The organism is uncultured Polaribacter sp., from assembly GCF_947495205.1.
Taxonomy (GTDB): Bacteria; Bacteroidota; Bacteroidia; order Flavobacteriales; family Flavobacteriaceae; genus Polaribacter.
In genome coordinates this window covers 57672-173014 of record NZ_CANLXV010000001.1, presented here as the reverse complement: position 1 = coordinate 173014, position 115343 = coordinate 57672, and the positions used below count along the sequence as shown (strand labels likewise).

General features: G+C 29.6%; 101 protein-coding genes, 1 tRNA gene and 1 pseudogene (2 of these 103 cut by a window edge). 64 read left to right on the top strand and 39 right to left on the bottom strand.

From position 1 onward, the window contains the following. Together Q0762_RS00760 and Q0762_RS00755 are read right to left on the bottom strand one after the other, a co-directional pair. A protein-coding gene (locus Q0762_RS00760; protein WP_298762620.1) for an LD-carboxypeptidase crosses the window boundary here: on the bottom strand, positions 1 to 476 show its start. The gene continues 514 nt to the left of window position 1, outside the view; only the first 476 of its 990 coding nucleotides appear in the window; its start codon is at positions 474 to 476; its stop codon lies off the left edge, out of view. Positions 477 to 478: 2 nt separating this feature from the next. Further along, positions 479 to 1144 carry a hypothetical protein gene (locus Q0762_RS00755; RefSeq protein WP_298762617.1) on the bottom strand — a complete coding sequence of 222 codons (666 nt, stop codon included), beginning with the start codon at positions 1142 to 1144 and terminating at the stop codon, positions 479 to 481. A 54-nt stretch (positions 1145 to 1198) separates the two neighbouring features. On the opposite strand from Q0762_RS00755, the gene metG reads away from it, so the two are divergent. The 5 genes from metG (at position 1199) to Q0762_RS00730 (ending at position 8592) form a co-directional block, all read left to right on the top strand. Beyond that, positions 1199 to 3283 carry a methionine--tRNA ligase gene (metG, locus tag Q0762_RS00750; RefSeq protein WP_298763162.1) on the top strand — a complete coding sequence of 695 codons (2085 nt, stop codon included), beginning with the start codon at positions 1199 to 1201 and terminating at the stop codon, positions 3281 to 3283. 413 nt (positions 3284 to 3696) lie between these two features. Further along, a complete protein-coding gene (locus Q0762_RS00745) occupies positions 3697 to 6111 on the top strand; it encodes a T9SS type A sorting domain-containing protein (protein WP_298762616.1) in 2415 nt (804 codons plus the stop codon). A gap of 98 nt (positions 6112 to 6209) precedes the next feature. After that, positions 6210 to 7112, top strand: coding sequence for a histone deacetylase (locus Q0762_RS00740; RefSeq protein ID WP_298762615.1), 903 nt, complete (start codon positions 6210 to 6212; stop codon positions 7110 to 7112). 323 nt (positions 7113 to 7435) lie between these two features. After that, a complete protein-coding gene (locus tag Q0762_RS00735; protein ID WP_298762613.1) occupies positions 7436 to 7894 on the top strand; it encodes a lipocalin family protein in 459 nt (152 codons plus the stop codon). Between the two features lie 5 nt (positions 7895 to 7899). Beyond that, a complete protein-coding gene (locus tag Q0762_RS00730; RefSeq protein WP_298762612.1) occupies positions 7900 to 8592 on the top strand; it encodes an OmpA family protein in 693 nt (230 codons plus the stop codon). Between the two features lie 48 nt (positions 8593 to 8640). Here Q0762_RS00730 and Q0762_RS00725 read toward each other — a convergent pair whose 3' ends face one another. Continuing rightward, a complete protein-coding gene (locus Q0762_RS00725; protein ID WP_298762609.1) occupies positions 8641 to 10857 on the bottom strand; it encodes a molybdopterin cofactor-binding domain-containing protein in 2217 nt (738 codons plus the stop codon). A 1-nt stretch (position 10858) separates the two neighbouring features. Beyond that, entirely contained in the window at positions 10859 to 11317 is a 459-nt protein-coding gene (locus Q0762_RS00720) for a (2Fe-2S)-binding protein (protein ID WP_298762607.1), read from the bottom strand. A 148-nt stretch (positions 11318 to 11465) separates the two neighbouring features. Between Q0762_RS00720 and Q0762_RS00715 the strand changes: the two genes are divergently transcribed. Then, positions 11466 to 12839: a DUF1800 domain-containing protein gene (locus tag Q0762_RS00715; RefSeq protein WP_298762605.1), complete on the top strand. Its 1374-nt coding sequence runs from the start codon at positions 11466 to 11468 to the stop codon at positions 12837 to 12839. Between the two features lie 20 nt (positions 12840 to 12859). After that, on the top strand, positions 12860 to 14050 hold the full coding sequence (locus Q0762_RS00710) for a DUF1501 domain-containing protein (protein ID WP_298762603.1): 1191 nt from the start codon (positions 12860 to 12862) through the stop codon (positions 14048 to 14050). A 96-nt stretch (positions 14051 to 14146) separates the two neighbouring features. Here Q0762_RS00710 and Q0762_RS00705 read toward each other — a convergent pair whose 3' ends face one another. Then, positions 14147 to 15082 carry a bifunctional riboflavin kinase/FAD synthetase gene (locus Q0762_RS00705; RefSeq protein WP_298762602.1) on the bottom strand — a complete coding sequence of 312 codons (936 nt, stop codon included), beginning with the start codon at positions 15080 to 15082 and terminating at the stop codon, positions 14147 to 14149. Positions 15083 to 15271: 189 nt separating this feature from the next. Here Q0762_RS00705 and Q0762_RS00700 point away from each other — a divergent pair, with 189 nt between their 5' ends. Together Q0762_RS00700 and Q0762_RS00695 are read left to right on the top strand one after the other, a co-directional pair. After that, positions 15272 to 17992, top strand: a complete 2721-nt coding sequence (locus Q0762_RS00700) for a TonB-dependent receptor (protein ID WP_298762599.1) — start codon at positions 15272 to 15274, stop codon at positions 17990 to 17992. Positions 17993 to 18007: 15 nt separating this feature from the next. After that, positions 18008 to 19534 carry a G-D-S-L family lipolytic protein gene (locus tag Q0762_RS00695; RefSeq protein ID WP_298762598.1) on the top strand — a complete coding sequence of 509 codons (1527 nt, stop codon included), beginning with the start codon at positions 18008 to 18010 and terminating at the stop codon, positions 19532 to 19534. A gap of 144 nt (positions 19535 to 19678) precedes the next feature. On the opposite strand, the gene Q0762_RS00690 is transcribed toward Q0762_RS00695, so the two are convergent. From Q0762_RS00690 to Q0762_RS00675, 4 genes are all read right to left on the bottom strand, one after another. Beyond that, entirely contained in the window at positions 19679 to 20893 is a 1215-nt protein-coding gene (locus Q0762_RS00690) for a cysteine desulfurase (RefSeq protein WP_298762596.1), read from the bottom strand. 73 nt (positions 20894 to 20966) lie between these two features. Continuing rightward, positions 20967 to 21236, bottom strand: a complete 270-nt coding sequence (locus Q0762_RS00685) for a hypothetical protein (protein WP_298762594.1) — start codon at positions 21234 to 21236, stop codon at positions 20967 to 20969. A 2-nt stretch (positions 21237 to 21238) separates the two neighbouring features. Then, complete coding sequence (locus Q0762_RS00680; protein ID WP_298762593.1) at positions 21239 to 21823, bottom strand: hypothetical protein; 585 nt, start codon at positions 21821 to 21823, stop codon at positions 21239 to 21241. Beyond that, complete coding sequence (locus tag Q0762_RS00675) at positions 21823 to 22599, bottom strand: hypothetical protein (RefSeq protein ID WP_298762592.1); 777 nt, start codon at positions 22597 to 22599, stop codon at positions 21823 to 21825. The genes Q0762_RS00680 and Q0762_RS00675 overlap by 1 nt, the downstream gene beginning before the upstream one ends. A gap of 148 nt (positions 22600 to 22747) precedes the next feature. On the opposite strand from Q0762_RS00675, the gene Q0762_RS00670 reads away from it, so the two are divergent. Then, complete coding sequence (locus Q0762_RS00670) at positions 22748 to 24064, top strand: serine hydrolase (RefSeq protein WP_298762589.1); 1317 nt, start codon at positions 22748 to 22750, stop codon at positions 24062 to 24064. A 12-nt stretch (positions 24065 to 24076) separates the two neighbouring features. On the opposite strand, the gene Q0762_RS00665 is transcribed toward Q0762_RS00670, so the two are convergent. From Q0762_RS00665 to Q0762_RS00655, 3 genes are all read right to left on the bottom strand, one after another. Next, entirely contained in the window at positions 24077 to 24937 is an 861-nt protein-coding gene (locus Q0762_RS00665; protein WP_298762586.1) for a FlgO family outer membrane protein, read from the bottom strand. Next, entirely contained in the window at positions 24934 to 26169 is a 1236-nt protein-coding gene (locus Q0762_RS00660) for a hypothetical protein (protein ID WP_298762585.1), read from the bottom strand. Before Q0762_RS00660 ends, Q0762_RS00665 begins: the two co-directional genes overlap by 4 nt. 143 nt (positions 26170 to 26312) lie before the next feature. Next, positions 26313 to 26552: a hypothetical protein gene (locus tag Q0762_RS00655; protein ID WP_298762582.1), complete on the bottom strand. Its 240-nt coding sequence runs from the start codon at positions 26550 to 26552 to the stop codon at positions 26313 to 26315. A 17-nt stretch (positions 26553 to 26569) separates the two neighbouring features. On the opposite strand from Q0762_RS00655, the gene Q0762_RS00650 reads away from it, so the two are divergent. The 7 genes from Q0762_RS00650 to Q0762_RS00620 all read left to right on the top strand — a co-directional run bounded on the left by Q0762_RS00650 (position 26570) and on the right by Q0762_RS00620 (position 33617). Further along, entirely contained in the window at positions 26570 to 26725 is a 156-nt protein-coding gene (locus Q0762_RS00650; RefSeq protein WP_298762580.1) for a hypothetical protein, read from the top strand. Between the two features lie 157 nt (positions 26726 to 26882). Continuing rightward, positions 26883 to 28712, top strand: a complete 1830-nt coding sequence (locus tag Q0762_RS00645; protein ID WP_298762577.1) for a tetratricopeptide repeat protein — start codon at positions 26883 to 26885, stop codon at positions 28710 to 28712. Then, complete coding sequence (locus Q0762_RS00640; RefSeq protein ID WP_298762574.1) at positions 28709 to 29512, top strand: response regulator; 804 nt, start codon at positions 28709 to 28711, stop codon at positions 29510 to 29512. Before Q0762_RS00645 ends, Q0762_RS00640 begins: the two co-directional genes overlap by 4 nt. Positions 29513 to 29649: 137 nt before the next feature. Next, a complete protein-coding gene (locus tag Q0762_RS00635) occupies positions 29650 to 30027 on the top strand; it encodes a hypothetical protein (protein ID WP_298762572.1) in 378 nt (125 codons plus the stop codon). A 95-nt stretch (positions 30028 to 30122) separates the two neighbouring features. Beyond that, positions 30123 to 30518: a hypothetical protein gene (locus Q0762_RS00630; RefSeq protein WP_298762569.1), complete on the top strand. Its 396-nt coding sequence runs from the start codon at positions 30123 to 30125 to the stop codon at positions 30516 to 30518. A gap of 8 nt (positions 30519 to 30526) precedes the next feature. Continuing rightward, the gene (locus Q0762_RS00625; protein WP_298762568.1) at positions 30527 to 30724 is read left to right on the top strand and encodes a hypothetical protein; all 198 of its coding nucleotides are present in this window, start codon (positions 30527 to 30529) and stop codon (positions 30722 to 30724) included. 163 nt (positions 30725 to 30887) lie between these two features. Continuing rightward, positions 30888 to 33617, top strand: a complete 2730-nt coding sequence (locus Q0762_RS00620) for a T9SS type A sorting domain-containing protein (RefSeq protein ID WP_298762565.1) — start codon at positions 30888 to 30890, stop codon at positions 33615 to 33617. Between the two features lie 100 nt (positions 33618 to 33717). Here Q0762_RS00620 and sufD read toward each other — a convergent pair whose 3' ends face one another. The 5 genes from sufD to Q0762_RS00595 all read right to left on the bottom strand — a co-directional run bounded on the left by sufD (position 33718) and on the right by Q0762_RS00595 (position 39084). After that, entirely contained in the window at positions 33718 to 35031 is a 1314-nt protein-coding gene (gene sufD / locus Q0762_RS00615) for a Fe-S cluster assembly protein SufD (protein ID WP_298762562.1), read from the bottom strand. 142 nt (positions 35032 to 35173) lie between these two features. Next, positions 35174 to 35923, bottom strand: a complete 750-nt coding sequence (gene sufC / locus Q0762_RS00610; protein ID WP_298762560.1) for a Fe-S cluster assembly ATPase SufC — start codon at positions 35921 to 35923, stop codon at positions 35174 to 35176. Between the two features lie 171 nt (positions 35924 to 36094). Next, complete coding sequence (gene sufB / locus Q0762_RS00605; protein ID WP_298762558.1) at positions 36095 to 37543, bottom strand: Fe-S cluster assembly protein SufB; 1449 nt, start codon at positions 37541 to 37543, stop codon at positions 36095 to 36097. A gap of 48 nt (positions 37544 to 37591) precedes the next feature. Further along, a complete protein-coding gene (locus Q0762_RS00600) occupies positions 37592 to 37921 on the bottom strand; it encodes an iron-sulfur cluster assembly accessory protein (protein ID WP_298762556.1) in 330 nt (109 codons plus the stop codon). Between the two features lie 107 nt (positions 37922 to 38028). Then, entirely contained in the window at positions 38029 to 39084 is a 1056-nt protein-coding gene (locus Q0762_RS00595) for a cytochrome c peroxidase (RefSeq protein WP_298762554.1), read from the bottom strand. A 335-nt stretch (positions 39085 to 39419) separates the two neighbouring features. Here Q0762_RS00595 and Q0762_RS00590 point away from each other — a divergent pair, with 335 nt between their 5' ends. From Q0762_RS00590 to serS, 7 genes are all read left to right on the top strand, one after another. Beyond that, entirely contained in the window at positions 39420 to 43505 is a 4086-nt protein-coding gene (locus Q0762_RS00590) for a hybrid sensor histidine kinase/response regulator transcription factor (RefSeq protein WP_298762551.1), read from the top strand. Positions 43506 to 43821: 316 nt separating this feature from the next. Continuing rightward, a complete protein-coding gene (locus Q0762_RS00585; RefSeq protein ID WP_298762549.1) occupies positions 43822 to 46848 on the top strand; it encodes a TonB-dependent receptor in 3027 nt (1008 codons plus the stop codon). A gap of 15 nt (positions 46849 to 46863) precedes the next feature. Then, positions 46864 to 48375, top strand: a complete 1512-nt coding sequence (locus Q0762_RS00580; RefSeq protein WP_298762547.1) for a RagB/SusD family nutrient uptake outer membrane protein — start codon at positions 46864 to 46866, stop codon at positions 48373 to 48375. Between the two features lie 201 nt (positions 48376 to 48576). Further along, positions 48577 to 49761, top strand: a complete 1185-nt coding sequence (locus Q0762_RS00575) for a glycoside hydrolase family 88 protein (RefSeq protein WP_298762542.1) — start codon at positions 48577 to 48579, stop codon at positions 49759 to 49761. A 4-nt stretch (positions 49762 to 49765) separates the two neighbouring features. After that, entirely contained in the window at positions 49766 to 52186 is a 2421-nt protein-coding gene (locus Q0762_RS00570) for a glycoside hydrolase family 2 TIM barrel-domain containing protein (protein ID WP_298762537.1), read from the top strand. A 156-nt stretch (positions 52187 to 52342) separates the two neighbouring features. Continuing rightward, complete coding sequence (locus Q0762_RS00565; RefSeq protein ID WP_298762535.1) at positions 52343 to 52483, top strand: hypothetical protein; 141 nt, start codon at positions 52343 to 52345, stop codon at positions 52481 to 52483. A 719-nt stretch (positions 52484 to 53202) separates the two neighbouring features. Further along, positions 53203 to 54477 carry a serine--tRNA ligase gene (gene serS, locus Q0762_RS00560; RefSeq protein ID WP_298762533.1) on the top strand — a complete coding sequence of 425 codons (1275 nt, stop codon included), beginning with the start codon at positions 53203 to 53205 and terminating at the stop codon, positions 54475 to 54477. Between the two features lie 144 nt (positions 54478 to 54621). Here serS and Q0762_RS00555 read toward each other — a convergent pair whose 3' ends face one another. Next, on the bottom strand, positions 54622 to 54765 hold the full coding sequence (locus Q0762_RS00555) for a hypothetical protein (RefSeq protein ID WP_298762532.1): 144 nt from the start codon (positions 54763 to 54765) through the stop codon (positions 54622 to 54624). Between the two features lie 124 nt (positions 54766 to 54889). Between Q0762_RS00555 and Q0762_RS00550 the strand changes: the two genes are divergently transcribed. Both Q0762_RS00550 and Q0762_RS00545 read left to right on the top strand, forming a co-directional pair. After that, complete coding sequence (locus tag Q0762_RS00550) at positions 54890 to 56704, top strand: tetratricopeptide repeat protein (protein ID WP_298762530.1); 1815 nt, start codon at positions 54890 to 54892, stop codon at positions 56702 to 56704. Between the two features lie 80 nt (positions 56705 to 56784). After that, the gene (locus Q0762_RS00545) at positions 56785 to 57114 is read left to right on the top strand and encodes a DUF4286 family protein (protein ID WP_298762527.1); all 330 of its coding nucleotides are present in this window, start codon (positions 56785 to 56787) and stop codon (positions 57112 to 57114) included. A gap of 11 nt (positions 57115 to 57125) precedes the next feature. Here the strand turns inward: Q0762_RS00545 and Q0762_RS00540 are convergent, their stop codons facing one another. Together Q0762_RS00540 and uxaC are read right to left on the bottom strand one after the other, a co-directional pair. Continuing rightward, the gene (locus Q0762_RS00540) at positions 57126 to 58091 is read right to left on the bottom strand and encodes a Gfo/Idh/MocA family oxidoreductase (protein ID WP_298762526.1); all 966 of its coding nucleotides are present in this window, start codon (positions 58089 to 58091) and stop codon (positions 57126 to 57128) included. Between the two features lie 39 nt (positions 58092 to 58130). Further along, positions 58131 to 59534, bottom strand: a complete 1404-nt coding sequence (uxaC, locus tag Q0762_RS00535; RefSeq protein WP_298762524.1) for a glucuronate isomerase — start codon at positions 59532 to 59534, stop codon at positions 58131 to 58133. A 204-nt stretch (positions 59535 to 59738) separates the two neighbouring features. Here uxaC and Q0762_RS00530 point away from each other — a divergent pair, with 204 nt between their 5' ends. The 6 genes from Q0762_RS00530 to Q0762_RS00505 all read left to right on the top strand — a co-directional run bounded on the left by Q0762_RS00530 (position 59739) and on the right by Q0762_RS00505 (position 68036). After that, a complete protein-coding gene (locus Q0762_RS00530) occupies positions 59739 to 62048 on the top strand; it encodes a chondroitinase-B domain-containing protein (RefSeq protein ID WP_298762521.1) in 2310 nt (769 codons plus the stop codon). A gap of 61 nt (positions 62049 to 62109) precedes the next feature. Further along, on the top strand, positions 62110 to 64380 hold the full coding sequence (locus Q0762_RS00525) for an alginate lyase family protein (RefSeq protein WP_298762518.1): 2271 nt from the start codon (positions 62110 to 62112) through the stop codon (positions 64378 to 64380). Between the two features lie 8 nt (positions 64381 to 64388). Beyond that, positions 64389 to 64766: a cupin domain-containing protein gene (locus Q0762_RS00520; protein ID WP_298762516.1), complete on the top strand. Its 378-nt coding sequence runs from the start codon at positions 64389 to 64391 to the stop codon at positions 64764 to 64766. Between the two features lie 312 nt (positions 64767 to 65078). Continuing rightward, on the top strand, positions 65079 to 65783 hold the full coding sequence (locus Q0762_RS00515) for a FadR/GntR family transcriptional regulator (protein ID WP_298762514.1): 705 nt from the start codon (positions 65079 to 65081) through the stop codon (positions 65781 to 65783). A 147-nt stretch (positions 65784 to 65930) separates the two neighbouring features. After that, complete coding sequence (locus Q0762_RS00510; RefSeq protein WP_298762511.1) at positions 65931 to 67235, top strand: MFS transporter; 1305 nt, start codon at positions 65931 to 65933, stop codon at positions 67233 to 67235. Positions 67236 to 67271: 36 nt separating this feature from the next. Beyond that, positions 67272 to 68036 carry an SDR family NAD(P)-dependent oxidoreductase gene (locus Q0762_RS00505; RefSeq protein ID WP_298762508.1) on the top strand — a complete coding sequence of 255 codons (765 nt, stop codon included), beginning with the start codon at positions 67272 to 67274 and terminating at the stop codon, positions 68034 to 68036. 46 nt (positions 68037 to 68082) lie between these two features. On the opposite strand, the gene Q0762_RS00500 is transcribed toward Q0762_RS00505, so the two are convergent. Continuing rightward, positions 68083 to 69114 (bottom strand): LacI family DNA-binding transcriptional regulator, encoded by a 1032-nt coding sequence (locus tag Q0762_RS00500; RefSeq protein ID WP_298762505.1) that lies wholly within the window; start codon positions 69112 to 69114, stop codon positions 68083 to 68085. A gap of 150 nt (positions 69115 to 69264) precedes the next feature. Here Q0762_RS00500 and Q0762_RS00495 point away from each other — a divergent pair, with 150 nt between their 5' ends. The 5 genes from Q0762_RS00495 to Q0762_RS00475 all read left to right on the top strand — a co-directional run bounded on the left by Q0762_RS00495 (position 69265) and on the right by Q0762_RS00475 (position 74312). Next, on the top strand, positions 69265 to 70311 hold the full coding sequence (locus Q0762_RS00495) for a sugar kinase (RefSeq protein WP_298762503.1): 1047 nt from the start codon (positions 69265 to 69267) through the stop codon (positions 70309 to 70311). Between the two features lie 79 nt (positions 70312 to 70390). After that, complete coding sequence (locus Q0762_RS00490) at positions 70391 to 71059, top strand: bifunctional 4-hydroxy-2-oxoglutarate aldolase/2-dehydro-3-deoxy-phosphogluconate aldolase (protein ID WP_298762500.1); 669 nt, start codon at positions 70391 to 70393, stop codon at positions 71057 to 71059. A gap of 184 nt (positions 71060 to 71243) precedes the next feature. After that, positions 71244 to 72125 carry an aldose 1-epimerase gene (locus Q0762_RS00485; protein ID WP_298762498.1) on the top strand — a complete coding sequence of 294 codons (882 nt, stop codon included), beginning with the start codon at positions 71244 to 71246 and terminating at the stop codon, positions 72123 to 72125. Position 72126: 1 nt separating this feature from the next. After that, on the top strand, positions 72127 to 73272 hold the full coding sequence (gene galK, locus Q0762_RS00480) for a galactokinase (protein WP_298762495.1): 1146 nt from the start codon (positions 72127 to 72129) through the stop codon (positions 73270 to 73272). Positions 73273 to 73289: 17 nt separating this feature from the next. Next, entirely contained in the window at positions 73290 to 74312 is a 1023-nt protein-coding gene (locus Q0762_RS00475; protein ID WP_298762493.1) for a UDP-glucose--hexose-1-phosphate uridylyltransferase, read from the top strand. A 214-nt stretch (positions 74313 to 74526) separates the two neighbouring features. Here Q0762_RS00475 and Q0762_RS00470 read toward each other — a convergent pair whose 3' ends face one another. From Q0762_RS00470 to Q0762_RS00455, 4 genes are all read right to left on the bottom strand, one after another. Further along, positions 74527 to 75681 (bottom strand): aminotransferase class I/II-fold pyridoxal phosphate-dependent enzyme, encoded by a 1155-nt coding sequence (locus Q0762_RS00470; RefSeq protein ID WP_298763160.1) that lies wholly within the window; start codon positions 75679 to 75681, stop codon positions 74527 to 74529. Positions 75682 to 75786: 105 nt separating this feature from the next. Next, the gene (locus Q0762_RS00465) at positions 75787 to 76395 is read right to left on the bottom strand and encodes a sugar transferase (protein WP_298762490.1); all 609 of its coding nucleotides are present in this window, start codon (positions 76393 to 76395) and stop codon (positions 75787 to 75789) included. 32 nt (positions 76396 to 76427) lie between these two features. Continuing rightward, on the bottom strand, positions 76428 to 77513 hold the full coding sequence (locus Q0762_RS00460) for a NeuD/PglB/VioB family sugar acetyltransferase (protein ID WP_298762488.1): 1086 nt from the start codon (positions 77511 to 77513) through the stop codon (positions 76428 to 76430). Beyond that, positions 77506 to 78405 (bottom strand): transketolase C-terminal domain-containing protein, encoded by a 900-nt coding sequence (locus Q0762_RS00455; protein ID WP_298762485.1) that lies wholly within the window; start codon positions 78403 to 78405, stop codon positions 77506 to 77508. Before Q0762_RS00455 ends, Q0762_RS00460 begins: the two co-directional genes overlap by 8 nt. Here Q0762_RS00455 and Q0762_RS13990 point away from each other — a divergent pair. The 3 genes and pseudogenes from Q0762_RS13990 to Q0762_RS00445 form a co-directional block, all read left to right on the top strand. After that, a pseudogene (locus Q0762_RS13990) lies at positions 78391 to 78477 on the top strand (hypothetical protein); the annotation flags it as partial. The gene Q0762_RS00455 and the pseudogene Q0762_RS13990 sit on opposite strands and share 15 nt — an antisense overlap. A gap of 45 nt (positions 78478 to 78522) precedes the next feature. Continuing rightward, positions 78523 to 78693, top strand: a complete 171-nt coding sequence (locus Q0762_RS00450; protein ID WP_298762482.1) for a hypothetical protein — start codon at positions 78523 to 78525, stop codon at positions 78691 to 78693. 144 nt (positions 78694 to 78837) lie between these two features. Further along, a complete protein-coding gene (locus tag Q0762_RS00445; protein WP_298762481.1) occupies positions 78838 to 79584 on the top strand; it encodes a hypothetical protein in 747 nt (248 codons plus the stop codon). A 103-nt stretch (positions 79585 to 79687) separates the two neighbouring features. Here Q0762_RS00445 and Q0762_RS00440 read toward each other — a convergent pair. Then, positions 79688 to 79769, bottom strand: a tRNA-Leu gene (locus Q0762_RS00440). A 149-nt stretch (positions 79770 to 79918) separates the two neighbouring features. Here Q0762_RS00440 and Q0762_RS00435 point away from each other — a divergent pair. The 3 genes from Q0762_RS00435 to pth all read left to right on the top strand — a co-directional run bounded on the left by Q0762_RS00435 (position 79919) and on the right by pth (position 82317). Then, positions 79919 to 80860 (top strand): ribose-phosphate pyrophosphokinase, encoded by a 942-nt coding sequence (locus Q0762_RS00435; protein WP_298762479.1) that lies wholly within the window; start codon positions 79919 to 79921, stop codon positions 80858 to 80860. 17 nt (positions 80861 to 80877) lie between these two features. Beyond that, positions 80878 to 81480, top strand: coding sequence for a 50S ribosomal protein L25/general stress protein Ctc (locus tag Q0762_RS00430; RefSeq protein ID WP_298762476.1), 603 nt, complete (start codon positions 80878 to 80880; stop codon positions 81478 to 81480). Positions 81481 to 81750: 270 nt separating this feature from the next. Next, positions 81751 to 82317, top strand: coding sequence for an aminoacyl-tRNA hydrolase (gene pth, locus Q0762_RS00425; RefSeq protein ID WP_298763159.1), 567 nt, complete (start codon positions 81751 to 81753; stop codon positions 82315 to 82317). 55 nt (positions 82318 to 82372) lie between these two features. Here the strand turns inward: pth and Q0762_RS00420 are convergent, their stop codons facing one another. From Q0762_RS00420 to Q0762_RS00385, 8 genes are all read right to left on the bottom strand, one after another. Then, a complete protein-coding gene (locus Q0762_RS00420) occupies positions 82373 to 82945 on the bottom strand; it encodes a hypothetical protein (protein ID WP_298762473.1) in 573 nt (190 codons plus the stop codon). Between the two features lie 55 nt (positions 82946 to 83000). Continuing rightward, entirely contained in the window at positions 83001 to 83450 is a 450-nt protein-coding gene (locus tag Q0762_RS00415; protein WP_298762471.1) for a 6-carboxytetrahydropterin synthase, read from the bottom strand. Between the two features lie 106 nt (positions 83451 to 83556). After that, positions 83557 to 85050 carry a GH3 auxin-responsive promoter family protein gene (locus tag Q0762_RS00410; RefSeq protein ID WP_298762470.1) on the bottom strand — a complete coding sequence of 498 codons (1494 nt, stop codon included), beginning with the start codon at positions 85048 to 85050 and terminating at the stop codon, positions 83557 to 83559. Positions 85051 to 85053: 3 nt separating this feature from the next. Then, the gene (locus Q0762_RS00405) at positions 85054 to 85917 is read right to left on the bottom strand and encodes a M23 family metallopeptidase (protein ID WP_298762467.1); all 864 of its coding nucleotides are present in this window, start codon (positions 85915 to 85917) and stop codon (positions 85054 to 85056) included. A 45-nt stretch (positions 85918 to 85962) separates the two neighbouring features. After that, positions 85963 to 86547: a nicotinate (nicotinamide) nucleotide adenylyltransferase gene (nadD, locus tag Q0762_RS00400; RefSeq protein ID WP_298762466.1), complete on the bottom strand. Its 585-nt coding sequence runs from the start codon at positions 86545 to 86547 to the stop codon at positions 85963 to 85965. 80 nt (positions 86548 to 86627) lie between these two features. Next, a complete protein-coding gene (gmk, locus tag Q0762_RS00395; RefSeq protein ID WP_298762464.1) occupies positions 86628 to 87212 on the bottom strand; it encodes a guanylate kinase in 585 nt (194 codons plus the stop codon). Positions 87213 to 87286: 74 nt separating this feature from the next. Next, complete coding sequence (locus Q0762_RS00390) at positions 87287 to 88141, bottom strand: DUF1732 domain-containing protein (RefSeq protein ID WP_298763158.1); 855 nt, start codon at positions 88139 to 88141, stop codon at positions 87287 to 87289. 47 nt (positions 88142 to 88188) lie between these two features. Further along, positions 88189 to 89085 (bottom strand): DMT family transporter, encoded by an 897-nt coding sequence (locus tag Q0762_RS00385; RefSeq protein ID WP_298762462.1) that lies wholly within the window; start codon positions 89083 to 89085, stop codon positions 88189 to 88191. A gap of 331 nt (positions 89086 to 89416) precedes the next feature. Between Q0762_RS00385 and Q0762_RS00380 the strand changes: the two genes are divergently transcribed. Together Q0762_RS00380 and Q0762_RS00375 are read left to right on the top strand one after the other, a co-directional pair. Continuing rightward, positions 89417 to 91018 (top strand): hypothetical protein, encoded by a 1602-nt coding sequence (locus tag Q0762_RS00380; protein WP_298762460.1) that lies wholly within the window; start codon positions 89417 to 89419, stop codon positions 91016 to 91018. A 21-nt stretch (positions 91019 to 91039) separates the two neighbouring features. Continuing rightward, a complete protein-coding gene (locus tag Q0762_RS00375) occupies positions 91040 to 91582 on the top strand; it encodes a hypothetical protein (RefSeq protein ID WP_298762458.1) in 543 nt (180 codons plus the stop codon). A gap of 174 nt (positions 91583 to 91756) precedes the next feature. Here the strand turns inward: Q0762_RS00375 and Q0762_RS00370 are convergent, their stop codons facing one another. Further along, complete coding sequence (locus Q0762_RS00370) at positions 91757 to 92686, bottom strand: DUF6427 family protein (protein ID WP_298762457.1); 930 nt, start codon at positions 92684 to 92686, stop codon at positions 91757 to 91759. Between the two features lie 41 nt (positions 92687 to 92727). Between Q0762_RS00370 and Q0762_RS00365 the strand changes: the two genes are divergently transcribed. The 3 genes from Q0762_RS00365 (at position 92728) to Q0762_RS00355 (ending at position 94101) form a co-directional block, all read left to right on the top strand. Next, positions 92728 to 92949 (top strand): hypothetical protein, encoded by a 222-nt coding sequence (locus Q0762_RS00365; RefSeq protein WP_298762454.1) that lies wholly within the window; start codon positions 92728 to 92730, stop codon positions 92947 to 92949. Positions 92950 to 92958: 9 nt separating this feature from the next. Beyond that, positions 92959 to 93630, top strand: coding sequence for a tRNA (guanosine(46)-N7)-methyltransferase TrmB (trmB, locus tag Q0762_RS00360; RefSeq protein WP_298762452.1), 672 nt, complete (start codon positions 92959 to 92961; stop codon positions 93628 to 93630). Positions 93631 to 93765: 135 nt separating this feature from the next. Beyond that, positions 93766 to 94101 carry an MGMT family protein gene (locus Q0762_RS00355; protein ID WP_298762450.1) on the top strand — a complete coding sequence of 112 codons (336 nt, stop codon included), beginning with the start codon at positions 93766 to 93768 and terminating at the stop codon, positions 94099 to 94101. Positions 94102 to 94103: 2 nt separating this feature from the next. On the opposite strand, the gene Q0762_RS00350 is transcribed toward Q0762_RS00355, so the two are convergent. Then, entirely contained in the window at positions 94104 to 94562 is a 459-nt protein-coding gene (locus Q0762_RS00350) for a hypothetical protein (protein WP_298762448.1), read from the bottom strand. A 323-nt stretch (positions 94563 to 94885) separates the two neighbouring features. Between Q0762_RS00350 and Q0762_RS00345 the strand changes: the two genes are divergently transcribed. The 16 genes from Q0762_RS00345 (at position 94886) to Q0762_RS00270 (ending at position 112563) form a co-directional block, all read left to right on the top strand. Further along, complete coding sequence (locus Q0762_RS00345; protein ID WP_298762447.1) at positions 94886 to 96025, top strand: Mrp/NBP35 family ATP-binding protein; 1140 nt, start codon at positions 94886 to 94888, stop codon at positions 96023 to 96025. A 4-nt stretch (positions 96026 to 96029) separates the two neighbouring features. Beyond that, positions 96030 to 96266 carry a NifU family protein gene (locus Q0762_RS00340; protein WP_298762444.1) on the top strand — a complete coding sequence of 79 codons (237 nt, stop codon included), beginning with the start codon at positions 96030 to 96032 and terminating at the stop codon, positions 96264 to 96266. Between the two features lie 163 nt (positions 96267 to 96429). Further along, a complete protein-coding gene (locus tag Q0762_RS00335; protein WP_298762442.1) occupies positions 96430 to 96762 on the top strand; it encodes a hypothetical protein in 333 nt (110 codons plus the stop codon). Positions 96763 to 96820: 58 nt separating this feature from the next. Beyond that, positions 96821 to 97108 carry a hypothetical protein gene (locus Q0762_RS00330; protein ID WP_298762440.1) on the top strand — a complete coding sequence of 96 codons (288 nt, stop codon included), beginning with the start codon at positions 96821 to 96823 and terminating at the stop codon, positions 97106 to 97108. A gap of 112 nt (positions 97109 to 97220) precedes the next feature. Beyond that, positions 97221 to 97727, top strand: a complete 507-nt coding sequence (locus Q0762_RS00325) for a ferritin (RefSeq protein ID WP_298762439.1) — start codon at positions 97221 to 97223, stop codon at positions 97725 to 97727. A 267-nt stretch (positions 97728 to 97994) separates the two neighbouring features. Further along, positions 97995 to 99188: a homogentisate 1,2-dioxygenase gene (locus tag Q0762_RS00320; RefSeq protein WP_298762436.1), complete on the top strand. Its 1194-nt coding sequence runs from the start codon at positions 97995 to 97997 to the stop codon at positions 99186 to 99188. 214 nt (positions 99189 to 99402) lie between these two features. After that, on the top strand, positions 99403 to 100563 hold the full coding sequence (hppD, locus tag Q0762_RS00315) for a 4-hydroxyphenylpyruvate dioxygenase (protein WP_298762435.1): 1161 nt from the start codon (positions 99403 to 99405) through the stop codon (positions 100561 to 100563). Between the two features lie 515 nt (positions 100564 to 101078). Continuing rightward, positions 101079 to 101996, top strand: a complete 918-nt coding sequence (locus tag Q0762_RS00310; protein ID WP_298762434.1) for a tryptophan 2,3-dioxygenase family protein — start codon at positions 101079 to 101081, stop codon at positions 101994 to 101996. A gap of 112 nt (positions 101997 to 102108) precedes the next feature. Further along, positions 102109 to 102879 carry a DUF3108 domain-containing protein gene (locus Q0762_RS00305; protein ID WP_298762432.1) on the top strand — a complete coding sequence of 257 codons (771 nt, stop codon included), beginning with the start codon at positions 102109 to 102111 and terminating at the stop codon, positions 102877 to 102879. Between the two features lie 103 nt (positions 102880 to 102982). Next, a complete protein-coding gene (locus Q0762_RS00300; protein ID WP_298762430.1) occupies positions 102983 to 104263 on the top strand; it encodes a peptidoglycan DD-metalloendopeptidase family protein in 1281 nt (426 codons plus the stop codon). Positions 104264 to 104267: 4 nt separating this feature from the next. Continuing rightward, positions 104268 to 105833 (top strand): glucose-6-phosphate isomerase, encoded by a 1566-nt coding sequence (gene pgi, locus Q0762_RS00295; protein ID WP_298762428.1) that lies wholly within the window; start codon positions 104268 to 104270, stop codon positions 105831 to 105833. Between the two features lie 196 nt (positions 105834 to 106029). Further along, positions 106030 to 108591 carry a carboxypeptidase-like regulatory domain-containing protein gene (locus tag Q0762_RS00290; RefSeq protein WP_298762426.1) on the top strand — a complete coding sequence of 854 codons (2562 nt, stop codon included), beginning with the start codon at positions 106030 to 106032 and terminating at the stop codon, positions 108589 to 108591. A gap of 11 nt (positions 108592 to 108602) precedes the next feature. Next, positions 108603 to 110252, top strand: a complete 1650-nt coding sequence (locus Q0762_RS00285) for a hypothetical protein (RefSeq protein WP_298762424.1) — start codon at positions 108603 to 108605, stop codon at positions 110250 to 110252. A gap of 94 nt (positions 110253 to 110346) precedes the next feature. Then, on the top strand, positions 110347 to 110769 hold the full coding sequence (locus Q0762_RS00280) for a hypothetical protein (protein ID WP_298762422.1): 423 nt from the start codon (positions 110347 to 110349) through the stop codon (positions 110767 to 110769). A gap of 73 nt (positions 110770 to 110842) precedes the next feature. After that, a complete protein-coding gene (locus tag Q0762_RS00275; RefSeq protein WP_298762420.1) occupies positions 110843 to 111577 on the top strand; it encodes a 1-acyl-sn-glycerol-3-phosphate acyltransferase in 735 nt (244 codons plus the stop codon). Beyond that, positions 111577 to 112563 carry an acyl-ACP desaturase gene (locus Q0762_RS00270; protein ID WP_298762418.1) on the top strand — a complete coding sequence of 329 codons (987 nt, stop codon included), beginning with the start codon at positions 111577 to 111579 and terminating at the stop codon, positions 112561 to 112563. Before Q0762_RS00275 ends, Q0762_RS00270 begins: the two co-directional genes overlap by 1 nt. A gap of 120 nt (positions 112564 to 112683) precedes the next feature. Here Q0762_RS00270 and Q0762_RS00265 read toward each other — a convergent pair whose 3' ends face one another. The 3 genes in view from Q0762_RS00265 to Q0762_RS00255 are tightly spaced (at most 51 nt apart) and all read right to left on the bottom strand, a layout consistent with a single transcriptional unit that may run on beyond the window. Continuing rightward, positions 112684 to 113466 (bottom strand): amidohydrolase, encoded by a 783-nt coding sequence (locus Q0762_RS00265; RefSeq protein ID WP_298762416.1) that lies wholly within the window; start codon positions 113464 to 113466, stop codon positions 112684 to 112686. 51 nt (positions 113467 to 113517) lie between these two features. Continuing rightward, the gene (locus Q0762_RS00260; RefSeq protein ID WP_298762414.1) at positions 113518 to 114564 is read right to left on the bottom strand and encodes a DUF3179 domain-containing protein; all 1047 of its coding nucleotides are present in this window, start codon (positions 114562 to 114564) and stop codon (positions 113518 to 113520) included. Then, positions 114561 to 115343, bottom strand: partial view of a hypothetical protein gene (locus Q0762_RS00255; RefSeq protein WP_298762411.1) — the 3' portion only. Its footprint extends 192 nt past the window's final position; only the last 783 of its 975 coding nucleotides appear in the window; the start codon falls outside the window, past its right edge; its stop codon occupies positions 114561 to 114563. Before Q0762_RS00255 ends, Q0762_RS00260 begins: the two co-directional genes overlap by 4 nt.

Genomic DNA, 115343 nt, shown 5'->3' with positions numbered 1-115343 from the left:
TCTAAGCTAGTGGCCATCATTCCATGTATAGTTTCAAAACCTAAATTATGAATATGATTGTGAAACGCAGTAATATCAGAATACCCAATTACCCATTTAGGACTTTGTTTAAATTTTGTAAAATCTAACATGTCTAAAATTCTAACAGAACCATAACCACCTCTTGCTGCCCAAATTGCTTTAATGTTTGGGTTGTCTAAAGCATCTTGAAAATCTTGACAACGCTCATTATCAGTTCCTGCAAAATGGTTGTTTTGATTGAAAACATTTTTGCCAACAACCACTTTTAAACCCCAACTTTGAGCTAGTTTTTTTGCTTTTTCTATAGTAGCTTTTCTACTTTTTAAAATTCCTGCAGGCGCAACAATTGCAATAGTATCTCCCACTTTTAAATAAGGTGGTTGTGTTAATTTTTCTTGTGCTTTTATTGATGAGAAAATCATCAACAAAAAAATAAATAAGACACTTTTTTTCATAATTAATATTTTTTATACCAACCTAAACCAGAAGTTAATCCTAAACCAATATAAGATCTTTTGCCAATATTACCATACAATTTAAAACCAATAGACCGCCCAAAAGCAGTAGGTTTTCCAATAGGTATTAGGTTACTGAAAATTCTAAACCTTTTTTTCTTAGATTTAAACCAATGAACACCTACTTCAAAAGGAAAGCCTACAAAGTTATCTACAACCTTAATACTTTCACTTATATCTTTATTTACGTTTAAAGAAATTCCTCCAGAAAAATGATAAGACATTCCTTCCTCTATATATCTTTTACCATAAAGCGCTGCAAATTCTGATGTTGTATTGCTTACTACAGGAACAGGAATAATTAGAAACCAATATATTTTATCTACACTAGTAGTTTGTGAAGTTCTAAAAGTAAAAAGGTTATTTTTAAATTGGTAATTTATATTTAAACCAATGGTTGCAGCTGTTTTGCCTGTGTATGAATATCCTAAGAATACATCTCCAAAAACAATAGGATTGGTTTTTATGTGTAAAGTATCTAATTTTTCTTGTGCGTTAGAAGATGAAATTATCATCAACAGAAAAAAAACACATAATTTAAACTTCTCCATTACTTTTTCTGTTTTTACGCTTAGAATATCTTTAGATGTAAATGTATCTATTTTCAATGGTTTTAAAAAATTGCTTTTTGTACTTTTGCACTTCAAAAATTAGTACAAAAAATTAAGAGAAACACTATGAGTGCTCCAAAAAGATATACAATTACAGCAGCTTTACCTTACACAAATGGCCCAATTCATATTGGGCATTTAGCAGGTGTGTACGTTCCTGCAGATATTTATGCGCGTTATTTGCGTTTAACAGGTAATGATGTTGCTTATATTTCTGGTTCTGATGAACATGGAGCAGCCATACCTATGAGAGCAAAAAAGGAAGGTGTTTCTCCACAAGTTATCATAGATAAATACCATACAATTATTAAAAAATCTTTTTCAGATTTTGGAATTTCTTTTGATAATTATTCTAGAACTTCTGCTAAAATTCATCATGAAACTGCATCAGAATTTTTTACAAAAATGTATAATGATGGCGAGTTTGTAGAAGAGGTTTCTGAACAATTGTATGATGCTGAAGCAAACCAGTTTTTAGCAGATAGATTTGTAGTAGGTACTTGCCCAAAATGCGGTTTTGAAGAAAGTTATGGAGACCAATGCGAAAGCTGTGGTACAAGCCATAATGCAACAGATTTAATCAATCCAAAATCTGCAATTACAGGAAATGTACCTACCATTAAAGAAACCAAACATTGGTTTTTACCCTTAGATAAGCATGAAGCTTTTTTACGTGAATGGGTTTTAGAAGGACATAAAAAAGACTGGAAACCAAATGTTTACGGACAAGTAAAATCTTGGGTAGAAGACGGTTTAAGACCAAGAGCAGTAACTAGAGATTTAGATTGGGGAATACCAGTACCTGTAAAAGATGCAGCTGGTAAAGTTTTATATGTTTGGTTTGATGCGCCAATTGGTTACATATCTTCAACCAAAGAATGGGCAGCAAGAGAAGGTAAAAACTGGGAAGATTATTGGAAAAAAGACGATACCAAATTGGTACATTTTATAGGAAAAGACAACATTGTTTTTCACTGTATTATTTTTCCAAGCATGTTAAAAGCACACGGAGATTATATTTTACCAGACAATGTACCTGCAAATGAGTTTTTAAATTTAGAAGGCAATAAATTATCTACTTCTAAAAATTGGGCAGTTTGGTTGCATGAGTATTTAGAAGAGTTCCCAAATCAGCAAGATGTTTTGCGTTACACATTAACTGCAAACGCACCAGAAAGTAAAGACAACGATTTTACTTGGAAAGATTTTCAAACGAAGAACAATAGCGAATTGGTAGCCATTTTTGGTAATTTTATAAACAGAGTTGTAGTATTAACCAATAAATATTATAACGGAATTATACCTGCACCAAATGATTTTTCTGAGATAGATGAAGATGTTTTAGCAGCTGTAAAAGAATTTCCAAATACCATTGGTAAATCTATAGAACGTTATCGTTTTAGAGAAGCAAGTCAAGAGTTAATGAGTTTGGCAAGACTTGGAAACAAGTATTTGGCAGATGAAGAACCTTGGAAAGTAATAAAGTTAGATGAACAACGTACCAAAACCATAATGTATGTTGCCTTGCAAATTGCAGCAGCTTTAGCTGTGGTTTCAGAGCCATTTTTGCCGTTTACTTCAATTAAACTTAAAAACATTTTAAATGTTATTCCTGGTGAAACAAATGAATCTCTCATCTGGAAAGACGTTACAGAAAAAGATGTTTTAATACAAGAAGGGCATCAAATAAACAAAGCAGAATTATTGTTTTCTAAAATTGAAGACAAAACCATTGATGCGCAATTAGAAAAATTGCAGGCTACTAAACTAGCTAATGAACAAGCAAATAAAGTAGTAGAACCCCAAAAAGAAACCATTGATTTTGAAGATTTTACCAAATTAGATATTAGAATAGGAACTATTTTAGAAGCTGAAAAAGTTGTTAAAACTAAAAAACTTTTAAAGCTAAAGGTTGATGTTGGTATAGACACAAGAACAATTGTTTCTGGTATTGCAGAAAGTTTTTCTCCAGAAGAAATTATTGGGCAACAAGTAGCTGTATTAGTAAATTTAGCACCAAGAAAAATTAGAGGTGTAGAAAGCCAAGGTATGATTTTAATGACAGACACTCCAGATGGTAAATTAGCATTTATGGAGCCAGAAAAAGCAGTTAAAAACGGGCAACAAGTGAGTTAAATAACTTAATTTACCTTGTAATTTGTATTTTTTTAAGCTAAATAGTTTCTAAATGAAAGAATAACTATTTAAATAGGAACAAACCAAGATTTCGTTTTCTAACATTCTTTAAGAAATACGCAGACTTATTATTAAAATTATATCTAAATAAAAAATTTCACTATCTAAATTTTAGATATTAGTAATTCTTATTGAAGTGCTAAATTGGCAACTACTTCCGTGACTTTTTTATTATTTTTGTGTCATAAATATTGTATTATAAACTAAACATTTAATAAATCTCTTAATTGAGTAATTTTGTAATATTTGTATTAAAAAGTACTGCATACAATATATTTTAAATAGTATTTAATTTCCTTATAACTTACCACTTAAATACTTTACAAATTACAGATTTAGGAGTAAAAAGCCCCATGAAAAAAAACGTACGTATTACAGTTATTATAAGTTTTCTCTTTTTTACATTTCTCTCTTTTAGCCAAGAAGATTTGCTTGCTTGGAAAACGGCAACAACTCCTAATTTACCTGAATATCCATCTTCTTTTAGCGCTGCAGGTGTAGAAAATTCCACGGTAATCAGAGGCGAAGGGTTAAGGTTGCCAGATGAAGAAAGATTATTTGGTATTTTTGCGGCTTCTGGTTTTACTAGCGCAAGAGAAGATGCTTTTAGAGAAGGAGATTATTTTGAATTTGAAATTGCACCTACTAACGGTAATCAAATAAATTTAAGTGGTTTAAGGGCTAAATTTAGAAGAAACGCTGCAGGTCCTAGAGAGTTTCTTTGGCAATTTAAAATAGATAGCGATTGTTCTTTTACAGATATAGAGTCTTCTTTTAGATTTACAAAAGAAAATGATGTGCGAGATGACCCAAACGGAAATTTACTACCAGAAATAGATTTGTCTGCAATACCAAGATTGCAAAATGTAGCTTTTCCAAATAAAGTTATAATAAGACTTTATGCCTGGGATGTTACACCTACAGACAGTAACGATGCTCCTGAAACTTTTGGTTTTGGAAGAAATCCTAGAAGTGAAGATTCTATAAATGTAAAAGGTTCTGTTTCTCCTTCTACGGGACCTGGAGAAACATTATTACCCAATATATGGAATGGTAGTTCTTGGAGTATTGGAACAGCACCAATTCCTGGTAGCCAGCCAATTAGACCCGTAATTATTGATGGTGATTATGATACTCAGCAAGGTAATATAGTGGCTTGTAGTTTAGTTGTAAATGAAAATGGAAGTTTAACAGTTAGCAACCAAACATTTGTAGAAGTTTTTAATGATGTAGAGGTTAATGGCTCGTTAATTGTAAATACCCAAGCAAATTTTGTTCAAAATAATGTTTCTGGCACTTTTAATGTAGGTGCTACAGGTAACGCTATAGTTCAAAAAGAATCATCAATAAAAAAGGAATGGTTTCATTATACATATTGGAGTAGTCCTGTTAAAAGTAAAACGGTTGGAGAAGCTTTTCCAAATGTAAGCAGTAGTAGGAGATTTCTGTTTAATGCTGCAAATTATTTAGATGAAGATGGTGATGGAATAGATGACAATGCAGATGCTTGGACTATTGCTGTTGCCAATGAGGTTATGCAACCAGCTAAAGGTTATATTGCAACATCTCCAAATACAAACGATTTTCCTAGAAGAGATATCATAAATTTTTCTGGAGAATATAACACAGGTGATATAACTACAGATATTTTTTTTAATGCGAATAATATTACGCCTTCATGGAACCTGGTTGGTAATCCTTATCCTGGTGCATTAGATTTTGATGTGTTGTATGCCCAAAACTCAGATGTAATAGGAGGTGTAGTTTATTTATGGTCACAATCTTTACCTCCCGAAGCAAATAATCCTGGTAATGCTGCTTTAAATTTTAATAGAGATGATTATGCCATTTATAATGTTGGTGTTGGTGGTGTTGTAGGCGCAAGTAACATAAGACCAGATAACTTTATACCATCTGGACAAAGTTTTTTTATAGAAGGTTTAAAAACTGATCAAATTACGTATAATAACAGTATGCGAGTAACGGATATAACAAGCAATGTAAAATTCTTTAAAACTTCTGCCAAACAAATAAAAAGTAAAAAACTTGAAAATAAAATATGGCTTAATCTAGCTTCTGAAAACGGTATATTTAATCAAATTTTAATTGGTTATGTAAAAGGAGCAACTAATGGCTTAGATGGTAGCTTTTATGATGCCTCTGGAATTTCTGAAGGCGATTTTACAGTTTTGTACTCTAAAATTAAGGATAGTGATACTGATTATGCTATTCAAGGTAGAAAATTAGATGACTTAAGATTAGATAATATAAAAGAAGATGTTGTAGATTTAGGTTTTAGGGTAGTTGCTAATGATAAAGAAAAAGTTTTCAATATTGCTATAGCAGATATTGAAGGATTTTTTTTAAAGACAAACAATGTATATTTAAAAGACAAATTATTAAATATTACTCATAATTTATCTGAAAGCAGTTATAAATTTACATCTAATGAAGGTGAATTCAACAATCGTTTTCAATTAACTTTTCAAAATGATGCAGGTACTGTGCTGTCTATAGATGAATCAATTTTAAATACGAATAAGATTACAGTAAGCTATTTAAAAGACAACCAATTAAAATTAAGTACAAACAATAATTTAGAAATTATTGAAGTAAACTTATATAATATTCTAAGCAAAAAGGTCAAACAAATTAAAGATAATAATCAAAATAAAATAATAGATCTTTCTAATCTTAAGCAAGGTTTATATATTATTACCGCAAAACTTTCAGACGGAAGTGTTGTAAACAAGAAAGTAATTAGATAAGCTGTTATATATTACTTTAAAACCATAAGCAATAATATTAGATAAAAGTTCTACTTTTAAAATATGTAATTTATTTTATTATTGATAGCAATTATAAAATGCTAAAAATAGCGTATCATCCCATTTATAAGCATGAGTTGCCAAAAGGTCATCGTTTTCCTATGGAAAAATATGATCTTTTGCCACAACAATTAATACATGAAGGTACCTGTATAGAAAACAATTTTTTTGAGCCAGAAATACCAAATAGTAAGTATTTTTTTTCAGTGCATGATCCTGAGTATTTTTTTGATTTATTAAATATTACGCTTTCACAAAAAGCTGCTCGTAAAATAGGTTTTCCATTATCTGAAGTACTCATTAAAAGAGAAATGATTATTGCAGACGGAAGTATGAAAGCTTCTAAATTTGCATTAAAAAATGGAATTGCAATGAATATTGCAGGTGGTACACATCATGCTTTTTCCAATAGAGGCGAAGCCTTTTGTATGTTGAACGACCAAGCTATTGCTGCGAAATATTTACAAAATAAAGGTTTAGTAAAAAAGGTTTTAATTGTAGATTTAGATGTACACCAGGGTAATGGTACTGCAGAAATTTTTAGAGAAGATAATTCAGTTTTTACCTTTTCTATGCATGGTAAAAGTAATTATCCATTTCAAAAAGAAACTTCAAATTTAGACATCGCTTTAGAAAATAATACAGAAGACGAGGAGTATTTAAGACTTTTAAAAAATATGCTTCCAAAGTTAATACAACAAGAAAAGCCAGATTTTATATACTATTTGTGTGGTGTAGATGTTATAGAAACCGATAAATTAGGCAAATTAGCACTAAGTATAGCAGGCTGTAAAGAAAGAGATCGTTTTGTTTTGCAAACCTGTTTTGATTTACAAATACCTGTAATGTGCTCAATGGGTGGTGGGTACGCTCCAGAAATTAAAACAATTGTAGAGGCACATGCAAATACGTTTAGACTTGCGCAAGAAATTTATTTTTAAGTGATTTTAAGTTTTTAAATGAATTATATAAAATTACACTTGTCTATATAAAATGGTCATAGAACAGTAAAAAGTAGCATCTTATCGAAAATTGTTCATTTGTAGTTTGTATAAAAAGTAACTTTGTATTAGAAATAGAGAACAATTCAACAAAAATATTTGATAAGCCCTAAAATAGACCTCTAAAAGCATACAATTCAAATTAGTTCTTATTACTTAAAGCCATCAAAACAATAATTATTTTGATGGCTTTTTATTTTATTTAAAGATTATATAGATAAGTTTTTACAGAAAACACTTAACTTGCATAGAAACTATAAAAAATGAAAAAAATACTATTATTACTATCTCTTGCCATCTTATTTTCTTGCGGAGCAAACAAAAACGTAAGAGTCAAAGAAAAAACACTTAAAGGAAATTGGGTTTTAAATAAAATAATTTACAGTAAAACAGGTAATTACAATGTTACTATTTTTAACGATACCACAAAAGATTGTTTAGAAGGTAGTACATGGAAATTTGTACCCAACAACAATACAGGTTTATATACCGTAAATAATACAGATTGTACAACAGGTAAAAGAGAGTTTATATTTGTAGTGCAAGAAGTAGACAAGGTATCTGGTTATTTTGATTTTCTTTTGAAACCAAAAAATAACAAAAATAATGTAGGTTACAGAATAGATTTGGCTGAATTATCTGAAAACACAATGCAATGGAAACAACGTATATCTGTAAACGGTGTTTCTTTTATTATAAATATGAACTTTACAAAACAATAATTAAAATGAAAAAAATTACAATTTTACTAATAGCGCTAAGTCTTACTTTTAGCTTTTCTAGTTGTGAGGCAACAAAAAATGCTAATAATAAACAAAAAGGAGGTGCAATTGGTGCTACTGCAGGTGCTTTATTAGGTGCAATTATTGGGAATAATGCTGGTAATGGAAAGAATAGTGAGTTAGGCGCTGTTATTGGAGGTGTTATTGGAGGTGGTGCAGGAGTTTTAATTGGTAAAAAAATGGACGATCAAGCTAAAAAGATTGAAACAGAAATGCCAGGAGCTGTTGTAGAACGCGTAGATAATGGAATTGTTGTAACTTTTGATGAAAATAGTGGTGTGTATTTTGATACAAACAAGTCTGATATTAATGCAAAATCTAAAGAAACATTACATAAATTAACAGAAGTTTTTAAAGAGTTTCCAGATACAAAAATATTAGTGGTTGGGCATACAGATAGTTCTGGTAGAGATGATTATAACATGACTTTATCTGAGAAAAGAGCAAAAGCAGTAACCAATTATTTAATAAATGATGGTATATTAGGAAGTAGATTAGAAACAATGTGGTATGGAGAAACACAACCAAAATTTGATAATGCCACACCACAAGGAAGAGCAAAAAATAGACGTGTTAACATTGCTATTTTACCTAATGGAGATATGATTGAAAATGCAAAAAAAGAAGCAGGACAATAAAATTTTCTTTTAAAATAAATAAAAAAAGGCGCTTTTAGCGCCTTTTTTTTATCCTAAAATTGTTTGTTTTTGTAAATCTTTTATAAACGGCTGGTTGTATAATCTTTTGCCTAAAGCTGCATTAATGGCGTTGGCTACAGCACCTCCTGCTGGCGGTAAACCTGGTTCTCCTAAACCTGTTGGTTTTAAGTTATTTTCTACAAAGTGCACTTCAACTATTGGTGTTTCATTCATTCTTATAAGTCTATAAGTATCAAAATTTTTATATTCTGGCTTACCATCTTTAAGAGAAAAATTGGCATACATCGCATGTCCAATACCATCTAAAACACCACCTTCTATTTGGTTTTTTGCGCCTGTTGGATTTACAACAATACCACAATCTACGGCAACAGTTATCTTTTTAATAACAGGCAAGCCATTTTTAATTTCTATATCTGCTATTTCTGCTACATGAGTATTATGGCTATAATAAGTAGCAAAACCTTGGTATACTCCTACAGGCACATTTCCCCAATTTCCTTTCTCTCTTACCAATTCAATAACATCTTTTGTTCGTTTGCCAGAATACTGTATTCTTTTGTCTTTTTTAGGGTCTAGATTTTCTAATAAATCTAATCTTAACTGAATTGGATCTATCTTTAATTCTGTGGCCAATTCATCAAAAAAAGTTTGTTCTGCAAAGGCTAAAAAATTAGTGTATGGCGCTCTCCAAGCTCCTGTGGTAATATTACTCTTATAATTACCACTTTCTACTTTATAATTTGGAATACAGCCTGCAGGAAAAAAGTGTGCAATAGAACCATACATATTTCCATTTATAGCCGCTTCTTTTAATTGATAACCTGAAATTTCACCATCTTTTAAAGCTGCCGTAATTTTATATTTGGTAGATGGTCTGTAAATTCCTGTGGTCATATCATCTTCTCTTGTAGCTATTAATTTTACAGGTTTTTGTATTTTATTCGCAATTTCTGCAACTTCAAAAACAAAATCTCCATACAAGCGTCTTCCAAAACCACCACCCATTCTAGTCATTTCTAAATGAATCTTATCTTGAGTAAACCCAAACATTTTACCTACAATATTTGCTGCAGCTTCTGGTGTTTGAATTGGCCCAACCAAGTGTACTTTTTCTTTTGTAATATTTGCATAAAAATTCATGGGTTCCATGCAATTATGTGGCAAAAAAGGTGCACTGTACGTTTTTTCTATTACTTTGTCTGCATTGGCAAATGCTTTTTTTACATTGCCATCTTCTCTTCTAACTTTGCCTTTTTTATCATTCAAAATAGCATTTAAAACTATATTATGCTGTTCTGTACTTTCTAAAGCAGTAATGGTTTTCCATTTAGCTTTAATTGCTTTTTTACCTTTTATAGCTGCCCAAGTATTTTTGGCAACAACTACCACTTTATCTGAACTGGATAAACTAAAAGACCAATTTTTTTCTCCAGAATTTTTAAATTTTCGTACTTTTTTTCCAATGGTAACTACTTCTAAAACACCGTTAATTTTTTTTGCTTCTGTAGCATCAAAAGAAACCAGCTCTTGACCAAAAGCAGGTGGTCTTAAAACAGTGGCATAAACCATACCTTCTGCTTTATAATCTAAACCATATAAAGATTGGCCAGTAATTATTTTATGCAAATCTACATTTAAAGCATCTTTACCAATAATGGTAAAATCTTTTAACGCTTTTAGTGTTACTTTTTCTGGCACTTCTAATAAAGCAGCTTCTTTTACTACATCTCCATAACCTAAAGTTTCGCCGTTATTATTTGTTATAATTCCGTTGGCAACTTTTAAAGTGCTTTTATCTACTTGCCATTTATTGGCTGCTGCTTGCATTAGCATTTGTTTAGCTGTGGCGCCTGTTTCTCTTAAAACAGACCAACTACTTCTAATAGATTGACTACCACCTGCTACTTGCCTTTTAAAATTTTTGGTATCTAAATCTGCCTGTGCAACTGTTACATTTTTCCATGCCACATCTAACTCTTCTGCAATAATCATTGGCATAGCAGTTTTTACACCTTGTCCAATTTCTGGGTTTGGAGAAAAGATAGTAACATACCCTTCTTCAGAAATTTTTATGTATGCATTAAAATCATTAAAATTTAAATTATCAATAGTTACAGGCATTTTAGCTTCTGGCTTACATGCTGTAAGAAAATTAAACCCAATTAACATACCGCCACTTGCTAAAACAGATGTTTTTAAAAAGTTTCTCCTACTAAAATTATCTTTTTTGTGTAATTTCATATTATAAGTTTTTAGCGGCTAGTTTTACTGCTTTTTCTATTCTGTTGTAAGATGCACATCTGCATATATTGCCATGCATAGCATTTCTAATTTCTTTTTCTGTGGGGTTTTTATTTTCCGCTAAAAAAGCGGAAGCTGTCATTATTTGTCCTGCTTGGCAGTAGCCACATTGTGGTACGTCTATGGTTTTCCAAGCTTCTTGTACAGGATGTTTACCATCAACAGACAAACCTTCTATAGTAGTAATTTTTGTACCATCTAAAATAGAAACTTGCATTTGGCAACTTCTCATGGCAACTCCATCTATATGCACAGTGCAAGCGCCACATTGTGCAATACCACAACCAAATTTTGTGCCCACTAAATCTAATTCATCTCTTAAAACCCATAATAATGGTGTGTCTTCATCTGCTGTAACTTGGCGTTGTTGTCCGTTTACATTTAGTGTATAATTTGGCATAAGATTTTTGCTTTTAATTAGGTTAGGAAAGTTACAAAAAAAAGACCGCTTTAATTTCATTCATAAAAAAATGCTTATCTTTTATGAGGTTTTTAACAGCTTTAGTTGTGTAAATTAAACCATTTTTATTTCCTATAGTCTAACGAATATGAAACCAGAGCACATACAACATTTATACAATAGAATTGGTTTTGGTATTTTACCAGATAAACTAAACCAACTTACTGCTAAAAGTAAGCAAGAAGTTGTAGCTTTAATTTTCTCTGAAATAAGACAACCTAAACCGCTTAAAGTAGATTTGTCTTTTTTAAAAAAATTAAAACGAGAAGATTTAAAAAACAAGGAAAAAAGACAAGAAATTAGAAAAAAAAGCAGAAGAAAAGTAGGCGAATTTTCTGTAGCTTGGGTTAAACGAATCTTAAACCCTACAGATGTTTTTAGAGAAAAAATGACGCTTTTTTGGGCAAATCATTTTGTTTGTGACAGCAGAAACAATGTGCTTTTTACACAAAACTATAACAATTTACTCCGTAGAAATTCCTTTGGAAATTTTGTAAATTTCACAAAAGAAGTTTCTAAAGATGCTGCAATGTTAGGTTATTTAAACAATAAACAGAACAAGAAAAAAAGCCCGAATGAAAATTTTGCAAGAGAATTAATGGAGTTGTTTACTTTAGGTGAAAATAATTATTCTGAAACCGATATAAAAGAATCTGCAAGAGCTTTTACGGGTTACAATCATAATTTTAGAGGAAAGTTTATTCTAAGAGAAAACCAACACGATAGCTATGATAAAACTTTTTTTGGTAAAACAGGTAATTTTAATGGAGATGATATTATAGACATCATTACAGAACAAAAACAATGTGCCTTTTTTATTTCAGAAAAAATATACCACTATTTTGTAAATGAAGTAAGCAATAAAGAGCATATAACAGCAATGGCTAATGTTTTTTATAAGGACTATAACATAGAAAATTTAATGCGTTTTGTTTTACTGTCAGATTGGTTTTATGATGAAGATAATATAGGCTCAAAAATAAAAGCTCCCATAGATTTTTTAGCAAGCATACATAAAATTGTTCCTTTTGAATTTGAACAACCAAAACAAGTTTTATTGGTACAACGTTTACTTGGGCAAACTTTATTAAAACCGCCCAATGTTGCTGGTTTTAAAACAGGCAGAAATTGGATTGATAGCAACACCTTAGTAAAACGTTTGCGCTTACCATCTATCTTATTAAATCATGCAGCAATTACTTACACAGATTTAGGGGATGAAGAAAGTACGACTCTTAAAAAAGATAAGAAATTAAAAAAAAGAACGTTTATTAAAACACAAACCAATTGGTTGGTTTTTGAAGATAATTTTCAGAATATAAACAATAAAAAATTGATTATTAATATTTTAGGATTAAAAGTTAATCAAAATACACTACAATTGTTAGAAGAAAACTTACATATTCCAAAGAAAGATTTTTGTATTCAGTTGTTGTCTTTACCTGAATTTCAACTCTGTTAAACCAAAAAATATAGCACCATATGAAACGTAGAGATTTTCTAAAACAAACTACTTTTGCTTCGGGTATGTTTTTTGTACCGCAGTTTTTAAAAACTTTTGAGCAAATTCCTAAAGAAATAATTGGTCATAAAAAAGTGGTAATTATTCAATTAAAAGGTGGGAATGATGGTTTAAATACCATTGTACCTTTTAGAAATGATATTTATTACCAAAAACGCCAAAATATTGCATTACAAAAAAACGAATTCGTACAACTTACAGACGCTATTGGTTTGCATAAAAGTTTGCAACCCTTACAAAGTTTATATGACAATGGTTTTTTAAGTATAGTAAATAGTGTTGGTTATCCTAACCCTAATTTATCTCATTTTAGAGCTACAGATATATGGCAAACAGCAAGCGATAGTAACCAATATTTACAGAATGGTTGGGTAGGTCGTTATTTAGATTACACAAAAGCAAAGTCTACAAATGCAATAGAAGTAGATGAAGCTTTGTCTTTAATGCTAAAAGGCAAAACTAAAAATGGTTTGGCAGTAACAGATGCTAAAAGTTTGCACAATTCTTTACGAGAACCTTTTTATAAAAAGGTAATTAACGCAAATAAAGATGCACATTTAAGCGAGCATAATTTAGGGTATTTATACAATACTATGATTGATGCAAAATCTTCTGCAAAATATATTTTTGAAAAAACTAAAGTAAAAACAGCTGCTAACAATTACCCAAAAAGCAGTTTTGGGAAACAATTAAAAACCATATCTCAGTTTATAAATTCAGGTTTAGAAACCCAAATTTTTTATGCGGGCTTAACAGGTTTTGATACGCATGCAAATCAGCAAAATACACAAACCAGATTATTAAAAACCTATGCAGAAAGTATGGCTGTTTTTATAAAAGATTTACAAAAAAATAATACGTTTAAAGATGTACTTGTACTTACATTTTCTGAATTTGGTAGACGTGTAAAACAAAACGATTCTAGAGGTACAGACCATGGTACAGCTAACAACGTATTTATAATGGGACAAAATTTAAAACAACCAGGTTTTTATAATAATTTACCAGATTTATGTAATTTAGATGCCAATGGCAATTTAAAACACGAAATAGATTTTAGAGAAATTTATGCTACCATTTTAGATAAGTGGTTGGAAGTTGATAACAAAGCTATATTAAACAAAAAGTTTTCTAACTTGAATTTTATTTAATTTTTTAAGCTTAAAAACTTTAAGCATAACAGTATTTTTTAAAAGTGGTTCACTTTTAGTGATTGATAAAAGTAGTTTATTAGAACATATTTCTATTTAATAAACTTCATTTTGTAAGAAATCGCGCGCGGTTTTTTCATCCTGTTTTAATTGAGCAATCAAAGCGTCTATAGAATCATATTTATGCTCATTTCTCAAAAAATACAATAATTCAATAGTTAAATTTTCACCATATAAATCATCATTAAAATCAAAAAAATGCACTTCTATGGTTTGGTGTTTTCCGTTTACAGTTGGTCTGCTGCCAATATTCATCATCCCAAAAATAATTTTGTTTTTAATAGTAGATTTAACAACGTAAACACCTGTTTTTGGTATTAATTTATAGGTTTCTTCAACATTTATATTTGCCGTTGGAAAACCAATTTTACCACCTAATTTTTTGCCGTTTACAACAGTGCCATTTAACGTAAAAGAATACCCTAAATAATTATTTGCAGTCTTTAAATTCCCGCTGTGTAATGCACGCCTAATTTTTGTGGAGCTTACAGAAACATCATCTATATCTTGTGCTGGAATTTCTTCTACAGTAAAATCGTACAAATGGCTATATTCTGTCAATTGCTCTATGTTTCCCTCTCTATTTTTACCAAAATGATGGTCGTAACCAATAATTAATTTAGAAATATTTAACTGGTTTACTAAAGTGTCTCTAACAAATTCTAAAGCGGTAGTTCTAGAAAAATCAACACTAAAAGGATGTATAATTAAATAATCTAAACCCGTTTTTTTAAGCAGATTTGCACGCTCTTTTATGGTATTAATTAATTCTATTTTAGCATCTTTTTGTAAAACCATTCTTGGATGTGGAAAAAAAGTAAGTAAAACAGATTTTTTATTTGCTTTTTTAGCTTCAAAGATTAATTTTTCTAATATTTTCTGATGCCCATAATGTACACCATCAAAAGTACCAATAGTTACAAAGGTTTGATCTTTGGTGCAAAAATCTGTAATAGAATTGAATGTTTTCAAAAAGGGAATTTTAAAATACAAAGGTACAATAAGTAATACGTTCTTTTTGAATGAAAAGAAAAGTAATTGCTATTGTTTTAATGTCATTTTTACTGATTTTTTTTGATAAAATCATAAAATAAAGCGTCTTTTTATAAATTATTCAAAAAAAATTGTACTTTGCATACAGATAACAAATTAATTCACATTATGATAAAAAAGATTTTACTACTTGCGCTTGTACTGTTTGGCAGTGTTGCAATGGTTGCCCAAACCACTGTTAAAGGTACAGTTACAGATGCTAAAACCGGAGAAACCTTACCTGGAGCAAACATTAAAATTGCAAATAAGGCTGTTGGTACTACAACAGATTTTGATGGAAATTTTGTTTTAAAGACTGCGGAAGTACCAACTTTTACTTTAGAAATATCTGTAATTGGATATAAAATGGAGAAAGTAGAAATTACAAAAGATAATCAGAAAATAGCAGTAAAACTTACAGAAAATGAAACATCTTTAGATGAAATTGTAGTTTCTGCTTCTAGAACACCAGAGCGTATTATGGAGTCTCCAGTAACCATAGAAAGAATGGATTCTAGAGCAATTAAAAACACCTCTGCACCTTCTTTTTATGATGGTTTAGAAAATTTAAAAGGTGTAGATGTTAATACAAACAGTTTAACTTTTAAATCTGTAAATACAAGAGGTTTTGCAACATTTGCAAACACACGTTTTATGCAATTGGTAGATGGTATGGACAATTCATCTCCAGCCTTAAATTTTGCGATTGGAAATTTATTGGGTATGTCTGAGTTAGACGTAAATACTGTAGAATTATTACCTGGTGCAGCCTCTGCATTATATGGTGCAAATGCATTTAATGGTATTATGTTTATGACTAGTAAAAGCCCTTTTGACGACCAAGGCATTAGTGTTTCTCTTAAAGGTGGTGTAACATCTCAAGAAGCTGCTGGCGTAAATGAGTATTATGATTTTAATATAAGAATGGCCTATGCATTTTCAGAAAAATTAGCTGGAAAAGCTACACTTTCTTATTTAGAAGGTACAGAATGGTTTGCAACAGATGAAAGAAATACCAGAAATGGAGAATATGCTCCAGGAGACAGATCTTTAAATGATTATGATGGTTTAAATGTTTATGGAGATGAAGTTGCTACAGATTTAGGTGGCGCTGTAGGTAGAGTAAGTAGAACGGGTTATAGAGAACAAGATTTAATGAAAGATTACCAAGCAAAAAGTGTAAAATTAAATACAGCCTTGCATTATAGACCTTGGGGAGATGATCGTTTAGAAGTTATTTATAATGCTAAATTTGGTGTTGGTAACACAATTTTTCAAGGAGCAAATAGGTATAATATTAGAGACTTCTTTTTAGGACAACAAAAATTAGAATTTAAAGGAAAAAATTTCTTTGTTAGAGGTTATGTTACTACAGAAGACGCTGGTAATTCTTACGATTCTAGATTTACAGCAATTAATATTAATAGAAGATGGAAATCTGATCAAGATTGGTTTACACAATATGCAGGTACTTATTTAGTAACAGGTTCTCATGCAGCAGCAAGAGCAGCTGCAGATACAGGTCGTTTAATTCCAGGAACTGCTGGTTTTCAAGCTGCTTTTGATGATGTTACTGCAGACCCAAGTTTAGTTACAGGTTCTAGATTTCAAGATCAAACAAAACTATATCATTCAGATATAAATTATAATTTTAAAGATTTAATTGAGTGGGCAGAATTCCAAATTGGAGGTTCTTACAGATTATACTCTTTAAATTCTAACGGAAGTATTTTTACAGATTTTGATGGTCCTATAGACTATGATGAATATGGAGTTTATACGCAAATGCAAAAGAATTTTTTAGAAGATGATCGTTTAAAGTTTACAGCTTCTATTCGTTATGATAAAGCACAAAATTTTGATGGAAACTTTTCACCAAGAGTTTCTTTGGCCTACGCTGCTGGAGAAGGTAAAAACGATAACTTTAGAGCTTCTTTTCAAAGAGGATTTAGAAACCCAACTACACAAGACCAGTATATTGGTTTAGACGCAGGTGCTGCAATTTTAGTAGGTTCTGCACCAGATAATTTAGATAGATTTACAAGTTCTCCTTTAAATGTAAGTACAGCTGGACAAGCAATTTTAGGAAGTACAACTACACAATTGTCAGGTAGATTGGCTTATGAAAATTCTTTTTCTGCAAGTTCTGTGCAAAATGGAGGTTTTGATGCTTCTAATTCTCCTTTAGTAAAACCAGAAGAGGTAACAGCCTTTGAAGTAGGTTATAGAGGTTTGGTAAATACAGGAGAAACGTCTAGACTAACAGTAGATTTTAGTGCATACTACAATATTTATGAAAATTTTATTGCGGTTAAAAATGTATTAGTACCGTTTTATGGTCAAGTAGGAGACAATAGTTTATCTCTTTTAGCTTTAGCAAATGGAGATTTTAAAGCATTTCAAACCTATACAAATACATCTTCAGATATTACATCTTATGGTGCCTCTGTTGGTTTAAGTACAAAAATATTTAATGGTTTTGAATTAGGTGTTAATTACACATATGCTAAATTTGAGTTTGACCAAGCCTCTGACCCAGATTTTGAAGCGGGTTTTAATACCCCAGAACATAAATTTAAATTACAATTTGGACATACCAATTTATTTGAAAACTTCGGATTTAATTTTAACGCTAGATGGCAAAATGCATTTGTATGGGAATCTACTTTCTTAGATGCAACCGTAGATGCAAGAGCTGTTTTTGATGCACAAATTAACTATGCTGTACCTTCTATGAAATCTGTTTTTAAATTAGGAGGCGCAAATTTATCTGGTCAAGAATTTTTTAGTGCACCAGGTGTTGGTGCTATAGGTTCTCAATACTATGTATCTTGGACAATTAATAATTAAAAAATAGAATACTTTATGAAAAATTATAAATATATAGGTTTACTACTTTTATCAATTGGTTTTGCTTCTTGTGATGTAAATAACGAATTAGACCCAATTGAAGCGGCAATAGTGCCAGAAGTGCAATTAAATGTAAATGGTTTAGATTTCTCTAAATTTGTTTCTGTAGGAGCATCTTTTACAGCAGGTTTTACAGATGGAGCGCTTTTTATTAGTGCTCAAGAAAATTCTTTTCCAAATATATTGGCATCTAAATTTAGTATGGCAAATGGTGGCGATTTTAATCAACCTTTAATGTCTGATAATATTGGTGGTTTTGTTCTTGGTGGAAATGCAGTGCAACCACCTAGATTATTTTTTAACGGTTCTGGACCTACAAGATTAGATGCTGTACCAACTACAGCAATAGGTGTAAGAGCCTCTGGTGCTTCTTTTAATAATTATGGAATTCCAGGAGCTAAAAGTTTTCATTTAACCTTTCCTGGTTATGGAGCAGCAAATCCTTATTTTGGAAGAATGGCTTCTAGTGCTGGAGCAACAGTTGTAGGAGATGCATTAGCACAACAACCTACATTTTTTACATTATCTGAAGTTGGTGGTAATGATGTATTAAGTTTTGCAACTTCTGGTGGTTCTGGCGTAGACCAAAAAGACAATCCAGACGCAGCAAGTTATGGTCCTAATGACATTACAAGTCCATTCGTTTTTAACCAAGTTTTTAGAGGTATGGTTACAGCAATGACTGCTGGTGGTGCAAAAGGCGTAATTGCAACTGTACCAGATATTACTTTATTACCTTTTTTTACAACTGTGCCTTATAACCCTGTACCATTAGATGCAGCAACTGCAACTGCTGTAAATGGAGCTTATGCTCAATATAATGGTGGAATTCAACAAGCATTTGCAGCGTTAGTTGCTGGCGGAGCAATACCACAAGCAGTAGCAGACGCAGAAATTGCTAAAAGAACTATTACGTTTGCTGCAGGACAAAATGCAGTAGTAATTGTAGATGAAGATTTAATAGATTTAGGAGCAATTAATCCTGCTTTTTCAGCTTTACCACAATTAAGACAAACTACTGCAGAAGACTTATTAGTATTACCTGGAGCCTCTTTTATAGGAACTTTAGCAGACCCAAATAACCCATTAAGTGTAAATGGTGTTGGTGTAGCTTTAGCAGATCAGTGGGTTTTAACAGCTACAGAATTGGCAAGTGTACAAGCAGCAACTGCATCTTACAATGCAGTAATTGAAGATGTTGCAAGTACAAACAACAATGTAGCTGTTGTAGATTTAAACGCTATCTTAAGAGAAGCTGCTGGAGGAATTAGATTTGACCAATACACACTAACAACTAATTTAGTTACTGGTGGTTTAGTTAGTTTAGATGGTATTCATTTAACGGGTAGAGGTTATGCACTAATGGCAAATAAGATTTTAGAAGCTATGGATGGTAAATTTGGGTCTAACTTTACAAGTGCAACCAATGGTTTAGCAAAAGCAGATGATCATCCAACCAACTATGCTCCAACATTGAGATAAAATAGTAGGTTTTTACAAATAAAAAAAGGTTGCGCATTATTTCGCAACCTTTTTTTATTTCGTACAATTTGTCATTCTGAAAGAATCCCAAAGTCTTTTATTCGCTTTTATCAGAAGTTTAAACGATTATCACATAACTTTTTTCTAAGAAAGCATCATTACAGCCCTTTTTAATCCATTAACTAAAACATCTATTTCTTCTTTGGTGTTGTAAAAAGAAAAAGAGGCTCTTACAGTTCCAGGTATTTTGTAGAAATCCATAATAGGTTGTGCACAATGGTGTCCTGTTCTAACAGCAATACCTAATTTATCTAAAATTGCACCAATATCATAAGGATGAATTTCGCCAACATTAAAAGAAATAACTGCTGTTTTCTCAGAAGTATTTCCAAAGATTTTTAAGCCTTCTATTTTTAACAACTCTTTTGTTCCGTAAGCTAATAATTCTGCTTCATAAGCTGCTATTTCATCTAAACCAACAGCATTCATATAATCTAACGCAGCGCCAAAAGCAATTCCTCCACAAATATTTGGGGTTCCAGCTTCAAACTTGTGTGGTAAACCAGCATAGGTAGTTTTTTCAAAAGAAACGGTTGCAATCATTTCTCCACCACCTTGATAAGGAGGCAATTTTTCTAACCATTCTTGTTTTCCATATAACAAACCAACTCCTGTTGGTCCACACAATTTATGTGCAGAAGCTACATAAAAATCTACATTTAAAGCTTGTACATCTGGTTTTATGTGTGGTGTGGCTTGTGCACCATCAATTAAAACTGCAGCATTAACTGTATGTGCTTTTTCTATAATTTCTTCAATAGGATTTATGGTTCCTAAAGCATTAGAAACATGGTTGCAAAATACTAATTTTGTTTTTTCGTTCACTAAATTATGATATACTTCCATATCTAAAGCACCATTTTCTAACATAGGTATAACCTTTAAAATAGCACCTGTTTTTTCGCATAACATTTGCCAAGGCACAATATTAGAATGATGTTCTAGGGCAGAAACAATTATTTCGTCTCCTTTTTGTATGAGTGATGCAAAACCAGAGGCAACCATATTAATACTATGGGTTGTACCCGAAGTTAAAATAATTTCATAGGCTTCTTTTGCATTAAAATGATGTTGTATTTTTATTCTTGCCTCTTCATACTTATCCGTTGCTTCTTGACTTAACGTATGTACGCCTCTATGAATATTCGAATTATAATTGCTATAATAATCTGCAATAGCATCTATAACAACTTGTGGGGTTTGTGAGGTGGCTGCATTATCAAAATAAACCAAAGGCTTGCCATGAACTTCTCTTTTTAAGATTGGAAAATCGGCTCTAATTTTATCAACATTAATCATAAAAATCAATTTAGATAACAAAGATAAAGGTTGATTTTTTTAAACTGATAAAAAAGAGTATAAGATTTTGTTATTAAACCACTTTAGAAACCAATTGTACTAAAAAGCTAACACCATTTTGAATATTTGCAATTGCCGCCGCTTTTGCAGTATTGGATAAGGTGGCGTTATCAATAGCTCCTAAAACCGTTAAAGCATTAGCATTTGTTATACTACTTTCTTTAATAAAAGCAGCAACTTCTGTAGTTTTTAAACTTGTTAATGCTGCCAATTGAGTTGTAAATTCAGCATCCGTTTGATTTGCCGCTTTTTCTGCCAGGTTATTCCAATTTATAGCACTCATATCTATTTTATTAATTGTTCAACTTTTAATAATTTTCCCATGTCCAAGCCTGTTTTATGAAGTAAACTATCCATTTTACTTTCTATATTTTTAAAATTTACTTTGTTAGCTGTTAATTTCTTAATGCTAGAAAGTGCATTTTCTTGGGCACTTTCTAGCTTAGTGCTAGCATTTATTAAGTTTTGTAAAGATGATGTTGCTTTAGCATAAGCAATAAAATTACTATTTAAACCAGCAATAATTTTTTGTTGTTGATTTAGTAACAGGTCTTGTAAAGAATCTCTTTTTCTATTAATAACAGGTACAATAGCTTTAATTATATTTGGTAACTCTTGTTTATAATCTAAATCTGCAGGAAGCAATTCTTGATATTTTTTAATAATTGTTGGCGTATAAGAATTGGTAATAAAATTGTTAAGTCTTACTCTTCTTTCTGAGAATAATTGATTTACTAATGCAATATTTAGTTGATGCATTGCATCACCTTCATTAATAATATCTTTAGTAAGTGTTGGTGTAGATTTTGGGATACTTGCACATGAAGTAATGCCTAAAAACAGACAGAAAACAATAATTTTTTTAAACATTATGACGGATTTGTAGTTAAAAAGATACCTTTAATTCTATTGATGATTCCTTGTAAAATGCTAAAAATTGCATCCGAAGAAAAACCACCAATTAAGGCAAGCACACTTTTATTAAAAAGATTTATTTTTTGAGGATCAGAGATGTAAAAAGAAATAATTTCAGACATAATTAAACCTGCAATAATTCCTAAAATAATTTGTGTTAAATAAGCAATAGAATTTTCGGGTTTTAAGGTTCCTTTTTTTAAAGAATCGCTTACCTCTTTTAGTAAATAAAACAAAACACCTAAACCAGCTATAGAACTTAAATATAAAATGTTTAGTAATAATGGAAAACCGCTGTTATTCATTATTCCTTGGTCTAAAGAGTTATTATTTACCTGGGTAGACATACCAGTGGCAATGTATGCAATTAAAAAAAATACTGCCAATAACACTAGGTTTCTTAACAAAGGAAGTTTGTGAAAAATAGATTTTTGGTTGTTTTCTTGGTGCAATTTTTTAGTGAATTTAATAGATTTTGGTGTTGCTGGAGCAATATTTTTACACAGTAAATTGTGTGCGTTTATCAAATCATTTACCGTACTATTTTGTAGTAATTGGTTTACTTCTGTGTTTATAATAATACCATTATAAACGGCAAAAGATAACATACTATTTATTTCTTTACTCAATTCTAAAGTTACTTCTTTAGAAATACCAAAGACTGCTTTTGTAGCATCTATTTTTGTAGTACTGGTATTTTCTTTGGCAACATTGGTTTTTGTAACAGACATAGTTTATCAATTAAAATAATGGTAAATGTAAATTTATCAATCTATTAAAGAGGCGTTGTATGTGCGTCATTTTAAATTCAGGTATTTTTACTTAAATTAAAAAAAGAAGATTTATTGCTTATTTTTACGATGTAAAACCCATTTAATTATGAAAATTTTTAGACGAATATTATTGATTATAGCCATAATTTTATCAATTATAGTAGTAACAAATTATCCTAAATTGAATATTTTGGCGGGTTATTCAGCAAAAAATATGGCTTCCTCTGTTTTTTTAGCAGAAAGAACATTAGCATTTACAGATAGCACAGATAATAGTTTTACACCAGTAAATTTAGCATCAGACCAAGTAGATTTAGAAAACAAAACAGCCACATCTTCTGTATTTGGTTTGTTAACTAGAAAAGCTATTATTAGAGATGGCTTAGGCGCTGTTTTAACGTTAACTGAAGAAGATGAAACTGCACCTTATTTAGTTCCAAAAAGATTAAAAGCAGATGATAAAACTCCTTTTCCTTATGGAAATGCAGCACAAAAAGATTCGGTTTTAGAAAATATAAATTATCAAAAACTGAATACAACAGTAAACGATATGTTTGGAAAACAACAAACAAGAGCTGTTTTAATTTTACATAAAGACCAAATTATTGCAGAAAAATATGCAGATGGTTTTACAAAAGATTCCAAAATTTTAGGTTGGTCTATGACTAAAAGTATTACAAGTACTGTTTTTGGTGTATTACAACATCAACAAAAAATAAACGTACAAGACAAAGCACCAATTAATTCTTGGCAAAAAGACGAAAGAAAAGAAATTACCATCAATAATTTATTACAAATGAATTCTGGCTTAGAATGGGATGAGAATTATGATGAAATTTCTGATGCCACAACAATGCTCTTTTTAGAAAGAGATATGACTAAAATGCAAGAAAGCAAATCTTTGGTTGGTAAACCAAATAATAGCTGGAATTATTCTTCTGGAACTTCTAACCTATTATCTGGTATTTTAAGAAAGCAATTTAAAACGCATCAAGAATATCTAGATTTTTGGTACACTAATTTTATAGATAAAATTGGTATGAATTCTATGATTGTTGAAGCAGATTTGGCTGGAAATTATGTGGCTTCTTCGTATGCTTGGGCAACTGCAAGAGATTGGGCAAAATTTGGCTTATTATATTTAAATGAAGGCAACTGGAATGGCGAACAAATTTTTAGTAAAAACTGGGTAGATTATGTAACTACACCAACGCCAACTTCTAACGGAACTTATGGCGCGCAGTTTTGGTTAAACACAAAAAAACAGTTTAAAGATGTACCAGAAAGTATGTATTTTGCAGATGGTTACCAAGGGCAACGTGTTTATATTTTACCAGATCAAGATTTGGTTGTTGTGCGTTTTGGGTTAAAAAACTTTGATGAGAATAGGTTTTTGAGTGGGGTTTTGGCGAGTGTGGAATGAAGAATTTAATAACTAGATTTTATAAGTTAAAGATTTGCATTTTTCAATTCTAAAACTCCCTTTTATATCTTGTAAAAGCGCTCTTATACCGTTTTTGTACATAGAATATTCGTAATTACCCTCAGGTAAATCATAAAAACATGCATCTTGTATTTTGCCAATATTTATAGACTTTTTAACACGGTTGTTTACACCTCTAAGATCAATTAAGTAAGTACTATTAGTTGTGTTTTTAAAGCAATAATCTCCTGTTTTTAAAAGCTCACATTTTTTATTTGTAAGCGATGCATCATTGTATTTTTCGTTGCTATTAACACGTTTTGTTTCAATTATTTTCTTTTTAGGTTGTAACGTTCCTGTTTGCTCTAAAATTACTTTAATGTTTTCGTCAATGGGTAAGTTTCTAAGTGCAGCAGCAAAATGTAAACCACTTTCTGTATTTATTATTTTTATCCTTAAACGTAAGTTGTGCAGGCCTTTATCTATAGTACCAATAATAATGGCATCTGCTGCATCTAACATACCTAATTGTTTGGCTGTAGCTGGGTTTATAAAGCCTTCTTCATTTAATTGATGTTCTTTAAAAATCATGTTTAAATTTTCTCTATTAATTACCTCTAAACCCTCGCTTGCATTTGTAAAATGTATAGAAAAATCTTCCCTTATATAATTTCCTAATGCATTAACTCTTTTATATGAGTCCGTAAAATCCCAAATAGCAACTTTTAATTTGTTTTTACTCTTTATTCTTTTGGCTACTTCTTCTGCTAGGGAAATCATAGATTTATCAAAATCTGTATAATCTTGAGAATAGCTTCCAAAAAAACTAAAAATAGAAATACAAACTAAAAGGTAGTTTTTCTTTAAAATCATAATTTAAATTTTTTAATGGTGTTATTTTTTGCTGTTGCTTTAGAAAACCCATTGCCAATTAAAAGGTTAGAATAGTTATCTATAACTTCATTAGTTTCTGTAGAAACAACTGTATAATTAATCTGTAATCTACAGGTAAATAGGTCTGTATTAATTTTATTTTTACTAAAAGTATAGTTTACCTTTCCTGTACAAATAAAACGAGTATAATCTTTTATGTCTTCTTTAAAATAAGAAAAGTTATGCATGTGTAAATGCTCTATAACTTTGAGACTTAGTTTACTTGGTTTTATTAAGGTAGCTGTTATGTTATAGCCTTTTGAAGTAAATTCTTTTTTAAGTTGAGTTGTAAATATATTTTCTAATTTCTGATGCCCATCAAAAATAAAGATACTCATGCTATTTGGGTTTTTATTGTTAGTTATAGATTGATTAAAAATAGATTCAATTTTTACCTTAGTTTTTTTAAATAAACTATTATTTTTTATTGGTAATTTTTCTAGAAAATATTTTTTTACAACCTCTTGTGTAATTGGCTGTAATTGTTTTCCAGAAATTGGGTGATGCCCATTTGCGTTGAAATACACCAATTTATTATTATAATTTGTGTACCAAACTAATGGTATATTATTTTTTTTAGAAAAAAACTGTGTTTCTTTTGTGGGTATTATCTGTTTAAAGTTATTATTTACTTGAACACCACCAACATCTATATTTGTATCTCCTTTTTTATTAAAAAAATATAAAGCACAGATACTTACAGCTACAATAGCTAAAACAATACTATAAAACTGAGTAGTATTTTTTTCTATTAATATAGTTAAGTTTGTAGAGTTTTGTTCTTTTTTTTCTTGAGTTTCGTTTAAATTTTGTGCCGATATATTAGGTTTTTTTATGTTAAAACAAGGTATATTTTTTGCTATTGTTTCTTTTTGATGAGCAATGTTTTCTTTAAAATAATGAAACGCATCTGATATGCTTTTGTAATTATTTTCAGAATAATAATTAATTAAAATAATAAGTGTTTCGTTAGACGGAGATTGAGGTTTTCCAGTATTTAAAATGTAATAATTATAATAATTTACTAAAGTTCTTTTAGTTAATTTACTTTCTGCTGGTATTTTTCCTAAAATTTCTTTTGCAGCTTCTGTTTTAGATCCTAAGTTTGAAATCTTCTTGTCTATTTTAATAAAAACAGCAGCTATCACTAAGTAAATATCTTCTTCCGTCATTTTAAAAACACTTTTCTCAAAAGTAAAACAATTTCCATAGAAATGCTATGGAAATAAATTATAGCGTAATCTTATATAACTACCCATTTCTATTTTATTTCCGCTTTATGAGCAAAGGAAATCAACCTATAATACCAAAATCTCTAAAATATATTTGTACCAGAAATAATTTCTAAAACTAGTTTTTTGCTTAAAGAGGCATCTAAAAGCAACTGTACAAAACCAAGTGAAACAGGTACAACTTCACTTTTTACTAGAAAAGAGAACAAGGTAAATATTAGGAAGTAATTACTGCCTTCTCTTTTCTTTTTCCACTTCCTAAATAGAAAGCCTATAGCGGCTTTGTAAGAAACTAAACAGAATTGTTTGGTAACAAATAACATTAAAAATTTTAGAAAGTATGAAAAAAATAATTTTAGTATTGGCTGTTACAGCCTCAATTTTTGGGTTTACTTCTTGTACAGAATTGGAAGATTCTTTGGAGAATGAAAATGTAGAAGTACAAGCAACAACAGGAGAAAACGAAGATGATTATGTAGAACCAGGTAAAGATTAATAAATAAAGACTGTCTAAAAAGTTTAGAGTTTTGTTATTTATGTAATGGAGAAACTTAATTTTTTAAAATAATAGTTAAATTTACTTTTTAGATAGTCTTTTTTTAAAATACCTTATATTTAACACTATGAAATTAGTGAGTTTTAAAATGTTTTTTTTGTTTTTTATTTTTACTCTCTTTTGTTTTACAGAAAATGATAGTCTTACAGTAAAAAATGAAAAAAACTTAGATTACATTAGAGTTGCTTATAAAGAAAAAAATTGGGTACTATTTAACAAAATTCGTTTACAACATTTAAATTCTATATCTTCTAAAAATTTATCTAATACCAATGCTTTAATATTTGATTTTAGTGCTGCCTATTTTAGAAAGGTTAATAAATTAGATAGCGCGTTTTATTACTATCAAAAATCCTTTAAAATTTACAATAACAAAAAAGATTCTTTAAAAGCAGGAAGAATGCTTTTAAATATGGCAATTATTCAAAAAAACGTTTTTAATTTTAAAGAGAGCGAAACAAATTCCTTAAGAGCATTAGACTACTTAAAAAATCAAAAAAAAGATAGAGAGAAATCTTCCATTTATAACAATTTAGGAATAATTTACTACGGACTCCAAGATTATAAAAATGCAATTAAGTACCATAATAAAGCATTAATTATAAGAAAAAAAATAAAAAATGATAAACTAATAATAAGTTCATTAAATAATATTGCGAATGTTTATAAAGAGAAGAAAGAATACGATAGAGCAATTATTCTTTATAAAAAAGCATTAGGTTTTAAGGATGTTTTAAAAACCAAATTAAAAACTAAAGCAACACTTTTAGATAATTATGCACACACGTTATTTTTAAAAAAGGAAAATACCAACTTACCCAAACTTTTTTTAAAAGCTTTACAAATTAGAGATTCTTTAAACGATATCCCAGGTAAAATTGTAAGTAATATGCACTTAGGAGTTTACTATACTAGCTTAGGAGAGAATAAGTTGGCATTACAATTTTTAAATAAAGCTAAAAAATTAGCTAAATCTATTAATTACGTTAAAGATGAGATAGAGGTTATGGAACTATTATTACCTATTTATCCTAAAAAACAAGCTTTAAAGGAAGCTAAATTAATTATTTTTAAAAAAGATAGTATCCAAAAACAAGAACGAAATATAAAAGAAAGTATTTCTAGAGTAAAATTTGAATCATCAGAAAAAGAAAAAGAAAACCTAGAACTTAAAGCAGAAAAGGCAACACAAAAACTTCTTACTCAAAGAGCAAATACAAGAAACTGGTTATTATTAGTGGGGTTAGCAGTGGTTGGACTGATTTCTTTTGTTCTTTACAGACGCTATAAAGCAGAAACAAAAGCAAAAACAACAATAGCAAACCAAAAAGAAGTAATAGAAAACCTACAGAAAGAGCTGCATCATAGAATAAAAAATAACCTTTCTGTAATTAACACGTTTATAGAAGTAGCAAAAGAAGAGTTTACAGGAGAAAATGTAGCAGATAAATTAACAGAAATACAAAACAGAGTATATAGTATAAACCAAATACACAAACAACTTTATAAAAATAAAGATGTAACCCAATTAAAGGTAAAAAACTACATAAACATTCTTATTAAAAATGTAACCAATACCTATGCTAAAAAAAATATTACTTTTAAGAATAATATAGATAATATTTCATTAAATCCAGCAATTTCTTTTCCTATTGGTCAAATTATTAATGAGTTTTTAACAAACACTTTTAAATATGCTTTTTTAGATGATAAAGGAACTATTAGCATTACTTTTAAAGAAGAAAAAGAAAATTATCTTCTAAAACTTACGGATAATGGAAAAGGTTTACCAGCAAATTTTAATTTTAAAGAAACTACAACTTTTGGTTTTAGAATAATGCAATTGTTAACCCAACAAATTAATGGTATTTTTACCTTAGAAAGTAAAAACGGAGTGCAACTAACCATAAATATACCCAAAAAATGAAAGCCCATATTTTAATTGTAGAAGATGAACCTACTTTATATGAAGGTTTAAGAAGAGCTTTAGTAAAACAACGCTTTACGGTAGATGATTACACAAAAAGTTATGATGAAGCCATAGAAAGAATTCATAAAAATTTGCCAGATGTTGTTTTATTAGACATTAATTTGCAAGGCAAAAAAGATGGTTTAGATTTGGGTAAAATTTTACAAAAAAAATATAAAATTCGGTTTATATATGTAACCGATTTTGATGATGATATGACGTTTCAAAAAGGGTTGCATACCAACCACCAACATTTTATAGTAAAAACAAAACCTACCTTAAATATTACAGAAATTACAAGAGCAATACACACAGTTTTACATAAAAAAGAAACATTACAAGACTTAAATACCAAAAACGGTGTGCTTGGTTTGGTAGGGTATTTAGATAATATAAAAGAATATGGCATTGGCAATATTACACGCGTACCAGTTGCCTATACAGATATTGCTTTTTTTACCATAAAACCTTTTGTAAATGAAAACGAAAAAAAAGAAAAACTTAGAGATAACTACTTATGGTTTTTAACCAAGAAAAAACATTGTTATTTTTTAAAAACTTCGCTAAAAAAACTCGCTAAAACTTTACCAAATAATTTTATTAGAATTAATGAAAGTTATATTGTAAATATAAATCCAGCTTTTTTTAATGGTAGCGTAAATGGCTCTAAAATAGTTATTAAAGGTGAAGAATTGGTTATAAACAGCACCTATAAAAAAGCTTTTGAAAAAAGGATGGAACAACTGTATCACTCTTAAATATAAATTTTCATTAAAAAAGTAGTGTTTTTCACTACATTTTTTTTTGATTATAACTTCTGCATAATATTGTAAAATAAATATTATAGCAGTTGAAAAAACATATCACACTTTCCTTTATTTTTTTAGCCCTATGTATGTCATGCAGCAGTAATGATGATGACAATTTAGACAGTGTTAATTTTATAAACCCACCAAAATGGATTTTAGGTACATGGTTAGATAAATCAGAACCTGCTTGGGCGCAAATAGGTGGTTTTAAATTTACAAATGATAATTTATTTGATTTATCTTCAAACGGAACCATTACAATTAATTTAAAAGAAGGGCTTAAACAAGGTATAGACGCTGGTGTAATTTCTGTTAATGAAAATAGCACAAGCACCAGTTATAGCCTAGAAATTGTGTCTTCTGGAGCTATAAGCAGTAGCTATGAGTTTTCTAAAGGAAACAATAACGCTAGTATTGTTTATAAACTTACTGCAACCAGAAATGTAATTTTAACTAAGCAGTAATTTTTTAAAATAAAAGTAACTTAATTAATAATGACTCTATAACTAACCATTAAAAAATCCTTTTGAGTCAAAGGAAAATTAAAAAATTAAAAAATATGAAAACAAAAAATTTATTTGTGTTGGCTTTGGCAGTAATACTTTTAAGTAGTTGCTCTGCGCGTTTAGTAGACTTTACTGTTATAAGCTCTAAAAACCATTCTATAAAGTTTAATCTTGATGAAGGAAAAGTAACCAAAGGTAAAAGCATGGGGGTTTTAGGTTTTGGAGTAAATATAAAAGATGCTATGGATCAAGCTTTAGAAAATGCAGGACCACAGTATGATGTTTTAGTAAACGGAGTTGTGCGTTCTAAAAGCTATTATTTCTATGGAGGTTTTGAAGTAGAAGGCACTGCCGTAAATTCTAGAAAACTAATTGCAAAATTAGGGCAAAAAGGCTATGAAAACTGGTTGCAAGGTAAAAAAGTAGCCTATAACAAAAAGAAGAAATAAAAAAAATTATGAAAAAGAGAAAACTTTATATGGTAATGGCTATTTTTTTAGTCATTACCATTTCTTGTTCTAGTAATAAAGAAGATTTAGAAAATACAACCAATTTAATAGGTTCTAAATGGGTAAATTTAGATACAACAACAGGTATTGATTTTTATACTTTTATATCATATCATCTACAGAATATATCTATACAGAAGATTTAGGACCATCTAAAGGAACTTATACGTTTAATATCAGTAATGGTAAAGGAGAATTCTTTGAAGATGGAGAAGCATATGTTTTTGAAATCAATGGAGACTTACTTTCTTTTAATGATAAAGATGATTTCTATAAAAGAGAATAAAAAATTTAACTATTAAAAAAACTATGAAAAAGAATATTTTAAAAACAAACTTAACCCTAGTATTTATAATACTTACCAATATAATAGTTGCACAAAAAATATATACAGGAAGTCTATCTTTAAAATCGCAAGCAGAAGTAGATGCTTTTGGAGCTGAAAATTATACAGAAATTGAAGGTTGGTTAAGGGTTGAAGGAGAGGATATTACAAACCTTGACGCTTTACAAACTTTAGAAAAAGTAAAATATTCTTTATGGATTTTAAACAATCCAAACTTAGAAAGTATAAATGGCTTATTCAATTTAAAATCTGTGGCAATTTCTGATATTAGTTCTAATCTTTACATAAAAAATAATTTTAAATTAAAAAGTTTAAAGGGTATACAGAATTTAAAATATATCAACTTTATAAAAATAATAGGGAATAAAAGCCTTAAAGATATTGATAGTTTAAAAAACATAAATCCTAAAATTAGACATATTAATATTTCTGAAAACGACAGTTTATTAGATCTTAAAGGTTTACAAAATATAAAAGAAATAACAGGTTATTTATATTTAAAAGAAAATAAAAATCTACAAAGTTTAAAAGGTTTAGATAGTTTAATAACTATTGGAGGTACATTAACACTTCAGGAAAATGTTTCAATAGAAAATTTAAACTCATTATCTAAACTAGAAAACGCAGGATCTTTATGGATTACTTTAAATAAAAAGCTAAACAATTTTTGCGGTTTAGCCAATCTTTTTAAATCAGATTTACCAGGTTCATTTTCTATGACTGCAGGTGGCAATTTATACAATCCTAAAGTAAATGATATTAAAAATGGAGATTGTTCTCTAAAAATACAATTTACCCAAATACCAGATAACAATTTTGAACAAGCTCTAATAGACTTAGGTTTAGATGATGTTATAGACAACAGAGTTCAAACATCCAATATTAATGCATTAACCAAATTAGATGTTGATGGTGCTAATTTAACCAATAAAATAACAGATTTAACTGGTATACAAGACTTTATAGCATTAGCCGAATTAAATTGTTGGAACAACAAAATTACTTCTCTAGATGTTAGTAAAAACATTAACTTAAAAGATTTATATATTTCTAATAATCTATTAAATACCATAGATGTCTCTAAAAACAATTTATTGGAAGTATTATATTGTGGTTATAATCAATTTACTGGTTTAGACTTAAGTAGTAATACAAAACTAAAACAATTAGGTTGTGCGCGCAACAATCTTTCTTCTCTAGATTTAAGCAATAATTCAGAATTAGATTATTTGGTATTTAGTGATAATTCTCTAACGAATATAGATGTAAGTAACTTAAACTTATTAGAACATTTAGTATTTACTAACAATCAAATTTCAGAAATTGATTTAAGTAATAATTTAAATTTAACCGGCTTATTTGTTGCAAACAATAAATTAGTAGATTTAGATATAGGTGCTAATAAAAAAATATATAGATTTAATGCATCTAGTAATAATTTAGCTACTCTAAATGTAAAAAATACGAACAATACAAACTTTATTACTTTTGATATTTCCAACAACCCATATCTTACTTGTGTTTTTGTGGATGATGCAAAATATAGCAACAACAATTGGACAAACATAGATTTAAATGCTGCTTTTGTAGAAAACCAAGCAGAATGCGAAGCTCAATTTACAAACATACCAGATAACAATTTTGAACAAGGTCTCATAGATTTAGGTTTAGATAATGTTGTAAATAATAAAGTTAAAACCTCTAATATTTCTACTTTAACAAAATTAGATCTTGATGGCGCAAATAAAGGCACAAACACAAAAATTAAAGATTTAACAGGTATAGAAGATTTTGTAGCATTAACAGAATTAAATTGCTGGAATAATAAAATTACTTCGCTTGATGTTAGTAAAAACATTAATTTAAAAGATTTATATATTTCTAATAATCTATTAAATACCATAGATGTCTCTAAAAACAATTTATTGGAAGTATTGTATTGTGGTTATAATAAATTTACTGCTTTAGATTTAAGTAATAATACAAAATTAAAACAGTTAGGTTGTGCGCGCAACAATCTTTCTTCTTTAGATTTAAGCAATAATTCAGATTTAGGTTATTTGGTATTTAGTGATAATTCTCTAACAAAAATAGATGTAAGTAACTTAAACTTACTAGGACATATCGTATTTACTAACAATCAAATTTCAGAAATTGATTTAAGTAATAATTTAAATTTAACCGGCTTATTTGCTGATAATAACCAATTAAAAGAATTAGATATTAGTAGAAATAGAAAAATATATAGGTTTAGTGTATCTAATAATGAATTAACTACTTTAAATGTAAAAAACACAAACAACACAAATTTTATTTCATTTAATGCTACAAACAACCCAAATTTAAGCTGTATTTTTGTTGATGACAAATCTTACAGCTCTAATAATTGGATAAAGAAAGATGCAACTTCTTTTTTTGTAGAAACGCAGTTAGAGTGTGAAACTACTTTAAGTAATAGCAAGGTATTTGAATTAGCTACTTCAATTTTTCCAAATCCAACAAAAAATAATTTTACAATTCAAACCGAAGAATTAATTTCTAAAGTAATTATTTACGATGTTTTAGGAAAAAAACTAGCAACTTTTGTAAACACAAAAAAAGTAAGTTTAGAAAGTGTACCAAATGGGATTTACTTTATTCACATTTTTTCTGATAAACTACAACAGAAGGTAATTAAGATTATTAAAAACTAATAGGTTCAAATAATTTTATTTGATAATTAAAATCCTTTTTAAATAAAAAAACCACGCTTTTAGCGTGGTTTTTATTTGATACAAAAAGAATCTAAGAACCCTACAAATCAAACCCAATATTAACGCCTAATTTGTTAGCAATTAATTTAGTAATACGTTGTTTTACTTCTGGTATTTTTACGCTTTCTAAAACCGTATTTGCAAAAGCAAACATTAATAAACCTTTACCTTGCTTTTCTGGTATACCACGTTGTTGCATGTAAAATAAAGCATCATCGTCTAATTGGCCAATAGTACAACCATGAGAACATTTTACATCATCTGCAAAAATTTCTAACTGTGGTTTTGCGTTTATGGTTGCTTTATCGCTTAATAAAACGTTGTTATTTTGCTGATATGCATTTGTTTTTTGTGCTTCTTTTTCTACAATTACTTTTCCGTTAAAAACAGCTGTAGAACGCTCATCATAAATACCTTTATAATCTTGGTGCGATTCACAATTTGGTTCTATATGATGCACTAAAGTATGATGATCTACATGTTGCTTACCTTCAATAATTGTAACTCCTTTTAAAATAGAATCTATATGTTCTCCTTTTTGATAGAAGTTTAAATTGTTTCTTGTGATGTTTCCACCAAAAGAAAATGTATGCACAGAAACTACAGAATTAGATTTTTGTTCTATATAAGAATTGTCTACTAAAGAAGCCGTTTCTTCATCATTCTGTATCTTATATATATCTACATTAGAAGCTTTATCTGCAAAAACCTCTGTTACAATGTTAGATAAAACAGGGTTTGAGTTTAAACTCTGATGACGTTCTATGATTTGAACCTGAGCATTCTCTCCAACTACAACTAAATTTCTTGGCTGCACCATTGTTGCTGTTTCAGAACCTGTTGTAAAATTGATGATTTGTATTGGCTTTTTAACAACCGTATTTTTTGGTATATTTATATAAGCACCTTCTGTTGCAAAAGCAGTATTTAAAGAGGTTAAATTGTCTTGTTTTGCAATTTTATTAAAATACTTATCTATAGTCTCTTTATATTTAGGACTGCTTAATGCAGATGACATTAAACAAACGTCGTATTGGTCGTGCGTAGTTTGTGATAAAAAAGAGCTATACTTTCCGTCTATAAAAACTACTTTATACGAGTCTATTTCGTGAATAAAATATTGTTTTACATCTGCTAATTCTACAGCAACATCTTTGTTTGGGAATAAACTATAATCTTGTTTTAATACAGATTTTAAAGAAGTATATTTCCAAGCTTCTAACTTTTTGGTAGGAAAACCTAACGCTTCAAAGTTTTTAAAAGCTTCAGAACGAATTTCGTGTACATCAGAATTTATGTCTACTTTATTTTCAAAAGCAACGTAAGATGATAATAATTTGTCTTGTAATTCCATTTTCTTTAAGTCTTCAGTAATCAGTCTTCAGTTGGCAGTTTATGAATTTTCAAAAAAACTACTGATAACTGACTATTTTTTATTCTTAATTAATTTTACATGCAGTTGCTGACTGCAAACTGCTACTGATTTTACTGCGAACTTAAACAAGTTCTTGCTTAATCCAGTCGTATCCTTTTGCTTCTAATTCTAGTGCTAAAGAAGCATCACCGGTTTTAACAATTTTACCATCGTGTAAAACGTGTACAAAATCTGGTACTATATAATCTAATAAGCGTTGGTAATGTGTAATTACAATTACTGCATTGTCTTTAGATTTTAATTTGTTTACTCCGTTTGCAACAATACGCAAAGCATCAATATCTAAACCAGAATCTGTTTCGTCTAAAATGGCTAATTTTGGTTCTAACATTGCCATCTGAAAAATTTCGTTACGTTTCTTTTCACCTCCAGAAAAACCTTCGTTTAAAGAACGTCCTAAAAACTTTCTATCAATTTCTAATAATTCAGATTTTTCACGAATCATTTTTAACATGTCTTTAGCAGGCATGTCTTCTAAACCTTTTGCTTTTCTTGTTTCGTTAATCGCTGTTTTTATAAAGTTTGTTACAGAAACTCCAGGAATTTCTACAGGATATTGAAACGATAAGAAAACACCATTATGTGCTCTTTCTTCTGGTGCCAACTCACTAATATCTTCGCCATTTAACTCTATATTACCACCAGTAACTTCATATTCTTCCTTCCCAGCAATAACGCTTGCTAAAGTACTTTTACCAGCACCATTTGGTCCCATAATTGCGTGTACTTCGCCTGCTTTTACTTCAATATTTAATCCTTTTAAAATTGCTTTTCCGTCAATTTCTGCTTGTAAATTCTCTATTTTTAACATTGTAAAATTGGTTTAAAGTCTAAAAGACAAAAGTCAAAAGTTAAAAACTTAAGAACTAAGGTCTACAACTTCATTTATTTTTTATTTAAATATTTTATTAATCCTCCAATTAATTTTTAAAACAACAACTCTAGATTTTCAGACTTGAAACTTTTAGACTTTATACTATTTCTATCCAACACTTCCTTCTAAAGAAATTTCTAATAGTTTTTGTGCTTCTACCGCAAATTCCATTGGTAACTTATTTAGTACTTCTTTACTAAAACCGTTTACGATTAATGCAATAGCTTTTTCTGTATCTATACCACGTTGATTGCAGTAAAATAATTGGTCTTCACCAATTTTACTTGTTGTTGCCTCGTGTTCTATTTGTGCCGATTTATTTTTGGTTTCTATGTATGGGAATGTGTGTGCACCACATTCATTTCCCATTAATAAAGAATCACACTGTGAGAAATTACGTGCATTTTCTGCTCTAGAATTTATCTGCACCAAACCTCTATAACTGTTTTGAGATTTACCTGCTGAAATTCCTTTAGAAATAATAGTAGATTTTGTGTTTTTACCTAAATGAATCATTTTGGTACCAGTATCTGCTTGCTGAAAATTATTAGTTACTGCAATTGAGTAAAACTCACCAACAGAATTGTTACCTTTTAAAATACAAGAAGGGTATTTCCAAGTTACGGCAGAACCTGTTTCTACTTGTGTCCAAGAAATTTTTGCATTGTTTTCACACAAACCTCTTTTGGTTACAAAATTGTAAACACCACCTTTACCTTCTTTATTACCAGGATACCAGTTTTGTACGGTAGAATATTTAATTTCTGCATCATCCATAGCAATTAATTCTACAACTGCCGCGTGTAATTGATTTTCATCACGCATTGGAGCTGTACAACCTTCTAAATAAGAAACGTAGCTGCCTTTGTCTGCAACTACAAGCGTTCTTTCAAACTGGCCTGTTCCTCCTTCATTAATTCTAAAATAAGTAGACAATTCCATAGGGCATTTAACACCTTTTGGAATGTAGCAGAAAGATCCATCAGAAAAAACTGCCGAATTTAATGCGGCATAAAAATTGTCTGAAGTAGGTACAACTGTTCCTAAATATTTTTTTACCAATTCTGGATGTTCTTGAATTGCTTCTGAAATTGGCATAAAAATAATACCTTTTTCACCCAACGTTTTTTTGAATGTTGTTGCAACAGAAACAGAATCCATTACAATATCTACAGCAACATTGGCTAGTTTCTTTTGCTCGTCTATAGAAATTCCTAAACGTTTAAAAGTGTCTAACAATTCTGGATCTACTTCATCTAAAGAATTCAACTTTGGCTTTTGTTTTGGTGCAGAATAGTATGCAATGTCTTGAAACTTTGGTTTCTCATAATGTACATTTGCCCATTCTGGTTCTTCCATCTGTTCCCAAACTCTAAAGGCTTCTAATCGCCATTCAGTCATCCATTCTGGTTCGTTTTTCTTTTTAGAAATTGCACGAACAACGTCTTCGTTTAAACCAACAGGAAACGTATCGCTTTCTATATCTGTATAAAAACCGTATTTGTATTCTTGCGTTTTTAATTCTTCTTCAAGTTGTTCTTCTGTATATTTACTCATAATTTTTCTTTTTTTACGCCTTCCTTTAGAAAAGGTTAGGATGGGATTTTAGAGTGAGAACGACTCCCCACAACCACACGTTCTGTTTGCATTTGGGTTGTTAAAAACAAAGCCTTTACCGTTTAAACCACCAGAATATTCTAGTGTTGTGCCTACTAAGTATAAAAAACTTTTTTTATCTACAATAAGTCTTACATTATTTTCCTCAAATATTTTATCGTCTTCAGATTTCTTATTATCAAAAGTTAAATCGTAAGATAAACCTGAACACCCTCCACTTTTTACACCAACTCTTACATAGTCTGTTGTTGCGTCAAAGCCATCGTCTGTCATTAACTCAATGACTTTCTTTTTAGCTGTGTCTGAAACTTTTATCATAATTTATAGGTAGATTGAATCTAAATTGAATGCAAAGATAAAACATAAGTTAAACAAATCTGTTAAACTTTCATTAACAACTGCAATAAAACTATTAGTTTTATTGATTATTCTTGAAAAGCATGGTTGTTTATAAAATCATAATCGGAAAGTGATAGTAAAAATGCCTTTAAATCTGCTTTTTCTTGGGCAGATAAGTTTACACCACCTTTATTAATTTGTTTCATTAAAGGATCTATGGTAGCAGAAATTTGCAAGCCGGTTGAATAAAATTCGATAACCTCATTTAACGTAGCAAATCTGCCATCATGCATATAAGGAGCTGTAAAGGCTAAATTTCTAATAGACGGAGTTTTAAATTTACCATTATCTCTAGGATCTCCTGTAATAGCACCCAAGCCTAAATCTGTAAAATTACGATCTAAACCATTATTATGAAATTGGTTATCTGTCCAAAGTGGGTTGTTTTCACTTCCATGGCAATGGAAACAATCGCCTTTTTCTTCTGTCATAAAAATTGTGAAACCGTTTTGTTCTGCAAGTGTTAAAGTAGCTTCTCCGCGTAAATATTTGTCAAATTTAGAGTTGGCAGAAATTAATGTTCTCTCAAATTGAGCAATGGCTTTGGTTACTAAAGTGCTGTTTATGCTTTCTGTGCCAAAAGCTTGCTCAAAAAGTAAAGGATATTCTGAATGATTTTGTAGTTTTTTTTCTACATTTTCCCAGTTTTCTCCCATTTCTATTGGGTTTGTAACGGGTTCTAAAGCCTGATTTTCTAAACCAAATTCTTTGCCGTCCCAAGAAAAACGTTCGGTAAAATTCCAAGCTAAATTAAATAATGGCATTGCATTTCTGTTGCCTAAATTGCCATTAATACCTTTGCTAAACTGTAAATTATCTGTAAATGCTTTTTGCGGATTATGGCAAGTAGCACAAGATTGTGTATTGTCTTTAGACAGTATTTTATCAAAAAAAAGTTTTTTACCTAAAGCAACTCCTTCTACTGTTAATCCATTATCTGCAGGAATTAAAGGAGCAATTAATTTATTCGAAAATAAAGTAGGAATTTTTAAATTATAAGAAATAGGTAAATATATTTCTTCTTCTTTTGATGTGCAATGCATTAATATTAAAGAGAAAAGAAGAAATAATATTTTTTTCATTTTTTAGTATTTTTTATTTTTAAAGCATAATAGTAGCTCTAATAGCAAATTTATCAGGCAAATTACAAAAGAATATTTGGGTTTCTACAAAAAAATAATAGAAATAAAGGTATGCGATTTTTGCTTTTTGTGTAAAATTTAATGCTGTAAATTAAAAATAACGATTGCAAAAAAGAAGAAAAATAAACTTATTTTTTTGTAAATGTTTAAACTACTACCTATTGAATAATTTTTTATTTGTATTCATTTTATCAAATTATTGCAAACTATTAACGCCGTAAAAAGATTAAAAATTACTATATTTCAATTCTAAAATTGCAAACAACAATCCTCCTATGAATTTTAAAAAAGTAGTATTATTTTTTTCAATTATTTTTAGCTTTTTTGCTTTTGCTCAAGAAGAAATTCAATTTAACCATATTTCTACAGCTCAAGGTTTGTCTCAAAGTTCTGTAATTGCAATTCACCAAGACAAACTAGGGCAAATGTGGTTTGGTACACGAGATGGTTTAAATAAATATGATGGTTATAATTTTACAGTTTTTAGAAATATTGCAAATGATAAAAGTGCTATAAGTAACAATGATATTTTATCAATTTTAGAAGATTCTGAAGGTTTTCTATGGATTGGAACGTACAATGGTTTAAATAAATATAATCCTAAAACAAACTGCTTTACTAACTTTTTTCATAGTAAAGAAAAAAACTCTTTAAGTAATAATACTATTTGGAGTATTAAAGAAATGGCCAATGGAGAAATTTGGTTAGGTACTGCTAATGGGCTTTCTATTTACAACAAAAATACAGGTTCTTTTACCAATGTTTTTAATGATGCGAATAACAAAAATAGTTTGGTTAATAATCATGTATATACTATTTTACAAACAAAAAATAATACAATTTGGTTAGGTACTAAAGCGGGTTTAAGTAAACTTAAAAGTAGTACAAATGGTAATTATATTTTTGAAAATTTTGTTAGTTTACCCAATAATTCTAAACCAATTAGAGCTCAAAATATAATTGAGTTAGATGAAGATAATTTACTAATTGGCTCTAAAGAACAGAGCATTTTAAAATATAGTTTTAAAAATAATACTATAGAAAAATACTTATCAAAAGAAGCAAGTAAAATAATTTCTAAAAACGTTAGACAACTTTTTTTTGATGATAAAAATACGCTTTGGGTAGGTACTTACAGGGGCTTGTTTTTAATTGATAAAAATAATAAAATAACAATCTTAAAAAGTGATAATACAAACACTAAAAGTATAAGTAAAAACTCTATAAAATCTATTTACAAAGATAAAAAAGGTGCTATTTGGATTGGTACCTATTATGGTGGTTTAAATATTTGGGACAAAGCAAATGTCAATTTTATCAATTTTACAGATTCCCAAATTTCTAGAAAATTAAACTACAATGTAGTTGGTGCTATTGCTCATTATAAAGAGCAACTAATTTTTGGCACAGAAGGTAGAGGTGTTAACTTTTATAATACAAAAACCAAAGAGACTTCAATTTTAGAAAATAAAAGCAAAACCATACTACCAAATAAAAATATTAAAACCCTTTTAGTAGATAAAGACAAACTTTTGGCAGGTACATTAAGTAGTGGTATTGCTATTTATAATTTATCAACAAAAAAATTTCAAAACAATTTTGTAAGTGAAGAGCTTTTTAAATTCTTAAATAATATTGGGGTTTACACCATTAAAAAAGATAAAAATAATACGTTTTGGTTTGGTACTTTTGGTGAAGGAGTAATTAGTTTTAATGAGAAAACAAAACAAATAAAAACCTACAAGAAAAGTGCAAATATCAATTCTCTTTCTAATAATTTGGTAAGATCTATTTTTATAGATTCTAAAAATGCAGTTTGGATTGGTACTCAAATAGGATTAAATAAAATTACAAATGGTACAACAGTAGCACACTATTTTTATGATAGTAACCTTTCTTCTGGAGACGATATTACTACTATTTTTGAAGATAAAAATAACACCATTTGGGTAGGAACAAAAGCAAAAGGTCTATTTAAACTAAACCAAAATAATACGTTTGAGAAAGTTATTTTAGATAGTAAAAAAGATGCGTTTTCTAATGTGCATAGTATTTTAGAAGATAATGATTTTAATTTATGGATAAGCACCAATACAGGACTTGTAAAATATGGAATAAACACAGGCAAAAGTATTACTTACAACCAAACAGATGGTTTAATTAGTAATGAATTTAATGACAATTCATGTTTAAAAATTAATAATTCTCAATTTTATTTTGGAGGTCCAAATGGAGTAACCTCCTTTAACACAGAAAATTTTACAATTAATGCGTATGCGCCGCAAGTTTTAATAACAGATTTTCAGTTAAAGAATAAATCTTTAAGTATAAATGACAAAAATGCCATTTTAAATAAAACTATTGGGTTTACAAAAAAACTCTCTTTGCCATATAACGAAGGTAATTTTTCCATTCACTTTGCAATTCCAAATTTTATCAACCCAAAAAATAACCAATATAAATACAGATTAAAAGGTTTAGAAAAAGATTGGGTGTACACAAACCAAAACTCAGCTTATTATACCATACAAAAAGCTGGAAATTATACATTTGAAGTAAAAGGAGCAAATAACAATAAGATATGGAATACAAAGGCCACTACTTTAAAAATAAAAGTATTACCAGCACCTTGGCGCAGTTGGTGGGCATTTGTATTGTATGCATTGGTTGCTCTTACAGCACTTTATTTTTTAATTTCTATACAAAAAACTAAAGCTCGTTTAAAACATGATTTGCATTTAGAGTTAATAGAAAATCAAAAGAAAGAAGAAGATAACAAAGCAAAATTAGAGTTTTTCACAAATATTTCTCATGAATTTAGAACTCCATTAACCTTAATACTTGGTCCTTTACATCAAATTTTAGAAAAATATACAGGCAACAGTAAAATGTATAAAAAACTATTAGTTGTAGAAAGTAGCGCAAACCACCTACTTTCTTTAGTAAACAGATTAATGGATTTTAGAAAACTAGAAAAAAACCTTTTTAAATTACAATCTGCAGAAGGTAATATTGTAAAATTTTTAAAAGAAATTTATCTCTCTTTTTCGGAATATGCCAATGATGGAGATTATGATTATAGTTTTCATACTACAAATGATAAGATATTAGTCTATTATGACCGTTATAAATTAGAACGTGTTTTTTATAATTTAATTTCTAATGCATTTCGTTACACACCTAAAGGTGGTATTATTTCAGTTAGAGTTAAAACAGAAAACAATCAAATTATAATTACTGTTGAAGATTCTGGTGTAGGAATATCTCAAGAATATAAAGATAAAATATTTGATCGTTTCTTTGAAATTGCAGTAAATAATAGTCCAGATAAAAACTATAACAAGGGCACAGGTATTGGTCTTTCAATAGCAAAAAACATTGTAGCCTTGCATAAAGGGAAAATTAAGGTAGACAATAATATAAATGAAAAAGGATCTATATTTTCTGTAGTATTACCTTTAGGAAAAAAACATTTAGCGGAAGATGAAATTATAAAAGATTTTAAATTTAGCGATGATTTATCGCAATATGTTGCTCAATTAGAAAAACCAAATGAGTTCTTTAAAGAAGAAATTGGAGAAAATATTTATAAAGAAGATGCACCAACCATACTTATTGTAGAAGACAATAAGCCGTTGCGTGCGTTTATAAAAAATGTATTAAAAGAAGATTACAATGTTTTAGAGGCAGAGAATGGTAAAATTGCCTTAAAAATGGCAATAAAACACACACCAAATTTAATAGTAAGTGACGTTGTAATGCCTGTTATGGCGGGTACAGAACTCTGTACAGAAATAAAAAAAGAAATAAAAACAAGTCATATACCTATTATTTTATTAACCTCTAGAACCTCTTTAATATTTAAATTAGAAGGTTTAGAAAGCGGTGCAGATGATTATATAAGTAAACCTTTTAATTTAAAAGAATTTAAACTTCGCATAAAAAATATTTTAGAAACCGCTACAAAACAAAAAGAAAAATTTGCTGTGGCCGAAACTTTAGTACCAAATGAAGTAATTGTATCTTCTTTAGACGAAAAATTATTTAAAAAAGCTTTAGAAATAGTTGAAAAAAACATCGCGAATGAAACTTTTGATATTCCTAGTTTTTGTGCAGAATTGGGTGTAAGTAGAACAATGTTGTTTGTGAAAATTAAAGCTTGGACTAATTTTACACCCAATGAATTTATACAACATTTTAGAATGAAACGTGCCGCACAACTTTTAGAACAAGGTAAAATTAACATTTCTGAAGTAAGTTATAAAGTAGGTTTTAAAAACCCAAAATACTTTAGTAAATGCTTTCAAAAGAAGTATGGTGAGACGCCAACACAGTATTCTAACAAGTTTTTTGATTATTAATTTGATAAAATAACACCTGTTTTTTTCTTTATACCACAGGGTTTGTACATTTTTACTACCAGTATAGGATTTTTAGAGGTTAATTTTTAAATACTTTTAGCAAATGAAAACTAAATCAAAAACTACAGTATTAGAAATTATTCTTGTAACAATAATTTTCTCTTCTATTTTAATAATGATCTATTTTTCATAAGTTTTAATATAATTAACTTTTTCAAGTTAAATTATTGTTAAGTCAATTACGATCTATATTTGGAAAACCAAACTAAATAAACCAATTTGGTAGACCAATAAACTTTTAACTAAAATCAAATCCATGCTTAAAAAAAACGCAATTAAAAATTTAATTCTAAGCTTTTTCTTGATTGCCTCTGTTGGTGTTTTTGCACAACAGAAAGTAACAGGTAAAGTAACAGATGGAAGTTCTGGAGGAGGAATTCCTCAGGTGAATATTCAAATTAAAGGAAGTTCTGTTGGTACTGCCACAGATTTTGACGGTAACTATTCTATAACCACTAAAAGCGCATCTGATGTTTTAGTTTTTAGTTACTTGGGTTATAAAACACAAGAGATTAAAGTAGGTAGTAAAACAATTGTAAATGTAAAATTAGCAGAAGATGCTAGTTCTCTAGACGAAATCGTTGTCGTTGGTTATGGCTCTCGTAAAAAAAGCGATGTTACAGGCGCAGTTTCTTCTGTAAAATCAGAAGAATTAAATGCTTTTCCTGTGCTAGACGCTGCACAAGCCTTACAAGGTAGAGCAGCTGGTGTGGTTGTACAATCTAACAATGGTGGTGAACCAGGTGCACCAATTAACATACAAATTAGAGGTAATACATCTATTAGTGCAAGTAGTAGTCCTTTAATTGTTGTAGATGGTTTTGTTGGAGCAACAATGCCTCAACCCAATGATATACAGTCTATGGAAATCTTAAAAGATGCTTCTGCAACTGCAATTTATGGTTCTAGAGGTTCTAATGGTGTGGTATTGGTAACAACTAAAAAAGGAAGAATAGGTAAATTAACTGTAGAATATAATTTAAATTATGCTGTGCAAAATACAGTTAATGAGTTAGATTTATTAAATGCAGATCAATTTGCATCTTATCATAGAGCAATAAATCCAGCATATTCACAAGGGCCTGCTAATACAGATTGGCAAGATTTATTGTACAGAGTAGGTAGTACTGCCAATCATCAATTCTCTTTTTCTGGTGGTGCAGAAAATGTAAATTATTACGCTTCTGCAACTTATTTTAAGCAAGATGGTGTAATTATAAATTCAGAATTTGAGAGAATATCTTTTTTATCTAATTTAGATGCTCAAGTTACAGATAAATTAAAATTAGGTTTAAACTTGTTTGGTAGTAGAGGTAATCAAGATGGTGTACCTACGCAATCAACCGGTGAAACTGCAAACGGTGGTGGAGATGATATTGTTTCTTCAGTATTTAGGTTTTCACCAGATTTAGGTGTGCAAGATGCTAATGGTGCAAATACTATTAATTCTGTTGGAGACGATATAGATAATCCATTTGCAGTTGCTACAGAGGGTGTAAATGAAACTAAAGTAGATAATTTTAGAGCTAATTTTTACGCACAATATGATATTATAGAAGGTTTAAATTTTAAAACTACTTTTGGTTATAGTACTAGAAATAGAACGTTAGGTACTTTTAGACCGTCTACATTAATTACAACTGCCGGAAATGGTACTGGTGGTAGAGCTACTATTGCTAATGATAGAGCTACTACAGTAATTAGCGAAAATTATTTAACATATAATGCAGAGCTTGGCAAAGGAAAATTAACTTTATTGGCCGGTTATTCCTACCAAAAGAATAGTACAGATAGATTTTCTACAGGTGCAGAAAACTTTACATCAGATTCTTTTTCATATTTTAATTTAGGATCAGGGGCTACACAGTTAATTCCAACTTCTTCTTTTACAGCATCAGAAATTCAATCTCAATTTGGTAGAATTAATTATGATTATGATGATAAGTATTTATTTACAGCAACTGTAAGAAGAGACGGTGCTTCTAACTTTGCTGCAAATGAGAAATATGCCATTTTTCCTTCTGCTGCATTAGGTTGGAAAGTTTCTAATGAAAAATTCATGGAAGATGTAGAAAAGATTTCTAATTTAAAATTAAGAGCAAGTTACGGTGTTACTGGTAATCAAGCAATTTCGCCTAACCAGTCTTTAGCTAGATTAGGTTCTGTATTTGCACCAATTAATGGGCAATCTGTAATTAATGTAACTCCAGGTCAAATAGCAAATCCTAATTTAAAATGGGAATCTTCTTTTCAAACCAATTTTGGTATAGATTTAGGTTTGTTTGATAACAGAGTTTCCTTATCGGTAGATTACTATAACATAGATACTAAAGATTTAATTATGGCAGATTCTTCTCAACCACAATATTTTGGATTTTTAACATCTAATAGTTTAAGAAATGTAGGTGAAGTAAATAACTCTGGTTTTGAAATTACTTTAAATACAAGAAATATATCTAATGAGAACTTTAGTTGGACTACAGATTTTAACTGGTCTAGAAATAGAAACGAATTTGTAACCTTATTAAATGGAGAAGACTTATTTCAAGATGCGTCTCCAGGATATTTTAACATAGATAGAACACATGTGTTAAGAGAAGGAGAAGCTGTTGGAGTATTTTGGGGTTATGAATATCAAGGAGTTTACCAAGGTGGAGATTTACCTGCAGGTACTGCATTATTACCTGGAAGAGCAGCAGGAGACCAATTATTTACAGATTTAAATGATGATGGAGAAATTACTCCTGGAGAAGATCAACAGATTATTGGAGATCCTAACCCAGATTTTTCTTATGGTATTACTAATAATTTTAGATACAAAAACTTTGATGCCAATATCTTCTTTCAAGGAGTAGCAGGCGGAGACGTTATGAATTTAACAAACGTACAATTGTTTAATGGAGATTCTAATGCAACAACTGCCATCTTAAATTCTTGGACGCCAACTAATACAAATACAGATATACCAAGAGCAGCATTAAGAGGTAAAGAAATTTCGTCTCGTTTTGTAGAAAGTGGTAGTTATTTAAGATTAAAAAACATATCTGTGGGTTATAACATCCCAACAGATATAATTAACAAGTATGGTATAGACAATTTAAGACTATCTTTTAGTGGGCAAAACTTACTTACATTCACCAACTACTCTGGTTTAGATCCAGAAGTTAGTTTCTTTGGTGCAGGTGGTGGTAATAGCGCATCTGCAAATACAGTTAGAGGGTTTGATTTTGGTAATTATCCAACAGTAAGATCTTTTACAATAGGTTTAAATTTAAAATTTTAATAAATACTTAAGAATATGAAAACTTATAAATTTTTAGTGCTACTTTTTGGACTATCAATAGTAGCAAGTTGCTCAGATTTAGAAGAACAACCAATAGGAGTATTAGCTCCAGATGGTTTCTTTAAAACACCAGCAGATATACAAACTGCTGCAAATGCAGCATTTGGGCATATGACCCATGAAGATTTTTGGGGAAGAAAAATGTCTTTACCATTAATGTTAAGAAGTGATATGGTTGCTATTGGAGATCCTACAACAGCAACACGTAGAATAGAACATGACGATTTTAATGTGCCAACAGACAACGGTATGATAAGTGGTTATTGGTTAAGAGTTTACCAAATGATTGCTGCTGCAAACCAAGCTATAGCAGGTGCAGAAGATGTAGACGTAAGTGCAGCTATTAAAAACCCTATTACAGCCCAAGCTTATTTTGCTAGAGCATTTGCGTATTTTCATTTAGTAAGACAATTTGGTGATATACCTTATGTTTCTGAACCTATAACAGATTTAGAAGTTTCTGGATCTATTAGTAAAACTTCAGCAGCGCAAGTTTATGAAAACATTATTGCAGATTTAGAATTTGCGAAACAATGGTTGCCAAATACACAAGTAGCAAGATCTATTCCTGCAAAATCTGCAGCAATATCTTATTTGGCATTAGTGCATTTAACTACTGGTAATTTCCCTGATGCATACTCAGAAGCTATGGAAGTTATTAACCAAGCAGGTACTTTTAATTTAGATTTAGAGCCAGATTTTCAAAATTTATTTGATGCAACAAAAACAGATAATTCGCTAGAACCAATTTTTGTTTTAGATTTTATTGGAGCTAGTAATGGTGATGATGGTAGAGATTATCAAGCTGCTTTAACTGGTATTCGTTCAGATGAACAATATGGTTTAGGTGGTGGATGGTCTGTAGCAGTGCCTTCTTTAGAGGTTTACAATACTTGGGATGATAGAGATTATAGAAAACAGGTAAGTTTTGATGCTACTGGAGTTTTTGATGATAATGTAGAAGATTTCTCAATTTTTAGAAACTTTAATTCTAGAGCAGTTAATAGACCACATATTGCAAAATATACACGCTCGGTTGGTAATTTTGCTACAGGTAATGGTAGAGGTTCAGAAACAAATTATATGATGATGCGTTATGCAGAGGTACTATTAATTGCTGCAGAAGCTGGTAATGAAATTAATAACCCAGACGGAAATATAGAAATGTTATTAAATAGGGTAAGAGCTAGAGCAAGAAATGGATCTGCTTTTCCAGCAGATTTAACAGGTTTAAATCAATCTGCTTTTAGAACTGCAGTTTTAGAAGAAAGAAGATTAGAGTTGGCTTTTGAATTTAAGAGATGGTATGATATTGCTAGAAGAAAATTAGGTACACAAGTATTTAATGCTGCTGGTTTGGAAGGTGAAAAACCTAATTTTGATCCTAATCAAGATTATTTATACCCTTTACCAGAAGAAGAATTAGCGAGAAACCCTAATTTAATGCCAAATAATCCAGGATATTAAGAAACAACATTAGTTGAGTATTTGTTTGAGTTTAAAAGGTGTATAACAGTATAAGTTATGCACCTTTTTTTATGTTTAATTTATATGAAGAATATTTACTAAATAGCTATAAAACAGGGAGTTTTCTTTAATTCGGATTTTTATATACCCTTTTTAGGATATCTATACCTGTAAATATTACTAATTTTAACCCAGAATTTTATGAAACGAATTTTTATGAAACATTATCTTTTTAAATCTATCATTTTTCTCCTTGCACTAAGCACTATACTATCTTGTAAACAGAATAAACAAGAGTATAATGCAGAAAATGCATTAGACATAAGATTTAAAAATTTAAAAAAATACCCTGTAGATTCTTTGGCTTTTCCTAGAAGCTACCAAATAACAAAAGATAAAATTAAAAAAGTACCTTCTAAAGATTGGACTAGTGGATTCTATGCAGGTAACCTTTGGCAGATTTATGAAATAACAAAAGACGAAGCGTATAAAAATTTAGCTAAAAAATGGACTGCCTTTATAGAAAAAGAAAAGTTTAATGATAGAACTCATGACATGGGTTTTAAAGTGTTTTGCAGCTTTGGAAATGGTTTAAATCATGAAAATAACCAAGAATATAAAGATATTATTGTTAAAAGTGCACAAACTTTAATTACCAGGTATAATGATACTGTAGAGAGTATTCGTTCTTGGAGTTTTAATAAAGAACGTTGGGATTTTCCGGTAATTATAGACAATATGATGAATTTAGAATTATTGTTTGAAGCTACCAAAATTTCTAAAGATTCTACCTTTCATAAAATTGCAGTAAAACACGCAAACACTACCTTAAAAAACCATTTTAGAGCAGACAATAGTACTTGGCATGTATTAGATTATAACCCAACAAAAGGTAATGTTAGAATGCGAGTAACACACCAAGGAATAAATGATGATTCTTCTTGGGCACGCGGACAAGGTTGGGCAATTTATGGTTTTACAATGGCGTATAGATATACAAAAGATAAAAGATATTTAAATCAGGCAAAAGCAACAGCTGCTTTTGTTTTAAATCATAAAAATTTGCCAGAAGATGGTATTCCTTATTGGGATTATGATGCGCCAAACATACCAAATGAACCTAGAGATGTTTCTGCAGGAGCAATTGTAGCCTCTGCTCTAATTGAGCTATATGGTTTCACAAAAGAAGAAAGCTATTTAAATTACAGTAAAAAGTTCTTAAAAAACGTACAAACATCAACCTACATATTACCAGGAAATATTGAGGCACCATTTATTTTAGACCATAGTTCTGGAGATTGGTCTAAAAGAGCAGAAATGGATGAACCAATAGTTTATGGAGACTATTATTTTTTAGAAGCTTTACTAAGAATAAAATCACTTTAAACTTATGAAAATTAAATACAAAATAACAACAACCTTATTTGTACTTACTTTAGTTGTAAGTGCTTTATTAACTTCTTGTAAAGATACAGTTGCAGATGCAGTAACAAGAACAAAAACAAATATTAATAAAAACTGGCAATATTTAGAAAACGATACACAAAATATTGCAGAAGCATTACAATTAAAAAGCTGGCAAATTATAGATTTACCACATTCTTGGAATAGTTTAGATGCTACAGATGTAGTAGCAGGTTATAGAAGAAGCAGCAGTTGGTACAAAAAAAATATAGATATTAAGGTAAGTTCTAATGCAACTTACGAACTGTATTTTGAGGGGGTAAATATAACATCAGAAGTATTTGTAAATGGTAAAAAAGTTGGTGGCCATATTGGAGGTTATATTGGTTTTACCATTGATATTACAAACGCTGTAAAAAACGGATTAAATGAAATTGCTGTTAGAGCAGACAATAGTTACAATCCAGAAATTATTCCATCTCAAAAGAGCGATTTCTTTATTTATGGAGGAATTACTAGAGATGTTTTTTTACAGACAAAACCTAAAACACATTTAGCCAATTTAAAATATACAACCCCAAAAGTATCTGCACAAAATGCTACTTTAGAAGCAACTGTTGCAGTAGTTAATGCTAATTCTGGTGCAAAAGTAAAAGCTGTTTTATTAGATACAGATGGTAAAGCTGTTGCAGAAAAAGATTTTTCTGTTATCAATAATAACGCAAAAATAAATTTTAACAGTATCTCTAATCCAAAACTATGGGATACAAAAAACCCTAATCTTTATACAATTCAAGTTTCTTTAATTCAAAATGATAAAATTTTAGATGAAGTTTCTAGCCAAGTTGGTTTTAGATGGTTCGAATTTAAAGAATATGGTGCTTTCTTTTTAAACGGAAAACGTTTACTTTTAAGAGGAACACACAGACATGAAGAACACGCTGGCGTTGGTGCTGCAATGAGCAATACACAACACAGAGCAGATATGGAATTGATTAAAGAAATGGGAGCCAATTTTGTGCGTTTGGCACATTACCCACAAGATCCAGAAATTTACAAAGCTTGTGATGAGTTGGGTTTATTAGTTTGGGATGAGTTGCCTTGGTGCAGAGGTGGTGTTGGAAACAATACTTGGCAGAATAATACAAAGAATATGCTAACAGAAATTATTAACCAAAACTACAATCATCCAAGTATAATAATTTGGTCTTTAGGAAACGAAATGTATTGGTTACCAGATTTTGAAGGAGGTGGAAATACTGAAAAAATAAGTGCATTTTTATCTGAAATTAATGATTTGGCCCACAAATTAGATCCAACAAGAAAAACAGCCATTAGAAAATTTTATGAAGGTGCAGATATTGTAGATGTATTTTCACCATCCATTTGGTCTGGTTGGTATTCTGGTAGTTACAAAAGCTACCAAAAAGCAATAGACAAATACAAAAAGCAATACAAAGCTTTTTTACATGCAGAATATGGCGGTTCTAGCCATCTTGGGCGCCATACAGAAAACCCAATTACTGGCGAAGGTAAAATACAAGCAGATGGCTGGGAAGAAGCCATTGTGCAAACAGATGTAGCCAATATTGCACAAATTGGTGATTGGTCTGAAAACTATATTGTAGATTTATTTGATTGGCATTTAAGAATATCTGAAAACGATGATACTTTTGTTGGAAACGTGCAATGGGCTTTTAAAGATTTTGGTACACCTTTAAGACCAGAAAACGCAATCCCTTATATGAATCAAAAAGGATTAGTAGATAGAGCAGGAAATAAAAAAGATGCTTTTTATGTATTTAAAAGTTATTGGAGCCAAGAACCTTTTACATATATAGAATCTCATACTTGGACGGAAAGGCAAGGACCAAAAGGTTTGGCAAGAGATATTAGTGTATACTCAAATTGCCCTGAAGTAGAGCTGTTTTTAAACGGAAAATCTTTAGGTGTTAAAAAGAGAAATACTTTAGATTTTCCTGCCGCTGGTTTAAATTGGAAATTACAATTTAAAGACGGTAAAAACACTTTGGTTTCTGAAGGAAAAACCAAAGATGGCAAAATTTTTAAAGACGAACTAGAAATTAATTATAGATATACTAAAAATGGCAAAGCCAAATTTTTAAAACTAGATTATGAAGCGTTAGAAAATGGTAATTTTTTAGTTACTGCTGTTGCAGAAGATGCAAAAGGCTTACGTTGTTTAAATTATGAAAATAGAGTGTACTTTCAATGTTTGTCTGGCGGAGAAGTTCTTAAAAGTTTAGGAACACCAACAGGAAGCGAAATTATAGAAATGGCAAATGGTAAGGCGTCTATTGAAGTTGTAAGAGAAAATAAAAATAAATCTGTAAAAGTAATGGTGTTAAACCAAAATTTTAAAGGAACCTACTTAACCATAAAATAATATTATTGCTGTCTAAGAAATAAGACCCCCGAAAATTATAAAATTCAACTTGTTAGAAAAAGGAAATATTTTTTTTATCACTTTATAACATACAAGTAAAACTTTTCTTAGACAGCTTTCTTTATTATTTAACTTACGGTTTACTTTGTTTAAATTATGAAGTTAGCGTTTGTTTTTAATATGTATGATGTAGCAGTACTTAAAATTTTAAGAATATCAAAAAGAACCAAAGTTATAGCAATAGAAAATGCTAAGACTTTTATTAAAGTAATTAGAGAAAATAAAAATAAACCATAGAGGTAATGGTTTTAAATCAAAATTTAAAAGAACCTATTTAACTATATAAAAATATTTATTGCTGTCTAAGAATTAAAGCCCCCAATTAAGTAAATTCAACTTGTTAGAAAAAGGAAATAATTTTTTATCACTTTATAAAATACAAGTTCATCTTTTCTTAGACAGCTTTCTTTTTTTGTTAATTTATGTTTTTTAGATTACGAAGTTAGCGTCTGCTTTTAATACATATTAGTGTAGCAGTTCTTAAAAGTTTAAGAACACCAAAAAGAAGCAAAGTTATAGCAATAGAAAACGCTAAGGCGTTTAGTAAAGTAATTAGAAAAAATAAAAATAAACCATAGAAGTAATAGTTTTAAATCAAAATTTAAAAGAACCTATTAACTATATAAAATATTTATTGCTGTTTAAGAAATAAATTCCCCCGATTAATTAAATTGAACTTGTTAAAAAAAGGAAATAATTTTTATTCCTTTACAAAATACAAGTATAACTTTTCTTAGACAGCTTTCCTTTTATCAATTTATTTAAGATTTATTTCTGTTGCGTTAAGGATTGCAGTGGAAAGCCCACAGCGAGGTTACGAGCGAGGACTTGTAACGAAAAGCCTGACCCTTGTGGTAACGCCCAAAAAACAAAAAATTACAGCTCTTTTTTTAAGATAGGAAACCGTGGCAATTCCCTGCACAAATTATATATTTGCAATCTTAAATATTTAGATAATGTTACAGGTACAATTTATTAGAGAAAACCAAGAAATAGTTTTAGAAGGTTTAGCAAAACGTAATTTTGCAGATGCTAAAAGTATTGTGAAAAAGGTTTTAGATACAGACGAAAGTAGAAGAGCTACACAGGTTTCTTTAGACGATGTATTGGCAGAATCTAATAAATTATCTAAAGAAATTGGTGGTCTTTTTAAGGCTGGTGAAGTACAAAAAGCTAATATTTTAAAAGAAAAAACAGGGCAATTAAAAGAGGATTCTAAGGCTTTGTCTGAGCAATTAAATACACTGTCTGAAGATTTACAAGAACTGTTATATCAGATACCAAATATACCGCACGCTTCTGTAAAAGCTGGTAATTCTGAAGAGGATAATGAGAAGATTTTTAGTGAAGGTACGATACCTGATTTAGGTGAAAATGCTTTGCCACATTGGGAATTGGCTAAGAAATATGATATTATAGATTTTGAACTTGGGAATAAAATTGCTGGTGCAGGTTTTCCTGTTTACAAAGGAAAAGGAGCAAGATTGCAACGTGCATTAATCAATTATTTTTTAGATAAAAATATAGAAGCAGGCTATAAAGAATACCAAGTGCCGCATTTGGTTAATACAGCATCTGCAACGGCAACTGGGCAATTGCCAGATAAAGATGGGCAAATGTACCATGCAACAGAAGATAATTTATTTTTAATCCCAACTGCAGAGGTACCAATTACCAATATGTTTCGTGGTAATTTATTAAAGGAAACAGATTTTCCGATAACTGCAACAGGTTATACACCTTGTTTTAGAAGAGAAGCAGGTAGTTATGGTGCACATGTGCGTGGTTTAAATAGATTGCATCAATTTGATAAAGTAGAAATTGTTAGAATAGAACACCCAAATAATTCTTACAATGCTTTAAATGATATGGTAGAGCATATTAAAAATATTTTACGCGAATTAAAGTTACCGTACAGAATTTTACGCTTGTGTGGTGGAGATACTGGTTTTACGGCTGCATTAACATTTGATTTTGAATTGTTTTCTACAGCGCAAGACCGTTGGTTAGAAATAAGTTCTGCTTCTAATTTTGAAACTTTTCAAGCAAATAGATTAAAATTGCGTTTTAAAAATGAAACCGGTAAAAGTGAGTTGGCGCATACTTTAAACGGTAGTTCTTTAGCATTACCAAGAGTTTTAGCAGGAATTTTAGAAAACTACCAAACTGCAGAAGGCATTAAAATACCAGATGTTTTGGTACCTTATTGTGGTTTTTCTATGATTAATTAAACTTTTGAATTGGCTATTTTTAGTTTTCAATTAGCAGTTTAATTTCTAGCTTTAAATACTTAAAAAGTAACTAAATTAATGGCAAGAGTATGCAACTTTTTTTTAGCAAATGTTTACAAGATAATGAGCGTTAAGCTTTGCATTTTAGTTCGCAACAACAGCAATCATTAATTTCTTGTACTTATTCATTTCTGTTAAAGATTGTAAATAAGCAGAAATTTGTCCGTTTTTCATATATTCTTTAGCATTGGTTTTTGCTATTTCGTATTGTCTAGAAAAGGTGTTCATAATTTTAAATTTAATTAGTTCTATACCTTAAGACAATTTTTGTGCCAAAACCTTACAAGCAGATATAAAAATAGATTTGTTTTCTTTAAAAATTAACATTTATGTTGGTTATCTTTGAATTTAAATGAAGAAAATTGTTTTAATTATACTACTAATAACCAGTTCTTTTGGTTTTGCTCAAAACGCAAAACAAAAAGAAGCGCGTAATGATTATTTGCTGGCAGAAAATTATTACAGAGAAGGTGCATATGAAAAAGCGACTCAGATTTACAAAAAACTGTACGAATATTCGCCATTTAATACTACATATTTAGGTCGTTTGGTAACCTGTTACCAAGAAACAGATAATTTTTTAGAAGCAGAAAAACTTTTAAAACAAAGAATAAAGGCGAATGAGAAGCAGGTTTATTTATTTGTGTATTTAGGTTATAATTTTGAAAGACAAGGACAAAAAGAAAAGGCGCAAGAAAATTATGCTATTGCTTTAAATACGCTTGAAAAAAACAGTTCTTATGGTGGTTTAGTGGGTAAATTATTTAAAGATTTTAACCTTTTAGATAAGGCTATTTTGGCTTATGAAACTGCAATGGCTAGCAATAAAAACGCAAACTATAGTTTTCAAATAGCCCAAATATATGGCGAAAAAGGTGCTTATAAAGAAATGTTTGAGTCTTACATAAACATGATAGATAAAAACGAGCAGTATTATAGTGTAGTGCAACGTTATGCCAGTAAATACATTACAGATGATTCTGAGAATGAAGCCAATATTTTATTTAGAAAAACATTATTAAAAAAATCTTTAAGTAAGCCAAAAGATGTTTGGAATGTACTATTAAGCTGGTTATTTACGCAGCAAAATCAATATGAAAAAGCATTATTACAAGAAAAGGCACTCTATAAAAGATTGCCAGAAGATTTAAATGCTATTTTTACATTGGGTAAAATTGCGTTTGAAAATGGTGCTTATGATGCTTCTTTAAAATGTTTTAATTTTATTGTAGAAAATACTACTTTTAAAAACGAAGCAATAAATGCGCAGTTATTTAGGGCAAAAATAGCGGTTGCAACAAAAGATTCAGAAACTAGAATTCTTTTTGAAAATCTTTTTAAAGAATACGGTAAAAATGCAGCAACTATTAATTTGCAAGTAGCTTATGCAGATTTTTTAACTTTTTCTGAAAACCAACCAGAAGAAGCAAAAATGGCGTTATCAGAAGCATTAGGTTATGCAAATTCTAAATTTACAAAGGCAAGAATTAAATTAAAATTAGGTGATGTTCTAGTGTTTACAGGAAAATACAACAAAGCTTTAATTTATTTTTCGCAAATACAAACTGAATTAAAAAACCACGAGTTGGGGCAAGAAGCCCGTTTTAAAGTTGCACAAACTAGTTATTTTAAAGGAGATTTTGAGTGGGCAAAAGCACAAGCAAAAGTTTTAAAAGGTTCTACAACACAGTTAATTGCAAATGATGCTGTAGAATTATTTTTAAAAATTTCTGATAATGAACCTGTAGATTCCATTCCGTCTGGTTTAAAACAATTGGCAAATGCAGAATTATTGGCTTTTCAAAATAAAGATGCAGCTGCCTTGTCTGAATTAGACAAGTTAATTAATACCAAAGATATTTTAATAAATGGTTTAATTCCTGGTGAAGTAATTTATGACGATGTCTATTTTTTTAAAGCCAAACTATTAATCAAACAAAAAAAATATGAAGAAGCAATTGTAGATTTGGCTAAAATTGTTGCTGCAGATAATCAAGGTTTTTTAACAGATGATGTCTATTTTTTAATAGCAGAAACCTATAAAAAATTGAATAACTTTGAGAAAGCAAAAGAATATTATCAGAAAATAATTTTTGAACAACCTGCCAGTATTTTTTTAGTTGATGCCAGAAAAAAATATCGAAAGTTAAGAGGAGATGTATTATAGTATCCTACTTTTGGTAGTTGGTTAAGTGTTGTATTTTATAAAACTATTAAAAGTAATTCACCAAAAAGTAATCATAAAAAATGTATATATATAACGTAACTGTAAATATAGACGATGCTGTTCATGAGGAATGGCTGAATTGGATAAACTCTAAAATAAATCAAGTTTTAGATACAGGTAAATTTACATCTGCAAAACTTACAGAAGTTTTGGTAACAGAAGAAATGGGTGGCAAAACCTATTCTGTACAATATACAACGCAGAGTAAAGAAATATTAGATGCATACTATAAAGAAAACGCTAGTCTTATGCAAGCAGAAGGTATTCAGAAATTTGGTGCTAATATGTTAACATTTAGAACAGAATTACGTGTTGTACAAGAGTTTTTTCCTAAAAGTACTAGTAATTAAGTTGGTTTAAACTAATTAATAAAACCATCTATAACTTGCATAACAGTAACGCCATTTTGTAAAACACAAGGGTTTTGTTCTTTACCCAAAAAGTAAGCTACAGCACTGGTTATCATTGGGTGTTGAATGTTTTCTGGGTTTTTAAACGTAAAAACTTCTTCTTTGCCATTGTTGTTTAAATAGACTTTTTCGCCATAAAAAGAAAAGGTAATTGTACCGTTTTCGCCATAAATTTTACATTCGTCTTTGGTTTCATTTTCATTGGCATTAAAATTCCAAATTCCTTGAAATTGCACACCACTTTTAAAGCGAATTATACCGTTAACTAAATCGTGTACATTATGCACTTCATTTGCCGTTGCAAAACCATGAAAAGATTCAATTTCACCAAAATAATTTAACAATAAATCTATTTGATGTGGTGCAATATCATTAAAATAACCACCACCAGAAACAGCAGGATTTAAGCGCCATTGGTCTTCTGTTTGTGCAATTATTTTATTTTCTTTTGCTTGAAAAATATTTATTTGTGCACATTGTACTTTACCAATTGCATTGGCTTCTAGCAATTCTTTAACCTTTACAAAAGCGGGTAATTTTCTTCTGTAATGTGCCACTACAATTTTATGGCTATCGTTTACAATTTTTTCTAATTCTAAGGCTTCTTTGTAATTTAATGCGATAGGTTTTTCTAAATAAATTAATTTATTTTTTGCTAAACATTTTTTGGCAATGGCTAAATGTGTATTTGGTGGTGTAGCAATATAAACGGCATTAATTTCTGGGTTTTTTAGTAAATCATCTACAGAATCGTACCAAAAAGGTACATTGTGCCTTTTGGCAAAATCTTCTGCTTTTGCAGTATTTCTGCGCATTACTGCAACTAATTTAGAGTTAGCTACTTTGTTAAAAGCAGGTCCACTTTTTACTTCTGCAACATCACCTGCGCCTATAATTCCCCAGTTAATTGTATTCATTTTTTTTTACTTTAAATTCTTCTTAAAGTGAAGAAATGTTTATTTAAAATTGAAGTAGTTTTTTGCGTTGTAATAGCAAATATCGCTTACAATTTTGCCTAAAAAAGCTTCGTCTGCTGGTAATTCTCCATTTGCGACATCTGTACCAATGGCGTTGCATAAAATGCGTCTAAAATATTCGTGTCTTGGAAACGATAAAAAGCTTCTAGAATCTGTTAACATTCCAACAAAACAAGATAATAAACCTAAATTAGATAAAGCATTAATTTGTTTTTCCATACCATCTTTTTGGTCTAAAAACCACCAAGCAGCGCCATATTGCATTTTTCCTTTAATAGTACCATCATTAAAATTACCAACCATGGTTGCAAAAACTTCACTATCTGCAGGATTTAAATTATAAACAATTGTTTTTGCCAATTGATTGGTACTATCTAATCTATTTAAAACGCCACTTAAGGCTTTTGCTTGAGATAAATCTCCTATAGAATCAAAACCTGTATCTGGGCCTAATTCGTCTAACAATCTTTTATTGTTATTTCTAATAGCACCTAAGTGAAATTGCTGTGTCCAACCAATTTTATGGTACATTTTACACAATTCAATAACAGTTTTAAACTTAAAGAATTCAACTTCTTCTGTGCTTAGTACTTTATGTTCTTTTACTTTTTTAAATAGAGATTGAATGTCATAAATATCGTTTTCAAAGAAAGACAATTGTTCAAAACCATGGTCTGAAAGTCTACCACCACTTTCATTAAAGAAATGAATTCTACTTTCTAAGGCTTTTAATAAATCATCATAATTATTAATATTGATGTTAGAAACTGTTGCTAATTTTGATAAATATTGATTGTAAGTAGTTGTGTTTTCAACAGCGAAAGAATTATCTGGTCTAAAAGTTGGAAACGTTTTTACTTTATTAGCATCCTTTAAAGTGGCAATATGATGTTCTAGAGAATCTGCAGGATCATCTGTAGTACATAAACTTTCTACATTTTGCATTTTTAACAAACCGTTTGCAGAATGCGATTTTTGTTGAAGAATTTTAGAGGTTTTCTCATAAATTTCTTCAGCATTTTCTGGCGTTAGAATTTCATTAATATTAAAATAAGCTTTTAACTCTAAGGCAGTCCAATGAAAAAGAGGATTTTTTATGGTGTAAGGTACAACTTCTGCCCATTTTAAAAACTTTTCTTTGTCTGTTGCGTTACCTGTAATGTATTTTTCATTGATGCCAAATGCACGCATTGCACGCCATTTGTAATGGTCTCCATACAACCACACTTGTGTAATGTTTTCAAACTGTTTGTCGTTTGCAATATCATTTGGTGGCAGGTGATTATGATAATCTATAATAGGTAATTTCTTTGCAAAATTGTGGTATAATTTTTCTGCAAAATCGTTTTTTAGTAAAAAATTTTCTGTTAAAAAAGGCTTCATTTATTCTTTTATTTCTTGGTATAAAGATAAAAATATTTCAGGTAAAATAAAGCGATTTAAAAGATATAATTATACAAAATAATAGCGTTTATTATAGTTATTATGATGGTTTGTAGGTTTAAAATTTTAATAATTCAAATTAACTTCCTATATTTGGTAAACCAAGCTGGTTTACCAATTTTAAATCAACACAAAATACCTTTTATGTTTAAAAATTATGCATTAATAATTTGCTTGTTTCTAGTAATTTCTTGCAATAAAAAATCTGTAAATACTATTTTAGTTAGCAATGTTACAGCATTACAAAATGCTTTAAAAAGTGTAAAGGCAGGCGATAACATTGTTTTAAAAGATGGTATTTATAAAGATGTAGAAATTCAGTTTATTGGCGAAGGAACTAAAGAAAATCCAATAACTTTAAAAGCAGAAAATGCAGGTAAAGTTTTTATAGAAGGCGTTTCTAGCCTAGAAATTAGTGGGAATTACTTACAAGTAGAAGGTTTGTTTTTTAGAAATGGATATTCTCCTAAAAAAAATGTAATTGCTTTTAGAACAAGTGAAAAAAATGTTGCAAACCATAGTAAAGTTACCAATTGTGTAATTTTAGATTTTAATAATTTAGAAAGAGATCAAGACAATTTGTGGGTACAATTGTATGGTAAACACAACCAATTTAGCAACAATTATTTAGCAGGAAAAACAAATGGTGGGCCAACATTAAGAGTAGATTTAAAAGGAAACCAAAGCATAAGAAATTACCATAAAATTATAAATAATCATTTTGGACCAAGACCAAGAAAAGGTGGTGCAAGAGGAGAAACCATACAGTTAGGAAGTAGTTTTACATCTATGAGTCCAAGTAACACGTTAATTGCGAATAACTTATTTGAAGAGTGTAATGGAGAAGTAGAAATTATTTCTAGTAAAACCAATTTTAACATCATTAGAAATAATGTCTTTTACAAAAGTGAAGGCTCTGTAGTTACAAGACATGGTAATTATGTAACTGTAGATGGAAATTATTTTATTGGAGATGGCGTAAACGAACAATTTGGTGGAATTAGAATTATAAATACTGGGCATTGGGTTACCAATAATTTATTTTATAAAATTAAAGGAAAAAATTTTAGAAGCCCTATTGCTGTAATGAACGGAATTCCAAAATCGCCACTAAACAGATACAACCAAGTTACAGATGTTGTGGTTGCTTACAATACGTTTGTAGATTCAGATGCACCTTTTCAGTTTGGTGTTGGTCAAAATTTGGCACAAAAAGATGTGTTGCCAAAATCTGAAATTCGTTCTGCAAGAGCTTTAAGAACCGAAGTTGTAAACAATGTAATTTATAATTCTAAAGGAGATGAAAATCCAATTATTGAGCATGACAAAGCAGATGGAGTAACTTTTAAAAGTAACGTTATAGACAATAATGGTGTTGCAATTAAAAATGCACACGGTTTAATTTCTAAAGATTTAAAATTAACAGATATTGGTACAAATCTATCTGTTCCTGTTAATGGTTTTGCAGATGTTGCCATTTATAAAGGTTTCGATTTTGAAGTAATTAAAAACGATTTACTAGGGAATTCGAGAGAAAAAAACAACCAAATAGGAGCTGTTTTAAGTTCAGAAAACATCAATTTAAATTTGTTGGATAAAACAAAATATGGTGCCAATTGGTTTTCTAATGAAGTTGAAGCTAAAGAACCAAAAACGCATGTTGTAGCTAATTCTGATGAATTAGTTGCAAAACTAAAAACTGCTGAAAAAGGAGATATTATTGATTTAGGTTTAGGTGTTTTTAAAGTTGATAAATCTTTAGTAATCGATAAATCTATAACAATACAAAGTTCAGGAGATGGAAAAGCTTTAATTGTTTTTTCTGGTGAAGAAAATACACCTCTTTTTGAACTAAATCCTTATGGAAAACTAACTGTTAAACAAGTTATTTTAGAAGGGAACAACAACAATTACGCTTTTGCAAGTTTAAAAAAGAACATGTCTAATCATTTTGGATTAACAGTTTCAATGTGTGAAATCAGTAATTTTAACTATGTTTTAAAAGTGTATAAACAATCATTTTCAGAAGAAATTACTTTTGAAAGTTCTTCAATAACAAATTGTGAAAATGGTTTAGAATTGTCTGAAGAAACCAATGACAGAGGAGATTATAATACAGAATATTTAACCATAAATAATTGTACTTTTAACACTGTAAAACAAAATGTAATAGATTATTATAGAGGTGGTTATGATGAATCTACCATTGGTGGAAATCTTTTAGTAACAAATAGCAGATTTACAAATTGTGGTGCTAAAGAAAAAAACAAAAGACTTTTAAATCATAATGGAATTCATAATGTACATATTAACAACAACACTTTTAAAAATAATAAAGTAGATTTTGTTTCCATTTTATGGGGAGCTAAAAATAATTTTGCTTCTGATAATACTTTTGTAAATTCTGGCAACATTAAAACAGAACAAAATTTAAAACAAACACTACTATATTAGCAATTACTTTTTTAGTAAACCGAATTAGCTAACCAATTTTATTATCTTTAATAAACCATAAATGACAGTAAAAAAACAATTTTATACTTTTCTTATTTGTACCCTTTTAACGCTAGTTTCTTGTCAGGAAAAAAAAGAAATAAAAGCAGTTAAAACTGGTAGTCATCCTAATTTAATTTTAACAACAAAAAGCGTATCAGAAATAAAAGCCAATTTAGGCAATACACCAATTTTAGATAAAACGCTAAAAAAAACTATAGCAGAAGTAGATGCTGCTTTAGAAAAAGGAATCGATGTACCAATGCCAGAAGATATGGCTGGTGGTTATACACATACACAGCATAAATTAAATTATGCAAATATGCAGAAAGCAGGTGTTTTGTTTCAGTTGTTAGACGATGAAAAATATGCAATTTTTGTAAGAGATATGCTTTTGGAATATGCAAAAATATTTCCAACTTTTAATACGCACCCAGAACCTAGAAGTTATGCAACAGGTAAGTTTTTCTGGCAATGTTTAAATGATTCTAATTGGTTAACATACACCAGTCAAGCTTACGATTGTATTTACTCTTGGTTGCCTAAAGAACAAACAGATTATTTGAATAAAAATTTGTTTAGACCTTATGCCGATTTTTTATCCGTAGAAAATCCAAAATATTTTAACAGAGTACACAATCACTCCACTTGGGGTAATGTAGCTGTTGGTATGATTGGTTTGGTAATGGGTGATGATGAATTAATAAACAGAGCTTTGTATGGTTTAGATAAAAGTAATGTAGATTTAACAGAAAAGGATAATGATGGAGGTTTTATTTATGATAAAGATGGAAAAGCAGGTTTTTTAGCCAATGTAGATTCACCTTTTTCTCCAGATGGTTTTTATACAGAAGGTCCATATTACCAACGTTATGCCATGTATCCTTTTTTAATTTTTGCAGCAGCACTTCAAAATAAAAAACCAGCTTTAAAGATTTTTGAATATAAAAACGGCGTTTTAATAAAAGCAGTAGATGCTTTGTTAAATTTAACAGACGCAGATGGCGAATTTTTCCCTCTAAATGATGGGCAAAAAGGAATGTCTTATTTTACACCTTCTTTGGTTTCTGCTGTAAATATTGCATATTATTATGGCAAACAAGATGCAAGATTATTATCAGTAGCTAAAAAACAAGGAAGTGTTCAGTTGGATGCAACAGGTTTAAAAGTAGCCATAGCTTTAAAAAATGGAGAAGAAAAACCATTTATAAAACAGTCTATGCAATTATCAGACGGTTCTAAAGGAGATGAAGGTGGTATAGGAATTTTACGTTATAATCATAAAGATGAAACCATGGCTTTGGTATATAAATATGCAGCACAAGGTTTAAGTCATGGACATTATGATAAATTGTCTTTTTCTATGTATGAAAATGGTGAAGAAGTTTTGCAAGATTATGGTTTATCTCGTTTTGTAAACGTAGCGCAAAAAAATGGTGGAGGTTATTTAAAAGAAAATAAAACCTATGCAAAACATACCATTGCACATAATACCATTACACAAAATGAAACTTCACACTTTAATTACGATTTTGAAGCTGGAAGTAAAAATCACCCAGAAAAATATGTTTTTAATGTTGCCGATGAAAATTTTCAGATGGTAAGTGCAAAAGAAAAAAACGCTTATCCAGGAACAGAAATGCACAGAACTTTTATAATGATAAAAGATGAAAGTTTAGCAAAACCATTTATTGTAGATATATGTAAAGTAGCATCAGAACAAAAAAATCAATACGATTTACCATTTCATTATTTTGGGCAAATTATTTCGACTAGCTTTAAATATGAAGTTCCAAAAACACTTTCTATTTTAGGACAAAAACACGGTTATAATCATATTTGGAAAGAAGGTAGTGGAACTGCAAATGCAGAAAGTATTCAATTTACATGGTTAGATAATAGAAAATTTTATAGCCTAACTGCTGCTACCAATAAAAATGATGAAATTATTTTAGCAAGAATTGGTGCCAATGATCCTGAGTTTAATTTGCGCAAAGATCCATCTATCATCATTAGAAAAAAGAATACACAGAATACAGTTTATGCTTCTATTATAGAGTCTCATGGAACTTATAATCCTGTAAAAGAAGTTGCACATAATGCGTATAGTAATTTTAAAAATATTAAAGTTTTAAGTGATGATGCCAATTACACTGCTGTGAAACTTCAATTTAAAAACGGTAAAGAAAAAACAATTATACTAGCTAATTTAGAGCATTCTAAAGATAAAAAACATACTATAAACATACATAACAAGAACTACAATTGGGTAGGTGCTTATTATTACAAATAACAAATAAGATGAAAAGATTTAGCGAAAAATACATTACAACAAAAGAAATAAAGTGGGAAGAACTTGGTGGCGGAGTATCAAGAAAATTTTTAGGGTATGATAACCAAATAATGATGGTTAGAGTAAAGTTTGAAGAAGGTGCATTAGGCGCACCACACCAACATTTTCATACACAAGCAACTTTTTGTGTTTCTGGTAAATTTGAATTTGAAATTGATGGAGAAAAGAAAATAGTAGAAGCTGGAGACGGCGTATATATTGAGCCTAATTTAATGCACAGTGCAGTTTGTTTAGAAGCAGGAGAATTAATAGACACTTTTAGCCCAGTAAGAGAAGATTTTTTAAGTGGAGATGCAGTTTCTTATTTTGGAGACAATAAATCTTAACTTTAATAAAAATGCTACCTCTTTATTAAATTAATATACTTTATAACATGTATTTACTTGCAATGGTTTATTTTTTTAATGATGAAATACAAACAAGACAAAAACAAAAATGTAAATTTAATTGATAAAAATTCAATTTTAAACTAGATGAAATAACCCTATAAATTTTTTTGAAATCAACTGTTGATAGGGAACTTACTGTACAACAAAATTGTTTTGTTGTAGTATTAAAATTACAAGTAATATTAAGTATTTTAATAAATAGTACTATTTTTGTTTTGCTTAGACTAAAGATGTAATTAATTATAAGCTATGAAGTTAGAGACAACCGCAAAAACAGATAATTCAGACATTCAAAAAGAGATTATTTCTAAAATAGGAGCGTTAATTAATTTTAAAAACCTAGAACCAGGAGATAAATTACCTTCAGAAAGAATGTTGTCTGATAAATTTGGTGTTTCTAGAAGCAATGTGCGGGAAGCAATTCAAAAATTAGAATTCTATGGAATTTTAAAATCCATACCACAAAGTGGTACATTTGTGGCAGACATTGGTGTAATTGCCATGAATGGGATGATTGAAGATATACTTCGTTTAGACGAAACAGATTTTAAATCTTTAGTAGAAACTAGAATTTTATTAGAATTAAAAACAGTTAGATTAGCAGCAACTAGAAGAACAGAAAAAGATTTAGCGTATATTAAAGATGCTTTAAACGCTTACAGAGATAAGGTTCTTAATGGAGAAAATGCCGTACAAGAAGACTTATTATTTCATTTAGCCATTGCAAAAGCTAGTGGAAACAGTACTATGAATAATTTTATGCTAATAATTATTCCAGAAATAATTACAAACTTTCAAAAACACCATGTTTGCGATGCTGGTTTATCTCAAAGAGGTATTGCAGAACACCAAGCAATTTTTGATGCTATTAAAGATCAAAATCCACAATTGGGCAAACAAAAAATGAAAGATCATTTTAAAGAATTGTACCAATATTGCTATCATACAGATTAATCATCTAGCTTAACTTATCTATTTTCACTTTTTTTATCAAATCTAAAAAATAATAAACTTAGATAGTTGCTTTTCCATTTTTAATTACTAAATTTGGTAAACCAAACTGGTAAACCAGTTTAGGTAAATTAATTTAACCAAATAATTATGAAAATTAAAGGTTTAAGATGGTGGGTTGTTGGGCTTGTGGCTTTAGCAGCAGTTATTAATTATATAGATAGGCAAGCATTTGGTGCTTTATGGCCAGATATTGCTAATGATCTATTTCCAGAGATGGATAAAGATGGTCATAAAGCTATTTATGGTACAATTTCTACGGTTTTTATATTATCTTATGCTGGTGGGCAAGCTCTTTTTGGTAAAGTTTTTGATTGGGTAGGCACTAGATTGGGTTTTGCTATTTCCATTGGTGTTTGGTCTATTGCAACCATGCTACATGCAATGGCTCAAGGATTGTTAAGTTTCTCAATATTTAGATCTCTTTTAGGAATTGCTGAAGCTGGCAATTGGCCAGGAGCTGCAAAAGCAAATGCAGAATGGTTTCCAACTAAAGAAAGAGCGCTTGCACAAGGAATATTTAATTCTGGGGCAGCAATAGGAGGTATTGTTGCATATCCTGTAATAGGTTTGTTATCTGTATATTTAGACTGGAAATCTATTTTTATAGTTGTGGGTATACTTGGATTACTTTGGTTACTACCATGGTTGTTTATTGTAAAATCAGACCCTAAATCTCATCCTTGGTTATCAGAAGATGAAAGAAAATATATTTTATCTGTTCAAAAAAATCAAGATATTGATAAAGATGGCAATTATGATGAAGGATATGCTCCAAACACAGGAGAATTATTGAAACATAAAGAGAGTTGGGGAGTAATTATTGCTTCAGCAGCTATAGATCCTATTTGGTGGCTTTTTATTGTTTGGATACCCATTTATCTTTCAGAGGTTTTTGGAATGGATGTTAAAGAAATTGCATTTTCTGCTTGGGTACCTTATGTTGGTGCAATGTTAGGAGCTATATTTGGTGGTTTGCTTGCAAAAAATAGACTTAATGTTGGTTGGTCTGTAGATAAGACAAGAAAAATGACAATTACTTTGGGGTGTATAATTATGATTCCTTGTTTCTTTCTGTTGAAAGATCCAGGAACAGCAATTAATGCAGTAATTATAATGGCAGTTTTATTATTTGGCTTTCAAATAGCCATAGGAAATATACAAACAATACCAAGCGATCTTTTTAGTGGTAAAATTGTTGGTACACTTTCTGGTTTTGCAGGTATGGCAGCAAAATTGGGAGCAGCTGGTCTTACAATTCTAGTAACATTTATAACCACTGGAGGTAATTACACACCTGCTTTTTTAATTGGAGGAGCATTAGCATTAATAGCATTATTAGCTATTTGGTTTTTATGTCCAAAAATAGAACCTTTAAAAGCACAAAAAAAATAATAAAAAATACAAACAACTAAGAATAAATTATATAATATGAGTAACACAAATAGTAAAGTAGCGGTTATTACAGGAGCTACAGGAGGTATAGGTTTTGAAGTAGCAAAAAGATTAGGTAAAGATGGCTACACAGTAATTTTAAATGGTTTACGAAATAATGTTGGAACAGAAAAAGTAGCAGCATTAACAGCAGCAGGAATTACTGCAGAATATTATGGTTTTGATGTTACCAAAGAAGAAGACGTAACTGCTAATATTAATAAAATTGGACAAAAATACGGCAAAATAGACGTACTTGTAAATAATGCAGGTGGTTTAGGTGGTAGATCTCGTTTTGAAGAAATGACAACTGAATTCTATAGATTTGTAATGGCATTAAATTTAGACTCCGTTTTTTTTGCCTCTAGAGCTGCCATACCTTTCTTAAAAAAGAGCGATAATGCATCTATTATAAATTATACTTCTAATGCAGGTTGGAATGCTGGTGGACCAGGAGCAGGAATTTACGGAACTTCTAAAGCAGGTGTACATGCAATAACAAGAGCATTAGCAAAGGATTTAGCAGAATATAGTATTAGAGTAAATGCAGTTTCTCCTGGAACTATAGACACACCATTTCATGCGCAAATTAAAGCAACTAAACCAGAAGTTTTTGCTTCTTGGGCAAACAATATTATGTTAGGTAGATTAGGTAAACCAGAGGATGTTGCTGGTGTTGTAGCCTTTTTAGCTAGTAAAGATGCTGCATTTATTACAGCAGAAACCATTCAAATTGGTGGTGGACAAGCTTTAGGAATCTAAAAGAATATTTTTTTGAACTAATTTAAAAAACCTCACTGAATTTAGTTTAGTGAGGTTTTTTATTGGATGATTCTCTTATAATTAACGCAGATTCTAAAATTTGTTTATGTAAAGATTGTTTAAATGTATCCTTTTCTGCATATTTTAAAAAAGTGTTTGCTGCCATTCTTCCAATCTTGTAACTATGCTGATTTACACTAGTTATTGGTGGTGTAACCATTTTAGAAAAAGGTTCATCGCCAAAACCAACCAAGGCAATTTCTTCAGGAATTTTTATATTTTGTTCTTTTAAAACCTGCAATGCACCTAAGGCAGCATAATCTCCTGCAACATAAACTGCATCTGGCTTTTTTGTTAAATTTAATAGTTGTTGCATTTTCTCTCTTCCATCTTCTATAGTTAGGCTACTTTCTATTAATAATTCATTATCTAAAGGTAAATTGTGTTTTTTTAAAGCATCTATATATCCTTTAATTCTATTGTTATAAATCCGTGTTCTTTTAAAACCACCAATATGGGCAATTCTTTTACAATCTTGTGCTACTAAATGATTTACAATTTTATGGCTGCTCTCATAATCATCTATTCCAATATAATCTACATTTAAATCGTTTTCACCTCTATCAAAAGTAATTAAAGGAATACCAGCATCTTTTATTTTTTGAAAATGACTTAAGTCTATCGTTTCATTTGCCATAGAAGCAATAATACCATCTACTTGTGTAAATAAAAGTGCATCTATATTAGCACACTCTTTTTTATAAGATTCGTTAGATTGTGTTATAATAATGTTATAACCTTTTTCATTTAAAACTTCTTCTATATTATGTATTGTGGCAGAAAAGAAATTACTGTTTGTTTTAGGTACAATAACACCTACTAATTTACTTTTACCACTTCTTAAAGCACTTGCTAAATGGTTGGGTTGGTAATTTAAATTTTGAGCAACCTGTAAAACCGCTTTTTTAGTTTTATCGCTTATTCTAGGATTATTATGCAATGCTTTAGAAACGGCTGCTGCAGAAATATTTAACACATTTGCAATATCTTTTATAGTAGTTTTCTTTTTGTTTGCCAATTTTTTATATCTTTGCTTAAACGTTTAAACAAATGTAATGTTTGAACAGTTATAATCAAAACAAATAATTATTTATAGGTTTTGATTTTCTTTTTGTAAAATGGTTAAACGTTTAAGCAATTAATTATAAAGTATTAAAATTTATTTAAAATGGGTAAAGTAGTAACGTTTGGAGAAATTATGTTAAGATTAGCTCCACAAGGATTTTTAAGATTTTCACAAGCAAATAATTTTGATGTTGTTTACGGTGGTGGAGAATCTAATGTAGCAGTTTCTTTAGCAAACTACGGTGTAGATGTAGATTTTGTAACGCGTTTACCAAAAAATGATATTGGAGAGTGCGCCATGATGGAAATGCGTAAAAGAGGCGTAAATACAAATAAAATTGTTTGGGGTGGAGACCGTTTAGGAATCTATTTCTTAGAAACTGGTGCAGTTTCTCGTGGTTCTAAAGTAGTTTATGACAGAGCGCATTCTGCAATTGCAGAAATAGAATCTGGTATGATAGATTGGGACGCTGTTTTTGAAGGTTGTGAGTTTTTTCACTGGACAGGTATTACACCAGCAATTTCTCAAGGTGCTGCAGATGTTTGTTTAGAAGCTGTAAAAGCCGCTAGCGCAAAAGGAATTACAATTTCTACAGATTTAAATTATAGAGCCAAACTTTGGCAGTTTTGTGACGCAGCGCACAGAGAAAAAATAATGACAGAATTAACTTCTTATTGTGATATTGTTTTAGGAAACGAAGAAGATGCAGAAATGCATTTTGGTATAAAGCCAGAAGGAATATCTGTACAAACAGAAGGGCATAACGTAAAAGCAGAAGCTTTTTTATCTGTTTGTGAGCAAATGATGGAAAAATTTCCAAGAGCTAAAAAAGTAATTACTACTTTAAGAGGTTCTATTTCTGCTTCTCACAATACTTGGGCAGGTGTTTTATATGATGGTAAAACATTGTTTCAAACGCGTCAATACCAAATTACAGATATTGTAGATAGAGTTGGTGGTGGAGATTCTTTTATGGGAGGTTTAATTTACGGATTATTACAGTTCCCAGAAGATGACCAACATGCATTAGATTTTGCAGTTGCTGCTTCTTGCTTAAAACACACTATTAAAGGAGATGCTAACTTAGCAACAGTTGCAGAGGTAGAAAAATTAATGGGAGGTGATGCTTCTGGACGTGTTGCACGTTAAAAAAACATCAAATTATTTGAATTAATTAGGTTGAGCTTTTATGAATGAATAAGAGCTCAACCTTTTAAAACTAAAAAAAATGGCTCAATATACAAGATTAGAAGTAGCACAAGTAATGAAAGATACAGGAATGGTTCCTTTGTTTTTTCATAATGATATAGAAGTTAGTAAAAAAGTACTTAAAGCTTGTTACGATGGTGGTGCAAGATTAATGGAATTTACAGCTCGTGGAGATTTTGCTCATGAAGTTTTTGGAGAACTTACAAAGTTTGCAGTTAAAAACTTACCAGGAATGATTATGGGTGTTGGTTCTGTTACAGATGGTGCAGCCGCTTCTTTATACATGGCTTTAGGCGCAAACTTTATAGTAACACCAGTTTTAAGAGAAGATATTGCAATTGCATGTAACCGTAAAAAAGTTTTATGGTCTCCTGGTTGTGGTACACTTACAGAAATTGCTAGAGCAGAAGAATTAGGTTGCGAAATCGTTAAATTATTTCCTGGAGACATTTATGGACCACAATTTGTAAAAGGTATTAAAGGTCCACAACCATGGACTTCTATTATGCCAACAGGTGGTGTATCTCCAACAAAAGAAAATTTAGAAGGTTGGTTTAATGCAGGTGTAACTTGCGTTGGAATGGGGTCTAAATTAATGGCAAAAAATGCCGATGGAAGTTTTGACTATGCAACAATAGAAAGTAATACAAAAGGTGCTTTAGACATAATTAAAGCACTTAGAAAGTAATTTTAAAGTACTTTTTAACCTATAAAAACTCGGACTATTCATTTAGCTCCGAGTTTTTTATTGTAAAAAACTATAATATTTTACGTACTTTTTTGGTAAATGATTACATTTAATAAATATCTTTAACCAAAATAATCAAAGAGAATAAAATTTATTTTTTTAATAAAAAATTAAAATAAAACCAATGTCAAGTATACATTTTTTAGACGAAGCAGAAAATCATATAGAAATACAAAACAAGAATTCTAGGGCAATTATTAACTTAGTAAATGGTGCTAGTTTACAAGAGTTGGTTTTAAATAAGAAACTAATTATTAAAGATATAAGCAAAAATTACAAGGTAAACTACGCTTCTTCTATTTTGTTTCCTTTTCCTGGTAGAATAGAAGACGGCAAATACACTTTTAAAGATAAAGAATATCAAGTGCCCTGTAATGATACAGAAAATAATAATGCGTTACATGGTGTAGTTTTCGATAAGAAATTTGAATTTGTTTCAAAAGAACATCAAAATGAAGCAATGGTGCTTAAACTTTGTTATCAACCAGAAAAAAAAGAAAGCAGTTTTCCGTTTTTATATAAAATCGATTTAATATACACTTTATCTGCTACAAGTTTAACCTTAAAAATGCAAGTTACTAATCTTGATAATACCAATTTTCCATTCTTTTTAGGTTGGCATCCTTATTTTGAATCTAGTAATTTAGACAAAAGTTTTGTTGATTTTAAAAGTAACAAACAATCTAAATTAAATGATAGGTTAATTGCTGTTGATGTTATTGATAAACAAATAACAGCGCCTATACATTTTAAGCACAAAACATTTGACGATTGTTTTTATTTAACAGATACTAAAGTTAAATTTATAACCCCAGATTACAAGCTTTTGATAAATTCTGATGCTAAAAATGCATTCTTACAAATGTACACGCCACCAGATAGAAAAAGAGTTGCTTTAGAACCACAAACAGGCCCATCTAATGCATTGCATAATAAAACAAGCTTAACCATTTTAGAACCTGAGAAAAATTATACAGTAAATTGGTCTTTACAATTAATAGATTAATATGAGTTTAATTACAAAAGATGCAAAACAGGCTTATATAAATAAGTTTAAAAGTGAACCCATTTTGGTTTTTTCTCCAGGACGAATAAATATTATAGGAGAACACACAGATTATAATGGTGGTTTTGTTTTTCCTGCAGCTGTAAATTTGGGTATTGTTGTTGCAATTGGCAAAAGTAATACCAACAAAAGCAACGCAATTGCCCTAGATTTAAATAGCAGTATAACATTTGAGTTAAATAACTTAAAACCATCTAAACAAGTTGCTTGGGCTAATTATGTTTTTGGCGTTATAGCAGAATTACAAAAAGAAAATAAGCATTTAGATAATTTTAATATTGTAGTAAAAGGCAATATACCTGCAGGTTCTGGCATGTCTTCTTCTGCAGCGCTAGAAAATGGAGTTGTTTTTGGTTTAAATGAAGTATTTAATTTGGGTTTAACAAAAACTGAAATGATTTTTATTTCGCAAAAAGCAGAACATAATTTTGTGGGTGTAAAATGTGGAATTATGGATCAATATGCAAGTATGTTTGGCGCTAAAAACAACGCTTTACTTTTAGATTGTAAATCTATTAAAGCAAAATCTTATGAGATTGATTTTAAAAATCATCAATTTGTTTTAATAAATACAAATGTAAAGCATAGTTTGTCTGATAGCGCATATAATGATAGACGTGCTGCTTGCGAAAAAGTAGCAAAACTTTTAAATATAACAACTTTAAGAGAAGCTACAGAAAGAGATTTGCAAAAAATTGAAGCATTGCTTACACCAGAAAATTATCAAAAAGCCTTGTATGTAATTCAAGAAATAGAAAGAACACAAAAGGCTGCCAAAGCAATTGAAAATAATAATTTACAAAAATTAGGGAAACTTATATACGCTTCACATAACGGTTTACAAAACCAATATAAAGTAAGCTGTAAAGAGTTAGATTTTTTGGTAGATCAAGCAAAAAAAGATAAAAATGTGTTAGGAGCAAGAATGATGGGTGGTGGCTTTGGTGGTTGTACTATTAATTTAATTGAAAATGATAGCACAGCAAATTTTATATCAACAACATCTAAAGCGTATAAAAAAGAATTTAACAAAGATTGTACGGTATATTTTGTGAAATTAGCAACAGGTACACATTTGGTTGAATAAGCTTTAAAACTGCAAACATGAAAGACAATAATTTACAAGATTATTCGCATAAAAGATTAAATATTTTAACAGGTGAATGGGTTTTAGTTTCTCCACACAGAGCAAAACGACCTTGGCAAGGTCAAAACGAAGAAATTTCTACAGAGAAAAGACCTTCTTATGATAATACTTGCTATTTATGCGCAACAAATACCAGAGTTAACGGAGAAGTAAACCCAGATTATAAAGACGTTTTTGTATTTACAAACGATTTTGGAGCGCTACAAAAAGAATCGCCTACTTTTGTTAAAGATGATAATTTATTACAAGCTAGAAGTGAAACTGGTATTTGTAAAGTAATTTGTTTTAGTCCAGATCATTCTAAAAGTTTGGCAGATATGGAGGTTGCAGATATAAAGAAAGTGGTACATGTTTGGCAAAAAGAATATTTAGATTTAGGCAAAAATGAAAGCATAAATTACGTACAAATTTTTGAAAATAAAGGAGCTGTTATGGGTTGCAGTAATCCACATCCTCATGGTCAAATTTGGAGTCAGTCTACTTTACCAAATGAGGTAGTTAAAAAAGACAAACAGCAAAAATATTATTTCACGAAAAATAAAACGAGTCTTTTAGAAGATTATATTCAACAAGAATTAAAGGTAAAAGAACGTATTATTTTTCAGAATAAAGACTTTGTAGTACTTGTACCTTTTTGGGCAATTTGGCCTTTTGAAACCATGATTGCACCTAAAAAAGCAAAAAAAGATCTTACAGAATTAAGTAATACTGAGTCAGAAAATTTTGCAGAAGCTATTGCTGTTATTACAAAAACGTACGATAAATTGTTTAACACATCTTTTCCTTATTCTAGTGGTATACATCAAGCGCCAACAAACGGAGAAAGTAATGCACATTGGCATTTTCACATGAGTTTTTATCCGCCTTTGTTAAGAAGTGCAACCGTTAAGAAATTTATGGTGGGTTATGAGATGTTTGGTACACCACAAAGAGATATTACTGCAGAAAATGCGGCTATTAGGTTAAGAGATTTATTATAGTTATTAACCAATAGTGTAACTTAATTTAAATTTTTATTTGTTGCGAACTTCAGCAATAAAAAAACGAGACAAAGCATTAATTTAGCCGTTAAAATTTTTATTTATGATACAAATCTTAATTATTTTAAAACTCACTAGAATTGGCACAATTTTATAAAAATATACAACAGGTTATTTAGGTATCATTTTTATCCCTTTTAAAGAGAAGTTTTTTTTATTCAGGTTTAAAATATTGTGTAATTTGTTCTGCAATTGTTTTTCTATCTTCTTCTAAAAGGTTAGAGCCAGAGGGTAAACAAAGTCCGTTTGCAAAAAGTGTTTCAGAAACGTTTTCACCATAATATGGGTAGGAATTAAATACAGGTTGCATGTGCATAGGTTTCCATAAAGGTCTTGTTTCTATGTTTTTTTCTGCCAGGTGTTCATTTAGCATTTTTCTATTAAATTTGCTGTTTTCTTTTATTAGAATAACACTTAGCCAGTGGTTTGAAAAGTGTGCACTATTGGGTTCTTTAAAAAGATCAACCTCATTAATGTTTTCGAATAATTTTTGATAAAAACTATGGTTGTCTCTTCTTTTAGCAATATGAGCATTCAAAACTTCCATTTGTCCTCTTCCAATTCCTGCTAGTATATTACTTAATCTATAATTGTAACCTATAGTAGAGTGTTCATAATGTGGTGCATTATCTCTAGCTTGAGTTGCCAGAAAAATAATTTTTTCTTTTTCTTTTTTGTTATTACAAATTAGAGTGCCACCTCCAGAAGTGGTTATAATTTTATTTCCGTTGAAAGAAATTACTCCAAAATCTCCAAAAGTACCGCATTTTTGTCCGTTATATGTAGCACCTAATGCAGCGGCTGCGTCTTCAATTAACGTAATGTTATATTTTTTGGCAATAGTACTTATTTCTTCAATTTTTATTGGCATTCCATACAGGTGAACTACCATAATAGCTTTTGGTTTTTTACCAATTGCAATGCGATCTTTTATAGCTGTTTCTAGGTGTATTGGAGACATACCCCAAGTATCTTCTTCTGAATCTACAAAAATAGGCGTAGCTCTTTGATAAATAATTGGGTTTACTGTGGCAGAAAAAGTAAAACTTTGGCAAAGTACTTCATCACCATCTTTTATGTTTGCCATTATTAAAGATAAATGAAGTGCAGCTGTGCCAGAAGAAAGCGCAACAACTTCTTTTTTACCACCTAATTCTTCTTTTAAAGTATTTTCAAATTCATCTACATTTTTACCAAGCGGAGCTATCCAATTTGTGTTAAAAGCTTCTTTTATATACTTCATTTCAGTACCTCCCATATGAGGAGAAGACAACCAAATTTTTGCATTTTTTGAAGACTTAGAACCCATGGCGTTTAGCGGATCAGAAATTCCTAAAATTTTATTTAACTCCATTTTATTTATACTTTATTTACTTAAAATCAGTCGGTTTAAACAGTAAAAACTTACACTGTTTTACGAGATGTTTCCTCGAAATTTTGCAGCTGTTGCTTGCCCTTGTTCATTAATATTTTCAGATTTAAATACTTTACCAACTGTAATTAAAAATATTTTAAAATCTAACTGAAATGATAAATTTTTAGTGTACCAAATATCATATTCAAATTTCTGTTTCCAGCTTATTGCGTTTCTTCCATTTATTTGTGCCCAACCTGTAATACCTGGTTTTACAAGATGCCTTTTTAATTGCTCTTTATTGTATAAAGACAAATATTCTGGCAATAAAGGTCTTGGTCCAATAATACTCATATCTCCTTTTAAAACATTAATTACCTGAGGAGATTCATCTAAAGATGTTTTTCTTAATAGCATGCCTATTTTGGTTAATCGATCTTTATCAGGTAGTAAATTGCCATCCAAATCTTTTTTAGTATTCATGGTTCTAAACTTATAAACCTTAAATATTTTATCATTTTTGCCAGGTCTGTCTTGTGAGAAAAACGGAGTTCCTTTTGTAGTTACTAGAAGTATTATATAAATAACTAATAGCAATGGCAAAAATAATAGGAGACAACCTAATGCTATAATTACGTCAAAAAATCTTTTAAAAAAAAATTGGTACATTAAATATCGTAATTTTATTTGTATTATTTGTCTTATTGAATGTTTTTATTGTCTATAACATTGTTAAAAATATGTATTCCGTTTTGTATGGTTACATTTTTACCTATAGTTAAACCTAAAAAAATAGTACATCCCATACCAATTATTGTATTGTCTTTAATGGTTACACCACCACCAATAATTGCACCAGGCGCTATATGCACATTATTGCCAATAACGGTATCATGAGAAATAATTGATCCTGAATTAATAATACAGTTATTACCAATTTTTACGTTACTTCCTAAAATTGCACCTTGCATAATTTGATTTCCTTCTCCTAAAAAAACAGAAGGTTCTAAAGATGCAGAAGGGTGTATAATTGTGGGTATATTTAAGGCCAATTCTTTTATATAGTTAAACTTTTTTATTCTGATTCCTTTTGATAAAACACCACCAATACCTAAAATAACATTTTGTAAACCTGTTGCAATTAACTTATTTAATATTTCTGGTTTTCCTAAAACAGGAATATCAAATATTTTTGTTTGAGGAGCTAAGCTATCATCAACAATTCCTATAATTTTATAAGCTTTTGTTTGCTTAACAATGTCTATACACATTTTTGCATGTCCGCCAGCTCCAAAAATTACTACGCTGGTTTTATTTATCGGCGGAATTTCTAAGATATTATTGGTTTCGCTTAGATTTAAAAGGTAATTTTCTACATCTGATGTAGTAATTAAAGATAAATTTTTAAAAACTGCAATATCTATTTGATTTTTGTCGATAAGTTTTTGCGCTGGTTTAGAGATTTTTATGTTACTATTTCTTGGTTTTTTAATTTCTATTTTTGGTTTATTATTAACTTGAAACCAATTTTTGTAAGAAAAATCTTTTTCTTTTGAAACTACAGCTATGGTTTGTCCAATTTTAACTTTATCATTTTTTTTAATATCAAAAAAGATATAACCATCTGTTGGAGATTCCATATCTATGGCAATTTTAGAGGTTTCAAAACATAAAATTAAATCGCCTTTTTTAACGGCAGAAGCTCTTGTTTTATACAATTCATTAATAAGATAAAAATCGTCACTAACGCCTTCTTTTGTCATTATGATTGGAAATAAATTATTCATAAAACATTTCTTGTATTTTATTAAAAATTGATGCTGGTTTAGGTAACATGTCTGTTTCTACTTTCATAGAACTTGGTATTATTTCGTTGTTAGATAATCTTTTAAAAGATTTTAAATGCACATTGCTTTGCATAATTTGTGCCGCTACTTCTGCACTGTAAGCTGCAATATTTGTACCTTCTTCAACTATTAACAAGCGTTTTGTATTTTGTATTGATGCAAGAATTGGCGCCATATTTAAAGGGCTTATTTGAGATGGACAAATAATTTCGCAAAAAATTTCTTCTTCATCAAAAGCTATTTCTATTGCATGTTCCACATCTTCCAACATTTCTCCATAACATAAAATGGTTACATTAGGTTTTTTGATTTCGGGTTTTATTTTAATGGTTGGGTATTTTTCTGTACTTATTTCTACTTGATATCCTATTAAAACTTCTGTTTGTAACTTCTTGGTATATAATACTTTATTTTCTATAACAATTGTTGGGTTTTTTTCTGAAAAAATAGCTTTGTATAATTTTTTGGGTTCAATTCTATAATTTAAAACAGTAATTAAAAGGTTAGGAATTCCTAAAAAGAATTTTTCTAGTGATTGGCTGTGTGTTGGCCCATAACCTCTTTTGCCACCCATAGGTGTTCTAATTACCAAAGGAACGTCTATTTGGTAGTTAGACATTGCAGCAAATTTACAAGCATGGTTATACAATTGATCAAAAATTAAGGTCATAAAATCACCAAACATTATTTCTATAATTGGAGCCATACCTTTTAAAGCCAAACCTGTACCTATACCAACAATTGCAGCTTCTGAAATAGGTGTGTTTTTTACATTTTGATAATATTCACTTAAGTCTCCAGAAACTTTAAACCGGATATAGTAATTAAACATAAAGAAGAAACGTATATCATAGATACTAAATGGAAAATAGTAAGTACTTACAAACCATCAGACGATGATTTAAAACAAATGTTTGTATATAATTTATATTGGAAATCGGAAAAGAGTATGTTATTATACCCTAAAATAGATCAAGAAGACAGCAAGTCTGGAAATTATCACCATATTCCAAATAATAAATTAATTAATCAGTGTAAATTAGGTTTTATTAATATTTTAAGTGAAAGTGGTTTAAGAGATAGTAGAGATGTTTCAGAGGAAATATTTGGGAAGTTCTAGAAATAGCACCTTGAAAAAAAGATTTAAATAAACTTTTTTATCACATTACAAATTGGTAAAAAATTGAAAGTAAGGACATAACAGATAATTTAATCTTTAGAAGTGTACACTTTCCTCTTACAAGAACCACTTATAAATAAAATAATGTCAAATAAATTACATCCTTTAGTAATAAAAACAAAACTAGAGCTTGAAAAGCTTGATAGAGAGGGCACAGAAACTTGGGGAGAAAGAAAAAAGTATAGTGGTAGTTTATTGCCAATATCTGTTGAGCCAAAATTAAGGTCAAGAGCATTTAATTTTATGAATGAACTTTTAAGTCTTTTAGAAAGGAATAATCATACTATAAGAATAAAGTATAATCGTTGTCATATCGAAATGTATGGTCAGTTAACTGAATTTACCCTTAGGCAAAAATTTTATAGAAAAAGAGAACAAGAGGTAGGATATAGTTTTTCGCATAATGTTTTTGTCAAAAGTGAGGATTTAGAGCTTAAAATTTTAGATTATCCTAGAAAGATTTGGATAGACAAAAAAACTAAAAGATTAGAAGATTATTTAATCCAAATTTATGAATATATTGAAAAAAAAAGTTATGAATGGTCAGAGTATCGAAAACTTCAAAAAATAGAAGAAGAGAAAATAGAGCAAGAAAGAATTTTAGAGCAAGAGAAACAAAGGTTAATTGAAATTGAAAAATCAAAATTAGAAGCATTAATAAAAAGTTCTCAGGATTATAAAATAGCAAAAGATATTCGTCATTACCTTAAAGTATTAGAATTAAAGAAACAGAAAGAGGGCGAACTTGGTCAAGAATTAAAAAAATATATCAAATGGGGATATAAAAAAGCAGATGAAATAGACCCACTAAAAAATTTTATAGACAATTAAAACTTGCCTTTATTCTTGTTTTTCTCAGCTAGTTATTGTTACCAAAACGTTACTGTAAAATACACAAAACCCTGTTAAACAATTGTTTAACAGGGTTTTTTAGTACTCAAGGTGGGAATCGAACCCACACTCCCGAAAGAACTGGATTTTGAATCCAGCGCGTCTACCAATTCCGCCACTTGAGCAAGTTATAGACTTTTCTTAAATCAAAATATTTAAGAAGACTGCAAATGTATAAAATTATTTTATTTTAAAGTCAATAAATAAATACCAAACTCAATAAATAATTTCTACTTTTGCCATTAGATAAAAACAACATATAAATTATATCTAAATGCCTACAAATCAATTAGCACCAAAACTTTTTGCCTGCAGACAAAGTAAAGATTTAGCAGCTAAAATTGCCAAAGAATATAACACAGAGTTGGGAAATATTAAAATCACCTATTTTAACGATGGTGAATTTCAACCAGCATTTGAAGAATCTGTAAGAGGAAGACGTGTTTTTATAATAGGATCTACATTTCCAAATGCAGATAACCTTATGGAAATGCTATTAATTTTGGATGCTGCAAAAAGAGCATCAGCAAGACATATTACAGCAGTAATGCCTTATTTTGGTATGGCAAGACAAGATAGAAAAGATAAACCAAGAGTTGCTATTGGTGCAAAATTAGTAGCAAAATTATTAGAAGCAGCAGGTGCTACAAGAATTATGACAATGGATTTGCATGCAGATCAAATTCAAGGATTTTTTGAAAGGCCAGTAGATCATTTATTCGCATCTACTATTTTTATGCCATATATAGAAAGTTTAAAATTAGACAATTTAACAATTGCTTCTCCAGATATGGGAGGTTCTAAAAGAGCGTACGCCTATTCTAAGCATTTACATGCAGATGTAGTTATTTGTTACAAGCAACGTAAAAAGGCAAATGTAATTGGGCATATGGAAGTAATTGGAGATGTAAAAGGCAAAAATATTATTCTTGTAGATGATATGATAGATACTGGAGGAACGCTAGCACATGCCGCAAATTTAATGAAAGAAAGAGGAGCAATAAGTGTTCGTGCAATTTGTACACATCCAGTGCTTTCTGGTGGTGCTTATGAGAAGATAGAAGACTCTGCTTTAACAGAACTAATTGTTTCAGACACAATTCCGTTAAAAAAGGTTACTTCTAAAATAAAAGTAGTATCTTGCGCGCCATTATTCGCCGATGTTATGCATAAAGTGCAAGATAATACTTCGATTAGTGGAAAATTTATAATATAAATATTTAAAAAAAAGTAATGAAATCAATTACAATTAAAGGATCAAAAAGAGAAAGCGTGGGCAAGGTAGCAACCAAAGCCTTACGTAATGCTGGTATGGTTCCTTGCGTTATTTACGGAGGAGACAAGCCAATGCATTTTTCAGCAGAAGAATTAGCATTTAAAAACTTGGTGTATACTCCAAACGTTTATACTGCAGAAATTCATGTTGATGGACAAAAAATATCGGCTATCTTACAAGATATCCAATTTCACCCAGTAACAGATAAAATTTTACACGTAGATTTTTATCAGTTATTTGATGATAAAGAAGTTACAATGGAAATTCCTGTTAAATTAACAGGTACTTCTCCAGGAGTATTAAATGGTGGGTCTTTACGTTTTACAAACCGTAAATTAAAAGTAAAAGCTATTCCTGCAAACTTACCAGATTTTGTTACAGCAGATATTTCTAGCTTAAAAATTGGTAATAAATTAGTAATTACGTCTTTATTTAATGACGATTATACATTTATGCACCCAGAAAATACAGTAGTTGTACAAGTTAGAACTTCTAGAAATGCAACAGTTGTAGTTGAAGAGGAAGAAACTGAAGCAGCAGAATCAGCAGCAGCTGAATAAATACTGTTTTCTTAAATTATTAAAAAGCGTTACAAAAATTGTAGCGCTTTTTTTATACCCAGAATTTGCTACAGGTTTTTTAAATAAAAATTGATAGTTCTTTTTGTCTTAAAAGATTAGTATTAAATAGAAGTTATATAAAATTCAAAACAATAACTTTTCTGTGGTTATACTCTAGGTTTTAATTAAGAATCTTATTTTTGAAATATGAAACTTTGCACATTTTTAAAAAGTAGTTTAGGTGTACAAAAGCAAGTAAAAGAAGATTTAATGAAAAAATTTTTAATTGTTGGTTTAGGTAATATTGGTGATAAGTATCTTGAAACACGTCATAATATTGGCTTTAAAATTTTAGATGAAGTAGCAGAAGAACATAAAGTTTCTTTTGAAACAGAAAAGTTGGGTGATGTTGCTACATTCCGTTTTAAAGGAAGAACCTTTTTCTTATTAAAGCCAAATACATTTATGAATTTAAGTGGTAAAGCAGTAAAATATTGGATGCAAAAAGAAAAAATTGCCATTGATAATATTTTGGTGGTTACAGACGATTTAAATATAGATTTTGGCACCATTCGTGTAAAAGCTAAAGGCAGTGATGGTGGCCATAATGGTTTAAAAGATATTCAAGAAAAATTAGGTACAAACAAATACCCAAGGTTTCGTTTTGGTGTAGGTGCTAATTACGCTAAAGGCAGGCAAGTAGATTATGTATTAGGTGATTGGAACAAAGAAGAAATTAGCCAATTAATAGAGCGTTTACCAATAGCTGCCAAAGTGGTGGTTTCTTTTGGTACAGTTGGTTTAGCAAATACAATGAATACTTATAATGGAAAATAAGCAAAAAAAAAATCAACCTAAAATAAGATTGATTTTTTTAAATAAGTTTTAAAATTTATTTTCTTTGAAAGCGAACGGTAGATTCCGTTTCTGTTTTTATTTTGTCTACAATATTTTCTGATTCTTGAGAGATGGTAAACGATTCTTCATTAAAATCACTTACAATAAATTTAGTATCTAAATAAATAGGATCTAGCGCTGTAGCTCCTAAAAAATTAATATTTTGAGATACAAACTCAATTGTATTAACAGTTGCATCAATACTATAAGTACCAGCATCATCAAAATTAACAATAGAATTTGGTATGGTTGGGTTTGGGGCACCAACTATGCTAATTGTAGTTTTAACGCTATATTGACCAGATAAAGTATACGTATTATCAGTATTTAAAACCAGCGTTACTTGAAAAATATCTCCAACAAATCTTGCAGTAGAAAATGTAGCAAAAATGCCAGAAGATATTTCGTTAGAAACTTCTGTATTTAAATCTAAAGCTGTGATTTCATAATTCCCAATAATGTTTTCTTTTGATAGATTAAAAGACGGTGCATCAACCTCATTATCGTTACAGCTAGAAATTGTAATAGCTGTTACTAAAATTAAAAATATAAAGTTTATTTTTTTCATAATTGTTTTTTCATCAAAGATACACTTTATTCAGAAAAACGTAAAAATGGCTATTTTAGTTTTCGCTTGCAAACCATTCTGCAAAACTAGTACTAGTTTCTTGCAATTTTAAAGAATGTAGTTTTATATTTTTAGGCAATCTGTTTTTAATTTTTTTAGCAAAATCAATAATCATCATTTCACTTGTAGGTTGGAAGTCTACTAATAAAACCTCGTGTCCTCTATCCATTAACTCTTTAGCCAATTCTACATGAGGTGTATTTTTATTAAAAACAGTAGCATGGTCAAAAACATCTACAATTTCTTCATTTACAATTTTTTTTAAATCCCCAAAATCTATAACCATTCCTAGTTTTACGTTGTTGGTATCTGTTATTGGTTTACCAGAAACGGTAACAAAAAGTTTGTAAGAGTGCCCGTGTACGTTTTTGCATTTTCCATCGTAACCATACAAAGCGTGCCCTGTTTCAAAGTTAAATTTCTTTGTAATTCTAATTGTACTCATTTTAGCGTCTGTTTCTAAATTTGTTGTAAAAATACACAATAACTAAAGCTAATGCTAATACTAAAAATAAATAATCTCCTCCCATTTTGTTTCTATTTAGTTACTATTAAATTAAAAAATCTTGCAATACATCTGCAATTTTCCTGTTATCAGACAATTGCGGAATTTTATTTTGTCCGCCAAATTTGCCTATAGATTTCATATAAGCATGAAAACCACCTTTTTTTACTTTACTTATTAGTAGAGGTCTTAAAACTTTACCTTCAATTAAATCAAAATAATAAATATTTTGTTCTTGCATAGAGGCATCTACTTTTTTAGCAAATTCTTCTAAATTTTCCGGTTCATTTTCAAATTCTATAAACCACTCATGATAAGGTAAGCCACTTGTTGGATTTACTTGTGGTGCTACTGTAAATTCACTAATGTTTACGTCCGTTCCTTTAATGGCATCGTTTAAAGCTTTTTCTACTTCTTTACCAATAACATGTTCGCCAAAGGCAGATATAAAATGTTTAATTCTACCAGTTACTTTAATTCTGTAAGGTTTTGTTGATGTAAACTCTACAGTATCACCAATATTGTAACCCCAAAGACCTGCGGTGGTATTTAAGATGATTACGTAATTAACCCCAATTTTTACATCCTTTAAGGAAATTCTTGTTGGGTTTTCATCAAAAAATTCGGTTGCAGGAATAAATTCATAGAAAATACCAGAATTTAACTGCAGTAACATTCCTTTTTCTGTTTGAGAATCTTGGTAAGCAATAAAACCTTCAGAAGCAGGATATAATTCTATATAATCGATTTTTTTACCAATTAAACTTTCAAACTTGTTTTTGTAGGGTTCAAAATTTACGCCACCGTAGATAAAGAAATTAAAATTAGGGAACAATTCTGAAATGTTTTTACCTGTTTTTTCAATTAATTTTTCAAAATACATTTGCACCCAAGAAGGTATGCCGCTAATAACAGACATATCTTCATGAACCGTTTCTTCTACAACTGCATTTACTTTTGTGTCCCAATCTTCTATACAATTGGTTTCCCAACTTGGCAATCTATTTTTCATTAGATAATTAGGTACATAATGTGCTGCAATACCACTTAGTCTGCCCAATTTAACGCCGTTTTTGTCTTCTAAAACGGGACTTCCTTGTAAAAAAATCATTTTTCCATCTACAAAACTTGCGTCATTTTTTTCTAACATGTAAAAGAGCATTGCATTTTTTGCAGCACTAATATGTGTTGGCATAGATTCTTTGGTAATGGGTATGTATTTTGCGCCAGAAGTGGTGCCAGATGTTTTGGCGTAGTACAAAGGTTTCCCTGGCCATAAAACATCGGTTTCACCAGCAACCATTCTATCTACATAAGTTCTTAAACCTTCATAATCGGTAACTTTAACCTGCTTTTTAAAATCGCTATAATTTTTTATTTCATTAAAATTATGATCTTTACCAAAAACAGTTTTACTGCCTTTTGCTATTAAGTTTTTAAAAACTTTTTCTTGCGTTTTATGCGGGTTGTTTGCCCATTTTAATACTTTTTTTGTAGCATATTTTGCAAACGGAATTGCAAAGAAAGATTTGATACTCATTTTTTAAAAATCTATAAAGTTAGAAGGATTTACGGCATAACCACCTTTCCAAAGTTCAAAATGTAAATGTGTTCCTGTGGTTAACTCACCTGTAGCACCAACACTGGCAATTACCTCTCCAGATTTTACAATATCGCCTTGGTCTTTTAACAAGTTACCATTGTGTTTGTATACAGAAATAAAGTCTTTATTATGTTTTAAGAGAATTACATAACCTGTTTCTGCTGTCCATCCAGAAAAAATTACAGTTCCGTCTGCTACAGCTTTTACAGGAGTACCTGTTTTAGCCACAATATCTACAGCAAAATGCTTGGTGTTGGATTCAAAATTTTGAGAAATTGTACCATTTAAAGGAGCAAAGAAAACAATTTTTATGTTATTTGTATTGCTATTCTCAATAGCAAATTTATTTTTTAATTCTATTTTTTTCCTGAAAATAGAATCTTGTTTGGTAGCATTTAAATCAAGCTCATTTATAGCTATTCTTTTGGCATTTTCTTGAATAGAGTCAATTTCTTCAGAAGTAATTTCTCCTGTTAAAACGGGTTTTATAGCTTTTGTATAATTTTCTAAAACAGCTAATTTTTGCTTTAAAGAATCTGCTTCAAAAGTTAATTTTACAGCAGTTGCTTTTAATTTGGATGATGAATAGCCAGGAATATACTCTTTAATTGGTGTAAATGCTATTAAAACAGTAGTTATGGCAATTAAAAATATAGAAAAAAAACCGCCTAAAACAAATACGTTTAAAAGAGATAGTTTTAAAGAGAATCGCTCTTCAAAAGTATCTTCATTTAAAACTACCAACCTGTATTTATCGGTTAGTTTTTGTTTTATTTTACCCTTTTTTTTATTCTTTTTTACCAAAATTAATGCAGTTCTGTTTGTGTAACTAACGTAAAAATAAGAAAACTATTTCTTGTAAAAATTCATTTCATCTATATATTGCCAAACTTCTTTGGTAAGCATAGGTTCTATATTTTTCCCCTCTTTAATACTGTTTCTAATTAATGTAGAAGATATTTGTACAATAGGTGCATCTACTTTATGAATTTTACTATGATTTTTAAATTGATGATCAACAATACCTTTTGCAATTCTTGGGTATACATAAATGTGATGATTTTCTAAAATAACTTCATAATTTTTCCATTTATGAAAACTCTTTAAATTGTCTTCGCCCATAATTAAACAAAATGTTTTCTTTGGATATTTGTCTGAAATATGCGCTAAAGTATGTACCGTATAATTAGGCTGAGGCAAATTAAACTCAATATTAGAAGGTTTAATTTTTACGTAGTCTTCTGTTGCTTTGTACACAAGCTCTAACCTGTGATGATTTTCTAATAAAGAACTTTTCTTTTTAAACGGATTGTGAGGTGTAACCACCATCCAAATTTCATCTAAATCAGAATTTTCTACCATATAATTGGCAATAATTAAATGCCCAACATGTATGGGGTTAAAAGTGCCAAAATACAAACCTACTTTACTCATTTTTTAAAGATATTAGAAAAAAGATGAAAGAAAAGAGACTTCTTAATCATCATTATTTTTACGTCTATTTTCTTGCTTCTCTATACTTTTAATTCTAAAAAATTACCAACTAAATCTTCTGCTTCTTGTAAAGCATCTTCTAAAATATAATTTTTTATAATTTTATCAAATTGAGGCGCAGTTGCTAATTCTACAGAGGCTTTTGCAATACGCATGTTTATTTTGTCTTCGCTTTCTGTTTTTCGTTTTTTCAAACGGATTTTTAATTCGTCTATGCTTGGTGGTTTTACAAAAACAGATAAAGTTTGCTCTGGAAATTTTTTCTTAATGCGCAAACCGCCAGCTACATCAATATCAAAAATAACATGTTTTTTTAATGCCCAAATGCGTTCTACTTCTGTTTTTAAAGTACCGTAAAAATTGTCTCTATAAACTTCTTCCCATTCTAAAAACGCATCATTTTTAATATGGTTTTTAAATTCTTTTAAATTTATAAAATAGTAATCTTTTCCATTTTTTTCTTCGCCTCTAGGCGCCCTAGAAGTAGCAGAAATAGAAAACGCTAAATTAAATTTTTCTTGATTTAATAAATGACGTACAATGGTGGTTTTACCAGAACCAGAAGGTGCAGAAAATACAAATAATTTCCCTTTAAAATCTGACATAAAATGTTGTTTTTGGTGGCTAGTTTTTGGTTGCTGTTTTTTCTGTAAATTAAAAACCATCAACTTAAAACTGATTAAAGCACGTTTAGAATTTGCTCTTTAATTTGTTCTAACTCGTTTTTCATTTGAATAACTGCTTTTTGCATGGGTGCAAAGTTGGCTTTAGAACCTGTTGTATTAATTTCTCTACCCATTTCTTGAATTACAAAACCTAATTTTTTACCGTTAGAATCTGGTGTTGCTAAGGTTTCTAAAAAGTAGTCTAAATGGTTTGCTAACCGTACTTTTTCTTCATTAATGTCTAATTTTTCTAGATAATAAATTAGTTCTTGTTCAAATCTATTTTGGTCGGTATCTACTTTTAAATCGTCTATAGCCTTTTTTAAACGCGTTTTTACGTTTTCAATTCTATCACTATCCAAAGCTTTTACTTCTTCTAAATACTGCTTAATATTTGCAATTCTTTCTTTGAAATCTATTTCTAAAGAGGCAGCTTCGTCTCTTCTATATTGTACAATTTCGTTTATGGCAACATCAATATTTTGGTCAATTAATGTCCATTCATTTTCATCTAATGCTTCACGTTCTGTTTTTAAGGCATCTGGCATTTTTACTGCCATTTTTAGTAATTCTACATCATTAGAACTACCAGATTGCACTACATTTTTTAATTGTTGTATGTAATCTTTAACTACACCATGATTTATAGTTGTAGAAGTTTCATCTGCAGTCATTTCTACAAAAATGCTAAAATCTACTTTTCCTCTAATTAAAGCTTTTGCTAATTTTTTGCGAACAGCAAGCTCTTTTTCTTTGTAATAAGAAGGTATGCGAACGTTTAAATCTAAATTTTTACTATTTAAAGATTTAATTTCTATGGTTACTTTTTTGGTTGGCAATTGTAGTATTGCTTTCCCATAACCCGTCATAGATTGAATCATAAAATCATCATTTTTAATGCCTTGCAAATATAACTTTATTTCGTTACACTTTTAGGCTGTTTAATTACTAAAAACACCCCAAGAAAGATAATAATACTGGCAAGTATTTTAATAAAATTTAAAGAATCACTACCTGTTATTAATGCATAAATTGCTGCAATTACAGGTTGTAAGTAAATAAATACACTTACTGTTGTTGGTTTTAACTTTTTTAATCCGTAGAGATTAAAAAGATAAGTTATACAAGTTGTAAAAATTACTACAAAGCTTACTTTAAGATAAATATTTGCAGGCATAGCACTCCAAGAAATTTCTGTAAATTCTTGCCAACCAATAGGTAAAATAAATATAAAACCAAATAGATAAAACCATTTTATAAACGTAAACGGATGGTATTTTGCAATTAAATTTTTTACCAATACAAGGTACAAGCCATAAGAGGCTGCATTTACTAAAACTAAAAAGTTGCCTAAACTACTATTTGTTGCGTTGCTTGTGTTAGAATTGCCATATACAATTAAAACTATAGTGCCAATTAACCCAATAAAAACACCTAAAATCTTTAATTTTTGCACTTTTTCTTTTAACAAAATACTAGAAAATAGTAATACCATAATGGGCGATGTTACCATCATTACGGAGGCGCTAATTGGTGTGGTTAAACTTAAACCTTTAAAAAAGGCCAACATATTTAAGGCAACACCAAAAAAAGATGCAATTATTATTTTTTTGTAATCTTGTTTTTCAATTTTTTCTGATTTTATAAATAAGCCTAAAATCCAGAAAATTAGGGTAGCACCTGCCACTCTAATTACAATAAAACCAAAGGGTTTTACAAAAGTGGGCATTACATCTTTTGCAATGGTGTAATTTATGCCATAAATAAAAGTACCAATAAATACAGCAATAATGGCAAGGACTCTAGCGTTCATACTTCAACTTAAAAATAGTAGTGCAAAGTTGCTAATAATTAAGGTAGTAATCATAAAAAAAGAGCTTCAATATTAAAAATGAAACTCTTTTTAAGTTATTGGTTACTTAACTTTTGAACTGCAATATACATTTTTTATTTTTTTGAGAAGAAAATGTTTTCAAGCTATATTTGATAATTACTAGATTTATACTTTTTTATTTTTAAAAAAAAACTAAATTTGTAAAAAATATAAAAAAAATGAAAAAAATTAGTAATGTTGTTTATTGTTTATTGTTCTAGCTTCTTGCAATCAAGAAAGTTTTGAAGCCAATATAAATTTAGATAATAACTTGAAAAATGAAATAAGCTATGATATTGAAAACAATAACTTAGTTATTAGAACATCGGAAAACTTAAAAACTCTTTACAAAAATTTAAAATCAGGAAAAAAGTATGAATTAGAATTAATAAAAGGTTATTACAGTCAAGGTTTTTATCCAATGGAATTAGTTAGCACAGCAAGTGATAAGGATTTTGAAGATTATAAAAATAAGAAAAGAGAAAACTTTTTATTACATAAGAATGCACTGATTAACTCAGTTTTAGGTGATAGGGTAATAAATAATGATAATTTTGCATCTATTTTAAGTGAAGATGGTGTAATTCAAGTAGGTGACTCAATTTATAAATACACAAAAAAAGGATTACTTATTACACATGTAAATGATAGAGATTTAATTAATAACTCACATAAAACTATTTCAAAAAACTTACCAAAATCAAATAATGTTTTTTTATATATACCGGATCAAAGTAATTTATTAGATTTTAAAGTTGAAAGTGTAGATGAATGTAACCTTGAATCAATCGCTTCTAATGAATTACAAGTAGCCTCAGAATTTTATGGATGTCAAGGTGGTGGCTTTTCAAGTGGTGGTGGTCAATCTTCTACTAATTCAATTAATTATCCAAATACTTCAAATTATACTGATTGTGTAAATACTAAAGCAGGTTGGATAGACAATATTTTTGCTAAATCTTATGTTTGTGAATATTTTTTTAATAAAGATAAAAAACTAAGAACTATATTTGAGGCGGCTGATTTTTATTTTTTTCAAGATGTATATGCTCAAGCAAAATTTAAAAATAAAACTTGGTTTGGCTGGTTTTCTGATAGGAGTGCGAATGAAGTTTATCTGTTAAATAAAAAAGTTATTTTAAACACAAAAACAGTAAAAAGAGGTCCTTCTTTTTCAGCCAGTTGGAGTGATGCTGTTAAAATATTCAATAAAATACATACTTTTTTTCTGTCTAAACCAAATAGTAGTATAATTTACACTTCTAATGAATATGATTTTAATACGAATACTGTAAAAACCTATACACCTGATCCAGACAATTTATTAACATTAGCATCAAATAGTTTAAACTTGATCACACCAACTGTAAGTCAAACTAAACCTATTTTAGATATTGATTTTGATTTAAAAAACTTTTTTGGTAAAAAAATTAATAAAGCTATTACAGTCAATATATACTCATTGAAATATACCTTAAGTAATACTGAAATTATTAAGCTAGCATATGAAGCATTACAAGTTAAAAAAATAGATTTAAAGAAAGGTGAAACTGCAGCAATAGTATTTGTTTATGTTGATCCTGAAACTATGAAAGCAAAACCAGTAGCTTATAGTTTATTTGGGGAAAAAATTTCTGTCAATAAACTGGCTGTAGCAAAACGTGATTTTGAAGTGCCACAAAATTTTAAGATTGATGATTTTTCTATTTTGTTTTCATCAAAGCATAATAATGCTAACGGAAGTACTAAGAATAATATTGGATTTAAGTTTAAGTTTAGATTTGATATGGTAAATTCAGTGGATATCGAATTAGAATCAGGTGCTTTATATAATGGTAATTGGGGTGGCTCGAAATTTAAAGTTAAATATTAATAAATACTAATAAATATTAAAATGAAAAAAACAATTTATTTAATACTGTCTCTAATGGTAGGTAATTTATTTGCCCAAGATATAACGTTACAAAAACAATTTAAATTAGAATATAATTTATTAGGGATAGGTGCTAGTTATGAGTTACCAATTTCAGAAAAATTACTTTTAGATTTTGGAGCTGGTGTTGGTGGAGGCGTAGATTCTAATGAAGCCTACGTTTGGGATTTCAACACTAGCTTAGCGGCTTATGTTAAGGTAGAACTTAAACGATTTTATAATTTAGATAAAAGATATAAGAAAGGAAAAAATGTAGCTAATAATGCTGGTAATTATGTAGGTTTACAAACTAAATACTTTACAACTCGTTTTTCTCCTAACAAAGATTATGATCCTTTACAAAACGCAATACTTACAGAAATTCATTGGGGTTTTCAAAGAAATTTAAGCGAAAAATGGTTGTTTAATTTCCATATAGGTGCTGGAGTTTTAAGAAATTTAGATACAAATTACGGTTTGCTGTCTCCTGCAATTGGTTTGAAATTCTCTTATAGATTATTTTAAACAAAATAAGATTATAGTTTTTTTCACAAAAAGAGTTTCAATATTTTAATTGAAACTCTTTTTAAGTTATTGGTTACTTAACTTTTGAACTGCAATATACATTTTTTATTTTTTTGAATAATTTCAAAGTTATTTTTTTAATTATTTTGTTGTAAATAAACTAAAAACAGCACGTTAAAATATAAATGGTACAATAAAACAACTAATTAAAAATAATAAAAAGAGTATGTTTTTAAGAAGTGTTTTTTGAATTACCTCTACACCATTACCTATAATAACGGATGCTGGAAACAGTAAAAAAAGTAATTCACTTCCGTTTTTTTTAGGAGTTAAAAGGGCAAAAATTATAGCGATACTTATATTTACAATAAGTACTTGCCAACTTCTTTTAAAAGAATTGTTTATAGATAAGGCTTTTGGAGATTTTAAGACAATACCTAATAATGTAAAAAATAAGAGTACGATTGTTACCCAAAAAGAAATGCCTTCATTATAAAAACCAATAGATTTAAGATTGTCAAAATAAAATAGATTTGTAAAAAGGTAAGTTTCATCAAACCAAAAAGCATGCGTAAAAAACAACAATAAAGGTGGTATAAAACCAATAATAGGTATACATAAGTTGTTTAAATTTAGTTTTTTAAAAAATATAATTGCAGCATAAATAAGTACACTAAAAATAATTGTAAAAGGTTGTAGTATAAATAATATTCCCATCCATAAACCGGCATCAAAAAGTTTTTGTAGGGTGTTTTTTGATGATTTTAGACTATAAATTTTTCGTAAAAAGAATATTTGAATCGTGTAAATGACTAGATTTTCGTAATCAAATAAAATTTCAAAAAAACAACAACTTAGTATTGTGAAAATAAAATAAGCATAAGAATTGTCGAATGTTAATTGGTTTTTAGAAATAATAAAATTAAAAAAGAAGAATAAAACTGAAAAAAGTGTTAAAAAACCAACGCTCTTTAGGCAGGTATTTAAATTAAATTGATAATTTAAAAAGGAATGTACAGTAAATGCTACAAAAACAAAGAAAAACAAGCCAAATATCACAATAAAATTGATAGGTTTAGATTTGCTTAAAAAATTGCTTAGCATTGTTTCTTTTGTTATTTTTGCAGCGTAAAGATAATTAAGTTATGATAGCAGGCAATATTTTTAAATGGATTGGTAGTTTATTTACAGAAATTTTATTTCTTCCTTTTAATTGGTTACGTTTAACTGTAGCTCAAGCAGATTTAGGTTGGTGGATTTCTAATGCGGTAAACTGGGGTTTCTTGGCAATACTTTTAGTTTTATTTGCATATTGGATGCAACAATCTAAAAAGTTTTTGAAAGAAGGTACAGAAGATAGAGCTTAAACTTACAATTTGGGAAGCAAAAACAAATTAAAACGTTTTAAAGAAAATGAAACGTTTAAAAATGTCATTCAACCTACAAGAGAAGAAGTAATTACCAATTTTTCTCAGAAAGGAAAATGGCATTCTTTTTTTGGTAACAACAATCCTATTGTTGTAGAATTAGGTTGTGGTAAAGGTGAATATACTATTGCTTTAGCAAGAAAAAATCCTCATAAAAATTTTATTGGTATAGATATAAAAGGCGCTCGTTTTTGGCGAGGTGCTAAAACTGCTTTAGAAGAAAACTTGCCAAATGTTGCTTTTGTAAGAACTCAAATAGAATTGGTAGATTATATTTTTGCGGCAAATGAAGTCTCAGAAATTTGGATAACTTTCCCAGATCCGCAAATAAAATACCAACGTACCAAACATAGAATGACCAATACAAGCTTTTTGAAAAAATACAACACTATTTTAAAAGCAGACGGTATTATGAACCTAAAAACCGATAGCGAATTTATGCATGGCTATACTTTAGGTTTATTACATGGTGAAGGTCATGAAGTTTTATATGCAAACCATAATGTCTATAAAAATGGTGGTGCACCTGCAGCAGTTACAGAAACGCAAACATTTTATGAAAACCAATATTTAGCTGTAGACAAACCTATTACTTATATTCAATTTAGATTAAAGTATTAAATATTTAAACGTAATTCTTAGATTCTAGGTAATCTGTTACTTTATCTAAACATATTTCAAAAATTTTAAAGTTTATTTAATTCTGGTTTTTGTTAGCGTTGGCAAACTCCGTTAAATAATTATTATCTTTAAAACATGAAAGCATCTGATAATTTCTTTGAAAAAGTTTACCAAACTGCGCGGTTAATTCCGTTTGGTAGAGTAACCAGCTATGGTGCAATTGCAAAGTATTTAGGTGCAGCAAAATCTGCTAGAATGGTAGGTTGGGCAATGAATAATTCTCACAATCAAGCAGAAGAAGTACCTGCACATAGAGTTGTAAATAGAAAAGGTTTACTTACAGGCAAACATCATTTTAATGGCACCAATTTAATGCAACAATTGTTAGAGAATGAAGGTGTTGTGGTTGTAGAAAATCAAATTCAAGATTTTGAAACTATTTTTTGGAATCCTTTAGAAGAACTTTTGTAATATTATTTTCTAGAATTTTCTTCGTCTAATTTTAATAATTCGCCTCTTAACATTCTGCCATTTTTAAGCATCCTTTGGTATGAATATTTGTCTTGATTAATATTTGTAATTTTAGATATAAATTCTTCTCCAATATTATATTTAAGTTTCTTCTTATTTGTTTCAATAATTTTTAATTTGTAAGAATACTCAGAAACCCATGTTATTTTAGCTTTTACAAATTTATTTTTAGGATGTATTTCTGTATAAATACCGTTTTCTAAAGTAATAAAAATTTTACCTTTTTTTCCCTCAAAAACATAAGCACCATCACTTAAAATTGCATTTTTAATAACTATATTGTGAGATGCTTTAAACGATCTAGGATATTTAGAGGTAAAATTACTTTGTGTAACCTTTTGAGCGTAGGTGTTTAAGCTTATTAAGATGATGAAACTAAGTAGGTATTTGATATTTTTCATTTTACATTTTTTTTATTTCATTATAAATCTAAAAAATTGCTTTCGTTTTTTATTTTAAAAAACGTTAGGTGCACAAATTAGTACTTTAAAAAGTAGGTTTTTAACGATTAAAATTTTAAGAATACCTTTTTCTTTGCTAGATAATTTCCAGAAAAAATTATATTTTTCTTTGGAGTGTGCGTTTTTTGGTATTATTTCCAATTATCAATCTATAAATAAACCTAATTTATTAACATAATTTTTTTAAGAGATAACTGTATCTTTGTATCTTAAATTTACTTAAAAACTAATTTTTAAAAGTGAATTAAAAGACCTTATAAATAATGAGTTTTACAAAACAAGATATATACAACGCCTTAGAAACAATTACTGCACCTGGTGAAGGTAAAAGTTTAGTGGAAAATAAAAACGTAACAAATGTGGTAACTTTTGGTAATGAAGTTATTGTAGATGTAACCATTAGTAACCCTACTTTACAGGCAAAAAAGAAAATAGAATCTGAAATAACCAAGGCAATAAAAAGCAAGGTTTTAGAAGTAACAGACGTAAAAATAAATGTAAAAGTAGAAAAGCCTGCGCCAAAGGTAAATCCTAATGTTATTCGTGGTAAAGAAATACCAAATATTCAAAATATTATTGCAGTAGCTTCTGGTAAAGGTGGTGTTGGTAAATCTACAATTACAGCAAATACTGCAGTGTCTTTAGCAAAAATGGGTTTTAAAGTAGGCGTTTTAGATGCAGATATTTATGGACCATCACAACACATTATGTTTGATGTTGAAAGAGAAAAGCCACTTTCTGTAAAAGTAGACGGGCGCTCTAAAATGAAGCCTATAGAAAATTATGGAGTAAAATTATTGTCTTTAGGGTTTTTTACAAATCCAGATCAAGCAGTAATTTGGCGAGGACCAATGGCTTCTAAAGCTTTAAATCAATTAATTTTTGATGCAGATTGGGGCGAGTTAGATTTTCTTTTGATAGATTTACCTCCAGGAACAGGAGACGTGCATTTATCTATAGTACAAGCCTTACCAATAAATGGGGCAGTTGTGGTAAGTACACCACAAAACATTGCTTTAGCAGATGCTAAAAAAGGAGTAGCAATGTTTCAACAAGAAAATATTAAAGTACCTGTTTTAGGTATCGTAGAAAATATGGCGTATTTTACACCAGCAGAATTGCCAGATAATAAATATTATATTTTTGGACAAGACGGTGCTAAAAATTTAGCAACAGATATTAAAACTGTATTTTTAGGAGAAATTCCTTTAGTACAAAGTATTAGAGAAGCTGGCGATGTTGGGCGTCCTGTAGCATTGCAAGAAAACACGTTGTTAGAAGATGCGTTTGCAAATATTACCAAAGAAATGGTAGGGCAGTTAGTAAAAAGAAACGAAAATTTACCGCCAACAGAAGTAGTAAGAATTACTACAATGAGTGGTTGTAGTGTAGTAAAAAAGTAAAATTATGACGGCAGAAGAAACTTTAAATAATGTAGAAAAAGCGTTAGATGAAATTCGTCCTTTTTTAATGAGCGATGGTGGCAATATAAAATTATTGTCTATAGAAAATGAAATTGTAAAAGTGCAATTAGAAGGCGCTTGCACAGGTTGTTCTGTAAACCAAATGACCTTAAAAAACGGAGTAGAAGCAACCATTAAAAAATACGCGCCACAAATACAAGAAGTAATTAATGTAGCTTAATTATTTTAGTATGTAAAACTCTTATTATACGAATAGTTTAAGAACTAAAATAAACTACTGTAACAACAGTTATAGTACATATAAAAATAAAAGACCTTTTAAATTTTTAAGATTTAAAAGGTCTTTTTTACTTTATTTTGTATTTTAGGACAAATTAATAATTATGACCGCATTAAATTTAATTCGATTTTCGAAATATGAATTTGGTTTAGATTTAAAATCTTTAATCTTTTACGCATTAGGTACACTATTACTTGCCATTCTTTTAATGTTGTATAACAAAAAAATACCAAAAAGTAAATTGGCAGACAATACACTACAAAACCCAATTTATGAATCTAAAGATATACTATTACAACCCAAAAATGTAAAGAATAGCTATTTAGATTTAGAAGATAATGTATCTGTATTCACCAAAATATGGCTGTATATAATTATTGCAATAGTATGCTTTACACCTTTATACAAATTATTAGGAACAGCCTATTTTGTTTAAAAATAAAAAAAACAAAACTTTATTCTTATTTATTCTAAATAATATTTAAATTTGCATCATGGAACTGCTTAAAGATGTAACGTTTAATATTCAACTGATAAAGAAAACCTTCTGCAACTATCAACTAAAGATAGATCAGAAATTAATAACTTTGTCATTTCCACAATTGCTACAATTACGTAATAAAGTAAATACCTTAACTGCTTCAGAAAATTTAGAAGAAATTATTGCAAATGATAATTTTGTACTTCTTTTTATTGCAGATAGAAAACACCTTGTTTTTTTAGAAATTCCTAAATTATTAGATCTTAAAGAAGAGCTATCTTATTGTTTCTATAGTTTTTAACAATACAAGTATAGCGTTTTCTCTTTTATTTAGACTGTCTTTAAATTTTACAATTGCCTTTATAACAACGTTTTTTTAAATTATCTTTGATAGGATTTTAAATTTTAAAAAGATGAAAACAGCAATAAGAAGACAAATGACAATTCATCCAGAAGTTATGGATGTATTAAATGAACAAATAGCATTAGAAATGCATGCATCTGCATCTTATTTAGCAATGGCTTCTTGGTGTGATCAGCGAGAGTTGGTAAATAGTAAAGCATTTTTTTACAAGCAAGCAGAAGAAGAAAGAGAGCACGGAATGAAAATTTTTAATTTTATAAACGATGCTGGTGGCGCTGCAATTTCTCCTGCAATTCCTATAGTAAATAATGATTTTGAAAGCTTGAAAGCAATTTACGAGACTTCTTTAGATCAAGAAATTCATGTAACACAATCTATTTACAAATGTTTTAAACAAGCAAGAAGCGTAGATGATTATGCATCTGAAGTATTTTTACAATGGTTTGTAAATGAGCAAGTAGAAGAAGAAGATACAGTAAGAAGTATACTAGATGTTTTTGAATTAATGGGAGATATGCCATTAAAAATGATAGACGAAAGACTACCAACAGAGTAGTGTTTAGAAACAAAAAATTTAAAAACCGAAACTTAAAAGTTTCGGTTTTTTTGTGCGCAAAAAATTCTTAACAAAAAATTCTAAAACCCTTTTTGTATATTTGTTAGGTTAACGAAATCGATTGAAATGTTTATAGAATTATTAATGTATCTAAAGTTTTTGATAAAGAGAAACCCAGAATAATGGCAACTTGTTGTCACCCTGAATTTATTTCAAGGTCTTTTTAACAATTAAACAATTTAACCGTTCAATAATTAAACATATTTTATGCCTTTCTATCATAAATTAGGAAAAATTCCACCTAAAAGACACACGCAATTTCGTAAAAAAGACGGTAGCTTGTATGCAGAGCAATTGTTTGGTACCATTGGTTTTGATGGTATGTCTACCAATTCGTATCATGAACACAGACCAACAATGGTTAAAAAAATAGGAAAACAATATGCTGTAAAACCAAAAATTGCCAAAGCCAATAATATTCAATCTTACCGTTTTAGAGGTTTTCAAGTACAACCAGAAAACGATTATTTAGAAAGTAGAAAAATCGTATTAACAAATTCTGATTGTAACATTATTTTATCGGCTCCAAAAAAATCTATAAAAGATTATTTTTATAAAAATACAGATGCAGACGAGGTAATTTTTATTCATAAAGGATCAGGAAAATTAAGAACCCATTTAGGAAATATTAATTTTAAATACGGAGATTATTTGGTAATTCCTCGTGGAATTATCTACAAACTAGATTTTGACGATGAAAACAATAGACTTTTTATTGTTGAATCATATTCTCCTGTTTATACACCAAAAAGATATAGAAATTATTTCGGTCAATTATTAGAACATGCTCCTTTTTGCGAAAGAGATTTGCGTAGACCCCAAGAATTAGAAACCTATAATGAGTTGGGCGATTTTTTAATCAAAGTAAAAAAACAAAACGAAATTATAGAAATGACCTATGCATCTCATCCTTTTGATGTAGTAGGTTATGATGGTTATAACTTTCCTTACGCATTTTCAATTCACGATTTTGAGCCAATCACTGGGCGAATTCATCAACCACCACCAGTGCATCAAACCTTTGAAACCAATGCATTTGTAATTTGCAGTTTTGTACCACGTTTGTACGATTATCATCCAAACTCAATTCCTGCGCCTTATAATCACAGCAATATAGATTCAGATGAGGTAATTTATTATGTAGATGGCGATTTTATGAGCAGAAACAATATAGATCAAGGGCATATTTCCTTACATCCTGCAGGCATACCACATGGTCCACATCCAGGAACCACAGAAAAAAGTATCGGCAAAACCAGAACCGAAGAATTGGCAGTAATGGTAGATACTTTTAAACCTTTGCAAGTTACAGAAGAAGCTATAAAAATTGCGGATGAAGATTATTATAAGAGTTGGCTTCCTCCCCTAAGCCCTCCAAACAAGGAGAACACTCAATCCTAAAATTTGCAATAAAACGTTCATTAATATAATAATTATTAGAAGCTATTTCGCGCTTTCCACTATATCTTTTTTGTGAAAAACAAAAAAGGATGTCGTTTCAATCACGGCTAAACTTGTTTGCAAACATCTTGCTTTCAATTTAGAAATTGCTTATTTAAAAATACAAAGACCTCACAGGTTTTGAAAACCTGTGAGGTCTAAAAAAATAGAAGATATGTCAAAAAAAACAGCATCAGTAAACTACGGTTTAGAAAAAATATTCTCAGGAGCACAAGATTTTCTTCCACTTTTAGGAACAGATTATGTTGAGTTTTACGTTGGTAATGCAAAACAGGCTGCACATTTTTATAAAACCGCCTTTGGTTTTCAATCTCATGCTTATCGTGGTTTAGAAACAGGTGCAACAGATGCTGTAAGTTATGTCTTAACACAAGACAAAATTAAGTTAATGCTTACAACACCGTTACATAGCAAATCGTCAATAAATAATCATATTGTAAAACATGGCGATGGCGTAAAAGTAATAGCACTTTGGGTAGAAGATGCCAGAAAAGCGTATGAAGAAACTACAAAACGTGGCGCAAAATCTTACAAGAAACCAACCGTAGAAAAAGACGAATTTGGCGAAGTTGTAAGTGCAGGAATCTATACCTATGGAGAAACTGTACATCTATTTGTAGAACGTAAAAACTATAAAGGAACATTTTTACCAGGTTTTCAAAAATGGGAATCAGATTACAATCCGCCAACAGCAGGTTTAAAATACATAGATCATATGGTTGGTAATGTAGGTTGGAATCAGATGAACAAATGGGTAAAGTTTTACGAAGATGTTATGGGATTTGTAAATTTTTTATCTTTTGATGATAAGCAAATTCATACAGAATATTCTGCATTAATGAGCAAAGTAATGTCTAATGGAAATGGGCGTATAAAATTCCCCATAAACGAACCAGCAGAAGGTAAAAAACGTTCTCAAATAGAAGAATATTTAGATTTTTACGAAGGCGCAGGCGTACAACATATTGCCATAGCAACAGATGATATTGTTAAAACAGTATCGCAATTAAAAGCAAACGGAATCGAGTTTTTATCAACTCCACCAGAAGCATATTATAAAGCTGTTCCTGGAAGATTAGAAGAACACAATCACGAATTAAAAGAAGATATAGAAAAGCTAAAAAGCTTAGGAATAATGATAGATGCAGATGAAGAAGGGTATTTACTGCAAATTTTTACAAAACCTTTAGAAGACAGGCCAACTTTGTTTTTCGAAATTATTCAGAGAATGGGTGCCAAAGGTTTTGGAGCAGGAAACTTTAAAGCTTTGTTTGAATCTATAGAAAGAGAACAAGAAAAAAGAGGAACGCTTTAAAAAAGTCTCCAGTTTTTTAGTTGGCAGTGTGCAGTAAAAAAATTACAGACCTCACAGGTTTTTAAAACCTGTGAGGTCTTATCGTTTAAAGTATTTAAAGCAGTTTGTAGTAATAGTTTATTGTGAAAGTTGAAATTTCTATAGATCCTCCAAGATTTCTTTTTAATCTTAAAGGTGTTTTTTATTGATTTATATATAGAAAGTTCTGAATTATTAACTAAAGTTTTTAAATACGCAATATGCGTTAGGGATTGCAATGGCATCCTTTTTTTTACCTACTTAAATAAGCGTATTGCGAGGTACGAAGCAATTTCTTTCGGATTATGAGATTGCCATAGTTTATAAAGAAGTATACTTAGAGGAATGGCAGTTAAAAAAAAGATACAATGGAAAGCCCGTTAAAACGCCCAAATAAAAATAATTAAATTTTAGTTTCTAATGCTAAGGTTTTTAACAGCAGTAAGGTCTTTTCTGTAAAACTATTCTATCTTTGTTTTTTATTCTTAAACCTACCAATGAAAAGAGAGGAAATTTTAAAAGCCATTGAAGAAAAATACGATAAATTAGGTGTTCCTGTAGACTCTATGCTAGAAGGTTTACTGCATAGTACACCCATAACATATTGGGATTATATACAAACAGATGCGCTTTTAGGATTACAAACGCCACGAACTACACAGCCAGATGAAATGGTTTTTATTATGTACCATCAGGTGAATGAATTGTTGTTTAAAATGGTTTTGTGGGAAATAGAGCAAGTAGCTAAAGCTAAAACGGTTTCCGCAGAAAAATTTACAATGCATTTAGAGCGTATTAGCAGGTATTTTGATATGTTATGCAGCTCTTTTTCTGTAATGGCAGATGGTATGGAAAAAGAACAGTATTTAAAATTTAGAAATACATTAACACCTGCAAGTGGTTTTCAATCTGCACAATACAGAAAAATAGAATTTGCTTCTACAGAATTAATTAATTTAATAGATGCAAGGTATAAAAGCAGTATCAACAAAAGTTCTTCTTTTAAAAACGCATACAATCACTTGTATTGGCAAGCTGCAGGTAAAAATTATTCTACAGGTCAAAAATCTACTTTATTAAACCTTTTTGAAGATAAGTATATAGGAGAATTTATAGATTTTATAGAAGATTATAATGATATTAATTTGTCTAAAAAGTTTAAACAACTGCCAAGAGAAACGCAACAAAACACAGATTTAATAAAAGCTATGCGCCATTATGATTATACAGTAAATGTAAAATGGGTAATGGCACATTACAATGCTGCTGCAAAGTATATTGGTGGTAAAGATTCTGATTTAGAGGCTACTGGAGGTAGTAATTGGCGTAAATATATGCATCCAAAATATCAAAGAAGAATATTTTTTCCATACTTATGGTCTAAAGAAGAACTAGAAAATTGGGGTGCTTTTTAAAATGTATTTTCTGTTAATTTTAAAAAGTTAAGTGGCAGCTTAGTATTTTATTAACTATTTTTTTATTTTTTGGAATGGTAATTGTCAATACTTTTTTATAAGTTTGAGAAATATGAAAAAACAAGTACTACTCTTTTTATTCATTGCCATTGTGCACACTACTTTTGGGCAAGAACAGATAGAAGCTTTTAAAAGTGGAGAATCTTTGCGTTATAAAATGAGTTATAGTGGTTTTTTAAGAGCTGGAACTGCAGTTTTAGAGATTGCAGAAAAAGATTTAAATGGCAAAAAAGTTTTTCACACCAAAGGTACAGGATGGACAACTGGTATGATTAAATGGTTTTTTAAGGTAGAAGATTTATACCAAAGCTACTTTGATATGAATAGTGTAAAACCTTACCTTTTTAAAAGAAAAATAGATGAAGGTGGTTATAAGAAACATGTAATTACAACTTTTAATCATACTACAAACACAGCATATGTTCAAGATTTTATTAAACAAACAGAAGTAACAAAACCTGCTGTAAATACCCAAGATATGTTGTCTGCTTTTTATTATTTGAGAAATCAAAATGTAAAAAATATGCAAAAAGGAGATGAAATTGCCATTGATATGTTTTTAGATGCACAAACCTATCCTTTTAAGCTTCGTTTTTTAGGAAAAGAAGTATTAAAAACAAGTTTTGGAAAAGTAAATACACTTATTTTTAGACCTCTTGTACAATCTGGTAGAATTTTTAAAGCTAAAGAAAGTGTAACACTTTGGATTACAGATGACAAAAATAAAATACCCGTTAAAATGCAAGCAGATCTTGCTGTGGGTTCTTTAAGAGCAGAGTTAGAATCTTACAAAGGTTTGGCAAACGAATTTAAGATAAATTAATTGCTGTTTTTTTATTGAAATTGTTGGCACAACTTCCCTATTTAGATTTAGAATAAATGATTTTTATTTGTATTTTTGAGTTTTACTTAATTCTACAACTTTCTTGAAAAAATTATATTCTATTTTCATTATCCTTATTGTCTTTTCTTTTTGTACTTCAAAAGGAGATAAAACCAAGGTTGAAACAGTCAAAAAAAATGTAAAACCAATATATAAATTTGGGTATAAAATAAAAGATTATAAGATTATTTTAGATACCATTAAAAGTGGCGAAAGTTTTGGAGAAATTATGGATAGACATCATGTAGCTTATCCAAAAATTAACCAAATAGCTAGTACTATTAAAGACACATTTGATGTTAGAAGAGTTAGAGCAGGGAAACCATACGTAATTTTAGCAAGTAAAGATTCTTTAGAACAGGCTAAAGTTTTTATCTACAAAAACAATAAAATTAATGCTACTGTTGTAGATTTTAAAGATTCTATAATAAATGCATATACTTATTTACAACCTACAAAAAAGGTAGAACGTATAGTAGCAGGTAAAATATATTCTAACTTATCTAACACTATGGATAGTTTAGGATTGTCTGCAAAATTAACATGGGCAGTTGCAGATATTTATGCATGGACTTTAGACTTTTACAAACTACAAAAAGGAGACTCTTTTAAATTAGTTTTTGAAGAAAAATTTGTAAACGATTCTGTTTTTGCTGGTTACGAAAACGTAAAATCGGCTATTTTTAAACACAATAATCAAGAATTTTATGCATTCCGTTTTGTATCAGATTCTACAACTAATATTGCTGAATATTATGATGAAAATGGTAATATGTTGCGGAGTCAGTTTTTAAAATCACCCATAAAATTTCAATATAGAATTTCTTCTAGATATAATTTAAACAGAAGAATTGCATATTATGGTTACAAAAGAAAACCACATTTTGGTACTGATTTTGCTGCTAATATTGGTACGCCTATTATTGCAACCGCAAGCGGAGTAGTTTCTGAATCTACTAGAAGAGGAGGCAATGGTAATTTTGTGAAAATAAAACACAATGGAACCTATTCTACCCAATATTTGCACATGAAAAAACGCAAAGTAAAAAAAGGAGAATACGTAAAACAAGGACAAGTAATTGGTACAGTAGGTATGACAGGAAATACAGGTGGGCCACATGTTTGTTATCGCTTTTGGAAAAACGGCAGGCAAGTAGACCCTTTAAGTCCTAAAACAAAACTACCTGAGGCAGAACCTTTAAAAAAGAGTATAATTCCTCAATTTTTAGAGTATATAGCACCATTAAAATATCAATTAGATTACAACCAATTACCGGCAGCAAAAAAACCTAACCAAATTTCGCAAGAAATAGCTAAAAATTAATTCTATGGCTTTAAAGAACACAAATCCTACAACTACTAAAGCTTGGCAAAAGCTTACAGATCATTTTAATGAAAATAAAAACATTAACATTAAAGATTTGTTTAAAAATGCCAATAGAAAAGAAGAGTTTTCAATTGAATTTAACGATTTACACTTAGATTTTTCTAAAAATAGAATTACCAAAGAAACACTTTCTTTATTGGTAGAACTTGCAGAAGAAGTAGATTTAAAAGATGCCATAGAAAAACAATTTAATGGTGCCGTTATTAATGTAACAGAAGGAAGAGAGGTTTTACACACCGCTTTAAGAAGTACTTCTGAAGATGCTGTTTTGGTAAATAACAAAAATATAAAGCCACAAATACAAACGGCTTTAAGAAAAATTAAAAGCTTTTCTAACAAGGTTATTTCTGGAAAATGGAAAGGATATACAGGTAAATCTATTACAGATATTGTAAATATTGGTATTGGAGGTTCAGATTTGGGACCAGATATGATTGTAGAATCATTACAGTTTTATAAAAACCAATTAACTACCCATTTTGTTTCTAATGTAGATGGTGATCATGTTTCTGAAATTATAAAAAAGTTAAATCCAGAAACTACTTTATTTGTTATTGTCTCTAAAACCTTTACAACACAAGAAACTATTACAAATGCAGAAACTATAAAAGATTGGTTTTTAAAATCTGCAACAATTTTTGATATTCCAAAACACTTTGTAGCAGTGTCTACCAATTTAGAAGCCGTAAATAATTTTGGAATCGATAAGGCAAACGTATTTCCTATGTGGAACTGGGTTGGTGGTCGTTTTTCTTTATGGTCTGCTGTAGGTTTATCTATTAGCTTATCTGTTGGTTTTGATAATTATAAAGCATTATTAAATGGTGCAGAAGAAATGGATTTGCATTACAGAAACACAGATTTCGATAAAAATATTCCTGTAATTTTAGCTTTGCTAAGTATTTGGTACAATAATTTTTATGGCGCAGAAACAGAAGCTGTTTTGCCGTATTCTCAATATTTAAAAAAATTACCAGATTATTTACAACAAGCTATTATGGAGAGTAATGGTAAAGGAGTAGATAGAAATGGAGATAAAATAAATTACCAAACTGGCACAATTGTTTGGGGTAGTACAGGTACCAATATGCAACATGCTTTTATGCAATTGGTGCACCAAGGGACCAAGCTAATTCCTGCAGATTTTATTGGTTATAAAGAATCTTTGTACGGTTTAACAGACCATCATAATAAATTAATGGCAAATTATAATGGTCAAATAAATGCTTTAGCCTTTGGCAAAAGCAAAGAAGAAGTGCATTTAGAATTAAAAACTACAGGCAATCAAGATAAAATTGCAACCCTTTTACCGTTTAAAGTATTTGAAGGCAACAGACCAAGTAATGCCATTCTTTTTGATAAACTTACACCAAAATCTTTAGGGAAGTTAATTGCGCTTTATGAGCATAAAATATTTACACAAGGTATTTTATGGAATATTTATAGTTATGACCAATTTGGTGTGGAATTAGGGAAAGAGTTGGCAAAAAAATTACTAGATAAATAATAGAAGGCTTTTTTTTTATAAAATCGTAATTTTTCAATAGAAATTTTTAAGATTTTAATATTTTTTTTAGAAACGTAACATATTGATTTATAGTTATTAAAAAATGTTTTTTAAATAAAATCTTAACTTTAAGTTAACTTTAGAAACCTGTAAAAGCTACAATTTTGCAGAACATTCAAAAACTTAAACTTAAACAATGAAAAATTTTAAAAACTTATTATTTGTAATGTTGTTTTTTGCAACAGCTACAATTTTAGGACAAACTAAAATTACTGGTACGGTTGTAGATAATACAAATACACCTTTACCAGGAGCAAGTATTCTGGAAAAAGGTACTAGAAATGGAACACAAACAGATTTTGACGGTAAATTTACCATACAAACCAAATCAAATTCTGGTACATTAGTAATCTCTTATGTTGGTTTTACAAAAAAAGAAGTCGCTTTTTCTTCAATTACAAATAATGTAAGAATTAAATTACAAGAAGATGCTGGTGCTTTAGATGAAATTTTAATTATTGCTTCTGTTGCAATAGATAGAAAAACACCAGTAGCTGTATCTAACATTAAAAAAGAAGAAATACAATTAAAATTAGGAAATCAAGAATTTCCAGAAATTTTAAAATCTACACCTGGTGTTTTTGTTACTAGAAATGGTGGTGGTTTTGGAGATGGTGAAATTACAATGCGTGGTTTTAATTCAGAAAACGTTGCTGTAATGATAAACGGTATACCAGTTAACGATATGGAAAACGGTAGAGTTTTCTGGTCTAACTGGGCAGGTTTAGGAAGTGTAACATCTCTAGTACAAACGCAAAGAGGTCTTGGAGCTGCTAAAATTGCAGTACCTTCTATTGGGGGTACCATAAATACAATTACAGAATCTACAGATGCAGAAAAAGGAGGTTTTTTTGGATTTGATGTTGGTAATGATGGTTATACAAGATACGGAGCTAAAGTTTCTACTGGGCTTTTAGATAATGGATTAGCAGCTACTGTTTATGCAGATAGAACTGTTGGAGACGCAACGTTTGCAGATGGTACTAACTTTAATGCTATTTCTTACTTTTTTAATTTATCTTATCAGATAAATAACGATCATAAATTATCTTTTAATGTTTTTGGGGCTAAACAACGTCATGGTCAAAGACAAAATAGATCTTTTATTAGTGAATATAGATTAAGTGAAAGAGGAAGCCGTTACAATCCAGATTGGGGTTTTAAAAATGGACAAATCACTAATGTAGAAGACAATTTCTACCACAAACCATTAGCTTCTTTAAATCATTACTGGCAATTAGATGATAAAAGCTCTTTATCTACATCTTTATACGCTTCTACAGGAACTGGTGGAGGTGGTGGAACTGCTGGTGAAGAACAAAGCAAGTTCACAGACAATAGTTATAGAATTGGTAACTTTGGTCCTTTAGATTTAGATAGAATTGTAGACGAAAATATAGCTAGAGGTACTAATGGTGCGTCTGCAATATTAAGAGCAAGTAGAAACGACCATGTTTGGTTAGGTGGTTTAAGTGTTTATAATACAGAATTATCAGAAAGTATAAATTTAAATGTTGGTTTAGATTATCGTTGGTATGTAGGAGAACATTTTCAAGAAGTAACAGATTTATTGGGAGGCCAATATTTTTTAAGTGATGATGATATAAATAATCCCAATAGAGAAACTCAGGTAGGAGATAAAATAAATTATCATGACAAAGGTTTCCATACTTGGATTGGTGGTTTTGCTCAAGCAGAATATGATGAAGATGATTTTTCTGCATTTGTTGCCATTAATTACAACAATAGTACTTATCAAAGAGAAGATTTCTTTCAAAAGCTAGATAGTGATCCAGCACAGTTAACAGATCCTCAAAGTTATAATGGATATGGAAGTAAGCTTGGTGCTAACTATCGTATAGATGACGTACAAAATATATTTTTTAATGCGGGTTATTTTGAAAGGGTTCCTTTTTTAGATGATGTTTGGTTAAACTTTAGTAATGACGATTTAAATGTAGGTCTAGAAAACCAAACGATTACTAGTTTCGAGTTAGGTTATGGAGTGCGTTCAGAGAAGTTTTCAGCAAATTTAAATGTATACCACACTATTTGGAGAAACAGAACAGAAACATCAGATCAAGGACAAGGTGTAGATTTAATTACAGCAAACATTAATGGTTTAGAAGCATTACACCAAGGTGTAGAATTTGATTTTGAATACCGTCCTTTTGACTTTCTAAGACTAACAGGTATGGTATCTCTTGGAGATTGGACATGGAATAATAACGTTACAGATGTTCCTTTCTTTGACATAGATAGAAATCCAGTAAGAAATCGAGATGGAACCATTAGAACTACGGATATTTACTTAAAAGGAATTCCTGTTGGTCGTTCTGCACAAACAACAAGTGCTTTAGGTGTTAGATTTGATTTTACTAGTGATACTTCTCTAAGTTTTGATGTAAATTATTTTGATAGATATTATGCAGACTTTAATTTACAAGCCAGAGACACAGAAGAATCATTAGCTGTAAAGCCATGGAAAGTACCAAGTTTTATGCTATCTGATGTTATTTTAAGACATGGTTTTAAAGTAGGAGGTTTAGATGCTTCTATAACAGGTAGAGTAAATAACTTGTTTAATGAAGAATTTATAAATAGAGCAGATGATGGTGTAAATAGTGACGCTGCAACTGCACAAGTTTTCTTAGGACAAGGGAGAACATTTAGTATAAGCACAAGAATTAACTTTTAAAAATATATAAAATGAAAAAAATAATTTATTTATTGTTTGTTGTTACTTCAGTATTTGTTTCTTGTAATTCATTAGAAGACGTAAACGCTGAAATAGACTCAATAATTGAAGCAGAAACAAAAAACGATGGTGATGTAGAAGATTTAGTATTTACATTAACAGAAGAAGATTATATAGCAATTGGTCTAAGTAACTCTTACTTTCAGACAGAAGATGAAGCTAAAGAAAAATTACCAGCATACTTAACAACTACCTATCCAAGGCTAGGAGTAGATTTTAATGCAGCCGGAGAAATAGTTTCTGCATCATCAGCAATTATAACCTATAACCTTTTTAATCCTGTAAGTAATATTGTTACAAAAGCTTATACCTTGGTAGCTGCAGATTACACAGCTTTAGGTGTTGGTGCTCTTAATAGTAGTGATGAAATCAACGACTTTTTTGCCGCTAAATTCCCTAATGAAGTTAAAGGAACTATTTACGATTTAACATTTTTAAAAGATCCAGTAGTTTTAGAGTATACTCTTACAGATGAAGATTATGATTTAGTAGGAAATGGCCGTTTTGATAATTTTGATATTAGATCTGGAAGAAACGAAGAAGATTTAGAAGTGAGAAGAGGTAAAATTCAAACAATTTTATTAAATAACTTCCCAGAAGCAGATTTTGGTACAAAATACAACGTAACTTATGAGGTTTTTGATGGTAGTACAAGCAACTTAGAGTTATTAGTACAATTAGAAGAAAACCCAACAGATCCATCAAAAACTACAAATTATACTTTGCAAGATGCAGATTATGCTTTAATTGGTAATGGAAGGTTTAATAATTTTGATATTAGAGATACTAGCCCAGAAGCAGATGTAGAAGTTAGAAGAGGTAAAATAGAAACTATTTTATTAAATAACTATCCAAATGCTGCTGTAGGAGATTTCTTTGTAATTACTTACGATACTTTTGATGGATCTGGAAGACCAGTTTTAACAATGATTCTTCAGTTTGATGGAACTAACTATAACATTTTTGATGTAAAAAAATATAACTTTTACACTTTTACGCCAGAAACTACAACAGAAAGATTTGTATTAGCAGATGAATGGGATGCACCAATTACATTTACTCCAGAAGAGTATGGTGTTATGGGAGGTAGCAGTCGTTTTGCTAACTTTAGCGGAGCTCCAGAAGATGCAGAACGTAGAATTAAAATTTACTTAAAAACTACGTTATTCCCTTTTGCTGCAGAAGGAGATTTTAAAGCGGTACAATATAGAAACTTTAGTGGTAGTGTTTCTACAATTAACGTAAACTTTATGTTTGATGGTAATGAGTGGAATACCATAAAAGAAAGTACAGAAATTGTATTACAGTTTGGACATGATGGAAACACTTGGGTGCCAGATAACACAATTAAGTACACACTTACACAAGCAGATTTTGATTTAGTTGGAAATGGTAGATTTTCTAATTTTGATGTTAGAGCAGGTGCAGATGAAGAAACAATTGAAGCACGTTTAGCTAAAATTAATACAATTTTACTTAACAACTTTCCAGAGTTTGGGTTAGATCAAAAATTCTCTGTTTCTTACGCAGTTTGGGAACCAGGAGATAATGTTTATATTATGAATGTAATTCATAATGGAACAGAATATGTCTTACAATAATTAGACCTAAAAAATTTTTAAAAAACCACCTTGAAAAAGGTGGTTTTTTTATGCTTAAAAATCCTTAACTTTGTTGTTCTAAATAATTTATCTTATGAAAGAAATACATTCGTATTGGGCATATCTAGTTTTAGCTATTTTAATATTTGCTGTAGTAAATGCAATTATAGGTTTAACTCAAAAAAAACAATTTACAGATAAAGACCTACGCATTGGTCTGTTTGCATTAATTGTCTCACATATTCAACTATTAATAGGTGTTGTATGGTATTTTATGTCGCCATGGTTTAATTTGTTAACCTCAGATGCTGCGAGTGTAATGAAAGATAAAACACTAAGATTATACGCAGTAGAACACCCAACAACCATGTTAATAGCAATTGTATTTATAACTATAGGTTGGTCTAAACACAAAAAGAAAACAGCAGATAACGCAAAATTTAAAACCTTTGCTGTATTTTATGGTATTGGTTTGTTATTAATTTTATCTAGAATTCCTTGGAGTGCCTGGTTCTAGGTGATAACTTAATTTTTTAGTTTGTAGTAATTGCAAACTATCAAAAAAGTAAGATTTACTTAAATTTAAATAAATGAAAATTTTAAGTTACATTTTATCACCAATATTTGTATTGGTGTTTTTTTTATTTTTACTAATATTCCATCCGTTGCAATGGTTAAGTTTAAATTTATTTGGTCCTAAAGTACATGCAAAGGTAGTTGCCGCATTAAATTTTTTCTTAGTACAATCTATGGTAATAATTGGCGCGCCAATTCGTTTGGTAAATAAATACAATATTCCAGAGAATACCGCTGTAATTTTTGTAGCAAATCATCAATCTACATTTGATATTCCAGGAATAAATTGGTATTTTAGAAAACAATTTCCAAAATTTGTAGCCAAAATAGAATTAGGTAAAGGCATACCAAGTGTTTCGTATAATCTAAGACATGGTGGTGCTGCCTTAATCAATAGAAAAGATCCAAAACAAGCCATTACAGAGTTGGTTAAATTTTCTAAAAGATTAAATGAAAACAAATGGGGAGCAATTATTTTTCCTGAAGGCACAAGAAGTAGAAATGGTAAGCCTAAAAAATTTGCAACAAACGGTTTAAAGATTATTACCAAATACAATAAAGAAGGTTATATTGTGCCTTTAACCATAAACAATTCTTGGAAAGTTTTTAAATATGGTAAGTTTCCATTAGGTTTGGGTAGCCCTATAACAATAACTGCGCATGAGCCTATTAAAGTAAATTCTTTACCTTTTGATGAGCTTTGTGCAAAAACAGAAAACGTAATTAAAGAACATATAAAATTAGATTAATGTCTACTACAATTAAAAATATTAGGATAGAAGTAATGCAAACTTTAGAAAAAAAGATGCAGCACTTTATGGATACTTATTTAATACCTGCAGAAAAAATTTGGCAACCTACAGATTTTTTACCAAACTCGCAGAAAGATTCTTTTATTTCTGAAGTAGAAGAAATTAGAGAATTATCTAAAGAATTACATGACGATTTTTGGGTAGTTTTAGTAGGAGATACTATTACAGAAGAAGCATTGCCAACATACGAATCTTGGTTGTTAGATTTAGATGGCGTATCACAAGACCCAGATAATAGTTGGGCAAAATGGGTAAGAACATGGACAGCAGAAGAAAACAGACATGGAGATACTTTAAACAAATACCTATACTTATCTGGTAGAGTAAACATGCGAGAAGTAGAAATTTCTACCCAACATTTAATAGCAGATGGTTTTGATATTGGTACTTCTACAGATCCATATAAAAACTTTGTATACACTACATTTCAAGAATTAGCAACATACGTTTCTCACAATAATGTAGCTAAAATTGCACGTAAAAAAGGGCACAAAGCATTAGCAAAAATGTCTAAAATTATTGCAGGAGATGAAATGAGACATCATCAAGCATATGCACATTTTGTAAAGGAGATTTTTAAAATAGATGCTAGTGAAATGATGTTGGCTTTTCAACATATGATGAAATATAAAATTGTAATGCCTGCAATGCATCTTAGAGAATCTTTTGGTGCAAAAGGTAGTTTGTTTGACGATTTTTCTGCAGTTGCACAAAGAGTGGGAGTATACACAGGGTTTGATTATGTAGATATTTTAAAGAAATTAAACACCATGTGGGAAATAGATAAAATTACAAATCTTACGCCGGAAGCAGAAAAAGCAAGAGATTATTTAATGAAATTACCAGACAGGATGTATAGAATTACAGAAAGAATTGTAATACCGGACACAAAGTTCGAATTCAAATGGATGATTCCATCATAATATAAAAAACTTTGAAATAATAATAGACCTCAAAAAAATTAGTTTTTATGGGGTCTTTTTTATTGCTTCTAAGATTTAAAATTAGAGATATAATTTTATTTTTTATGAAAAATACAAGTTTTAAAAGTTTAGCTTGAAAAAATCCTTATCATTTAAAAAACCTAGTTTAGTTCTTATAGCATCTTGTTCGTTTTTAAAAAGAGTAGCTTTTAAAACACCAGTTTCATTTTCTTTTAATGTTGCGATTTCTTCACCTAGATAATCTATTAGTAAAGAATTGCCAGAATATTGGTAATCATTGGCATCTTTACCTGTTCTATTAATGCCAATAGTATAACTCATATTTTCTATAGCTCTTGCTTTTAAAAGTGTTTTCCATGCTTTAATTCTAGTTACAGGCCAATTGGCCATAAAAATTAGTAAATCATAATTTTCGGTATTTCTAGCCCAAACAGGAAAACGTAAATCATAACAAATTAAAGGGCAAATTCGCCAACCTTTAAAATGTATAATTATTTTTTCTGAGCCAGATGTATATACTTTATGCTCGCCTGCTAAAGTAAAAGAATGTCTTTTATCATAGCTTTCAATTTTACCTGTTGGATGTATAAAAACTAATCTATTATAGTAGTTGTTATTTTCTTGAATAACAATACTACCAGTAATTGCAAAATTATTTTTTTTAGCCATTTTTTGCATCCAAGAAACGGTATTTTCATCCATAGTTTCTGCAACATTTTCAGGTTGCATTGTAAAACCGGTTGTGAACATTTCTGGTAAAACTACGAGATCAGTTTTTTCTGATAAACGGTTTATTTTCGCCTCAAAAAAAGCTAGATTTTTGGCAGGATTTTCCCAAACTAAATCTGCTTGAATTCCTATTACAACTATTGAATTTTGCATCACATAAATGTACAAATATTAGGCTATAAAGGTGCTACTTGTTAAAAATTATTATTGATTATAAATTACTGTATCGTAAAAAGCGGGTATAGAAAACCAGAAAGCCATAAAAGATTCAGAAGAGGTTAAGCGTTGTCCTGTTCTTGGTCCAGCAATGGCTTCACCAAAAATATTCCAGGTGTTACCTTCGTTATCACTTAATAAAGATTCTGTGTTATTATAAGTATACTCAAAAGTTAGTGTGTTAGTAGTATCATCTAAAAGAAAAGAAACTATAAATTCATTATTTCCTGCTACTAAATACGCATCACCTTCAAAAGAATCTCTAATTACATTGCTAGTAGCAAATGCAGAAAACGGATAAGCTTTTGCTTTAGTACCTTTTATAATGGTATGAATTCTTTGTTTAAGTGGCAGTCTATTATCTTTTATTACAGGAAATAAAAACAAATTGTTATTGGTATTATAATCTCCATAAGGCGAAACACCATATGTTCTAGCAAAACCGGTATTTCTGCTTACCACTTTTGTATTTGGGTAAATGGTTTTCCAAGTTTTCCAAGAAGTTTCAAACAGCGGTATTAAATCTATTTTTGTATCAATTAATTCGCCATTAACAGATGTATTTAAAATTTGAGACCAATTGCTGTTTGTTTGTCTATCAAAAGGAATTAAATTGGTATTGTATAACAAACCAGAAACGCCAAAAGTAGTTTCACTTCCGTTTAAAATTCTGTTCCAACCAATTCCTGTACCTGTAAGTGGGCAATAAGTAATAGCTACAGACACATCGCCAACATTATCATTAATAATTTCGTGCCAGTCTAAAATACTATGAGAATATGCAATAATATCATCTCCGTTTTTGTAACCAATAACTAAATCTGTATCCTTTATAAAACTACTTTCAGGATCATTTGCATTTACCACATTTGGGTTAATTAAAGCAGGAATACCATCTCTACCAGGGCCACCATCAAAAATTTCTGTTCTTGGAATACTCCATTCAGATGAAAAATTATTTTCAGAAATATTGTTGTCATTATTTTGGCAAGAAACAAGTATGCCTAAGATACATAATAGTGCAAGTTTTTTCATTTTATGTTTGTTATTAACGGTTGTTTTTTAAAGATTTTGTAAGTAAAACCAGTTGTAAATCTAGAAGTTGGTGTAAGCTGTGTACCATCTACATAACTATATAAAGGAACTTCAAATTTATTGGTAAAACTTAAATTTTGAGACAATTGTATGGTTAATTCAGCTCTTGCAAAAAGCCATTCACCTCCTGTATTTGGTATAATCGAATTGTTAATTTTATCTACTGTAGATTTTCTATATTTAATAACCAAACCTGGGTTTATGAGAGTTTTATGTACTAAAAATTCATCTACATAACTAATATTAGCTTGCAACACATTACCAAATTTATAGGTAGATGTGTTGTTTAAATACGAATTATTAACACCTGTAAACCTGTAAGTTACACTACTAGAAAAAGTAGCTGTTGGTCTAAAACTTAATTGTTTTGCTAAAGATAACCATCCAATACCATCAAAAGCACCACTACCTGGTTGTAAATCTGCAGTTAACTGAATGCCTTGGTTAGAAACAATATCTGATTTGCCTAATGGTATTTTAGAGCCTAAACCAATATTTAAAGCGGTGTTGTTTTTAAAAAGGTTTGGGAATGTATATTTTAATAAAATTACAGCATCTCCAATTCCTTTGGTTTCAGTGAAATTTTCATTATTAAATTGAGTGATTGTTCTTGTTTGATTTACCCAAGTGAATAAGGTTTCTACAGAGAATTTAGCTGTAAATGAATAACCAATATTAGCTAAAATAGAATTAGTAATGCGTTGTCTAGAATTATCATT

Bases quoted from the DNA above. Each gene is read 5' to 3' on its own strand.
- Q0762_RS00745 (WP_298762616.1), top strand. From the start codon at position 3,697: ATGAAAAAAAACGTACGTATTACAGTTATTATAAGTTTTCTCTTTTTT.
- Q0762_RS00740 (WP_298762615.1), top strand. From the start codon at position 6,210: ATGCTAAAAATAGCGTATCATCCCATTTATAAGCATGAGTTGCCAAAA.
- Q0762_RS00735 (WP_298762613.1), top strand. From the start codon at position 7,436: ATGAAAAAAATACTATTATTACTATCTCTTGCCATCTTATTTTCTTGC.
- Q0762_RS00730 (WP_298762612.1), top strand. From the start codon at position 7,900: ATGAAAAAAATTACAATTTTACTAATAGCGCTAAGTCTTACTTTTAGC.
- Q0762_RS00725 (WP_298762609.1), bottom strand. From the start codon at position 10,857: ATGAAATTACACAAAAAAGATAATTTTAGTAGGAGAAACTTTTTAAAA.
- Q0762_RS00720 (WP_298762607.1), bottom strand. From the start codon at position 11,317: ATGCCAAATTATACACTAAATGTAAACGGACAACAACGCCAAGTTACA.
- Q0762_RS00715 (WP_298762605.1), top strand. From the start codon at position 11,466: ATGAAACCAGAGCACATACAACATTTATACAATAGAATTGGTTTTGGT.
- Q0762_RS00710 (WP_298762603.1), top strand. From the start codon at position 12,860: ATGAAACGTAGAGATTTTCTAAAACAAACTACTTTTGCTTCGGGTATG.
- Q0762_RS00700 (WP_298762599.1), top strand. From the start codon at position 15,272: ATGATAAAAAAGATTTTACTACTTGCGCTTGTACTGTTTGGCAGTGTT.
- Q0762_RS00695 (WP_298762598.1), top strand. From the start codon at position 18,008: ATGAAAAATTATAAATATATAGGTTTACTACTTTTATCAATTGGTTTT.
- Q0762_RS00690 (WP_298762596.1), bottom strand. From the start codon at position 20,893: ATGATTAATGTTGATAAAATTAGAGCCGATTTTCCAATCTTAAAAAGA.
- Q0762_RS00685 (WP_298762594.1), bottom strand. From the start codon at position 21,236: ATGAGTGCTATAAATTGGAATAACCTGGCAGAAAAAGCGGCAAATCAA.
- Q0762_RS00680 (WP_298762593.1), bottom strand. From the start codon at position 21,823: ATGTTTAAAAAAATTATTGTTTTCTGTCTGTTTTTAGGCATTACTTCA.
- Q0762_RS00675 (WP_298762592.1), bottom strand. From the start codon at position 22,599: ATGTCTGTTACAAAAACCAATGTTGCCAAAGAAAATACCAGTACTACA.
- Q0762_RS00670 (WP_298762589.1), top strand. From the start codon at position 22,748: ATGAAAATTTTTAGACGAATATTATTGATTATAGCCATAATTTTATCA.
- Q0762_RS00665 (WP_298762586.1), bottom strand. From the start codon at position 24,937: ATGATTTTAAAGAAAAACTACCTTTTAGTTTGTATTTCTATTTTTAGT.
- Q0762_RS00660 (WP_298762585.1), bottom strand. From the start codon at position 26,169: ATGACGGAAGAAGATATTTACTTAGTGATAGCTGCTGTTTTTATTAAA.
- Q0762_RS00655 (WP_298762582.1), bottom strand. From the start codon at position 26,552: ATGTTATTTGTTACCAAACAATTCTGTTTAGTTTCTTACAAAGCCGCT.
- Q0762_RS00650 (WP_298762580.1), top strand. From the start codon at position 26,570: ATGAAAAAAATAATTTTAGTATTGGCTGTTACAGCCTCAATTTTTGGG.
- Q0762_RS00640 (WP_298762574.1), top strand. From the start codon at position 28,709: ATGAAAGCCCATATTTTAATTGTAGAAGATGAACCTACTTTATATGAA.
- Q0762_RS00635 (WP_298762572.1), top strand. From the start codon at position 29,650: ATGTCATGCAGCAGTAATGATGATGACAATTTAGACAGTGTTAATTTT.
- Q0762_RS00630 (WP_298762569.1), top strand. From the start codon at position 30,123: ATGAAAACAAAAAATTTATTTGTGTTGGCTTTGGCAGTAATACTTTTA.
- Q0762_RS00625 (WP_298762568.1), top strand. From the start codon at position 30,527: ATGAAAAAGAGAAAACTTTATATGGTAATGGCTATTTTTTTAGTCATT.
- Q0762_RS00620 (WP_298762565.1), top strand. From the start codon at position 30,888: ATGAAAAAGAATATTTTAAAAACAAACTTAACCCTAGTATTTATAATA.
- sufD (WP_298762562.1), bottom strand. From the start codon at position 35,031: ATGGAATTACAAGACAAATTATTATCATCTTACGTTGCTTTTGAAAAT.
- sufC (WP_298762560.1), bottom strand. From the start codon at position 35,923: ATGTTAAAAATAGAGAATTTACAAGCAGAAATTGACGGAAAAGCAATT.
- sufB (WP_298762558.1), bottom strand. From the start codon at position 37,543: ATGAGTAAATATACAGAAGAACAACTTGAAGAAGAATTAAAAACGCAA.
- Q0762_RS00600 (WP_298762556.1), bottom strand. From the start codon at position 37,921: ATGATAAAAGTTTCAGACACAGCTAAAAAGAAAGTCATTGAGTTAATG.
- Q0762_RS00595 (WP_298762554.1), bottom strand. From the start codon at position 39,084: ATGAAAAAAATATTATTTCTTCTTTTCTCTTTAATATTAATGCATTGC.
- Q0762_RS00590 (WP_298762551.1), top strand. From the start codon at position 39,420: ATGAATTTTAAAAAAGTAGTATTATTTTTTTCAATTATTTTTAGCTTT.
- Q0762_RS00585 (WP_298762549.1), top strand. From the start codon at position 43,822: ATGCTTAAAAAAAACGCAATTAAAAATTTAATTCTAAGCTTTTTCTTG.
- Q0762_RS00580 (WP_298762547.1), top strand. From the start codon at position 46,864: ATGAAAACTTATAAATTTTTAGTGCTACTTTTTGGACTATCAATAGTA.
- Q0762_RS00575 (WP_298762542.1), top strand. From the start codon at position 48,577: ATGAAACGAATTTTTATGAAACATTATCTTTTTAAATCTATCATTTTT.
- Q0762_RS00570 (WP_298762537.1), top strand. From the start codon at position 49,766: ATGAAAATTAAATACAAAATAACAACAACCTTATTTGTACTTACTTTA.
- Q0762_RS00565 (WP_298762535.1), top strand. From the start codon at position 52,343: ATGAAGTTAGCGTTTGTTTTTAATATGTATGATGTAGCAGTACTTAAA.
- serS (WP_298762533.1), top strand. From the start codon at position 53,203: ATGTTACAGGTACAATTTATTAGAGAAAACCAAGAAATAGTTTTAGAA.
- Q0762_RS00555 (WP_298762532.1), bottom strand. From the start codon at position 54,765: ATGAACACCTTTTCTAGACAATACGAAATAGCAAAAACCAATGCTAAA.
- Q0762_RS00550 (WP_298762530.1), top strand. From the start codon at position 54,890: ATGAAGAAAATTGTTTTAATTATACTACTAATAACCAGTTCTTTTGGT.
- Q0762_RS00545 (WP_298762527.1), top strand. From the start codon at position 56,785: ATGTATATATATAACGTAACTGTAAATATAGACGATGCTGTTCATGAG.
- Q0762_RS00540 (WP_298762526.1), bottom strand. From the start codon at position 58,091: ATGAATACAATTAACTGGGGAATTATAGGCGCAGGTGATGTTGCAGAA.
- uxaC (WP_298762524.1), bottom strand. From the start codon at position 59,534: ATGAAGCCTTTTTTAACAGAAAATTTTTTACTAAAAAACGATTTTGCA.
- Q0762_RS00530 (WP_298762521.1), top strand. From the start codon at position 59,739: ATGTTTAAAAATTATGCATTAATAATTTGCTTGTTTCTAGTAATTTCT.
- Q0762_RS00525 (WP_298762518.1), top strand. From the start codon at position 62,110: ATGACAGTAAAAAAACAATTTTATACTTTTCTTATTTGTACCCTTTTA.
- Q0762_RS00520 (WP_298762516.1), top strand. From the start codon at position 64,389: ATGAAAAGATTTAGCGAAAAATACATTACAACAAAAGAAATAAAGTGG.
- Q0762_RS00515 (WP_298762514.1), top strand. From the start codon at position 65,079: ATGAAGTTAGAGACAACCGCAAAAACAGATAATTCAGACATTCAAAAA.
- Q0762_RS00510 (WP_298762511.1), top strand. From the start codon at position 65,931: ATGAAAATTAAAGGTTTAAGATGGTGGGTTGTTGGGCTTGTGGCTTTA.
- Q0762_RS00505 (WP_298762508.1), top strand. From the start codon at position 67,272: ATGAGTAACACAAATAGTAAAGTAGCGGTTATTACAGGAGCTACAGGA.
- Q0762_RS00495 (WP_298762503.1), top strand. From the start codon at position 69,265: ATGGGTAAAGTAGTAACGTTTGGAGAAATTATGTTAAGATTAGCTCCA.
- Q0762_RS00490 (WP_298762500.1), top strand. From the start codon at position 70,391: ATGGCTCAATATACAAGATTAGAAGTAGCACAAGTAATGAAAGATACA.
- Q0762_RS00485 (WP_298762498.1), top strand. From the start codon at position 71,244: ATGTCAAGTATACATTTTTTAGACGAAGCAGAAAATCATATAGAAATA.
- galK (WP_298762495.1), top strand. From the start codon at position 72,127: ATGAGTTTAATTACAAAAGATGCAAAACAGGCTTATATAAATAAGTTT.
- Q0762_RS00475 (WP_298762493.1), top strand. From the start codon at position 73,290: ATGAAAGACAATAATTTACAAGATTATTCGCATAAAAGATTAAATATT.
- Q0762_RS00470 (WP_298763160.1), bottom strand. From the start codon at position 75,681: ATGGGTTCTAAGTCTTCAAAAAATGCAAAAATTTGGTTGTCTTCTCCT.
- Q0762_RS00465 (WP_298762490.1), bottom strand. From the start codon at position 76,395: ATGTACCAATTTTTTTTTAAAAGATTTTTTGACGTAATTATAGCATTA.
- Q0762_RS00460 (WP_298762488.1), bottom strand. From the start codon at position 77,513: ATGAATAATTTATTTCCAATCATAATGACAAAAGAAGGCGTTAGTGAC.
- Q0762_RS00455 (WP_298762485.1), bottom strand. From the start codon at position 78,405: ATGTTTAATTACTATATCCGGTTTAAAGTTTCTGGAGACTTAAGTGAA.
- Q0762_RS00450 (WP_298762482.1), top strand. From the start codon at position 78,523: ATGTTATTATACCCTAAAATAGATCAAGAAGACAGCAAGTCTGGAAAT.
- Q0762_RS00445 (WP_298762481.1), top strand. From the start codon at position 78,838: ATGTCAAATAAATTACATCCTTTAGTAATAAAAACAAAACTAGAGCTT.
- Q0762_RS00435 (WP_298762479.1), top strand. From the start codon at position 79,919: ATGCCTACAAATCAATTAGCACCAAAACTTTTTGCCTGCAGACAAAGT.
- Q0762_RS00430 (WP_298762476.1), top strand. From the start codon at position 80,878: ATGAAATCAATTACAATTAAAGGATCAAAAAGAGAAAGCGTGGGCAAG.
- pth (WP_298763159.1), top strand. From the start codon at position 81,751: ATGAAAAAATTTTTAATTGTTGGTTTAGGTAATATTGGTGATAAGTAT.
- Q0762_RS00420 (WP_298762473.1), bottom strand. From the start codon at position 82,945: ATGAAAAAAATAAACTTTATATTTTTAATTTTAGTAACAGCTATTACA.
- Q0762_RS00415 (WP_298762471.1), bottom strand. From the start codon at position 83,450: ATGAGTACAATTAGAATTACAAAGAAATTTAACTTTGAAACAGGGCAC.
- Q0762_RS00410 (WP_298762470.1), bottom strand. From the start codon at position 85,050: ATGAGTATCAAATCTTTCTTTGCAATTCCGTTTGCAAAATATGCTACA.
- nadD (WP_298762466.1), bottom strand. From the start codon at position 86,547: ATGAGTAAAGTAGGTTTGTATTTTGGCACTTTTAACCCCATACATGTT.
- gmk (WP_298762464.1), bottom strand. From the start codon at position 87,212: ATGTCAGATTTTAAAGGGAAATTATTTGTATTTTCTGCACCTTCTGGT.
- Q0762_RS00390 (WP_298763158.1), bottom strand. From the start codon at position 88,141: ATGACGGGTTATGGGAAAGCAATACTACAATTGCCAACCAAAAAAGTA.
- Q0762_RS00385 (WP_298762462.1), bottom strand. From the start codon at position 89,085: ATGAACGCTAGAGTCCTTGCCATTATTGCTGTATTTATTGGTACTTTT.
- Q0762_RS00375 (WP_298762458.1), top strand. From the start codon at position 91,040: ATGAAAAAAACAATTTATTTAATACTGTCTCTAATGGTAGGTAATTTA.
- Q0762_RS00370 (WP_298762457.1), bottom strand. From the start codon at position 92,686: ATGCTAAGCAATTTTTTAAGCAAATCTAAACCTATCAATTTTATTGTG.
- Q0762_RS00365 (WP_298762454.1), top strand. From the start codon at position 92,728: ATGATAGCAGGCAATATTTTTAAATGGATTGGTAGTTTATTTACAGAA.
- Q0762_RS00355 (WP_298762450.1), top strand. From the start codon at position 93,766: ATGAAAGCATCTGATAATTTCTTTGAAAAAGTTTACCAAACTGCGCGG.
- Q0762_RS00350 (WP_298762448.1), bottom strand. From the start codon at position 94,562: ATGAAAAATATCAAATACCTACTTAGTTTCATCATCTTAATAAGCTTA.
- Q0762_RS00345 (WP_298762447.1), top strand. From the start codon at position 94,886: ATGAGTTTTACAAAACAAGATATATACAACGCCTTAGAAACAATTACT.
- Q0762_RS00340 (WP_298762444.1), top strand. From the start codon at position 96,030: ATGACGGCAGAAGAAACTTTAAATAATGTAGAAAAAGCGTTAGATGAA.
- Q0762_RS00335 (WP_298762442.1), top strand. From the start codon at position 96,430: ATGACCGCATTAAATTTAATTCGATTTTCGAAATATGAATTTGGTTTA.
- Q0762_RS00330 (WP_298762440.1), top strand. From the start codon at position 96,821: ATGGAACTGCTTAAAGATGTAACGTTTAATATTCAACTGATAAAGAAA.
- Q0762_RS00325 (WP_298762439.1), top strand. From the start codon at position 97,221: ATGAAAACAGCAATAAGAAGACAAATGACAATTCATCCAGAAGTTATG.
- Q0762_RS00320 (WP_298762436.1), top strand. From the start codon at position 97,995: ATGCCTTTCTATCATAAATTAGGAAAAATTCCACCTAAAAGACACACG.
- hppD (WP_298762435.1), top strand. From the start codon at position 99,403: ATGTCAAAAAAAACAGCATCAGTAAACTACGGTTTAGAAAAAATATTC.
- Q0762_RS00310 (WP_298762434.1), top strand. From the start codon at position 101,079: ATGAAAAGAGAGGAAATTTTAAAAGCCATTGAAGAAAAATACGATAAA.
- Q0762_RS00305 (WP_298762432.1), top strand. From the start codon at position 102,109: ATGAAAAAACAAGTACTACTCTTTTTATTCATTGCCATTGTGCACACT.
- pgi (WP_298762428.1), top strand. From the start codon at position 104,268: ATGGCTTTAAAGAACACAAATCCTACAACTACTAAAGCTTGGCAAAAG.
- Q0762_RS00290 (WP_298762426.1), top strand. From the start codon at position 106,030: ATGAAAAATTTTAAAAACTTATTATTTGTAATGTTGTTTTTTGCAACA.
- Q0762_RS00285 (WP_298762424.1), top strand. From the start codon at position 108,603: ATGAAAAAAATAATTTATTTATTGTTTGTTGTTACTTCAGTATTTGTT.
- Q0762_RS00280 (WP_298762422.1), top strand. From the start codon at position 110,347: ATGAAAGAAATACATTCGTATTGGGCATATCTAGTTTTAGCTATTTTA.
- Q0762_RS00275 (WP_298762420.1), top strand. From the start codon at position 110,843: ATGAAAATTTTAAGTTACATTTTATCACCAATATTTGTATTGGTGTTT.
- Q0762_RS00270 (WP_298762418.1), top strand. From the start codon at position 111,577: ATGTCTACTACAATTAAAAATATTAGGATAGAAGTAATGCAAACTTTA.
- Q0762_RS00265 (WP_298762416.1), bottom strand. From the start codon at position 113,466: ATGCAAAATTCAATAGTTGTAATAGGAATTCAAGCAGATTTAGTTTGG.
- Q0762_RS00260 (WP_298762414.1), bottom strand. From the start codon at position 114,564: ATGAAAAAACTTGCACTATTATGTATCTTAGGCATACTTGTTTCTTGC.